Raw genomic sequence first — 113,480 nt, forward strand, 5'->3', positions numbered from 1 at the left:
GAAGTCCGGACGGATGCCGGCCTGTTCACAGGCGAACATGCTGCCGGTGCGACCGAAGCCCACGGCGATTTCATCGTGGATCAGGTGCACGCCGTAGCGGTCGCAGGCTTCGCGCAGCAGCTTGAGGTACACCGGGTGGTACATGCGCATGCCGCCGGCGCCCTGGATCAGCGGCTCGACAATCACGGCGGCCACGGTGGCGTGGTTGTCGGCCAGGGTCTGTTCCATGGCCAGGAACATGTTGCGCGAGTGCTCTTCCCAACTCATGCCTTCCGGGCGCAGGTAGCAATCCGGGCTGGGCACCTTGATGGTGTCGAGCAGCAGCGCCTTGTAGGTTTCGGTAAACAGCGGCACGTCGCCCACCGACATCGCGGCGATGGTTTCACCGTGGTAGCTGTTGGTCAGGGTGACGAAGCGCTTCTTGTTTGGCAGGCCACGGTTGAGCCAGTAGTGGAAGCTCATCTTCAGCGCGACTTCGATGCAGGATGAACCGTTATCGGCGTAGAAGCAGCGGGTCAGGCCCTCAGGCGTCATCTGCACCAGGCGCTCGGACAGCTCGATCACCGGCTGGTGGCTGAAACCGGCGAGGATCACATGTTCCAACTGATCGACCTGATCCTTGATGCGCTGGTTGATACGCGGGTTGGCGTGGCCGAACACATTGACCCACCAGGAACTGACGGCGTCGAGGTAGCGCTTGCCTTCGAAGTCTTCCAGCCACACGCCTTCACCGCGTTTGATCGGAATCAGCGGTAGTTGCTGGTGGTCTTTCATCTGGGTGCAGGGATGCCACAGCACCGCGAGGTCGCGTTGCATCCACTGGTTGTTCAAGCCCATCGGTTATCTCCTCGAAGCGGTCCTGCGGCGGGCGCAGGTGAAACAATCGCGCAAGCCTATGCAATGGTGGCGCGTGTCACAAGCCATTGTCAGAGAATTGGCAGTAAATGCAGGACGGTCTGTCACGTTTTTTGGGAATAGTCTTAATCCCTTGTTAATTTATGATCCCTAGCCTCTTCATCGTATTTCTCGATATTTCAAAGCGAAATTTTCCGCTTTAATTCGATAGGTAAAACGCTAGTCTTGGGCACAGTTCTTACGGGATTAAGTACATGCAGCTACGCAATTCGCCCGCCCGCTATGGCTGGGTCAGCATGGTTTTGCACTGGGGCGTAGCCTTGGTGGTGTTTGGTCTGTTCGCTCTGGGCCTGTGGATGGTCGGTCTCGACTACTACAGCGCCTGGCGCAAAGATGCACCCGACCTGCACAAGAGCATTGGCATCACGCTGTTCGCCATCATGCTGGTGCGTATCGTCTGGCGCCTGGTCAGCCCACCGCCACCACCGCTGGCCAGCTACAGCCGGATGACGCGGATCGGTGCGGCATTTGGGCACGCGTTCCTGTATGTGGGGCTGTTTGCCGTGATGATTGCTGGTTACCTGATTTCCACCGCAGACGGTGTCGGTATCCCGGTGTTTGGTCTGTTTGAAATTCCTGCCGTTGTTTCCGGTCTACCGGACCAGGCAGATACCGCCGGTTGGGTGCACCTGTACCTGGCCTGGGTGTTGGTGGTCTTCGCCGGCTTGCATGGCGTGGCTGCGTTGAAACACCACTTTATCGATCGTGATGCGACCCTGACACGAATGCTGGGGCGCAAAGCCTGATGTTCAACCTCGACTCATAAGGAATAGAAAGCATGTTGAAAAAAACACTCGCTGCGCTGGCAATCGGTTCTGCCCTGCTGTCCGCAGGTTCGGCGATGGCTGCTGACTACGTGATCGACAAGGAAGGCCAGCATGCCTTCGTCGATTTCAAGATCAGCCACTTGGGCTACAGCTACATCACCGGTACCTTCAAGGACCTGGACGGCAAGTTCAGCTTCGACGCCGCCAAGCCAGAAGACGCTAAGGTAGAAGTGAATGTTCGCACTGCCAGCGTGTTCTCCAACCACGCCGAGCGCGACAAGCACGTCAACGGCGCAGACTTCCTGGAGTCGGGCAAATTCCCTGACGCGAAGTTCGTCTCCACCAGCGTCAAGCCAACCGGCAAGAACGCTGATGGCAAGCAGACTGCTGATGTAACTGGCGACCTGACCTTCCATGGCGTAACCAAGCCTATCGTGGTCAAGGCTACGTTCCTGGGCGAAGGCAAGGACCCATGGGGCGGCTACCGTGCCGGCTTTGAAGGCACCACCTCGATCAGCCGTAAAGAGTTCGTTCCGAAGGGCATGGACGTAGGTCCACAGTCCGACGTGGTTCAGCTGTACATCACCTTTGAAGGTGTGAAAGCGAAGTAATTTTCGCCGCGCATACAAAAATGCCCCGCATCTTTCGATGCGGGGCATTTTTTATGGCGCGTTGAAACTCAGCGGTTGCGGGTCAGCAGCGCTGGTTTTTCACCACGAGGACGGCCTGGCAGTTGGTCCAACTGCTCGGGTGTCGGGAAGCGATCAGCTTTCGACTCCTTGTGGATGATCTTCGGCGCCGGGCCGCCACGCGGGTTTTGCACCGCTGGCTCGGACAGGCGTGGCTGGTCGTCACGGGCCGGGCGGCGGTTGTTGCTGCGCGAATCTTCGCGACGCGCCTGGCCATCACGCGGTGCACCATTACGCGGGCCGCTGCGCTTGGCAGGCGGGGTACCGGTGGTGCCGCCGCTGCTGTTGCGTGGACCGTTCTGACGACCGCCCTGAGGCTGGCCGCCACGCGGAGCACCTGCACCTGCACTGGCGCCTTGTGCCGGGGCACCTTGACGACGGCCACGGCCCTGGGCAGGCTTGGCCTGGGGCACGTAGTCGACGCGGTTACCGAAGTTATCCACATCGTCGTCGAGGAATTCGTCCGGGGCACGGTCGGCGGCTGCGGCGCGTGGTGGCTGGCTCGGCTGGCGCTGTTCGCGGGCCGGGGTGCCTTCACGAGGCTTCTGCTCACGGGCTGGGCGTTCGCCACGGCCGTTGGTCGGCGCTTTTTCCTTGCCGCCTTTGTCCTTGCCCTTGTCGCGACGACCACCGCCGCCACCGCCGCCACCGCCGCCGTTCGGGCCATCGCCCTTCGGACCGCGTGGGTTGCGTGGGTTACGCACATCCGGACGCTCGCGCGCTTCAGGCTTCTCGGCCTCCACGGCGCTGGCATCGAAGCCCATCAGGTCGCCGTCGGCGATTTTCTGCTTGGTCATGCGCTCGATGCTTTTCAGCAGTTTTTCTTCGTCCGGCGCGACAAGGGAAATGGCCTCGCCCGAACGCCCGGCACGGCCAGTACGGCCGATACGGTGCACGTAGTCTTCATCGACGTTTGGCAGCTCGAAGTTGACCACGTGTGGCAGTTGGTCGATGTCCAGGCCGCGGGCGGCGATATCGGTGGCTACCAGGATGCGCACGGAACCGGCCTTGAAGTCGGCCAGGGCCTTGGTACGCGCGTTCTGGCTCTTGTTGCCGTGGATGGCGACGGCGGTGAGGCCGTGTTTGTCCAGGTACTCGGCCAGGCGGTTGGCGCCGTGCTTGGTACGGGTGAACACCAGTACCTGTTCCCACGCGCCGGCGGTGATCAGGTGCGCCAGCAGTGCACGCTTGTGGCTGGCGGCCAGGCGGAACACGCGTTGCTCGATACGCTCGACCGTGGTGTTCGGCGGCGTGACTTCGATGCGTTCCGGGTTGTGCAGCAGCTTGCCGGCCAGGGCGGTGATGTCCTGGGAGAACGTTGCCGAGAACAGCAGGTTTTGACGTTTGGCCGGGAGGCGAGCGAGGACCTTTTTCACGTCATGGACAAAGCCCATGTCGAGCATGCGGTCGGCTTCGTCCAGCACGAGGATTTCCACGTGGGACAAATCGACGCTGCCTTGGCCGCACAGGTCAAGCAAACGACCGGGGCAAGCCACCAGCACATCAACGCCACGGGACATGGCTTGAACCTGTGGGTTCATGCCGACGCCGCCGAAAATGCAGGCGCTGACGAACTTCAAGTCGCGGGCATACAACTTGAAGCTGTCGTGCACCTGGGCGGCGAGTTCGCGGGTAGGGGTCAGGACCAGTACACGCGGTTGGCGTGGGCCGTGACGCTGGGATTTGTCCGGGTGACCGTTGGGAAACAACCGCTCCAGGATCGGGAGGGCGAAACCGCCGGTTTTACCGGTACCTGTCTGAGCCGCAACCATGAGGTCGCGACCTTGCAACACGGCGGGAATGGCCCGCTGTTGCACCGGAGTAGGCTCGGTATAGCCCGCTGCCTCGATGGCGCGGACTAAAGCCTCGGAGAGACCGAGGGAAGCAAAGGACATGAGTAATCCTGTTTTAGTTAGGGCTTGGCCCAAAGGGATAATCTTGCCGGGCGTGAATGGCGCTTAGGGGAGCGCAATCCCGTCCGGTCCTGCTGCGTCTGGCGGGCACTCCACCAGCTCGCGCGGGCTGCAAAGCTGCGCAGTAGCTGGGTTGGGTGCCTTTTTCAAGACCTCAGCGGCCGGGCGTAAGCCTGGCGGAAAGGCCGGAGTATAACAGAGCAATCACGGTGCGCTGCTTTCCTGCTGCTCAACGGCGTGCCTGCGGGCTGGCATCGTCGCTGTTTGCGGGTGTATTCCAGCATATTTGGCGCTCAAGGAGGCATAGGCCGGCTCTTGCTTGAAGCGCTTGAGCTCGGCGGCAAAGCGTTGTACCAGCAGGTCCATGCCTGCGCCACGCCGTACCGCGAGGAATTGCTGCTGGTGGCTGACTACCACCGATGCCTGGCTGACCTTGCCCTCCAGGCCCAGCGCCTTGATCACGTGCTGCCCTACTCGCCGGTCAGTCACCACCATATCGATACGCCCGAGCATGAGCTTGCCGAAATTGGCTTCATGGCTGGGGGCGGGTTCACGCTGGAATGCGCTGGACTCACTGAATGCATCGCCATAGAGGTAGCCGGGGGAAATACCGACGGTCAGGCCACGCAGGTCATCCAGCGTTTCGGCGGGGTGAGGGCGTTCGTTGGCGTAGAACAGCACGAATTCGACTGCTGACAAGGGCTCGCTGGGATAGAGCAGCAGAGCGTCACGGTCCTGGCTGTGGAAGATATCCAGCGCGCCGTCGGCATGGCCCTGTTCGAGCATCGCCAGGCAGCGCTTCCAGGGCAGGAACTGCCATTGCACCTCCACGCCCAGGCGCTGGAAGACGATCACAGTGGTTTCATAATCCAGCCCGGCCATGCTGCCGTTGTCCTCATAAACGTAGGGGGCCCAGGGCTCGGTGACAATGCGCAATTTCTCGCCATAAGCGGCCAGGCTCAGGCAAGCAAAAAGTGCAGCGGTCAACAGCTTGAAAAGGACAGGCATACCTGAGGTTACGACGCTCCCGGAAGAAAGAGAAGCTCTGGCACGCGCATTGGCGGGCGGCCTTATTTCACCGGAGCGTCCAGTAGGTGTTCGTGGATCGCGGCACGGCGCTCGCCTAGAATCAGGCGCACCACGGGGTTGGCGAACCAGTGTTCCAACTGGTGGGCATCGATCGGGCGCTTCTGGCGTTCTTCCTGGTTTTGTCGGGCCTTGTCCCACCAAACCGGGCCGCAGGCCTGGTCGAATTCGTTCTCGTGTTCGTAGCAGCCGTAGAGGATCTCACGGATGAACTGTTGCTGGTGCTTGGGCAGCAGCAGGGTAATCAGCTTGTACATCAGGCGCTGCAAGCGCGGCGGGCGCGGCAGGTGCGAGGAGACCTGGCGAGTATCGGCCAGGGCTTGCGCGCTGGTCGGGGCGCTGGCGTGCTTGGCGATCCACGCCTTGACCTTGGCCCGGAACAGCTGCTTGCGGCTCCAGTAATGATGGATCAGGTCTGGGCACTCGCGCACGTTGACGGTGCGGTAGGCGGCGATGGACAGGCAGAACTCTTCCAGGGTGTAGGCGCCCTGGGCGTGGGGGAACAGTTCATCCATCAATTCAATGGAGCGGTCGAGGATGTGCGCATCCTGTTGGGTCAGGCCCATGACTCCGGAGTTGAGGGTCATCATGTCATCGTCGGCCACGCCCATGTCCAGCAGGCGCTGGTGCAGGGCGGTGTAGAGGATGCTTTCGTGGTTGTCGCCGTACTTGGTGTAGAAGGCGTTGCACAGCAGGGTGCCGGGCTGTACGCGTTCGAACAGGGCCATGGGCGAATGGTGGAAGAAGGTGTCGGTGTCGATCAGCAACGCCACCGGGGACTCTTCCAATACTTGGCGCAGCACCACGTGTTTGGTGCGGAAGTGATAGCCGTGGGGCTCGCTCCAGCGTTTACGGGTGGCGTCGTCGAGGGGACGCACGCGTACTGGCAGCAGGCGATAAGGCTCGGGGTTGTCGCTGAATACCTGGATGTCCACGTTCGCGTCCGGGGTGTCCTGCAGGAACGCCAGTGCGCTGGCGATGCTGAAGACTGCTTCCTGGTGGTAGGTCTCGGCACCGAAGACCAGGTAGACCAGTTGCGGGCGGGAAGTCGGGGGCACTGTATTCATGGACTGCGGGGTTCCGTGGGTCACGTAAAACGACAAAGGCCCTCGTCTGGACGAGGGCCTTGGTACAACCGGTCAAGCCTTAGCGTGGCAGCTTGAGGTTGTTCCAGACAGCAAGGCTGGGTTCAGCCTGGTTCAGGGTATAGAAATGCAGCCCTGGCGCACCACCTTGCAATAATTGCTCACACATTTCGGTGATGACCTGCTCGCCGAACGCCTGGATGCTCTTGACGTCGTCGCCATAGGCTTCCAGCTGCTTGCGCACCCAGCGTGGGATCTCCGCACCGCAGGCGTCGGAGAACCGCGCCAGCTTGCTGTAGTTGGTGATCGGCATGATGCCCGGCACGATCGGGATGTTCACACCCATCGCCCGTACACGCTCAACGAAGTAGAAGTAGCTGTCGGCGTTGAAGAAGTACTGGGTGATTGCGCTGTTGGCGCCAGCATTGGCCTTGCGCACGAAGTTCTGCAAATCGTCTTCGAAATTGCGCGCCTGTGGGTGCATCTCCGGGTAAGCGGCCACTTCGATATGGAAGTGATCGCCGCTTTCTTCGCGGATGAAGCTCACCAGGTCGTTGGCGTAGCGCAGCTCACCGCTGGCCATGCCCATGCCGGATGGCAGGTCGCCGCGCAGGGCAACGATGCGCTTGATGCCGGCTTGCTGGTAATGGGTCAGCAGGCCGCGCAGGTCGTCCTTGCTGTCGCCCACGCATGACAAGTGCGGAGCGGCGGGAACTTTGACTTGGCTTTCCAGCTGCAACACGGTGTTGATCGTGCGGTCGCGGGTCGAACCGCCGGCGCCGTAGGTGCAGGAGAAGAAGTCGGGGTTGTAGCTGGCAAGCTGCTTGGCAGTCGCCATCAGTTTTTCATGCCCAGCATCGGTCTTGGTCGGGAAGAACTCGAAGCTGTAGCGACGGTCTTGGGACATGGTAATAACCCTATGAAACTCAGATACCGGAAGTCATGCACCGATTTAATGTGTGAGCGGGCTTGCTCGCGAATGCGGTGTGTCAGTCGCCGAATGTATGGGCTGATACAGCGCATTCGCGAGCAAGCCCGCTCCCACACAAGCCCGCCCCCACAATAGAGAGCGGGCAGCAGGCAAATCAGTAGCGGTAAGCGTGCGGCTTGAACGGACCTTCAACCGTCACGCCGATGTAATCGGCCTGGGTCTTGGTCAGTTGAGTCACTACGCCGCCAAAGCCGCGGACCATTTCCAGGGCCACTTCTTCGTCGAGTTTCTTCGGCAGTACTTCCACGGTCAGGCGCTCGGCTTTCTGGGCCGGCGACAGGTCGGCGTATTTCTGGCCGAACAGGAAGATCTGGGCCAGTACCTGGTTGGCGAACGAGCCATCCATGATGCGGCTTGGGTGGCCAGTGGCGTTACCCAGGTTAACCAGGCGGCCTTCGGCCAGCAGGATCAGGTAGTCATCGTTCTGCGGGTCGAAATCACCAGCGCCGGTACGGTGAACCTTGTGTACCTGCGGCTTCACTTCTTCCCATGCCCAGTTTTTGCGCATGAAAGCGGTGTCGATTTCGTTGTCGAAGTGACCGATGTTGCACACCACAGCACGCTTTTTCAGGGCTGCGAGCATGTTGGCGTCGCAGACGTTCACGTTACCGGTGGTGGTGACGATCAGGTCGATCTTGCCCAGCAGGGCCTTGTCGATGCTGGCGGCGGTGCCGTCGTTGACGCCGTCGATGAACGGCGAAACCACTTCGAAACCGTCCATGCAGGCTTGCATGGCGCAGATCGGGTCAACTTCGGAAACCTTGACGATCATGCCTTCCTGACGCAGGGACTGGGACGAACCCTTGCCCACGTCACCGTAGCCGATCACCAGGGCTTGCTTGCCCGACAGCAGGTGGTCGGTGCCGCGCTTGATCGCGTCGTTGAGGCTGTGACGGCAGCCGTACTTGTTGTCGTTCTTGCTCTTGGTCACCGAGTCGTTGACGTTGATGGCCGGGATTTTCAGCTCGCCCTTGGCCAGCATGTCCAGCAAGCGGTGTACGCCGGTGGTGGTTTCTTCGGTCACGCCGTGGACGCGGTCGAGGATCTGCGGGTACTTCTTGTGCAGCAGCTCGGTCAGGTCGCCGCCGTCGTCGAGGATCATGTTGGCATCCCATGGCGCGCCATCCTTGAGGATGGTTTGCTCCAGGCACCACTCGTACTCTTGCTCGGTCTCGCCTTTCCAGGCGAATACCGGGATACCGGCAGCAGCGATAGCGGCGGCGGCCTGGTCTTGAGTCGAGAAGATGTTGCAGGACGACCAGCGCACTTCGGCACCCAGGGCAACCAGGGTTTCGATCAGTACGGCAGTCTGGATGGTCATGTGGATGCAGCCGAGGATCTTCGCGCCCTTGAGCGGCTGCTCAGCGGCGTACTTGCGACGCAGGCCCATCAGGGCAGGCATTTCGGATTCGGCGATAAAGGTTTCGCGACGGCCCCAGGCAGCGAGGGACATGTCGGCGACTTTGTAGTCGTTGAAATCTGCAGGCGTAATTACAGCGCTCATGAAGAGCCTCCATTCGTAGTGTGCGAATGGGCGCCGTTGTGCGTTTAGTATCAGGCCAGGGCAACCGGGCCGGACAACGCCCCATCCGAGCCTGACAGGTTGAACCTGCTGCAGCGCCCCTCGGACAGGTGGCGGGAGAACGGTATCAATCGAAGATGACCGTTTTGAAGCGGGGGCGATTATAGCCGTGTACGCCGTACTTCCCAAGCCTTTCCGTCAGCGGCATGAAGATCGCTCATGGGGTTGATAGGCAATCGCTCATAGAGCTTGGGCCCGGGCTCTGCCATGATGTTTCCCATCATTTCGCAAGACGCTTTGGAGTGACCATGAACTTCCACACCCGCAAATGGGTAAAACCTGAAGACCTCAACCCCAACGGCACCCTGTTCGGTGGCAGCCTGCTGCGCTGGATCGACGAAGAAGCAGCCATCTACGCCATCGTCCAGTTGGGCAACCAACGCGTAGTGACCAAGTACATCTCCGAAATCAATTTTGTCAGCGCCTCGCGCCAGGGCGACATCATCGAGCTGGGCATCACCGCCACCGAGTTCGGCCGCACCTCCATTTCCCTGACCTGTGAAGTGCGCAACAAAATTACCCGCAAAAGCATCCTGACCGTGGAAAAAATGGTCTTCGTCAACCTCGGCGAAGACGGTTTGCCGGCGCCCCACGGGCGTACCGAAATCAAGTACGTGAAGGACCAGTTCAAGGACGACGGCCTTCCCGAGTAACACTTGCGCCGCGTGATTTGCTTTACCAAATCATTCCGCATGGATCATTCCGAGGCTCTCTCAACACTCAGGACTACATCCTGTAGAGAGAGCCCCGTGTATGAAAGTATCCAGTTCGGCTGTACACCATCAACCCCCACTGCCTCAAACCACCGACCAGGACGTGAAGACGCCTTTGGTCAAAGGCGTGGGCGAGCGCAACCTGAGTATTTATCGTCACGGCGATGGGCGTGTGGAGGTGGTGTTGTCACCGCCCCCGCCGGCACACTTGGTGCTCAGTGGCGGTGGCGCCAAAGGCATTGCTTTCCCGGGCATGGTGCAGGCGCTTGAAGGCGCCGACAAACTCAAAGGCATCAAGGTGGTCTCCGGCTCCTCTGCCGGTGCGATTTCCGCAACGCTGCTTGCCAGTGGCATGGACGCCCAGTCATTCACGAAACTGTCGAACAACCTTGACCTGCCCAGCTTGCTCAACAGCAAAGACCCGGTGATGGCCTGGTTGCAGGATGCCAGTTCCACGCTTGGCAAGCTCGCCGGAAAACTGCCTGGCCCGGCCGGTAATATTTCTCAACTGCTGCTGACCCTGTTGCCGCGCCTGCAAACCGAGGCGCAGCCCCTTGAAGACTTGATTCGCAACGAATCGCGTCAATCGATTCTTGCCCATATCGCTGCGATGCCTGCGGCCAACCGACCACCCGAAGTCACGCAAATCGCCAGCAAACTCAGCGCCGGAGCAGGGCCCACCTTTCGCGACCTGGAGGTATTGAGCCGCCATATCCCGGCGATCAAGCAACTGAACATCACCGGCACGGGCATGTTCGATGGCCGCCCGCAGTTGGTGGTGTTCAATGCCAGCCTGACACCGGATATGGACATCGCCCGTGCTGCACGTATTTCGGGCGCGTTGCCGGGCCTGTTCAAAAGCCCGACCGAACAAGGCCATGGGTTCCAGACGGTCGCGCAGGTCACGGCTTTTCAGGATGGTGGACTGCTCCTCAATACGCCGGCCCCTGGTGTCATCGAGCGTTCTTTTCCAGAGAGCCCACTGGGCAAGGACGAATCGCTGATCGTCAAATTCGAGTCCGAAGATACGTCAGCACCGCCCCAAAGCGGGGGTGTTTTCAGTTATCTGGCGGACACTTTCACTGGCACGCCGCATACCGCTGCTGAGGCTTACCAAAATGACCGGCTCAACGATTTTGTGGCGCAGACAGTCACGTTGCCGCTGAACTCGGAAAAAGGTGATTTTCGCGGCCTGCTCAACGGTACAGTCAACTTCACCATGACCCCGGACCAGAAACAGTACTTGCAGGTCAAGGCCCATCAAGCGGTACTCGGGCACCTGGCAAAGCGCGAGGTGGTGCGTGAGCGCCACGAGTTCGCTTCGGTGGACGATGCCGTGATGGCGATGGATGATCAAATGCTGGCCAGTGTACAGGATGAGCTGCAGAAGGACCCGGCCAGCGCAGACGCGTTGCGGTTTCGCAAGGAGGCGCAACAGGCATTACAGGCGCTGGACAGTGCAATTGCCGAAGCTAATCAGTCCAGCACGTCCCTGGTAATCACGCCCAAGTTAGCCTCGGCGCTACGCAACCTGGATGCCCTGGCGCGCAGGCCAGAGGATATCGACTGGCTTGGCAAGCGCCTGAATGCGCCGGGCCATCGTAATTTCCAGCAGCTTTTGCAGGTGGGCGCCAAGCTGGCATCGGGCAATGCATCAGGCATGTCCAAAGTGTTGGACAGTGCCATTGCTGAAATGCAAAGACGGGATATCAAGGTCAAGGCTGAAAACTTTACGCGGGAGGTCATTTACCCATCGCTATACCGGCCTGGCCAGCCGGCAGCCAACGTTGAGCTGTTACAGCGCGCGGTGCGTGACCTGGGCGAGGCAACGACCCCGGCTGACTTCAACAGCGTGCTCGACGGCATCATCAAATATTATCAAGCGCGCAATAAGCCCTGGAAAACACCGTTCAGCTCCACCACCGTGGAACAGGCCAAGGCCTGGCGTATTCCGGTTTAGTTGCCGAGGCCGCTGAACAGCTACCGCCGCGGCGTGTCGTAGCTACAGGCACCCCTTGGACTCTGGTACATCATGGCCACTCAAGCAGACGGCAAGACCCCCAACCTGTCGCAGGAAGAGCAGCAGGACGTTGACAAGAACCAGCCGCCGCGCGCGGCTGTGTTGCACGAAATCATCCGCACCCAAGGCGACCAGGAGCTGGAGCGCAGTGTCGCCGCCTTGTGGTGGTCGGCACTGGCCGCCGGGCTCACCATGGGCCTGTCGCTGATGGCCATGGGGTTGCTCAATTCACGCCTGCCGGACGCTGAGGCATTCAAAGTGATTGCCAGCTTTGGCTATTGCGCGGGGTTTCTCGCAGTGATCCTGGCGCGCCAGCAACTGTTCACTGAAAACACTCTGACGGCCGTGCTGCCGGTCATGAGCAAGCCTACGCTGGGCAATGCCGGGCGACTGCTACGGCTATGGACAGTGGTGCTGGTGGGTAACCTGTGCGGTACCTTGCTAGTGGCTTACGTGATGTTGCACCTGCCGATTTTCGATACCAAGACCGACATGGCTTTCCTTGAGATCGGCCGCAAAATCATGGAAAACGACCCCGGGCAAATGTTTGCCAAGGGCATTGTTTCCGGTTGGATGATCGCGACTATGGTGTGGATGATCCCGTCGATGGAAAGCGCCAAGTTGTGGATCATCATCCTGATCACCTACCTGATGGCGCTAGGGGATTTTACCCATATCGTGGTTGGCTCGGCGGAAGTGTCGTACTTGGTGTTTGCCGGCGAGTTGCCGTGGAAGGACTTCTGGCTGGTCTTCGCCGGACCGACCCTGGCCGGCAACATCATCGGCGGCAGCTTCATCTTCGCGCTGATCAGCCATGCGCAAATTCGCAGCGAGACCAGCCTGCCGGGCAAAGCGGCTGCGGACCCAAGGCATCCGCAACAGCTCAATAAGGATCAGTGAAGTTCAGGCGTGGCCTGAGGCTCATCCCGGGTCACGTGCTTGACCAGCTTGCCGATGCTCAAGCCCTGCAACAGGATCGAAGACAGCACCACGATGTAGGTGATGCTCAGCAACAAGTCACGCTCCGGGCCGAGTGGCAGGGCCAAGGCCAGCGCCACCGAGACGCCACCACGCAAACCGCCCCAGGTGAGTATGCGGATCGTACCGCGTGGCACCGTGCGCCAGCGCCGCAGCAGCAGGATCGCCGGGGCCACGGTCAGCAGGCGCGAGAGCAGGATCGCCACCGCCAGCAAACTGGCCGCGAACACGTGCAGCCAGTTGAACGGCAATAGCAACAGCTCCATGCCGATCAGCGCAAACAGCAAGGCGTTGAGCATGTCATCGAGCAGTTCCCAGAAGCCATCCAGGTAGCGACGCGTCATGTCGTTCATCGCCAGCTTGCGTCCCAGGTTGCCGATGATCAGCCCTGCGACCACCATCGCAATCGGCGCGGAAACGTGCAGTTCCGAAGCCATGGCCGAGCCACCGATCACCAGGGCGAGGGTCAGCATGACTTCGATCTGGTGCTGTTCGATGCTTTTGATCATCAGGTACACGAGGTAGCCGATCAGCCCGCCAAAGACCACGCCGCCAATGGCTTCGTGGGCAAACAGCATGGCGGTGGCGCCCACGGTGGGTGTCTCACCCAACTGCGCGATGCCCAGCAGCACGGTAAACACCACCACGGCAGTACCGTCGTTGAACAGCGACTCGCCGACGATGGTGGTTTTCAACGGTTTCGACGCGTTGGCGGTACGCAGCACGCCGAGCACTGCGATCGGGTCGGTGGGGGAAATCAGTGCGCCGAACAGCAGGCAGTAGAGGAAGCTGACGTGCCAGCCAAACAGGGCGAAGATGTAGTACGCCAGGCTGCCGATCACCACGGTGGCAATCAACACACCAAAGGTTGCCAGCAGGCCGATGGGCCAGCGATAGCTGCGCAAATCGTTCAAGTTGACATGCAAAGCACCGGCGAACAGCAAGAACGAGAGCATCCAGTTCATCAGCAAATCGCCAAAGTCGATCTGGCCGATCAGTTGCTGGACGCGTTCCTCCAGGCCCGGGTAGCCGAGCACGCTCAGGCCTTGCAGGATCAGCGAGAAGATTAGCGCGGTGACCATCACGCCGATGGTCGGCGGCAGGCCGATAAAGCGGAAGTTCACATAGGTGAGCAGGGTGGTGAGGCAAATGAAGGCGGCGACAAGTTCAAGCATCCGGGGTCCTTGGAGCAGGGGAATGTAGGCGCACGGGTGCGCGGAGGCAGCGTTTAGTATAAACAGGTGCAGTTACATGAAGAATCAATTGAGGAGGTTCTAGTGGTAGCGACAGCACTGGTGCTGGTAGCGGCGTTGTTGCATGCGACGTGGAACACCTTGATCAAGTTCAGTGGCGAGCGCCTTTTAGTCATTGCCTGCATGGACAGCGTGGCGTTGTTGTTCGTGGTGTTTGCGGTGGGGTTTGTGTCCTTGCCGCCGCTGGAAATCTGGCCGTGGATCATTGCCTCGGCGTTGTTTGAATTGCTCTATCGCTATTTGTTGATCCAGGCCTATCGAGTCGGTGACCTGGGCCTGGTGTATCCGTTGATGCGCGGTTTGTCGCCGTTGGTGGTGCTCGTGCTGACCCTGGTGTTTGCCGGCGAAGTGCTGAGTACCCAGCAGGTTCTGGGGATCCTGCTGATCCCGGTCGGCATGTTGTGCCTGTTGTGGCAGGGCGGTGGTGGTGACCGGTTGCCCTGGTCGATGCTACCGGTGGTGTTGCTGATCGGCCTGTGTATTGGTTGCTACACCTTTCTGGATGGGCAGGCGCTACGGCGCTGGTCGCACCCGTTGGATTACCTGGTGTGGCTGACGCTGATCAGCGCCTGGCCGTTTCCGTTGCTGGCGCTGGTGCGCAAACGCGCGGCGTTCAGCCTGTTCTGGCGCACTCAGTGGCAGTTGGGGCTGAGCGTGGGGTTATGCGTGTTGTTGAGCTACGCTTTGGTGCTTTGGGCCATGCAGTTGGGCTCGATTGCCGAGGCCGCCGCGCTGCGGGAAGTCAGCGTGATCCTGGTGGTGTTGTTCGGTATGCGTTACCTGAAAGAACCTTTCGGCCGCCCACGGCTCATAGCCTGTGGGTTGGTGTTGATCGGCATGTTCGTGATGAAACTCTAACCGTCTGATAAATCCAAAAAAGGAATGAGTGATGACAGTGGCTTTCTGGTGTGTGTTGATCGCAATCTTTCTGCCGTACCTGTGCACAGGTGTGGCCAAGTTCAGTGGCGGCAAGTTCGGGCCGCGGCAGAACCACGACCCGCGTGCCTTCCTCGATTCCCTCGAAGGCTTCGCCAAACGCGCCCACAGTGCGCAACTCAACAGCTTTGAAGTGACCCCGGCGTTTGCCGCCGCTGTGATCATCGCGCACCTGGCCGGCACGGCGTCGCTGGTGACCATTAATGTACTGGCGGTGCTGTTTATCACTAGCCGCCTGCTGTACATCATCTGCTACCTGGCGGACTGGGCGATGTTGCGGTCGTTGGTGTGGTTTGTGGGGATGGCGTTGATTGCGAGCTTTTTCTTCGTCTCGATCTAGGGGCTGACGCAAACCCTATGTGGGAGGGGGCTTGCTCCCACATTTGATTTTTAGCGCCTGTCAGGTACCTGCTGGTGCATCCGGCACCTGAGGCAACGCAGCACCCTTGGGCCACAACATCCAGATCTGCCCTTGTTGCTTCATATTCCCTGCCATCTCGCCCGCGGCGTCACCCGTGCCCCAGAACAAGTCTGCGCGCACTTCGCCAGTGATTGCGCCCCCGGTGTCCTGGGCCGCGACGGGTCTTGTGATCGGTGAGCCGTCGGGTTTAGTGGTCGACAGCCACAGCAGGCTACCCAGGGGGATCACCTTGCGATCCACTGCCACGCTGTAGCCGGCGGTCAGTGGCACGTTCAGCGAGCCGCGTGGGCCTTCGTTACTGTCGGGGCGGGCGCTGAAGAAGACGTAGCTGGGGTTGCTCGCCAACAGTTCTGGAATGCGCTGCGGGTGTGCCTTGGCCCAGGCGCTGATGGCGCCCATGGTCACATCTTCTTTTTTCAGCTCGCCTTGCTCTACCAGCCAACGGCCGATAGGGCGGTAGGGGTGGCCGTTCTGGTCGCCATAACCGACACGCAGCTGGCGCCCGCCGGCGAGTTGAATACGCCCCGAGCCCTGAATCTGCAGGAATTGCAGGTCCATCGGATCGGTCAGCCAGGCAATCGGTTTGGCGGTGGAGCCTTGGCTGTTGAGGGTGCTGGCGTCGTCATAGGGCTTGAGCACACGGCCTTCCAGGCGTCCGCGCAGGCGCTTGCCCTTGAGTTCGGGGTAGATGCTTTCAAGGTTGACGATGATCAGGTCATCCGGCACGCCGTATACCGGCACGTGGGCGCTGGCAGTTTCGGTCAGGCTGCCGGGGTAGACCGGCTCGTAGTAGCCGGTGATCAATCCGTGTGGCGTGTTGTCAGCCGAACGCAGGCCGAATACATCCAGGTGCTCCTTGAGGAAGCCACGCACCGCCACGGCATCGCCGGGTACGCTGGCCGCTGCGGCGCAGGTCGTGCCCCAGACCGGGTCGGCCTTGAGGCGCTGGCAGGCGCTGCGCCAGGATTCAAACCCGGCCAGTAAATCGCTGTCGGAGACAACCGGCAAGGCTTCCCACGGAGCGCTTACATAGGTGGCTACAGCGTGAGGTTTGGCTTCTTCCTTGGCGACTTCCTTGCCGGTGTCTTTACCTGCATCGCAGCCGGCCAGCAGTGCGAACATCGGCAGAGCCAACGCCAGGCGGCGGCTCCAGGGTTTCAAGGTGACATTCATCTAAGCAATTCCTGAAGCGGTTGCCCGTGCTTCATTGCATTCGGACAACCCTTATTATTAATAGGGCTATTGGTCTTTGTGGGCGGTGCGAGGATACTGGCCGCCGTTTCCCGTGACCTTGAAGCCATCATGATGTTAAAAAAACTCACCGTTGTACTGCTGGCCTGCCTGGCCTTGTCCGCCTGTGGCGGGGTTGACCCCAATTCTCCCCTGGGTCAGCGCAAGGCGATCTTCAAGCAGATGCTCAAGACCGGCGAAGACCTGGGCGGCATGTTGCGTGGGCGTATCCCGTTCGATGGCGCCAAGTTTGCTGAGGGTGCGGTCAAGCTGGATGCCTTGTCCCATGAGCCGTGGAAACACTTCCCGAGCGTGCGCGAAGAAGACCACACCAGTGCCAAGGACGACGTGTGGCAAAAACAGGCGCAGTTCCAGCAACTGGCCCGCGACCTTGAGGCGGCCACCGGTGAGTTGGTGATCGCCAGCCAAGTGCAGCCCTACAAGGCCAGCAACCTGGGCCCGGCGGTGCAAAAAGTCGAAGATGCCTGCAGCGCCTGCCATAAACAGTTTCGCGACCACTGATCAGTTTTACTGGTCGAGTTCTTCCACCGCGTCCTGCAACTCTTTGCGTGATTCTGCCAGCTTGTCCTTACGCTTGTTGATCTTGTCCGGGTCGCCTTTTTTCATCGCCTTGTCGAGGTCGGCCTGACGGCGGCTGACTTCGTGCTTGGCGTCCAGCACCTTGTTCTCGCGCTCTTTGCGCAGGGAAGCATCGGTGCAGTGGGCGGTGACTTCAGCCAGGGCTTTTTCCAGACCGGCTTGTTGTTGGCTGTTACCGTGGGCCTTGGCCTGTTCAATTTGGGTGCTGATGGCCTGGCGCTTGGCGGCGCAGCCGCTGAGCGGTTGCACGTCTTCGGCGGCCAGCAGCGGCGTGGCCATGAAGGTTGCGAGGGTCAGCAGGGCAAAGGGGGCGAGAAATTTCATATAAAGCTCCAAGGTCGCAATCAGGTGGCCGGGCGGGGTTCAAAACCCATCTACCCCGGCTCCGCGTAATGTTTCAGCCAAGGCCTGTACCTGCGGGTCGCGAAAAAAAGCGCTGAGTTGCGCCGCGCGCCCCGGGCCGATGCCGTCTGAGGCCTGCCAGGCTTGGGTGTCTTTGGCGACCAGCGTCTGCCAGTCGCCTTCCAGGTTGTTGCGCGCCACCGGCGGTACGCCCAGGGCCTTGAGCCATTGTGAAAAAGGGCGTTGCCGAGCGCTTTGAATACTGTCGAGCACCCGCGCACGGGTGCGATCACCGAAGCCCTCAATGGTAGCAAGCTGCGTCGCATCCAGGGTTAACCAATCGAGAAAGCCTGCGATTAGACCGGCCTGGATCAATATGTTCCAAGTCTCACGGCCTATATGCGGCAAGGCCAGGCCTTGTCTGCCGCTCAGCCAGGTCAAGCGGGCGAGCAATTGATCTTCGCAGCCGGGATCCAGTTGCCAACAGCTCAGGGCGTGAAAATCCTGGGGGTCGGGTATCGGCACCTCCATGCGTGTTTCGTTGCGCAGGATCACCTCGTCCAGCCGAGGAATCACCTGGCCTGCCAGACTGATTGACACGTGGTCGCCAGGGCGGATATCCAGGATCTGCCAGCGTTTCAGGGAGCTGGCGCTGACCCGGCTGATCTGCCGATCATCCAGCCGAACGGGTTCCAGTTCGAGAATAGGGGTGATGCGCCCGGTGCGACCCACCCTGAACTGCACCTTGCGCACCAGTGCCAGGGCTTTGATAGTTGGGTACTTCCAGGCAACCATCCAGTAAGGCGCACTGGCTTGCCAGCGCTTGCCCGGCGCCCGCGCAGCCTGGTGCAGCACCACGCCGTCGCTGGCAAAGGGCAGTGGTGCGTTGTACCAATGCATGCGCCAATGCGCGGCTTCGCTGATGTCCACAATGGGATGACTGTAACGTTGGCTGTCGGTAAACCCCCAGTGGGCCAGGGTGGACAGGCGTTCGTTGAAGTCCGTGGGGCCGTCTGGCCAGGCCCAGACGAATAAACCGATCCCTGCCGCCTCGGCGTCGCTCAACTGGTGACGGTTCATCAGCCCGGCCACTTTGCTGCGCGCATTGAGCCCACCCTTCATTGATTGCACATGGTGGTCCAGACGCCAATAGAGTTCGCCTTGCAGCACCACATCAACTACATCTGGCAGTTGTTGGACGATGCCGGGGATCTTCGCAGCTGAGGCTGACCAGTCGTGCCCCAGCAAACCATCGCCTCGGCTGATGAGCTGCTGCAAGCGACCCTGACGATACACCAGGGTCACCGCGACGCCGTCGACCTTGGGCTGGACCCATACGTCTTGACGGGTGCTGAGCCAGTCACTGACTGCCGATGCGTCCAATAGCTTTTCCAGGCCCGTGTGCGCGACCGGGTGAGGTAATGTGCCGCGCGAACTGGCCAGCGGGTTGTCAGCTTTCGGCGTGGGCTGGCGAGCGCATTCGCGCCAATGCGCGAGGCGCTTGCGGGCCTGGTCATAGAGTTCGTCGCTGACAGGGGACTGGCCCTGACGGTGGTAACCGTCGTCCCACTGGCTGACTTGCCTGGCCAGGGTGTCGAGTTGCGCGTGAACGTCATCGGGGCACGCTTCGGCCCACGCCAAGCTCGGTAGAACGCTGATAAAAAAAGCCATTAACACATGCATGCTGAGCATCCTTGCTCGAAAGGGGCGCCCAGCCTAAGTGATTCACACGGCCACAAAAAAGCCCCGTCTGAGCGGGGCTTTTTACCGAGTGTTTCTGTTTACTTGAACAGACCACCCAAGGCTTTCACTGCGTCGTTGTTTTCAGCCTTGGCCTGCTGCTTTTGCTGCTTGGCGTCGACCTTGGCCTGTTTTTCAGCGATTTTGTTGCAAGCTTTGTTTACCTGTTCCAGCGCGGATTCATACGCCCGCACTTTCAAGATGTCGTTCTTGGCGTTGGCCGCATCGATCTTGGTTTGCAGGTCTTTGGCTTGCTGCTGGCAGTCGCCGGCATTGCCCCCACCGAGTTGGGCACTCAGGGCGCCGCTCAGTGCGTTCAGGTCGGCGGCATGGGCCGGCAGGGTGAACAGGCTGAGCAGAAGGGCGGCAGGGGCGAGCGTGGAAATGCGCATGAAAACCTCAATGTTAGATTGCCTGCGCGTTTATCCGTCCCGGGCGGGCGCAGTGCAATATCCAAATAAGGTGAAGGGCCCGAGAGGGCGCGGATTCTAGTGGGCCATCATTTGGCCTGCAAGCTTTGGATCCAAAAAATCTGAGATTGGCTTTCCAGACACTAAAAAGCCCCGCCGGGCAGGCCCGGCGGGGCTTTATGTACCGCGAACGATTACAGGCCGGCGGCGGTGCGCAGGTCGTTGGCGCGGTCGGTTTTTTCCCAGGTGAAGGTGCTGAAGGTGTCATCGCCAACAGTCTTCTGCGCAGGGGTACGACCGAAGTGGCCGTAGGCTGCGGTTTCCTGGTACATCGGGTGCAGCAAGTCGAGCATGGTGGTGATCGCGTAAGGGCGCAGGTCGAAGATCTCACGCACCAGCTTGACGATCTTGTCATCGCTGATCTTGCCGGTGCCGAAGGTATTCAGCGAGATCGACGTAGGCTGGGCTACACCAATGGCGTAGGAAACCTGGATTTCGCAACGCTCGGCCAGGCCGGCAGCCACGATGTTCTTGGCCACATAACGACCTGCGTAAGCCGCGGAACGGTCAACCTTGGATGGATCCTTGCCGGAGAACGCGCCACCGCCGTGACGGGCCATGCCGCCGTAGCTGTCGACGATGATCTTGCGACCGGTCAGGCCGCAGTCGCCCACCGGGCCGCCGATGATGAACTGGCCGGTCGGGTTGATGTGGAACTGTGTGTCCTTGGTCAGCAACTCGGCAGGCAACACGTGCTTGACGATCAGTTCCATCACGCCTTCGCGCAGGTCGGCGTAGGACACGTCCGGGTTGTGCTGGGTCGACAATACAACGGCGTCGATACCCACTACCTTGCCGCCTTCGTAGCGGCAGGTGACCTGGGACTTGGCGTCCGGGCGCAGCCATGGCAACACGCCAGACTTGCGCGCTTCGGCCTGCCGTTGCACAAGCTGGTGCGAGAAGGTGATCGGCGCCGGCATCAGCACGTCGGTTTCGTTGCTGGCGTAGCCGAACATCAGGCCCTGGTCACCGGCGCCCTGGTCTTCAGGCTTGGCACGGTCGACGCCCTGGTTGATGTCGGGCGATTGCTTGCCGATGATGTTCATCACGCCGCAGGTCGCGCCGTCGAAGCCGACGTCGGAGCTGTTGTAGCCAATATCGGTGATCACGTCACGAACGATCTGCTCGAGGTCGACCCAGGCCGTGGTGGTGACTTCGCCGGCGATGATCGCCACGCCCGTTTTCACCAGCGTCTCGCACGCCACGCGGGCGAACTTGTCTTCAGCGATGATAGCGTCCAGCACCGCGTCAGAGATCTGGTCGGCGATTTTGTCCGGATGCCCTTCAGACACGGACTCGGAGGTGAAAAGGGAGTATTCGCTCATCTCGATGTTTTCCTGATATTTACCGATGGTGAGTGTCGCCAGCCGGTCGCTGAAAATGGCGGACCTGAATCTGGAAACCATTACGTAAACCTACATAGAGGCTTTCCCCGGGAACGAGTCCCGCAGCGGTGGCCCAACGGGCCAGATCGTCCTGTTCAAAACCCAGCCAGAGATCACCGCAGGCCTCCTTGGCCCAATTCTGGTTGTGGCTGCATAAATCCGTAACCAGCAGGCTACCGCCGGGGTGCAGTAACCCGGCCATTTGCTTGAGGGCGTCGGCCGGGGCGGCGAAATGGTGCAAGACCATGTTCAGCACCACGCAATCGGCCCGCAGGCTGGTGTCACTCAGGGCGTCGGCCAACTGCAGCCGCACATTGCCCAGGGCTTCGCGCTCACAGAGCTGGCGCGCCAGCTCGAGCATTGCCGGGCTGTTGTCCAGCGCCGTGACCTGTTCAAAGCGGCGCGCCAGTTCCGGCAGGAAACCGCCGTCGCCAGGGCCGACTTCCAAGGCCGTGGCCTCCTTACTGAAGCTCAGCTTGTCCAACAGCGCCAGTACGCTTTCGCGGTACTGGGCCAACCCGGCGATCAGGTCCTGCTGGGCGCGAAACTTGTCGGCAACCCGGGAGAAAAAGTCCTGGCTGGCGGCGGCGCGTTGCCCGTGCACCTGGCCGATACGCGACTGCACATCGCTCGGCAGGCCCAGGTTGTCCACTTCTTCGAGCAGGGCAGCGTGCAATTTGCCGCCCAGCAGCTCGGTATGCGGCAGGGCGCGGCGGTAAAAAATCGCGTTGCCTTCGCGGCGCGTTGCCACCAGGTCGGCCTGGGCCAGTACCTTCAAATGGTGGCTCATGCCGGACTGGCCAATGGCAAAGATCTGCGCCAGTTCCAGTACCCCGAAGGAATCGTTTGCCAGTGCGCGTAATACGTTCAAGCGCAACGGGTCACCGGCGGCCTTGCATAAGGCTGCCAATTCATCGCCGTTGTCAGGACGCAGGGAGGGCACGGGTAGGTTCATAAGGCCAGCAGTCTAGTGACGGGTGTAAATCCCTGCAAGGGCAATATCAAAAAGTTTTGATATTGATCGATAATTGGCGGTTATAAGCAGCCGCTATAACCTTTAGACGAACCGGTTAAAGGTTTCTGCAAGCGATTGCCGCCCAAAGCACAGGAAAAACACCCTCAAGTGACTATCTGTCATTGCCCGCAGGCGGTGGCTGAGGGAAAATGCCGGTCCTTTTTTCCGTTTCTTCTATCTCAAACTCCAGGAGATCAGCGATGCCCAGCCGTCGTGAGCGTGCCAACGCCATTCGTGCCCTCAGCATGGATGCCGTGCAAAAAGCCAACAGCGGCCATCCCGGTGCCCCGATGGGCATGGCGGATATCGCCGAGGTACTTTGGCGTGACTACCTGAAACACAACCCGAGCAACCCGTCGTTCGCCGACCGTGACCGCTTCGTGCTGTCCAACGGCCACGGCTCGATGCTGATCTACTCGCTGCTGCACCTGACCGGCTACGACGTCACCATCGATGACCTCAAGAGCTTCCGCCAGTTGCACAGCCGCACCCCGGGCCACCCGGAATTCGGCTACACCCCAGGCGTCGAGACCACCACCGGTCCCCTGGGCCAAGGCCTGGCCAACGCCGTTGGCTTCGCGCTGGCGGAAAAAGTCCTGGGCGCGCAGTTCAACCGCCCTGGCCACGACATCGTCGACCACCACACCTATGTATTCCTGGGTGACGGCTGCATGATGGAAGGCATTTCCCACGAAGTCGCTTCCCTGGCCGGCACTCTGGGCCTGGGCAAGCTGATTGCCTTCTACGATGACAACGGCATCTCCATCGACGGCGAAGTCGAAGGCTGGTTCACCGATGACACCCCGAAGCGTTTCGAAGCCTACAACTGGCAGGTGATCCGCAACGTTGACGGCCACGATCCGGAAGAAATCAAGACCGCCATCGACACCGCTCGCAAGAGCGCGCAGCCGACCCTGATCTGCTGCAAAACCACCATCGGTTTCGGCTCGCCGAACAAGCAAGGTAAAGAAGACTGCCACGGCGCCCCACTGGGTGACGCGGAAATCGCCCTGACCCGCGAAGCGCTGAAGTGGAACCACGGCCCGTTCGAAATCCCGGCCGACATCTATGCCGAATGGGATGCCAAGGAAAAAGGCCTGGCCACCGAAGCCGAATGGGACCAGCGTTTTGCTGCCTACTCTGCCGAATTTCCGGAGCTTGCCAACGAGCTGGTACGACGCCTGGCCGGTGACCTGCCTGCCGACTTCTCGGAAAAAGCCTCGGCCTACATCGCCGAAGTCGCGGCCAAGGGCGAGACCATCGCCAGCCGTAAAGCCAGCCAGAACACCCTGAACGCCTTTGGCCCGCTGCTGCCTGAGTTCCTCGGCGGTTCGGCTGACCTGGCCGGTTCCAACCTGACCCTGTGGAAAGGTTGCAAAGGTGTCTCGGCCGAAGACGCCAGCGGCAACTACATGTACTACGGCGTACGTGAGTTCGGCATGAGCGCCATCATGAACGGCGTGTCCCTGCACGGCGGCCTGGTGCCTTACGGCGCGACCTTCCTGATGTTCATGGAATACGCACGTAACGCCGTACGCATGGCTGCGCTGATGAAGAAGCGTGTGATCCATGTCTACACCCACGACTCCATTGGCCTGGGCGAAGACGGCCCGACGCACCAGCCGGTCGAGCAACTGACCAGCCTGCGCACCACGCCGAACCTGGATTGCTGGCGCCCAGCCGACGCGGTCGAATCCGCCGTGGCCTGGAAGCACGCCATCGAGCGTAAGGACGGCCCTTCGGCGCTGATCTTCTCGCGTCAGAACCTGCAGCACCAAGTGCGTACCGACGCGCAGATCGCCGACATCAGCCGTGGTGGTTATGTGCTCAAGGACTGCATCGGCGAGCCGGAGCTGATCCTGATCTCCACCGGTTCCGAAGTGGGCCTGACCGTTCAGGCCTACGACAAGCTGACCGCCCAAGGCCGTAACGTGCGCGTTGTGTCCATGCCATGCACCAGCGTGTTCGAAGCCCAGGACGCCGGCTACAAGCAATCGGTATTGCCCTTGCAGGTCAGTGCGCGTATCGCCATCGAAGCGGCTCACGCCGACTACTGGTACAAGTACGTGGGCCTGGAAGGCCGCGTGATTGGCATGACCACCTACGGTGAGTCGGCGCCGGCACCGGCGTTGTTCGAAGAGTTCGGTTTCACCCTGGAAAATATCCTGGGTCAGGCTGAAGAGCTGCTGGAAGACTAAGGCTGTAGATTGGGGTGGCTGTACTGACGCCTTCGCGAGCAAGCCCGCTCCCACATTTGGAATGCATTTCAACTGTGGGAGCGGGCTTGCTCGCGAAGGCGGTGGCACATTCACCCCATTACCCAAGGTAATCGAGAACCCCATGCCTCAACCGCGTCCCTACAAAGTTGCACTCAACGGCTACGGCCGCATTGGTCGTTGCGTCTTGCGTGCTCTGTTCGAGCGAGGGGCGGCGGCCGGGTTTGAAATTGTCGCGATCAACGATCTGGCCGACATGGCCAGCATCGAATACCTGACACGCTTTGACTCCACCCACGGCCGCTTCCCCGGCGAAGTGCGGGTAGACGGCGATTGTCTGCATATCAATGGCGACTGCGTGAAAGTCTTGCGCAGTGCCACCCCCGAGGGCATCGACTGGGCGGCGCTGGGCGTCGACCTGGTGTTGGAATGCTCCGGTGCTTATCACACCCGTGCCGATGGCCAGCGTTTTCTCGACGCCGGTGCACCGCGTGTGCTGTTTTCACAGCCGATGGCCAGCGAGGCGGATGTCGACGCCACCATCGTCTACGGCATCAACCAGGATTGCCTGACCGGTGATGAGCTGCTGGTGTCCAACGCTTCGTGTACCACCAACTGCAGCGTGCCGTTGTTGCGCCTGCTGGATCAGGCGATCGGCCTGGATTATGTGTCGATCACCACGATTCACTCGGCGATGAACGACCAACCGGTGATCGACGCCTATCACCACGAAGACCTGCGCCGGACGCGTTCGGCGTTCCAGTCGGTGATTCCGGTGTCCACAGGCTTAGCTCGCGGCATCGAGCGTCTGTTGCCGGAACTTGCCGGGCGAATCCAGGCCAAAGCCGTACGGGTGCCGACGGTGAACGTGTCTTGCCTGGATATCACCATGCAAACCGTCAGCGACACTGATGCGACGGAGGTCAACCGGATACTGCGTGACGCCGCGACCAGCGGCCCGCTCAAAGGCTTGCTGGCCTACACCGAGTTGCCCCACGCCAGTTGTGATTTCAACCATGACCCGCATTCGGCGATTGTCGATGCCAGCCAGACCCGCGTTTCCGGCCCGAGGCTGGTGAACATCCTGGCCTGGTTCGACAACGAATGGGGCTTTGCCAACCGAATGCTGGATGTCGCGGAACATTATCTGCACATCGCCTCTAAACAACCTCATCAACAGTAATTCAGGAACTGCGACCCATGACCGTGTTGAAGATGACCGACCTCGATCTGCAAGGTAAGCGCGTACTGATTCGCGAAGACCTCAACGTCCCAGTCAAGGACGGTGTTGTCACCAGCGATGCGCGAATCCTGGCCTCGCTGCCGACCATCAAGCTGGCCCTGGAAAAAGGCGCGGCCGTGATGGTCTGCTCCCACCTGGGTCGCCCGACTGAAGGTGAGTTCTCTGCCGAAAACAGCCTCAAGCCGGTAGCCGATTACCTGAGCAAGGCCCTGGGCCGTGACGTGCCGTTGGTGGCGGACTACCTGGGCGGTGTTGACGTTAAGCCTGGCGACATCGTGCTGTTCGAAAACGTGCGCTTCAACAAGGGCGAGAAAAAGAACAGCGACGAACTGGCCCAGCAATATGCAGCGCTGTGCGACGTGTTCGTGATGGACGCTTTCGGCACTGCCCACCGCGCCGAAGGTTCGACCCACGGCGTGGCCAAGTTCGCCAAGGTTGCGGCGGCGGGCCCGCTGCTGGCTGCCGAGCTGGATGCGTTGGGCAAGGCCCTGGGCGCTCCGGCGCAACCGATGGCTGCCATTGTTGCCGGTTCCAAAGTCTCCACCAAGCTGGACGTGCTCAACAGCCTGAGCCAGATCTGCAACCAGTTGATCGTCGGCGGCGGCATCGCCAATACCTTCCTGGCAGCAGCCGGTCACCCGGTGGGCAAGTCCCTGTATGAGCCGGACCTGCTCGACACCGCCCGCGCTATCGCCGCCAAGGTCAGCGTACCGCTGCCGGTAGACGTGGTCGTTGCCAAAGAGTTTGCAGAAAGCGCCGCAGCCACCGTCAAGCTCATCGCTGACGTGGCTGATGACGACATGATTCTGGACATCGGCCCGCAAACCGCAGCCAACTTCGCCGAGCTGCTCAAGGCATCCCAGACTATTCTGTGGAATGGCCCGGTAGGCGTGTTCGAGTTCGACCAATTCGGCAACGGGACCAAAGTGCTGGCTAAAGCGATCGCTGAAAGCTCGGCCTTCTCCATCGCTGGCGGTGGCGATACCTTGGCGGCCATTGATAAATATGGCGTTGCTGATCAGATCTCCTACATTTCCACCGGTGGCGGCGCCTTCCTCGAATTCGTCGAGGGCAAGGTCCTGCCGGCCGTGGAAGTGCTGGAAACCCGAGCCAAAGGTTAAGGCTCGCGTGATCAGGAAAAGGAGCGTTCCCATGATCAAGTCGTTGGCACTGGTGATCGCAGCGGGCCTGTTGGCGGGCTGCGGCAGCACACCCAGCGCGGCGCCCGACGCGGATAACGCCACGGCACCGCTGAGAAAGAGCTGTTACCAGGCTGACTGGCAAGCCGAGACGATGCCGGTGATCAACAAGCGCATCGGCAACGAACGGCTGGAGAAATACGACTCCGCGCCCAACGGTCAGGAACAGGGTTGCCCATGATGGGTCTGATCCACTAACCGACAGCCACGGCGACCCCAGGTCGCCCTGCGAGGATTGGCAATGAAAGGCGTTTTCGCCCTGGCAGCCCTGGTCTTGCTGGCCGGCTGCAGCAGCATGAACATGTTCAACAAGGCCGAGCCGGCCGACAAGTGGACCACCTGGACCTGCGACAGCAAGGCCGAGGTCAACTGGCGCTTTGCTAACCAGGACCGTTCGCAGGTGGATGTACGCCTCGGCGGTTCGGACCAGGTTTACCGTCTCAAGCAAGAAATTGCCGCCTCGGGCGTGCTGTACAGCGACGGCCAGTTGGCGTTTCACACCAAAGGTGAGGAAGGCCTGGTGTACTGGGTTGCCACCGATGATTTGATTGGGCGCGGCTGCAAAGCCAACTGAACCCGACAGCAATAACGATTCAGCAGCTCAAGCTTAACCCCTTGATCTGCAATAACTTGAATAGCAGTCGCCGCTACGGCAGGCTTGCACGATTAACGACCCTCGACCGGGAGAGACAACACAATGGCACTTATCAGCATGCGTCAAATGCTGGACCACGCAGCCGAGTTCGGCTACGGCGTCCCAGCCTTTAACGTCAACAACCTTGAGCAGATGCGCGCCATCATGGAAGCCGCTGACAAGACCGACTCCCCCGTGATCGTCCAGGCTTCGGCCGGTGCGCGCAAATACGCCGGCGCCCCATTCCTGCGCCACCTGATCCTCGCCGCCATCGAAGAGTTCCCGCACATCCCGGTGTGCATGCACCAGGACCACGGCACCAGCCCTGACGTGTGCCAGCGCTCCATCCAACTGGGCTTCAGCTCGGTAATGATGGACGGCTCCCTCGGCGAAGACGGCAAGACCCCAACCGACTACGAGTACAACGTACGCGTTACCCAACAAACCGTGGCCATGGCTCACGCCTGCGGCGTTTCGGTTGAAGGCGAGCTGGGCTGCCTGGGTTCGCTGGAAACCGGCATGGCCGGCGAAGAAGACGGCATCGGCGCCGAAGGCGTGCTGGATCACAGCCAGATGCTGACCGACCCGGAAGAAGCCGCCGACTTCGTCAAGAAGACCCAGGTCGACGCCCTGGCCATCGCCATCGGCACCAGCCACGGCGCCTACAAGTTCACCAAGCCGCCTACTGGCGACGTGCTGGCCATCGACCGCATCAAGGAAATCCACAAGCGCATCCCTAACACCCACCTGGTGATGCACGGTTCTTCCTCGGTACCGCAAGAGTGGTTGGCGATCATCAACCAGTACGGCGGCGACATCAAAGAAACCTACGGCGTACCGGTTGAAGAAATCGTCGAAGGCATCAAGTACGGCGTGCGTAAGGTCAACATCGACACCGACCTGCGCCTGGCGTCCACGGGTGCGATGCGTCGCCTGATGGCCACTAACCCAAGCGAATTTGACCCACGTAAATTCTTCGGCGCTACCGTGACTGCGATGCGTGATGTGTGTATTGCGCGCTACGAAGCTTTCGGCACTGCTGGTAATGCGTCGAAGATCAAGCCGATCTCGTTGGAAGCGATGTACCAGCGGTATTTGAAAGGTGAGTTGAACGCTAAGGTAAACTAAGCCTCAGTCGTTAATAAAAAACCCGCAGAGATGCGGGTTTTTTGTGCCTGTTAAAACGTTTATTCGTGATCAATATCCAGCTTCGCAAACGTTACCCGTGCGCCTTCCTTGCTGTTCCCGCTGTTGTCCTGCACATACACCCCCGCCTTGAAGTACAACGGCTTGTCGCCCCAGGCCGCGCCAATGCGTTCATTCCACTCGCTGTCGGCGGCATACACGCTGAGCAGCCCGGCTTTGTTGAGGTTGATTACATAGGTGAAGCTCTTCTCCAGCGGCACATTGGAGGCGACGATGATCACCCGGCTTTCGGCTTCATCCGGGCGCATGCGCACCTTGGCGACGATGTTGCCGGTCTGGGTTTTTTCCTTGAACTGGTACTCCAGTTTGATCAGCGGTTTCTGGCTGTCGTAGGCGTGGATCTGGCCGATCACGATCTTGCCGGAGGAGGGCACTTGGTTAACTGCCAGCGTGGCGCGCAGGAAGTTGTCGGCTTCGGGGTAGGTCCAGTTGCGCAGACGCCCGTCGGCGTAGGTTTCGCGCAGTTCGCTGCGCGGGTAGATGGCGTTTTCGGTGCGGGTGCCGGTGACGGGGGTCCAGAACTGCACATCGCTGCCTTCGGCCTGGAAGTATTGATCGTTGAAGCCGCTCAGCAGCTTCGGTGTATCGATGGTCGTAGGCGGGGAGCCGACCGGAATGCTCAGGTTCCAGGTGGAAAGGTCGATCATGGTGTTGGCCTTTTACAGAGGGTGAAGGCGTTGGCCCAAGGGCCTTACAGGTTCTTTATAGGCGGTGACCTTGGGATTGTTAAACAATTGCTGGCAATTTCTTGGCGTCAAAGGAATGCCAAAAAGCCATGTTGCCCATGAACCGCGGGCTACAGGCTCTGACCGTTAGTCGGCTTCCCCGGCTTTGGCGCAATGAGGGCATCTACGTCACTTCTGCTTTTTAGGATCCAAGGCTAGAGTGAGGCCTCAAAGTTTGTCCGGGTTTTCTGTCAGAAATGACCGGAGTTGCTCCTTAAGGAAGAGACGTAGCATGGAATGCGCTCCACATTACGGTGATGGCAATTCGGTTCTTCTGGTGGTCGATGACTACCCGGAAAACCTGATCAGCATGCGCGCTCTGTTGCAGCGTGATGACTGGCAGGTGATGACCGCAGCTTCGGGCCTGGAAGCGCTGGAACTGCTACTGGAGCATGACGTCGACCTGGTACTGCTGGATGTGATGATGCCCGGCATGGACGGTTTTGAAGTCGCTCGCCTGATGCGCGGCAATCAGCGTACGCGCATGACGCCGATAATTTTCCTGAGTGCCAACGCCCAATCGGCAGCTGCCGTATTGGAAGGCTATGCCAGCGGCGCTATTGATTACCTGTTCAAGCCCTTTGACCCGCATATCCTCAAGCCCAAGGTGCAGGCGCTGCTGGAGCATCAACGCAATCGCCGTGCCTTGCAGCGCCTGAGCCATGACCTGGAGTTGGCTCGCGCCTTCAATGCCTCGGTGCTGGATAACGCCGCCGAGGGCATTCTGGTGGTGGGCGAAGCCAGTGTGATTGAGTACGCCAACCCGGCGATCTCGCGGCTGCTGAATGCCACGATGGCCGAGTTGCAGGGCGAGAGTTTCCTGAGTTTCCTGCAAAAACCCCATGTGCCCACTTGGTTGGGGTTCCCGATGTACGAGGCGTATCGCAAGGGCGAGACGTGGCGCCAGCACGACGCCATTTTGCGCACTGGCCGTGGCCAGCAGGTGCCGGTGGCGTTGTCCTGCGCGCCCTTGCCCGCCGAGCAGAAGGCCATGGTGGTGACGGTGCTGGACATGTCTGAAGTGCGTCATCTGCATCAGCAATTGGAATTCCAGGCCGTGACCGACCCATTGACCGGCTTGCTGAACCGGCGTGGCTTTCATCAGGCGGTGGAAAACACCTTGCTGCGCAGCGAGCGCAACGAGCAGGCACTGGTGTTGCTGTACCTGGACCTGGATGGCTTCAAGCGGGTCAACGATACGCTGGGCCACGACGCTGGCGACCGCGTGCTGCGTTGGGTGTCTGAACAGATGCAGGCGTGTCTGCGTTCCTACGACATTCTCGGGCGCATGGGCGGAGACGAGTTCACCGCGCTGCTGGAGCTGGAATTCCCCGAGCAGGCAGCGAAGATTGCGGAAAAGCTGATCGAGCGGGTGTCTGTGTGCCAGCAGGTCGACGGCTTGGAGGTGATGCTCGGCGTCAGTATCGGTATCGCGACGTTCCCGGATTGCGGCTCGGACCTGAACGGCCTGCTGCGGGCGGCGGACATCGCCATGTACGAAGCCAAGCGCGCCGGCCGTCAGCAATATCGTTATTACGATCAGGAAATGAACGGCCGCGCCCGCTCGCGGCTGATGCTTGAAGACAGCGTGCGCAACGCCATTCAGAACAAGGATTTCACTCTGGTGTACCAGCCCCAGGTGTCTCTGGAGGATGGGCGTTTGCGTGGCGTCGAGGCGCTGTTGCGCTGGCAGCATCCGAGCGTCGGCGATGTGCCGCCGGGTTTGTTCTTGCCGCTGCTGGAAGAGGCGCGCTTGATCAGCCAGTTGAGCGCCTGGATCTACCAGCAAGTTGCCGCCCAGCGCCAGGCCTGGCAAGCCACCTTCGACCCTGAGCTGGTGCTGAGCGTGAGCCTGAGCAGCAGCCAGTTCAATATGCCCAACCTGGCCAACCAACTGCAGCAGGTACTGGAGCGACATGGGCTGCGGGGGCGGCAGTTGGAGGTGGAAATCGGCGAGGACTGCCTGATGAGTAATCTTGAGGAGTCCACCAAACAACTGCAGTTACTGCGCCGGATTGGGGTGCGAATTGCCCTGGATGACTTTGGCACGGGCCACTGTTCCCTGGCCCATTTGCGCGACTTGGAATTCGACACCCTTAAGCTTGACCCACGACTGGTAGCCCGCCTGCCTGGATCGGCGCGGGATGCGGCGATGGCCCACAGCATCATCCAACTGTGCGGGCATTTTGATGTGCTGGTGATCGCCGAAGGTGTGGAGACCGTTGAACAAACCGAGTGGCTCAAGGCTAATGGCTGCACCTGTATCCAGGGCTCGTGGGCGGCGCTGCCACTGATGGCCGATGACGTTGCCGGTTGGTCGTACCCTCGCGCGCGTTGAATTCGCTACACTGGCGCCCGTCCCAATTGCGTTGCAGACCCCATGACCGCGTTGAAATACCTCCAGGCCTACCCCGCTGCGCTCCAGGAGCAAGTGCGCCAACTGATCGCCAAGGATAAGTTGGGTGCCTACCTGGAAGAGCGTTACCCCGAGCGTCACGCCGTGCAGAGCGACAAGGCCCTGTACGCCTACGCCCTGGCCTTGAAGCAGGAGCATCTGCGCAACGCACCGTCTATCGATAAGGTGCTGTTCGATAATCGGCTGGACCTGACTCATCGCGCCCTGGGGTTGCACACCACGATTTCCCGAGTGCAGGGCGGCAATCTCAAATCCAAAAAAGAGATTCGCATCGCTTCACTGTTCAAGGAGGCTGCGCCGGAGTTTCTGCGCATGATCGTGGTGCACGAGCTGGCGCACTTCAAAGAGTCGGACCACAACAAAGCGTTCTATAAACTCTGTGAATACATGATGCCGGGCTATCATCAGGTGGAATTCGATCTGCGCGTGTACCTCACCTGGCGCGATTTGCAAGGCAAGCCCTAACCCCAAGGCGACTGACCATGGATGTGAGCAAGACCAAAAGCAGCTTCTACCGCCGCCTGTACGTGGCGTACTTGATCGACAGCCAGGTAGCCAGCAGCGTTCCGGCGCTGACCGAGGCTACCGGCATGCCTCGACGCACGGCCCAGGACACGATTGCGGCGTTGGCTGACTTGGATATCGTTTGCGAGTTTGAACAGGAAGAGGGTGCCCGCAACCATGCCGGGCATTATCGGATTCGCGAGTGGGGCGCGATTGATCGGGGGTGGATCGAGGTCAATCTTGCGTCGATCAAGCAGGTGTTGGGTTACCCCTGAAACGGGCGGTGGCTGGACCAGCGCCATCGGGGGCTTGCCCCCGATGAGGCCCTCAAACTCGCCGCATACCAATATGTGGAATGTCGTCCTCCAGGTATTCCTCACCCGCCACCACAAACCCATACCGCCCGTAATAGCCCTGCAAGTGCGCTTGCGCCGACAGATAAATTGGCGTTTCTGGCCAGATATCCTCTATACGCTTGAGTGTCTCTTCCATCATTTGATGCCCAAGCCCGGTGCCCCGTGCCACCTTTGCTACGATGACGCGGCCGATCACCACGTCGCCGCCCTGGGATTCCGGGTCCATTAACCGCAGGTATGCCACCAGCTCGTCATTTTGCCAGGCCATCAGGTGGTGGGTGTCACCCGCCAGGTCCTGGCTGTCAATGTCCTGGTAAACGCATTTTTGCTCGACGACGAAGACCTCGCTGCGCAGGCGCAGGATGGCGTATAGCTGTTCCTTGCCCAAGTCGTCGTGATGTTTGCAGACCCAATCAACCGTCATGATGTGTGCTCTTATAAAGACGTGTCACGGATAGTAAGCGCGGCAGGCGCCACTGTCTAAAATCGGCAATTTTGTGAATGGCGTCAATTTGCCATCATTCAGTGCGTGCGGCGTTGGCTTCTTTGTGTAATCTGCAATGCACGCTCATTGATGAGCTACTGTTATCAGGCCACCGCCTGCCCGCCAAGGACTTTAAGCATGCCGCGATTGACTCGTGCCGTTGCTTTGATCGCAGTGCTGCTGCTGGCTCAACCGGCGATGGCACAACGCCTGCGCCTGGTGGCGGATGGCTGGCCACCGTTTACCGATGCCACCTTGATCAATGGTGGCTTGGCCACGGACCTCGTCACTACGGCGCTGGCGCGTGCGGGGTACGCCAGTGATTTTGAGCAGGTGCCCTGGGCTCGTGCGTTGAAGGGTGTGGGTGATGGGCGTTACGACGTGCTGATCAACGCTTGGTATGACGACGCCCGCACGCAGCTGGGGCAGTTTTCCGGCGAGTACTTGCTCAACCGTGTGCGCTTTCTCAAGCGTAGCGACGACTCGATCGACTATCACAGCCTGGAGGAACTGCACGACGAGGCCATCGCTGTGGTGCGCGGTTACGCTTATTCGGCGGCGTTTGATCAAGACACCCAGTTACAAAAAGTGCCGGTGCATAACTTCGCCATGGCCGTGCGCATGCTGGCGGCGCAGCGCGTGCGGTTGACACTGGAGGATGAATACGTGGCGCGTTATTACCTGGCACGGGAGTCACCACGGGTACGCAATGCCGTGGCGTTTGTGGGCAAGCCGCTGAGCGAGAACAGCCTGCATATCCTCGTCAGTTTGAAGAATCCCGAGCATGCGCAGATCGTCGCCAGTTTTGATCGGGAGATTGCCAGGATGAAGGCTGATGGCAGTTATGCGCGGTTGATCAAGGCGCATGGGATGTAGCGTGCTTGCGGGCCTCATCGGGAGCAAGCCCCCTCCCACATTTGCTCCGCGTATGTCTTTTGGAATGCGGTCGAATGTGGGAGGGGGCTTGCTCCCGATAGCGGTCTATGCCGCGCTGGTATCTTTGATCAGATGCGCCGCCAGTGTGCGCAACGGCCCCAACTGCCGACAGATCAACGCCAATTGCGTCTGCACCAACCGTTGCCCCTCATCAATCTCATCCGGCATTTGCTCCAGCTCTGCCGCCAATGCCTCCTCGGCATCACTCTGAATCGCAATCGGCTGTTTATTCGCCAGCCCGCTGGCGATTTCATCGATGCTCATCGCCAGGGTGTGGCCGGCACCGTCGATCAAATGCTCGCGCACATCGGTCGGCAGCAGCGTTTCTCGATGCGCCCCCAGCCCCGACAAATAGCTGAGCAAGGTGTGTGACAGCACCAGAAAGCGGAAGCCCACGTCGGCCTCCTTACGGAAGTGCCCCGGTTCCATCAGCATGTTCGCCAGGGTGGTGGACAGCGCGGCATCGGCGTTGTGGGCGTTGCGGCGGGCCAGGCGGTAGGCCAGGTCGTCGCTCTTGCCGGCGGCGTATTGCTGCATGATCTGGCGCAGGTAGATGCTGTTGCAGGTCAGGGTGTTGGCCAGCACTTTGTTCAAGCGCCGGCCTTGCCAGTCCGGCAGGAACAGGAATACCGCCAGGCCCGCGATCAGGCTGCCGAGCAAGGTGTCGAACAGCCTTGGCAGGAACAGCCCGTAGCCATCGCCCACCTGGTTGAAGCAGAACAGCACCATCAGGGTAATCGCCGCGGTGGCCAGGGTGTAGCGCGTGGTGCGGTTGATAAAAAACACCAGGCCCGCGGCGATGGCGAACATCGACTGCACCACGGGGTTGGGGAACAGGTCGAACAGCGCCCAGGCCACGGTGAGGCCGATGGCGGTGCCGATGATCCGCTGGCCGAGCTTGCGCCGGGTCGCACCGTAGCTGGGCTGGCAGACAAACAGGGTGGTGAGGATGATCCAGTAGCCTTGGGAGGCGTGGATCGCATGCAGGGTGCCATAGCCGATGGTCAACGCCAGGGACAGGCGCAGGGCGTGGCGAAACAGCAGCGAGGTCGGCGTCAACTGGGTACGCAGGCGCGTCCACATTTCCTTGAGGTTGCGCGGGGCGCGGTCGAGCAGGTTGCTGTCGGTCGCGTCGGCCAGGGCATCGGGGTTGCTGGCGTCACCCAGCAGGCGGTCGAGGGTGGACAGGTTGGCCGCCAAGGCACGCAACGAACGCAGCAGGCCACGCCAGGCGGGGTTGCTCTGGATGCGCAGGTGTTCCAGGGAGGCGTTCAAATCGCCCAGGGCTTGGGCGAAGCTGTCGTCATAGATGAACGGTTGGCGCAGTTGGATCGATTCGGCCAGGGTCTGGCACGCCTTGCCTTGCTGGCGCAGCAGGCGCTGGCAGCGGAACAGCACATCGCTGTGGAAAAAGGCGTCGGTGAGCGCGTTGTAGGGGTAGTGGGAGGAACTGGCGCGCTCGTGGATGTCCTGGGCCAGAAAGTAGAGTTTCAGGTAGCGGCTGACCTTCGAGCCTGGCCGCCCGTTGCCGACGCGATGCAGGATGATTTCCTTGGCCGCATTCAGTGCAGCGACCACCCGGCCATTTTGCTGCGCCAATTCCAGGCGTCGCGCTTCCACATCCAGCTGGCGGATCGGCTCGAACAGCGACGACTTGAGCTTGAGGTAGCGCCCCAGTTCACGGAATAACCGTGCCAGGCTCTGCTGCACCGGCTGGTTGGAAAACAGCGCCTGCCACAGCACCGACAGCACGCCGTACCAGGCGGCACCGGCCACCAGCAGCAGCGGCTCGTGCCAGAAGTCCGTGACGGCACCGCCGCGCTGGTCTACGCCGATCATGGTGTAGACCGACAGAATCAAGGTGGCTGAGGCAATCGCGCCATAGCGTTCGCCCAAGGCGCCGAGCATGGTCAGGCAGAAACTAGCCAGGGCCAGCGCGATGGCAAAGATCCACGGGTAAGGAAACAGCAGCTCCACTGACAGCGCAGCGATGCTGAAGCACACCAGCGTTACCGCCAGGGCATTGAGGCGGCCTTGCCAACTGTCATCGGTCTCGGCCAGGGCGCTGGCGATGATCCCCAGGAACAGCGGGATCAGCAGCGTCATTTCATCCTGGTACCAACACAGCGCCATGCTGCCGGTGAGGGCGATGAACACCCGTACGCTGTAGCTGAATTTATCCAGCGCCCACAGGCGCCGCATGGACTGCTTGAACGAGGTCGATGACATGAAGTCTGGAGTCTTCCGGGACAGTGCCGCTAAATTGAGCTATCAAGGACGCCACGGCAAGGGTGGTGATCACATACAACTGCAAATTTTCTTCAGGCACACCGCAAATCAAAATGTGGGAGGGGGCTTGCTCCCGATTGCAGTGTGTCAGCCAGAACATCTGTGACTGATACACCGCTATCGGGAGCAAGCCCCCTCCCACATTTTTTACTGCGTCGTGTCAAACAAACTGAGCTGCGGCGTAACCGGAAGCCCAGGCCCACTGGAAGTTGAACCCGCCCAGGTGGCCCGTTACATCCAGCACTTCCCCAATAAAGTACAAACCAGGGCTTTTCAGCGATTCCATGGTCTTGGACGACACTTCCCGCGTATCCACCCCACCCAATGTCACCTCGGCGGTGCGATAGCCCTCGGTGCCCGCCGGCACCAATTGCCAGCTACCGAGCTTTTGCGCAATGTCGGCGATTTCAGCGTGGGTGTACTGCTTCATCGGCTTGGACACAAACCAGATCTGCGCCAACAGGTTGGCCATCTTCTTGGTGAAAATTTCGCCCAGCAGGGTTTTCAACTCGCTGTTGGGATGCTCGACCTGTTGCTGTTGCAGCCAGGCATGGGCATCGTGATCGGGCAGCAGGTTGATTTCCACCGTGTCGCCGGATTCCCAATAGGAAGAAATCTGCAAAATCGCCGGCCCGCTCAGGCCGCGATGGGTAAACAGGATGTTCTCGCGAAAGCTCTGGTCGTTGCAGCTGACCAGGCAATCCACCGACGTACCGGATAACTCGCCGCACAATTCCTTGAGCTGGTCGGTGATGGTGAACGGCACCAGCCCGGCGCGGGTCGGCAGCAGTTCGTGGCCGAATTGCCTGGCCACTTGATATCCGAAACCGGTGGCGCCCAGGGTCGGGATCGACAGGCCGCCGGTGGCGATCACCAAGGATTCGCAGCGCAGCTCGCCCAAGGTGGTTTGCAACTGATAGCCGCTGTCGATCCTGGCAATTTCCTCAATCGAAGTGTCCAGGTGCAGGCTCACGCCGGTCTGGATGCACTCATCGAGCAGCATGCCAAGGATGTCGCTGGACTTGTTATCGCAGAACAACTGGCCGAGTTTTTTCTCGTGGTAGGGCACACCGTGCTTGGCCACCAGCGCGATAAAGTCCCACTGGGTGTAGCGCGCCAGGGCCGACTTGCAAAAGTGTGAGTTGTGCGAGAGGAAGTTGGCCGGCTCGGTGTACATATTGGTGAAGTTGCAGCGGCCACCGCCGGACATCAGGATCTTCTTGCCGGCCTTGTTGGCGTGGTCGATCAACATCACCTTGCGCCCACGCCCGGCGGCGGTCAGTGCGCACATCAAGCCTGCGGCGCCGGCGCCAATGATCACAACTTCGGTCGAGCGCACAGCAATGTCCTCATACAAGTTCTAATTTGAAATACAGTCAAATGTGGGAGGGGGCTTGCCCCCGATAGCAATCTGTCAGTTACAGATGTACTGACTGACACACTGCTATCGGGGGCAAGCCCCCTCCCACATTTTAATCTCCACTCGGCAGGAGAGATTTTTTACAGGATCCGAACACGCAACGACCGGCCCTTGATCTTGCCGTCATTCAAGCGCTGCAACGCCTGCTTGGCGATCCCGCGTTCCACGGCCACGAATGCCTGGAAGTCGAAAATCGCGATCTTGCCGACCTGGGCGCCCGGGATGCCGGCTTCACCGGTCAACGCGCCAAGGATGTCGCCTGGGCGAACCTTGTCTTTACGCCCGGCTGCGATGCACAGGGTGCTCATCTGCGGCAGCAGCGGACCACCGCTTTGCGGCTTGAGGTTGTCCAGTTGGTCCCAGTTCAGTGGTGATTTCTGCAACTGCTCGATGGCCTGGGCGCGGTGCGCTTCGGACGGCGCCACCAGGCTGATGGCGATACCGGTCTCGCCGGCACGACCGGTACGGCCTACACGGTGAATGTGGATTTCCGAGTCGCGGGCCAGTTCGACGTTGATCACCATGTCCAGCGAGTCGATGTCCAGGCCACGGGCGGCGACGTCAGTGGCTACCAGCACCGAAGTGCTGCGGTTGGCGAACATCGCCAGTACCTGGTCACGGTCGCGCTGTTCCAGGTCGCCGTGCAGGCCGACGGCGGAAATGCCTTTGGAGGTCAGGTGGTCGACGGTTTCCTGCACCTGCTGCTTGGTGAAGCAGAACGCAACGCAGGAGGCCGGGCGGAAGTGCGCCAGTACCTTGGTCACGGCGTCCATGCGCTCTTCCGGGGAGATCTCGTAGAAGCGCTGTTCGATCTGGTCGTCGGAGTGAAACGCTTCGGCTTTCACCTGTTGCGGCGCCCGCATGAACTTGGACGCCAGTTGCTTGATGCTGACCGGGTAGGTGGCCGAGAACAGCAGGGTCTGGCGGCGGGGCGGGGTCTTGCTGATGATGTCTTCGATGGCGTCGTAGAAGCCCATGTCGAGCATGCGGTCGGCTTCGTCGAGGATCAGGGTGTTCAAGCCGTCCAGTACCAGCGAGCCTTTGCGCAGGTGCTGCTGGATGCGGCCCGGGGTGCCGACGATGACGTGGGCGCCGTGCTCCAGGGAAGCGATCTGTGGGCCCAGGGACACGCCGCCGCACAGGGTCAACACCTTGATGTTGTCTTCGGCCCGGGCCAGGCGGCGGATTTCCTTGGCGACCTGGTCGGCCAGCTCACGGGTCGGGCACATCACCAGCGCCTGGCAACCGAAGTAACGCGGGTTGATCGGGTTCAACAGGCCGATACCGAACGCGGCGGTCTTGCCGCTACCGGTCTTGGCCTGGGCAATCAGGTCCAGCCCTTTGAGGATCACCGGCAAGCTTTGCGCCTGGATCTGCGTCATCTCGACATAACCCAGCGAGTCGAGGTTAGCCAGCATGGCGGCGGACAGGGGCAAAGTATTAAAAGCGGTGGCGATGGTAGTCACGGGACTGGCTCTGCAAAACAAAATGTCGCGCAGTGTAACAGGCCCCCTTGGGTTTCCCCGCAAGTTCTCGACGAGAAGCCCGTTAGTGCTCGATGTCGTGCTCGCGGCTGACCACGCGTTTGCCGTCTTTTGGCGACAGTTGCAGGAAGATCGCCGCCGCCAGCATCGCCATGATGCCTACGGTGAGGAAGGTCAGCTGGAAGGCGCCAAGTACACTTTCCACGCCGTCATTGCCGGTTTCGGCGGTAAAGCCGCCGAGCAGTGCGCCGGCACAGGCCACGCCGAGGCTCAGGGACAACTGCGCTACTACCGACAACAAGCTGTTGCCACTACTGGCCTGGGCGTCGTCGAGGTCGATCAGGGTCACGGTGTTCATCGCGGTGAACTGCAGGGAGTTGATCGCTCCCAGCACCGCGAGCATGCCCAGCAGCAGCGGGTAGGGCGTGTGTTCGCTGACCAGGCCCATGCTCGCCAGCATGATGCCCAGGGCCAACGTGTTGCCGGTCAGCACGATGCGGTAGCCGAGGCGCTCGATCAGCGGCCTGGCCACGGACTTGGCAAACATCGCTGCCGCAGCCAGCGGCAGCATGCTCATCCCGGCTTCCGCCGGTGAGTAGCCCAGCGCCACCTGTAACAGCAGCGGTACCAGGAACGGCAACGCGCCGCTGCCCAGCCGTGCGAACAGATTGCCCAGGATGCCCACGGCAAAGGTGCGGGTCTTGAACAGCACCGGGGAGAACAGCGGGTTATCGATATGCCCGGCGCGCAGCCAGTACGCTGCCAGGCACGCCAGCCCGCCGAACAGCAGCAACATCACCCGCAGGTGCGGCAGGTGCAGTTCGCCCAGGCCTTCCATGGCGATGGTGATCAGCACCATCGCCGCGCCGAACAGCAGGAAACCCAGGCCGTCGAAGCGTGTGCGCTCACTGCCACGCAGGTCGGGGATGAACTTCCACACGGCGTAGCAACCGATCATGCCCACCGGCAGGTTGATCAGGAAGATCCAGTGCCAGGTCAGGTATTGCACCATCCAGCCGCCCATGGTCGGGCCGAGCAAGGGGCCGAGCAGGCCGGGGATGGTGATGAAACCCATGATGCGCACCAGCTCGGAACGCGGATAAGCCCGCAGCACCACCAGCCGCCCGACCGGCAGCATCAGCGCACCGCCCAAGCCCTGGATCACCCGAGCACCCACCAGCATGGTCAGGCTGCTCGATAGTGCACACAGTAGAGAGCCGATGCTGAACAGCATGATCGCGCCAAAGAAGATCTTCTTGGTACCAAAGCGGTCAGCGATCCAGCCCGACGCGGGAATCAGCAAGGCGACGGTGAGCATGTAGGCGATCACCACGCCCTGCATACGTAGCGGGTTTTCTGCGAGGTCCCGGGCCATGGCCGGCAGTGCGGTGTTGAGAATCGTCCCATCCAGCGACTGCATGAAGAAGGCAATCGCTACCACCCAGGGTAGCCAGCGGGCGGTCTTGGCATCGAGAGGGGCGCGATCAGGCATGGGAACCCTTTTATTAGCAGGCTATGTGTCGGCGATTATGCGCCATCCGTCGCTCCTTTTCCCACTGGCGGTTCGTCTAAATCCGACAACGTTGCATGCTCCCCCACCAGGAAGTCCAACAGCGCACGGTGCACCGCCAACGCCGCTTCCCGGGACTCCAGGTCCAACAGATGGCCGGTGTGTTCGGCGACGGCAAAGCTACTGCGGCCCACATACTGCTTGAACAGCCGGGCCTCGGCCGCCGGGGTGTATTCATCCAGAGCGCCGTTGAGGAAGTGCACCGGTGTTTCAATCTGCTTGAGCGCCGGCAAATAGTTGCCATCACCCAAGGCCAGCACTTGGTGGATATGAAAGCGCGCCTGGCGATACTCGGTGGTGGCCATGTTCGACAGGTGCCGGTGGTTGTTGCGCTTGAGGCGGGGAGACAGGTATTTGCCGACCGTCTCGTTGAGCAGGTGGCCGACCGCGGACTTGTCATCGGCGTCGATCAGCACGCGCACGCGCTCTACGTATTCGAGCATGGCCTGGTTGAGGTTGGGTGCCAGGGCCATCACCACCGAGCTTTCGATGGAGGGGGGGTTGTGCGCCAGGGTCAGCAGTGTGGAGATGCCGCCCCACGAGGCGGATACCAAATGGTTGACTTCGAAGCGCTCTACCAGGGCGCGCAGGATTTGCACCTCGTCGTCCTTGGTGACCAGGTCGAGGTCGGTGTTGTGCTCGCGCGAGTAGCCGGAGAACGGCAAGTCGAACAGCAACACATTGAAATGCTCGGCCAGGCATTTACTGGTGCGGGCAAAGGAACGCGTGGTGGACAGGGCGCCATTGACCATCAGCACGGTTTTTCTTTCTGGGTTGTTACCGAGCTGCTCTACGTGAACGTTGTAGTGCTTGAACAGCCTTTCAATGACAAAACTTCCATGGTTCATGTCAACGCTCCAGCTTGCCGTTTCCCGGGCAAGGTCATGCATCACGTGCGGGCACGTGGGTGGGGTGGCGGGATGCCACTAACCGTTATAACGAGGTTTTTTGCAGGCGACAACCAAGCGCACGCTCAAGACCGTGAGTTAAGAAATAGCGGTAGGAAACGGCGAAAAGGCTGACTCAGAAGGGCCAATACCCCCTGTAGGAACGCGCGAGTTCGCGCCTACAGAGGGCTGGGGTCAGCGGGGTTTACAAGGTCAAGGTCAGGCGCTTGACCAAGGCACCTGGCAGCAGGTTGGAGGCAGTATTGCGCTGGCTGTAAGTGCTGGCCGACAGCAGCAACTCCCGATCAGCGGTCAGGGCTTCGAGCTGCGAACCGAGCAATTGATAGACACTGTCATCAAAGCGCATGGTGCTGACCGGTGCCTTGATCTCGCCGTTTTCCACCCAGAAAGTGGCAAAGCGCGTCATGCCGGTCAGGCGTGCCGCCGGCAGGTCGGAGTAGTTCAGGTACCACAGGTTGCTGATGTACAGCCCTGTGCCCAACTGCTTGAGGATATCGGCCTGGGCCAGGCTGCCTGCCGCCACTTGCAAGGCGCTGGGTGACTCGTCGCTGCTGGCGCCGTTGGTGCTCAAGCCATATTCGGCGGCGCTGCGAGAGTTGATCAACTGGCCCTCGGCCTTGCCTGCCTTGATCAGGGTTACGTCTCCACGCGGGTAGCCTTCGGTGGAAAACGCCTGGCTGAGGGAGCCACTGATCTGTTCGTTAACGGTCACCAATGGGCTCAACGACTGTTCACCGGCGTACAGGCGTTGCAGCGAGCTGCCCTTGCTGGCAATGGCCTGGGCCGAAAAACCGCCCCACGTGATGATGCTGATGATTTCTTCCAGTGCTGCTGGCGCAAGGTAGGCGCGGTACTGGCCGGGCGCCAGGTTGTGCAGCGGGCGGCCGAGAAACGCCAGTTGCTCACGGGCCTGTTGGAAGCGTGCGACGAATTCGGCGCTATTCCAGGTGTGCCCGGCGTAGCTGGCCTTCACCGCTTCACCATTGGCGTGGAACAGGCTGAAGTCGAAGTTGAAGCTATTGGCCTGGTGCCAGCCGAACGCCCCTGATGAACTGGCGAAACCACGGCTGATAGGGCCGGCGGCGTAGAAACCGACCAGGTCCACGCCTTCGGCAGCCTGGCGGATGTCTTCCAGTACCTGGGCGAGTTCCGGCAGCGGTCGAACCTGTTCGTTATGGCTTTGCCAGGCGTTGTGGTTCAGCAACAGGTACGGGTCACGCGGCAGCAGCGGCAAGGTTTCGCGCAGCTGTTGCAGGCCATCGGCCAGGCGTTGGCGATCCACGTCCGGCTCGCCGGACAGGGTGATGCCCAGGTCTGCGTGGCGACCATCGTTGATCAGCTTGAGGTTCAGGCTGGCCTGTTGTACCTGGCCGGCCTGGCGCACCTGCGCGTGGTTGAAACGCACGAATTCGGACGATTCATCCGCATAGCCGAGGTGAAAGTGTTCCTTGTCGGTGACGGCCTGCTTGAGCCAGTCCACCAGTGCCTTGAAATGATTCATCAGGCATCGCCCCCAAATACGTCAACGTTGCTGAACACACAGGCCGGCGACGCATGGCCGACACGTATCACCTGGTTGGGCTCGCCTTTGCCGCAGTTCGGCGTGCCCAATACCTTGAAGGTGCTGGCATCGCCGACGGCGCTGAGGTTGCGCCAGAACTGCGCGGAAATCGCCCGGTAATTGGGGTTCTTCACCACACCCTTGAGCTCGCCGTTTTCAATCAACTGGCCCCATTCGCAGCCGAACTGGAACTTGTTGCGCGCATCGTCGATGGACCACGAGCGGTTAGTCGACATCAGGATGCCGTTTTCAATGCCACCCACCAGTTGCGCGAGGCTTTTATCGCCGGCCTCGATATTCAGGTTGGCCATGCGGTCGATGGGCGGGCGGTTCCAGCCGCAGGCGCGGCTGTTGGCAACGCCAGGCAAGTCGGCGCGAAATTGCGACAACGCACCGCCCAAGGGCTTGAGCAGCAGGCCATCGCGGATCAGGAATTGCTTGCTGGCGCGGGTGCCGTCGTCGTCATGACGGTAGCTGGCCAGTTGCTCAGGGATGTCTGGGTCGAAGGTCACGTTGAGCAACGGTGAACCGTATTGCAGGTGGCCGAAGTCGCTGGCCTTCACAAAACTGGTGCCGGCATAGTTGCGCTCATCACCGAGGATGCGGTCCAGCTCCAGCGGGTGGCCGATGGATTCGTGGATCTGCAGGATCATCTGGTCAGGCATCAACAGCAGGTCACGTTGGCCGTGGGGCGTATTCGGTGCGAGCAGCAATTGCAGGGCTTCGTCGGCCACCTTGCTGGCGGCGCCCACCAGGCCGAAGCGCTGGATCACACCGGCACTGCCTTGCTGGCCGAAGTTGGTGCCGCCCAGGGTGCGGGTCTGGCTATCGTTGCCGTCGAAGGCAGTGACGCTCAGGCCGGGGAAGATGAAACGCTGGGCCTGGCGCAACTGCGCGCCAGCACTGTTGAGGTAGATCTGTTCAACCCGGGTGGTGCCCAGGCTGACTTCCCAGGTTACCAGGCGTTCATCCTTGGGCACGGCGGCAGACTCATCGCCGAGCAATTGGTAGCAATCGCTCAGGGACGGGAAAGGCTGGTCGAGGTCGGGGGACAGGTAGTCGGCAACGTCACTGGAAACCGGCTGCTGGTGCAGGTCGAGCAGGGCGTGGGGCTGGATCAACCGGGCTTGCTGTTCGGCACGCTCGAGGGCGGCTTGCAGGCCGGCCAGGGACATATCGTTGGTCGCGGCATAGGCTTCCACGCCATTGAGACGCACGGTGAGCATGGCGCCTTCATCGTGACCCAGGTGTGGCGGCTCGGCGACGTTCTTGCGTACCGACAGGTACTGGCCGGATTCGCGTACGTAGCGCAGCGAGAAGAATTCAGCGCGGGTGCGCAGGGCACTGAAGTGCTTTTTGAGTGTGGCGTGGTGTTCGAACATGGGGCCTTCCTTGTGGGCGGCTCGGCGCGGGCAGGCAAACAGAGTAGGCCTGGGCTGGGAGCTGATCAAGGAAAGTGTAGAGGGGAGGTTTTGTAGTGTCTTTCAGGGCCTCTTCGGGAGCAAGCCCCCTCCCACATTTGATTGGATTTACACAGTCAAAGGTGGGAGGGGGCTTGCTCCCGATGAAGGCGCCGCGGTGTATCAGTTACTGCGCAGTAGGACCTACTTCACGCAACGGCTTGCCACGTACCGGCGCCTCGCCTGCCACGTAGTAGTCGGCGGTGCTGCGCGGCAGCGGCTGGCGGCCACGGATCTTGTCGGCGATTTTCTCGGCGATCATGATCGTCGGCGCGTTCAGGTTGCCGGTGGTGATGATCGGCATGATCGACGCATCGACCACTCGCAGGCCCTGCATGCCATGCACGCGGCCTTCGCCATCCACTACGGCCATCTCGTCGGTGCCCATCTTGCACGAGCAGGACGGGTGGAACGCGGTTTCGGCGTGCTCACGGATGAACTTGTCCAACTGCTCATCGGTTTGCACTTCAATACCCGGGCTGATTTCGCGGCCACGGTATTGGTCCAGTGCCGGCTGCTGCATGATTTCACGGGTCAGGCGGATGCCGTCGCGGAATTCCTGCCAGTCCTGCTCGGTGGCCATGTAGTTGAAGAGAATGCTCGGGTAGTCCCGTGGGTTCTTCGACTTCAGTTGCACGCGGCCACGGCTTGGCGAACGCATGGAGCCCATGTGTGCCTGGAAACCGTGCTCTTTCACACCGTTGCTGCCGTTGTAGTTAATCGCTACCGGCAGGAAGTGATACTGGATGTTCGGCCATTCGAATTCCGGACGCGAGCGGATAAAGCCGCCGGCTTCGAACTGGTTGCTGGCGCCGATGCCAGTGCCGTTGAACAACCACTCGGCACCGATGGCCGGCTGGTTGTACCAAAGCAGCGACGGGTACAGCGACACCGGTTGGGTGCAGGCGTATTGCAGGTACAGCTCAAGGTGGTCCTGCAGGTTTTCGCCGACGCCTGGCAGGTCGTGGACCACCGGGATGTCGAGGCTTTCCAGCAGTTTGGCCGGGCCGACGCCGGAGCGTTGCAGCAGTTGCGGCGAAGCGATTGCGCCGCTGCACACCAATACTTCTTTGCGTGCACGGGCTTCAACGCGCTCTTCGGCGGCGCCGATCAGGTAACGCACGCCAACCGCACGCTTGCCTTCGAACAGCACTTTGTCGGTGAGGGCGTGGGTGACGATGGTCAGGGTCGAACGCTTTTTAGCCGTGTCCAGGTAACCGCGAGCGGTGCTGGCGCGACGGCCGTTTGGCGTGACGGTACGGTCCATCGGGCCGAAGCCTTCTTGCTGGTAACCGTTCAAGTCTTCGGTACGCGGGTAACCGGCTTGTACACCAGCTTCGACCATGGCGTGGAACAGCGGGTTGTTGCCCGCTTTCGGCGTGGTCACGCTGACCGGGCCGTCGCCACCGTGGTAGTCGTTAGGGCCGATGTCGCGGGTTTCGGCTTTACGGAAATACGGCAGGCAGTCGAGGTAGGTCCAGTTTTCCAGGCCCGGCAGCTTCGACCAGTTGTCGTAGTCCATGGCGTTGCCACGGATGTAGCACATGCCGTTGATCAGCGAAGAACCACCCAGGCCCTTGCCGCGACCACATTCCATGCGGCGGCCGTCCATGTGTGGCTCTGGATCGGTTTCGTAGGCCCAGTTGTAGCGACGGCCTTGCAGCGGGAACGCCAGTGCGGCAGGCATCTGGGTACGGAAATCGAGACGGTAGTCAGGGCCGCCGGCTTCCAGCAGCAAAACGGTGACGCCTTCGTCTTCGGTCAGACGGGTCGCCAGGGTGTTACCGGCGGAGCCGGCACCCACAATGATGTAATCGTATTCTTGGGACATTGAATGCACCCTCTATGAAGTGTGGTCAGGTCGGGCCACATCGGGAGCAAGCCCCCTCCCACAATTTGAATTGTGAATACCTTCAAATGTGGGAGGGGGCTTGCCCCCGATGGCGGCCTCAAAGGCAACACAAAGCTCGGGATTTAGAACACCGAGGCGTAGTCGCCCAGCTCAACCTGTACCGATTTGATGCGGGTGAAGTTGTTCAGCGAGCTGATGCCGTTCTCACGGCCCACACCGGATTGCTTGTAGCCGCCGACCGGCATCTTGGCGTCGGACTCGCCCCAGGCGTTGATCCAGCAGATACCCGCTTCCAACTGATGAATCACGCGGTGAGCGCGGTTCAGGTCCTTGGTCACCAGACCAGCGGCCAGGCCGAAGTCGGTGTCGTTGGCGCGGCGGATCACTTCTTCTTCGGTTTCGTAGGTGAGGATGCTCATCACCGGGCCAAAGATTTCTTCACGCACGATGGTCATCTCATCGGTGCAGTCAGTGAACACGGTCGGGGCAACAAACGCGCCTTTGGCGAAGTCGCCATCGGTCAGACGGTCGCCGCCGCACAGTACGCGTGCGCCTTCTTCCTTACCTTTGGCGATGTAGCCGAGCACGCTTTCCATGTGGGCGAAGCTGACCAGCGGGCCGAAGTTGGTGTTTTCGTCCTGCGGGTCGCCGACACGGATGCGCGCAACGCGCTCAACGATCTTGGCTTCAAACGCAGCTTGCAGGTGCTTAGGCACGAACACACGGGTGCCGTTGGTGCAGACCTGGCCGGAGCTGTAGAAGTTGGCCATCATCGCGATGTCGGCGGCGCGATCCAGGTCGGCGTCTTCGAACACGATCAGCGGCGACTTGCCGCCCAGTTCCATGGTCACTTCCTTGAGCGAAGAGCTGGAAGCGCTGGCCATGACTTTCTTGCCGGTGTCGGTACCGCCAGTGAACGAGACTTTCTCGATGCGCGGGTGCTCGGTCAACCAGGTGCCGACTTCACGGCCGCTGCCGGTCAAGACGTTGAACACGCCTGCCGGAACGCCAGCTTCGGTGTAGATCTCGGCCAGTTTCAGGGTGGTCAGCGAGGTGACTTCGCTTGGCTTGAAGATCATCGCGTTACCCGCGGCCAGGGCCGGTGCGGATTTCCACAGGGCGATCTGGATCGGGTAGTTCCACGCGCCGATACCGGCGACCACGCCCAGCGGCTCACGGCGGGTGTAGACGAACGAGGTGTCGCGCAGTGGGATCTGCTCACCTTCGATGGCGGGCACCAGGCCGGCGTAGTATTCCAGCACGTCAGCGCCGGTGACGATGTCGACGTATTGGGTTTCGGAGAAGGCTTTGCCGGTGTCCAGGGTTTCCAGGGCGGCCAGTTCATCGTTGCGCTCGCGCAGGATGTCAACGGCGCGACGCAGGATGCGCGAACGCTCCATGGCGGTCATGGCGGCCCAGATTTTCTGGCCTTTTTCAGCGCTGACCACGGCACGCTCGACGTCTTCTTTCGTGGCGCGTTGCACTTGGGCGAGAACTTCACCGTTAGCCGGGTTGATGGCTTCGAAGGTGGCATCGCTGCCAGCGTCGCTGTAGCCGCCGTCAATGTAGAGTTTTTGCAGGTCGAAACGGGCCATAAAGTCCTCGCAAGTGCATAAGTGGTTGGCGTTACCCGCCGAACAGTGGGCCATGGGGTTGTGGCAACACTGAGCGGCAGACGTTCAGGGGTTGAGCGTTTATAAGTGCTCTAACTCACCTGCTTGGCCAATTGGAAATCCATGTATTCGTAAGCGATCCGTTGCGCCTGCTCCGTGTCGAAAGCGTCTCCCGACAGGGCGCCGCGCAACCACAAACCGTCGATCAAAGCCGCCAGGCCGCGGGCTGCGCTGCGAGCCTCAGGCAACGGCATCGCACGGCGGAACTGGCAGCACAGGTTGGAATACAGGCGGTGATCGTTGATCCGCTGCAACCTGTGCAATGACGGGTGATGCATGCTGGTGGCCCAGAAGGCCAGCCAGGTTTTCATTGCCGGGCCGTTGACCTGGCTCGCGTCGAAGTTGCCTTCGATGATCACCTGAAGGTGCGCCCGTGGGCTGTCATCCTTCAAGGCACGCCTGCGTTCCTGGACGTTCTCGATCAGCACATTCATCAGGTAGCGCATCGTCGCTGCGATCAGACCGTTCTTGTCCTGAAAGTAGTGACTGATGATGCCGTTCGAGACGCCTGCCAGACGCGCAATCAGCGCAATGCTGGCATCTCCCATCCCGACCTGATCGATCGCCGTTAGCGTGGCTTCGATCAACTGCTGGCGGCGTATGGGTTGCATACCGACCTTGGGCATGTAGCACCTCTCCTTAGGCCTGCCGATGGGCGACGAACGTCCGTCGGCTTGAGGGCCAGTCTATTTTGTTTTGATTGAACGTTCAATCAACAAAGAATAAGATCTGCGACAAATGGTCGCTGCCTACAGAAGTTTCCTACCTGCTGGCCGCAACCGCTGACACCTGTAAAAACCCTTGAAACAGGCCAGATCAAGGCCTGCCCGCCACGTTGGTGGGGCTCAGGAATTTTCGGGGAGTCTTTATAACACCCGTCCGTCGACTGCCGAAAAATCGATGTCCCGGGATAACCGCTGCCTTGTGTTTCTCTCTCGCACTGCCTGGAGCATCTGCGCCATGAGTTCTGCCTCTCTTATAAAGACCCCGCCGGAAAAGGTCCGGGTCAACGGTTGGGTGTTCTACACCTCCACCGCGCTGATTCTGTTGTTGACCGCCATCCTGATCATCGCCCCGCAGGAGGCCGGGCGCATGCTCGGCGTAGCACAGGCCTGGCTTTCCAAAAGCTTCGGCTGGTACTACATGGTGGTGATCGCCGCTTACCTGGTGTTTGTGGTCGGCCTGGCGTTTTCGTCCTACGGAAAATTGAAACTGGGTAGTAAAGACGACACCCCGGACTTCAGCTACGGCGCCTGGGCCGGCATGTTGTTCTCGTCGGGCATCGGTATTTCGCTGTTGTATTTCGGTGCGTCCGAGCCGTTGGACCACTACTTCAACCCGCCCGAAGGCGCTGCCGCCAGCAATGGTGCGGCCCGCCAGGCGCTGCAACTGACTTTCCTGCACTGGGGCCTGCACGGCTGGGCGATCTACGCGCTGGTCGGCCTGGCCGTGGCGTACTTCGCCTACCGTCACAACCAGCCGCTGGCCTTGCGTTCGGCGCTGTACCCACTGGTGGGTGAGCGTTGGGTGAAGGGCGCGGCCGGCCACGCAGTAGACGGTTTCGGTATGTTCGTGACCCTGCTGGGGCTGGTGACCAACCTGGGGATCGGCTCGATGCAGGTGTCGTCCGGGCTGGAGAACCTGTTCGGCATGGAACACAGCAACACCAACCTGCTGATCGTGATCATCGTGATGAGCACCGTGGCGACCATCGCTGCCGTATCGGGTGTGGAAAACGGCATTCGCCGTCTGTCCAACCTCAACATCGTATTGTTCAGTGGCTTGCTGATCTTCGTGCTGCTGTTCGGCCCCACCCTGCACCTGCTCAACGGCCTGGTGCAGAACACCGGTGATTACCTCAACGGCATCATCCTGAAAACCTTCGACCTCTATGTGTACGAAGGCGATGCCGACAAGACCGAACGCTGGATGGGCCTGTGGACCCTGTTCTATTGGGCCTGGTGGATTTCCTGGGCGCCATTCGTGGGCATGTTCATCGCACGTATTTCCCGTGGTCGTACCGTGCGTGAACTGGTGGCCGGCGTGCTGCTGATCCCGCTGGGCTTTACCCTGGCGTGGCTGTCGATCTTCGGTAACTCGGCGCTGGACCTGGTGTTGAACCACGGCGCCGTGGAGTTGGGCAAGACGGCGCTGGAACAACCGTCCATGGCCATCTATCAATTGCTTGAGCATTACCCGGCGTCGAAAGTCGTCATCGGCGTGTCGATCTTCGTGGGCTTTGTGCTGTTCCTGACCCCGGCGGATTCCGGCGCGGTGATGATGGCCAACCTTTCCTGCAAAGGCGGCAACGTCGACGAAGATGCGCCGCACTGGTTGCGGATCTTCTGGTCGGTCGTGATCACCCTGGTGACCATCGGCCTGCTGTTTGCCGGTAACTTCGAAGCCATGCAAACCATGGTGGTGCTGGCAGGCCTGCCGTTCTCGGTGGTGCTGATCTTGTTTATGTTCGGTTTGCACAAGGCCATGCGTCAGGATGTGGCAATCGAACAGGAGCAGGCACAGTTGGCCGAGCGTGGCCGCCGTGGTTTCAGCGAGCGCTTGACCGCCCTGGATCTGCAACCGAGCCAGGCCACCGTGCAGCGCTTTATGGACAAGCACGTAACGCCGGCGCTGGAAGAAGCTGCGGTGGCGTTGCGTGAGCAGGGCTTGGAAGTGCAGACCCTGCTGGGCAAATCCAAGCGCTGCATCGGCGTGCGTATCGAGATGGAGCAGGGCAATCCGTTTGTCTACGAGGTGAGCCTGGACGGTTACTCGGCGGCGCCGGCTGACTTGCCTGAAGAAGAACGCACCCGTTACTACCGTGCCGAGGTGTACCTGCACAATGGGCCGCAGGAGTATGACCTGATGGGCTTTACCCAGGAACAGATCACCCGGGATGTGCTCGATCAGTTTGAAAGCCATCGGCAGCTCCTTGGCCGTGTCTATAGCTGATAGTTGAAACCTGGTGGTGTCCTCACTGACACCACCTGCTCTCTGTTGAAATAGAGATCAAATGTGAGAGGGGGCTTGCTCCCGATAGCGGTGTGTCAGTCAGTACATCTGTTACTGATACACCGCTATCGGGAGCAAGCCCCCTCCCACATTGACCCAGTTCCTGCAGTTGGTTTTGCAGTGTCTGTCAGCCCAGGTTCTTGCCTAGCAGGGCATGGTAGAGCTCACTGTCACCCAAGATCCCCACCACCTTGTTGTTGTCATGCAACACCAGCTTATTCCCTGTCTGGTAGCGAATCTGCAACGCATCGCGCATGCCGATGTTCGAGTCCACCAGCGTCGGCACGCGGCCCAACCCTTCCACCGCTTGCCCTGGCGCCCAGTTCTGCAAATTCATCACCACGCCATTCTGGCGTGCGCCCTGGATGGTGTTGCCTTCGGCCAGGTCCAGCCATGAGTCGCCGCCCGGATCAAGACACACCGAGCCATTCACCCGCGTGCAGTTATCCAGGGTGCGCATCAGGCTGCGCCCGCACAGTACGTTCAACGGGTTGGTGTGGGCGACGAAGGTGCGCACATAGTCGTCTGCCGGGTTCAGCACGATCTCTTCCGGCACGCTGTACTGGATGATCTTGCCGTCTTTCATGATTGCGATACGGCTGCCCAGCTTGAGTGCCTCGTCCAGGTCGTGGCTGACAAACACGATGGTCTTGCTCAGCTTGCGTTGCAGCTCCAGCAGCTCATCTTGCAAACCCTGGCGAATCAGCGGGTCGAGGGCCGAGAAGGGTTCGTCCATCAGCAGGATATCGGCGTCCATCGCCAGCGCACGGGCCAGGCCGACACGCTGCTGCATACCACCGGACAGCTCGTCGGGCTTCTTGTTGCGCCATTGGCTCAGGCCCACCAGTTCGAGCTTTTCATCCACCAGGGTGCGCCGTTCTTTCTCCGGGCGGCCCTGCATTTCCAGGCCGAAGCTGATGTTTTCGCGCACGGTCAGCCAGGGCATCAAGGCGAATTTCTGGAACACCATGGCGATGCGTTTGGTGCGCATCATTTTCAGCTCTGCAGGCGTGCAGGAGGCGATGTCGATCTGGCGACCTTCATGCTCCACAAACAGCTGGCCACGGCTGACAGTGTTGAGACCGTTGATGCAGCGCAGCAGGCTCGACTTGCCGGAGCCCGACAGGCCCATCAGCACGCAGATCTCGCCTTTCTCGATATCCAGGCTGGCGTTTTCAACACCGACAATCTGCCCGGTCTTTTTCAGGATCTCGTTACGGCTCATGCCCTGGTCCAGCAGCTTGAGCGCTTCACGTGGGTCTTTGGAGAAGATCACGTCGACTTTGTCGAATCGGATAATGCTCATGCATCACCCCCTACTTTAGCGTCGGGTTGTTTGCAGATACGGTCGAGCATGATGGCGAGCAACACGATGGCCAGGCCCGCTTCAAAGCCCAGGGCGATATCGGCCGTGTTGAGTGCGTTGACCACCGGTTTGCCAAGGCCATCGGCACCCACCAGCGCGGCGATCACCACCATCGACAACGACAGCATGATGCATTGGGTAATGCCGGCGGCGATGCTCGGCATGGCGTGGGGCAGTTCAATGCGCGATAGCAACTGACGGCGCGAGCAGCCAAAGGCCTTGCCGGCGTCCATCAACTCTTGCGGCACATCGCGGATACCCAGGTAGGTCAGGCGGATAGGCGCGGCAATCGCGAACACCACCGTGGAAATCAGCCCAGGCACCACACCCAGCCCGAAGAGGGTCAGGGTAGGGATGAGGTAGACGAAGGTCGGTACGGTCTGCATCAGATCGAGCACCGGCCGCATCATGGTGTAGAACAGCGGTTTGTGCGCGGCAACAATGCCCAGCGGCACACCGATGACCACGCAGACCAGGGTGGCAAACAGCACCTGTGCGAGGGTCTCCATGGTTTCCTGCCAGTACCCCAGGTTGAGGATCAGCAGAAAGGAGGCAATGACAAATACCGTCAGGCCCCACTTGCGTTGAATGAAGTGAGCCAGCAGCGCAATCAGACCGATCAATGCCAGCGGATTGAACCAGGTCAGCGCAAACGTCACGCCGTGGATCATCGTTTCCAGGGTCGATGCGATTGCGTCGAAATAGTTGGCACCGTGTTGGGTCAACCAGTCGACGAAGGCAGCGATGTACTGGCCTAGTGGGATTTTCTGTTCAGTCAGCATGGTAGTGAATGTCCACATGCGAAGGGAAAACATCCCGGGCCAGCGCACCGGCCCGGGGTCAGCGGGTGCTATTTGGCGAGGTAAGCTTTAACGGCATCGAGCCCTGGTTTGCCATCAACGGTGGTGACACCGGCGAGCCAGGTGTCGAGCACTTGCGGGTTCTTCTGCAGCCAGGCCTTGGCGGCGGCGTCGGGCTTCATCTTGTCGTCCAGGACGTTACCCATCAGGGTGCTTTCCATGTTCAGGGTGAACACCAGGTTTTTCAGCAACTGGCCGACGTTGCTGCATTCCTGGGTATAGCCTTTGCGGGTGTTGGTATAGATGGTGGCCTGGCCGTAGTTGGGGCCGAACGAGTCGTCACCGCCGGTCAGGTACTTCATCTTGAAGCGGGTGTTCATCGGGTGCGGTTCCCAGCCGAGGAACACGATGGCCTGGCCGCGCTTGGTGGCGCGTTCAACCTGGGAAAGCATCCCGGCTTCGCTGGATTCCACCACCTTGAAGCCAGCGTCTTTCAAGCCGAACTGGTTCTTGTCGATCACGGTCTGGATGGTGCGGTTGCCGTCGTTACCCGGCTCGATACCGTAGATCTTGCCGCCCAGCTCATCCTTGAATTTGGCGATATCGGCGAAGTCTTTCAGGCCCTTGTCATACAGCGCCTCGGGTACGGCCAGGGTGTACTTGGCGTTCTCCAGGTTGGCGCGCACGGTTTCCACGGTGCCGGCATCACGGTACTGCTTGATGTCGTTTTCCATGGTCGGCATCCAGTTGCCGAGGAAGATGTCCATGTTCTTGCCGTCGGCCAGGGACTTGTAAGTCACAGGTACCGAAATCATCGTGGTGCGCGGCTTGTAGCCCAGGCCCTTGAGGATTTCGCTGGTGGTCGCGGTGGTGACGGTGATGTCGGTCCAGCCGACATCGGAGAAGTTGACGGTCTTGCACTGTTCCGGTTCTGCAGCGTGTGCCACAACTGGCAGACTCAGCATGGCGGCCAACAACAACGAGGGTGAACCTTTCATCGGGGTAGACTCCTGTGTCTTTTTCTGGCGGCGTTCGCCGCGCTTTATAAGTGTTGCGGTTGGAGCGTGCGGTGAAGCTCTGGCACGGTGCCTTGCAAACGAGTCGAGACTGATCATGTACCAGTGAAAATCTGACGCCTACAGGGGGCGTCGTATCCAGTACAGGGATGGTCGTATCCAGTGTCGGTGACGTCGCTTACAGATTTTTTCCACGACAAAACTGCAGTTTTAATCGATCTGCACCGCAAAAAACGGCCAAAACGCCTGCTCGCTCAGGGGCGACGCTGGTGAGCATGAGTACGTCGGTGTGAGACGCCGTGAGCGACAACAAAAGCCTGATGATGCCGCCATCTGGGCGATCTGAGCGTAGCAGCTTGTTGATGCCTGGCCTGTGCTCAATGAGGAGTTTCAAGGCAATGGCTATCAGTGTTTTCGACCTGTTCAAGATCGGCATCGGGCCTTCGAGTTCTCACACCGTCGGCCCCATGCGCGCCGCGGCGTTGTTCGTCCAGGCGTTGCGTGAACGTGACGTGTTGGAACAGGTGCGGCGTGTCGAAGTTCAGCTCTACGGCTCGCTGTCGGCCACCGGCATCGGCCATGGCAGCGACACCGCGACCATCATGGGCCTGATGGGCGAGTGGCCGGACGCAATCGACCCGTCGCAAATCGGCGTGCGCATTCACACCCTGCGTGAAACCGACACCTTGTTGCTCGACGGCCGCCTGCCGGTGCCTTTCGTATGGGCGCGGGACATGCGCCTGCTCGACGAAAACCTGCCGTTCCACCCCAATGCCATGACCCTGGTGGTGTGGGGCGATGACGGCGAACTGCACCGTGACACCTACTATTCGGTTGGCGGCGGCTTTGTAGTGGATGAGGCCCAGGCCCGAAGCGGTGTGGCCGATATGGACCGCACCGAACTGCCTTACGATTTCTCCAGTGCGGCGCAGCTGTTGCAGTTGTGCAACACCCACAACCTGCGCGTCGCCGAGCTGATGCTGGCGAATGAAAAAACCTGGCGCACCGAAGATGAAATCCGCAGTGGTTTGATGAAGCTCTGGCGTGCCATGCAGGACTGTGTGGAGCAGGGCTTAAAGCACGAAGGCATCCTGCCCGGTGGCCTCAATGTGCGCCGCCGCGCCGCCAGGTTGCACCGCAGCTTGCAGGAGCTGGGCAAGCCCAATGTAATCGGTTCGACCTTGAGCGCCATGGAGTGGGTCAACCTGTTCGCCCTGGCGGTCAACGAAGAAAACGCCGCCGGTGGGCGCATGGTGACGGCGCCCACCAACGGCGCAGCGGGGATCATCCCGGCGGTACTGCACTACTTCATGAAGTTCAGTGAGGAAGTCACCGAAACCAACGTGGTCGACTACCTGCTTGGTGCGGCGGCGGTGGGGATTCTGTGCAAAAAGAACGCCTCGATCTCCGGTGCCGAAGTCGGCTGCCAGGGCGAAGTCGGTTCAGCCTGCGCCATGGCCGCGGCCGGCTTGGCGGAGATTCTCGGCGCCACGCCGGAGCAGGTGTGCAACGCCGCCGAAATTGGCCTGGAACACAACCTCGGCCTGACCTGCGACCCGGTCGGCGGGCTGGTGCAGGTGCCGTGCATCGAGCGCAATGCGATTGCGGCGGTGAAGGCGATCAACGCGGCGCAAATGGCCCTGCGTGGCGACGGCCAGCACTTTATCTCCCTGGACCGAGTGATCCGTACCATGCGTGACACCGGGGCGGATATGCATGACAAGTACAAAGAGACGTCGCGGGGTGGGTTGGCGGTGAGTGCGGTGGAGTGCTGAGACCGAGTCGCCTGTATCGGGAGCAAGCCCCCTCCCACATTTTGAATTGTGAATACCTTCAAATGTGGGAGGGGGCTTGCTCCCGATAGCGGCAGTTCAAACAATACTGCTCATAAAGTGAGCACCTGGATCCCAATGCGCCACCTTTTAGCGCGTCGCAAACAGATAAGCAGCTCCCAAACGATTTCTCCTCCAATACTCGCCCATCGTGCGTTGGGTGACAGACTTTTCCCACGCCCGCAAAGCGCCTTCCCACAAGTGCTACCGATTTGCTCACGCTGCTTGAGCAGGACGGTTCCTACGCTTTTTTCGGCCATATCCCGCACTTCCCGCACGGGCTTATATAGACGCATCAACAGGTCGTTTTCAGGAGTTATTGAATGGCCATTCAATTTTAGGCATGGCATTTGCTCTATCAATTCAAAGCCTCTCCTTTCCAGGGCGAGCGCAATAACAAGAGCCTCGCCTGAGGCCATCACCCGCTTTGTGTGAGGAGATACCGCGATGACGTCGTTCAACTCCGGGGCCCAACCCCAGAACCGTGCGCCTCAATCCATCGGCTTTCTGCTGCTGGACAATTTCACGCTGATTTCCCTGGCTTCGGCAGTGGAACCGCTGCGCATGGCCAACCAGTTGTCCGGCCGCGAGCTGTATCGCTGGACCACCCTGAGTGTCGACGGCAACCAGGTATGGGCCAGCGACGGTCTGCAAATCACTCCCGATGCTTCCATGCACAAAGCCCCGGCCCTGGACACCGTTATCGTGTGCGGCGGTGTGGGTATCCAACGCACGGTCACCCGTGAACATGTGTCGTGGCTGCAAGGCCAGGCGCGCCAGTCCCGGCGCCTGGGCGCGGTATGTACCGGCAGTTGGGCCTTGGCCTGCGCGGGTTTACTCGACGGTTTTGATTGCAGCGTGCACTGGGAATGCCTGGCGTCGATGCAGGAAGCGTTCCCGCGCGTGTCCATGAGCACGCGCCTGTTCACCCTCGACCGCAACCGCTTCACCAGCTCCGGCGGCACCGCGCCGCTGGACATGATGCTGCACCTGATCAGCCGTGACCACGGTCGTGAATTGTCGGCAGCGATCTCCGAGATGTTCGTGTACGAACGCATCCGCAACGAACAGGATCACCAGCGCGTACCGCTCAAGCACATGCTCGGCACCAACCAGCCGAAGCTGCAGGAAATCGTCGCGCTGATGGAGGCCAACCTGGAAGAGCCGATCGACCTGGATGAGCTGGCGGTGTACGTCGCCGTATCGCGCCGGCAGTTGGAGCGGCTGTTCCAGAAATACCTGCACTGCTCGCCATCGCGCTACTACCTCAAGCTGCGCCTGATCCGTGCCCGGCAACTGCTCAAGCAAACACCCATGTCGATCATCGAAGTGGCGTCGGTGTGCGGGTTTGTGTCTACGCCGCACTTCTCCAAGTGCTACCGCGAATACTTCGGCATACCGCCGCGCGATGAGCGCGTAGGTTCCAATACCACCCAGCAGGTGGCGATGCTGCCGATTCCGCAGGCATTGGTGTTGTCACCGTTGTCAGGGCCGATGTCGGCGTTGAGCCAGGCGCGCAATGAGTCGACTTTCGCGAGCGTACGGCTTTAGACCGAGTTGACTGCATCGGGAGCAAGCCCCCTCCCACATTTTGAATTGTGAACACCTTCAAATGTGGGAGGGGACTTGCTCCCGATAGCGATCTATCAGGCACCAGAGTTCTGCTTGAACTGCACCAAAGCCGGCAACAACTGCTTATCAATAGCCTGGCGCACAGCCGGCAGAATCGTCGCCTTGCCGGTGTACATCTGCTCCACCATGCCCTTGAGCGCCTTGGCCCGCGCTTCACTCAAGCCGCGCACTGCACACTCACACGCCTGCTCGGCGGTGGCACCGCTGGACACTTCAAAACCCAGCGAGCGCAGTTGGCCCAGCAGGTCATCCTTGTCAATCAAATCCGCGTGCATCATGACATTCATCCTGGTGTAGGGAGCGGGGACTGACCTGGATTCTGGTAGGCCCTCGGCCTGTCGGCAAGGGCAGAATCAACGGATGGCTCGGATGGCTATGAACAGGTCGTTTTCGGGGCAATCAGCGATAGAAGGAATAGGCACACTCACTCCCAGGCACGCAGCTTGAAGGTTTGGTCACCCTCGGGATGCACAGCTCACACAAGGCACTCTGCCCCGATTCAGTCACGGCTGGATCGGGGCTTTTTTTGCCGACTATTTTTTGCCTGGTAATCCAATCACTCGGCCGAGCAGGGCGGGGCGCGGCAGGTCGGCTTGCGCACTGCTTATGGTCGCGAGCCTTGCAAGCGTGGCCTCGGTAAAAGGCGCTGAGTGCGGCCCAGCCAGGTCAACGTGCAGCAGCATCTGTTCGTTGCCGGCCAGTGCTTTCTCATCGCCCACTAAATGCAGGCTGTGGTAGAGGTGCAGGCGCTTGGCGTCGTGGGCGATCAGTTGGGTCTGCACCTCAACGTCGGCGCCGCGTTTCACTTCATGCAGGTAGTTCAGGTGCAGTTCCAGGGTGAACAGCGAATGACCGCTGGCTTCACGGTTCTCGCTGTCCAGGCCGAGGGTGTCCATCAGCGCATCGGTGGCGTAGCTGAAGATCAGCAGGTAGAACGCGTCGCGCAGGTGGCCGTTGTAGTCCACCCAGTCTGGAAGGACTTGGGTGGTGTAGGTGGTCAATGCAGGCATTATCGGGTTCCTGTTATTCGGCGAAGGTCATGCCGTGCTTGGCCTTGGTGGTTTTTACCGCCTCCAGCACCGCCAGCAGGCAATCATCACGATAGCGCTCCAGTGCCGAAATGCTGTGTTTACCCAACTGCTCGCGGGTGCCATCGACCACATCGTCAATCAATTTGTCGGTCAGTTCAGGCGCTGGTAGATACGTCCACGGCAACTGCAACGCCGGCCCGAACTGCGCCATGAAGTGCCGCATACCGGCATCGCCGCCCGCCAGGGTGTAGGTGAGGAAGGTGCCCATGAACGACCAGCGCAAGCCGGCGCCAAAGCGAATGGCGTCATCGATTTCGCCGGTGGTCGCCACGCCGTCATTGACCAGGTGCAGCGCCTCGCGCCAGAGCGCTTCGAGCAAGCGATCAGCGATAAACCCAGGCACTTCCTTGCGCACATGCAGTGGGCGCATGCCGAGGGATTCATACACCTTGATGGCCGCCTGGATCGCTTCCGGCGCTGTGTTCCTGCCGCCGACCACTTCCACCAGTGGCAAGAGGTAAACCGGGTTGAACGGGTGGCCGACCACGCAGCGTTCCGGGTGGGTGGAGCCCTCGTAGAACTCACTCGGCAACAGCCCGGATGTGCTCGAACCGATCAACGCATTCGGCTTGGCCGCCGCGCTAATCGTGCTGTGCAATTGCAGTTTCAGCTCCAGGCGTTCCGGGGCGCTTTCCTGGATGAAGTCGGCATCCTTCACACAGTCTTCGATGGTGCTGACAAAGCGCAGGCGGTCTTGTGATGCGCCGGGTGCGAGGCCCTGTTTTTCCAGGGCGCCCCAGGCATTGGCGACGCGTTTGCGCAGCGCCGCTTCGGCACCGGGCGCTGGGTCCCAGGCCACTACATCCAGGCCGTGGGCGAGGGCGCGGGACACCCAGCCGCTGCCGATAACACCGCTGCCCAGAGCGGCGAAGGTTTTGATTTCAGTGATAAAGCGCATGTCGACATTCCTGAATAATGTGAAAAACCCATGTGGGAGGGGGCAAGCCCCCTCCCACATTTTTTTTAGCCGCGCTTGGTCAGGCCCATCTTCACGCGCCCCTCGGCCGGGGTCATGACCCGAGCCCCCAGGCGGCTGAGGATTTCACCGGCGCGTTCCACCAGTTGGCCGTTGGTGGCGAGCACGCCTTTGTCCAGCCACAGATTGTCTTCCAGGCCAACCCGTACGTTGCCGCCCAGCAGCACCGCTTGCGCGGCCATCGGCATTTGCATGCGGCCGATCCCGAAGCCGGCCCACACCGCGCCAGCGGGCAGGTTGTCGACCATGGCTTTCATGGTGGTGGTGTCGGCCGGAGCGCCCCATGGAATACCCAGGCACAGTTGGAACAGCGGGTTATCGAGCAGCCCTTCCTTGATCATCTGCTTGGCAAACCACAGGTGACCGGTGTCGAAAATTTCCAGCTCGGCCTTTACCCCCAGCTCTTGAATACGCTTGGCGCCGGCACGCAGTTGTGCCGGGGTCGACACGTAAATGGTGTCGCCGTCACCGAAGTTCAGCGTGCCGCAGTCCAGGGTGCAGATTTCCGGCAGCAGTTCTTCCACATGAGCCAGGCGGGTCAGCGGGCCGACCAGATCGGTGTTGGGGCCGAACTCCATGGGGTTTTCGCCGCCGCCGATCTCCAGGTCGCCGCCCATGCCGGCGGTGAGGTTGACGATGATGTCGATGTCGGCCTCACGGATGCGCTCCATCACTTCGCGGTACAGCGCCACGTCACGGCTGAACTTACCGGTGTGCGGGTCGCGTACATGGCAGTGCACCACGGTGGCGCCGGCCTTGGCGGCTTCTACGGCGGCGGCGGCGATTTGTCTGGGGGTGACCGGCACGTGCGGGCTTCTGGCGGTCGTGTCGCCAGCACCGGTGAGTGCGCAGGTGATGATGACGTCATGGTTCATGAGGCGGTTCCTTACAGGCGTGATTTCAAGGGCGTGGCGATGCCGTTCGCGGTCGAGTGACCGCGAAACGGTGATTGAAATGGGTTTACTGACTGGTTAATTGCAGGTTGGTCGCTGCCGGTTTGCCGTCGAAGGTGGTCACGCCTTCCAGCCAGCGCGCCTGGTCTTGGGGGTGATCCTTGAGCCACTGCCTGGCGGACTCGATGGCGTCCTTGTGATCCAGCAACGGCTGCATCATCCGGCTCTCGTCGGCGGCGGTGAAGGTCAGGTTGGTCAGCAGTTTGTGTACGTTGGGGCACTGCTCGGCGTAGGTCGGCGCGGTCACGGTCCACACGGTGGCCATGCCTTCGTTCGGGCCCAGGGCGCCATCGCTACCGGTGAGGTAAGTCATCGCCACGTTGACGTTCATCGGGTGTGGTGCCCAGCCGAAGAACACTACAGCCTCCTTACGGCGCACGGCGCGGTCCACGGCGGCGAGCATCCCGGCTTCGCTGGACTCCACCAGCTGGAACTTGCCCAGGCCGAACTGGTTCTTGGCGATCATTGCCTTGATCTGGGTATTGGCACCTGAGCCCGGCTCGATGCCGTAGATCTTGCCGCCCAGTTCTTTCTCGAACTTGGCGATGTCGGCGAAGGTTTTCAGGCCCTTGTCCGCCAGGTAGGTGGGTACTGCCAGGGTGGCGCGGGCATCTTCCAGGCTGGGTTTGTCGAGGACTTTGACTTGCTTGGCGTCCACGAACGGCGTGATGGTCTGGGTCATCAGCGGGTTCCAGTAGCCAAGAAACAAGTCCAGGCGTTGATCACGTATGCCGGCAAAGATGATTTGCTGGGACGCGCTGGTTTGTTTGGTCTTGTAGCCGAGGCCGTCGAGCAGCACTTGAGTCATGGCGCTGGTGGCGATGACGTCGGTCCAGTTCACCACGCCCATGCGCACGTTCTGGCAAGAAGCGGCGTCCGCTGCCATTACGGTGTTACTCAAGATGGCACTGGCGCTGAGTGCAAGCACGCAGCGGCTGATCAGTCGGTTCATGGTGGATACCTCGGCAGGTCGTTATTGTGGTGTCCGACGTCTTTGTGCGCCGTGAGATCAAGTTACGCAGCTTGAGGGCCGACAAAGCGCACGGCGGCGACCCACTCTTGCACTGCAGCGACCTGTGCCCTTGAATGGCCGGTTGAACTGGCGTATCACAGTGACCACGCTGCCCGTCCTACGAGAGCGCCACCATGTCCCAGGATTTCTACTTCTTGCTGATGCCAGGTTTTTCGGCCATCGGCTTTATCTCCGCATTGGAGCCGATGCGGGTGGCTAACCGCTTTCGTGGCGAGTTGTATCGTTGGCACATATTGAGCGCCGATGGCGGTGCAGTGCTGGCGAGCAACGGCATGTCGGTCAACGCCGACGCCGCGCTGGAGCCGCTGAAAAAAGGTGCGACGTTGTTGGTGGTGGCCGGCTTCGAACCGTTGCAGTTCGTCACTCCTGTGCTGGAACACTGGCTGCGTCGTCTCGACCATGATGGCGTAATCCTCGGCGCCATCGACACCGGTGCCTGCGTGCTGGCTGAAGCTGGCCTGCTCGACGGCCACCGCTTGACCCTGCACTGGGAAGCCATCGACGCCTTCAAGGAATCCTATCCACACCTGAGCGTGACCCAGGAACTCTTCGAAATCGACCGCCGCCGCATCACCTGTGCCGGCGGCACCGCTTCCATCGACCTGATGCTTGACCTGATCGCCCAGGCCCACGGCCCCGGGCTGGCGATTCAGGTCTCGGAGCAATTCGTACTCGGCCGCATCCGCCCACGCAAAGACCACCAGCGCATGCAGATCGCCACGCGCTATGGCATCAACAACAAGAAACTGGTGCAAGTGATCGGCGAAATGGAGCAACACACCGAACCGCCGCTGAGCACCTTGGCATTGGCCGATGCGATCAAGGTAACGCGGCGCCAACTGGAGCGGCTGTTTCGCCTGCATTTGAACGACACACCGAGCAACTTCTACCTCGGCCTGCGCCTGGAGAAAGCCCGGAAACTGCTGCACCAGAGCGACATGAGTGTGCTGGAGGTGAGCATTGCGTGTGGGTTTGAGTCGCCGTCGTACTTCACTAGGAGTTATCGGGCGAGGTTTGCCAAGTGCCCGAGGGAGGATCGGCGACGGGAGGTGGTTTGACGGACAATTATAGTCAATTATACTCTCTACTATAATTTATAGTCCTTTCCATAATTGAGTATAAAACCATGTCCAAGCACAGCGGCTTTGTGTTTCGCCGCCCCACCCTGGCAAGCAGTATTGCCGATGGCCTGGTGGGGGCCGGTATTCAGGATTTCACCTCCGGCCTGTTTCTCGCGGCGCCCCGTCGCACGGGCAAAAGCACTTTTCTGCGCGAAGACCTGATACCGGAATGTCAGCTCCGGGGCTGGCTGGCGGTGTATGTCGACCTGTGGGCCGACAAGGAAAAAGACCCCGCCGAGCTGATCGCGAGTGCCATTGCGGGGGCGTTGGTGCCGTTTGAAAAGGGCATTCGCAAACTGGCCAAGAACATTGGCATCGAGAAACTAAGCTTTCTGCGTACGCTCTCCTGGGACTTTACCAAGCCACAATTGCCTGTCGGTGCGACGCTGACCCAAGCGTTGGAGTTGCTCCACAGGGCTGCAGAAAAACCCGTTGTGCTGGTGATTGACGAAGCACAGCACGCATTAACCACCGAGTCAGGTATCAATGCGATGTTCGCGTTGAAGGCTGCCCGGGATCAGCTCAACCAAGGCCGTGACGAGGAGGGCAGCGGTTTGCGCCTGGTGTTTACCGGCTCGAATCGCGACAAACTCGCCCATTTGGTATTGGGTAAAAGCCAGCCATTCTTCGGTTCCAGCATCACGCCATTTCCGCTGCTGGGCAAAGAGTTCACCCAGGCCTACACCGTGCACCTCAACGCGCACCTGGCCAAGAACAACCAATTCAACGCGGCTGATATTGATGAGGCGTTCGAGCTGGTAGGTCGGCGTCCCGAGATGTTGCGCACGATCATCGGTGAAGTGGCATTGGAGCTGGGCGAGGCAAGCAACCTGGGCCAACTGTTGCACAGTCGCGCAGAACTGCTGCGCGCCGGGGTGTGGACCGAATTCGAAAGCGCCTGGAACGCCCTGACCATCCCGCAGCGCGCCGTGCTGGAGGTGATGGTGGAGCGTTCTCAAAACAATGAACCCTTCGCGCCATTCACCGACAGCACCCTCACGGCTGTCAGCAAGGCGCTGGAAGAGATGGGCAGCGACGTGGTGCCGGGTACCCAGACCATCCAGGCCTGCATCGATGCCCTGCGCGACAAGGAACTGGTGTGGAAGTCGAGCCGAGGCGGCTATGCCCTGGAGGACAAAACCTTCGGCGACTGGCTGCAACACAAGAGCCGTACACCGCGCTAAAAGGCCGGCTCCTACAGAGAGCAGGTGTGGCTTATTTCTTTACCAGGGCCGAGCACGCCGCCTTGTAGGCCTCATGCTGATACTTGTTCAGCGTCGCCGGCAGTTCAAAGTTGTGCTTCTTGTTCTGCGCATTGATGGTCTGCGGCGACAGTAGCGCCACTTCAACCCCCTCCAGTAGTTGAAACACCCCTTCAATCTTGAACGTCGTCGGGCCACCGGCGAATTCACCTTTCTTGCTGCGCTTCTTGATGGCGATACGTTCAATGGCGTTGTCCTGCACGAACGCCTTTACCTGGGCGGCGAAGGCTTTGACGTTGGCGGCCTCATCGTCGTCATCGAGGGCGATTTTCTTGGTGGCCAGGGCAATGTGAGTCAGCGCCTGGTTGTCCAGGGCAGCGAGGGCGAAGATGGCTTCGCTGCCTTTGATTTCGATGCCGCAGATTTGCATGTGATTTTCCGTCAGCCAATGTTCGATGAGTTGAGTTACTTGGGCGGACGCATGAGGCCGCCAAGTTCAAATAGTTTCTTTACTGTTTCACTCATGGGCTGCAATTGAGCGATTTCAAGTTGCAGCTTTAATAAACTGGCTTTCTTGATGTCTTCCTCAAGCTGATTCAAACGCTCGCTGGGAACTTGTATTCTTTTGTACCAGTAACGTAAGCCCAGGAATGATGAGGTTGAAGCAATACCGGCGTACAGCACGAGGAGTACGAGAGAAAACCATTCTCGAGCGCTCACAAAGCTAAAGGTAATGTCGAGCAAGTCAGGCTCTCGTGGCTTCTGGGTGCCCCCCATCATTGACTGGATGTCTACGACTTTTTTCAGAAATTCAAGATTGTTGTTCAACTCTATTGAAAGGTTTGGTATCAAGTCTTTGTGAGCGAGACCGCTTTGGAGCGCTGTGATGCGAGCACTGTATTTACTTTGGTTTTGTGTGCTCGAAAAATTATACAGCGCCTCGTCGGTTTCCTTTTCTGTTCGGTAATCCAGATACGCAAGTGCGACGATGATAGCCAGTGCGCCTCCCAGCATAAGTAAACCGGATATGGCGAAAAACTTGTAAAGGTTGTCCGTTGGGGGTGTGGGGAACCATTGCATTGTTTAGTCCTCATCCTTGAGATGGAAAAGAAGTCGAACCCGAAGCAAAACCATTATCTGGCTCCAGGCGATAGATATAGGTTGTAAATGGATCACTCCTGCCCGATCGACTCCAAAAACTCCGACCGCTCATCACTCATCCGCGCCAGGCAATCGTTCTGCGCAATCGCATAGTCCTTGCTGCCGTTCACCGCCGGGAAGGTGTCCACTGCGCAATCAGCGTCACGCAGTTTTTCCCACTTCTGCTGGGCGTCCTTCAGACGAGCGGTAATGTCGGCCAGCTTGGTCTTGTCGCTGCCATAGGTCGAACCCATGCGCTCCAGCAACCCCTGATAGTTATCCTTGAGCAGTTGCTCGGCGGTGGTTTTGTTGTAGGTGGCGCAAGCCAGGGTCTGTTTGTCGTTTTCGATGCCATCGCACGGCGTGCTGTCGGTGTCTTCGGCCGCGTGGGCGGTGGTTGCGATGAGTGCCAAAGCCAGGAAAATCGATTTCATTGCGCCGTCTCATATCAGGTGATGCGGAATTCTGGCTCAAGCGTAAGACAAAGAACAGCCGCCCGTCAGACCTGTCTTGGCAGCCTTTGTCGCGGATTGACGCTTTCGGCAATTCCCCTGTCGTTTTTGCACCCGGCTCCGTCGGTCCCTGGGCATATGCTGGCCCCAAAGCGCCGGCACACGATTCGGCGCATGAATCGCCAATAAGGGGACGCCTGATGAGCCCAGCCGAACTGCACGCCGACAGCATCGTTATCGACGGGCTGATCATTGCCAAGTGGAATCGCGACCTGTTCGAAGACATGCGCAAAGGCGGCCTCACTGCTGCCAACTGCACCGTGTCGGTGTGGGAAGGGTTCCAGGCCACCATTAACAATATTGTGGCCAGCCAGACCCTGATCCGTGAGAACAGCGACCTGGTAATCCCGGTGAAAACCACCGCGGATATCCGCAAAGCCAAAGAGCAAGGCAAGACCGGCATCATCTTCGGCTTCCAGAATGCCCATGCCTTTGAAGACCAACTCGGCTATGTGGAGATCTTCAAGCAGCTCGGCGTGGGTGTGGTGCAGATGTGCTACAACACCCAGAATCTGGTGGGCACCGGTTGCTATGAACGCGATGGCGGCCTGTCGGGTTTCGGTCGCGAGATTGTCGGTGAGATGAACCGCGTGGGCATCATGTGCGACCTGTCTCATGTCGGCTCCAAAACCTCCGAAGAGGTGATCCTCGAATCGAAAAAACCGGTGTGCTACTCCCACTGCCTGCCCTCGGGCCTTAAAGAGCACCCGCGCAACAAGTCCGATGAAGAACTCAAGTTCATCGCCGACCACGGCGGTTTTGTCGGCGTGACCATGTTCGCGCCGTTCCTGGCCAAGGGCATCGACTCGACCATCGACGACTACGCCGAAGCCATCGAATACACCATGAACATCGTCGGCGAAGACGCCATCGGCATCGGCACCGACTTCACCCAGGGGCATGGCCAGGATTTCTTCGAAATGCTCACCCATGACAAGGGCTACGCCCGCCGCCTGACCAGCTTCGGCAAGATCATCAACCCCCTGGGCATTCGCACCGTGGGCGAGTTCCCCAACCTCACCGAGACATTGCTCAAGCGCGGCCACAGCGAGCGCGTGGTGCGCAAGATCATGGGCGAGAACTGGGTCAACGTCTTGAAGGACGTTTGGGGCGAATAAGCCAAGTACCCTCGGGCAACACCACAACGAATTTTTCTGGAGTTAAGTTTCCATGGCCAAGATCGCCCCGCAATTGCCTATCGAAGTCGACAGCGAAACCGGTGTCTGGACGTCCGACGCCCTGCCAATGCTGTACGTGCCGCGGCATTTCTTCGTCAATAACCACATGGGCATCGAAGAAGTACTGGGTGCCGACGCCTATGCCGAAATCCTCTACAAGGCGGGCTACAAATCCGCCTGGCACTGGTGTGAAAAGGAAGCTGAATGCCACGGCCTGGAAGGTGTCGCGGTATTCGAGCACTACATGAAACGCCTGTCGCAACGCGGCTGGGGGCTGTTCAAGATCCAGGACATCGACCTCGACAAAGGCACCGCCAGCGTCAAGTTGGAACACTCGGCCTTCGTCTATGTGTACGGCAAGGTCGGGCGCAAGGTCGACTACATGTTCACCGGCTGGTTTGCCGGCGCCATGGACCAGATTCTGCAAGCGCGCGGCAGCCAGATTCGCACCGTCGCCGAGCAAGTCTACGGCGGCTCCGAAGAAGGCCACGACGACGGCCTGTTCACCGTCAAGCCGTTGTAAGTCGAGGAACCCAGTCATGGCTTTCGAAGCAATGTTCGCGCCGATCCAGATCGGCAAACTGACCATCCGCAACCGCGTGCTCAGTACCGCCCACGCCGAGGTGTATGCCACCGACGGCGGCATGACCACCGACCGCTATGTGAAGTACTACGAAGAGAAAGCCAAGGGCGGCATCGGCCTGGCGATCTGCGGCGGCTCCTCGGTGGTGGCCATCGACAGCCCCCAGGAGTGGTGGAGCTCAGTGAACCTGTCCACCGATCGCATCATCCCGCACTTCCAGAACCTGGCCGACGCCATGCACAAGCATGGCGCCAAGATCATGATCCAGATTACCCACATGGGTCGGCGCTCGCGCTGGGACGGCTTCAACTGGCCGACGCTGATGTCGCCGTCCGGCGTACGTGAGCCCGTGCACCGCGCCACCTGCAAGACCATCGAGCCGGAAGAAATCTGGCGCGTGATCGGCAATTACGCCCAGGCTGCGCGTCGGGCCAAAGCCGGTGGCCTGGACGGTGTGGAACTGTCCGCGGTGCACCAGCACATGATCGACCAGTTCTGGAGCCCGAGGGTCAACAAGCGTACTGACGAATGGGGCGGCACCTTCGAAGGCCGCATGAAGTTCGGCCTGGAAGTGCTCAAAGCCGTGCGCACCGAGGTCGGTGATGACTTCTGCGTGGGTATGCGCCTGTGCGGGGATGAGTTCCATCCGGACGGCCTGTCCCACGAGGACATGAAGCAGATCGCCAAGTATTACGACGACACCGGCATGCTCGATTTCATCGGTGTGGTGGGCTCGGGTTGCGACACCCACAACACCCTGGCCAACGTGATCCCCAATATGAGTTACCCGCCGGAGCCATTCCTGCACCTGGCGGCCGGTATCAAGGAAGTGGTCAAGGTCCCGGTGCTGCATGCGCAGAACATCAAGGACCCGAACCAGGCCACGCGCATTCTCGAAGGCGGCTATGTGGACATGGTCGGCATGACCCGTGCGCATATTGCCGACCCGCACTTGATCGCCAAGATCAAGATGGGCCAGATCGATCAGATCAAGCAGTGCGTCGGCGCCAACTATTGCATCGACCGCCAGTACCAGGGCCTGGATGTGCTGTGCATCCAGAACGCCGCGACCTCGCGTGAATACATGGGCGTGCCGCACATCATCGAAAAGTCCACCGGGCCCAAGCGCAAGGTGGTTGTGGTCGGTGCCGGCCCGGCCGGGATGGAAGCCGCACGCGTGGCTGCCGAACGTGGCCACGACGTGACCCTGTTCGAGAAGAAAGAATTTATCGGCGGGCAGATCACCACCGCCTCCAAAGCCCCGCAACGGGACCAGATCGCCGGTATCACCCGCTGGTTCCAGCTGGAGCTGGCGCGCTTGAAAGTCGACCTGCGCCTGGGCGTGGCCGCCGATGCCGAGACCATCCTGGATCTGCGTCCGGACGTGGTGGTGCTGGCGGTCGGCGGGCATCCGTTTATCGAGCAGAACGAACATTGGGGCGCCGCCGAAGGCTTGGTAGTGAGCAGTTGGGATGTGCTCGACGGCAAAGTCGCGCCGGGCAAGAACGTGCTGGTGTACGACACCATCTGCGAGTTCACCGGCATGTCGGTGGCGGACTTCCTGGCCGACAAAGGCAGCCAGGTGGAGATCGTCACCGACGACATCAAGCCGGGCGTGGCGATTGGCGGTACGTCGTTCCCGACCTACTACCGCAGCATGTACCCCAAGGAAGTGATCATGACCGGCGACATGATGCTGGAAAAGGTCTACCGCGAGGGCGACAAGCTGGTAGCGGTGCTGGAGAACGAATACACCGGCGCCAAAGAAGAGCGGGTGGTCGACCAGGTGGTGGTGGAGAACGGCGTGCGTCCGGACGAGGCCATCTACTACGGGCTCAAGGAAGGCTCGCGCAACAAGGGCCAGATTGACGTAGAGGCGCTGTTTGCGATCAAGCCGCAGCCGTGCCTGAGCGAGGCGGGTGACGGGTATTTGCTGTTCCGCATTGGCGACTGTGTGGCGCAGCGTAATACCCATGCTGCGATCTATGACGCCCTGCGCCTTTGCAAAGACTTTTGATGAGGTGAACTCGGTCAAATGTGGGAGGGAGCAAGCCCCCTCCCACATTCAGGCCAGTTTCACAGTAGACCTGTGCGGTCTGTGGGAGCTTCACCATGTTGAACACCTTGCTGCCTATTCTCTTGTTTGCCGCCCTGGGCCTTGCCGTCCTCGGCGCGCTGCGGCGCGTCATGATGTGGCGCCGTGGTCGCGCGTCCAAGGTCGACCTGCTGGGCGGCCTTTTAGCCATGCCCAAGCGCTACATGGTCGACCTGCACCACGTAGTCGCCCGCGACAAATACATTGCCAACACCCACGTCGCTACCGCCCTGGGCTTTGTGCTGTCGGCGTTGCTGGCGATTCTGGTGCATGGTTTCGGCCTGCAGAACCGTATCCTCGGCTATGCCTTGTTGTTGGCCTCGGTGCTGATGTTTGTCGGTGCCACGTTCGTCTATCTGCGCCGTCGTAACCCGCCGGCGCGCCTGTCGAAAGGCCCGTGGATGCGCCTGCCGAAAAGCCTGATGGCGTTCTCGGTGAGCTTCTTTCTGGTGACCTTGCCGGTGGCCGGGATTCTGCCGGCGGATCTCGGCGGCTGGCTGCTCGCTGCGCTGCTGAGCGCGGGCGTGTTGTGGGGCGTGTCCGAGATGTTTTTCGGCATGACCTGGGGCGGGCCGATGAAGCACGCCTTTGCCGGCGCCCTGCACCTGGCCTGGCACCGCCGCGCCGAGCGCTTTGGAGGTGGCCGTTCCACCGGTTTGAAACCTCTGGACCTGAGCGACAAAACGGCACCGCTGGGTGTGGAAAAACCCAAGGATTTCACCTGGAACCAACTGCTCGGCTTCGACGCCTGCGTGCAATGCGGCAAGTGCGAAGCGGCGTGCCCGGCGTTCGCTGCCGGCCAGCCGCTGAACCCGAAAAAACTCATTCAGGATATGGTGGTCGGCCTGGCCGGCGGCACGGATGCCAAGTTCGCCGGCAGCCCGTATCCATCTATTAACGGCGGCGGCAAACCGATCGGCGAACATAGCGGCAACCCGCACCAGCCCATCGTCAACGGCCTGGTGGACGCCGAGACCCTGTGGTCGTGCACCACTTGCCGCGCCTGCGTGGAAGAGTGCCCGATGATGATCGAGCACGTGGACGCCATCGTCGACATGCGCCGCCACCTTACCCTGGAGAAAGGCGCCACGCCGAACAAGGGCGCTGAAGTCCTGGAAAACCTGATCGCCACCGACAACCCGGGCGGCTTTGCACCGGGTGGCCGGCTGAACTGGGCGGCGGATCTGAACCTGCCGCTGCTCAGCGACAAGGGCAGTTGCGAAGTGCTGTTCTGGGTCGGTGACGGCGCCTTTGACATGCGCAACCAACGCACCCTTCGCGCGTTCGTCAAAGTGCTGAAAGCGGCCAAGGTCGATTTCGCGGTACTCGGCCTGGAGGAGCGCGACAGCGGTGACGTTGCGCGGCGCTTGGGCGATGAAGCGACCTTCCAACTGCTGGCCACGCGCAATATCCAGACCCTGGCCAAGTACAGTTTCAAGCGCATCGTCACCTGCGACCCTCACAGTTTCCATGTGCTGAAAAACGAGTATGGCGCCTTCAACGGCAATTACCTGGTGCAGCACCACAGCACCTTCATGGCCGAGCTGATCGGCGACGGCGCGTTGAACCTGGGCCAACACAAAGGCAACAGCGTGACCTATCACGACCCTTGTTATCTGGGCCGCTACAACGGCGAATACGAGGCGCCACGCCAAGTACTACGGGCGCTGGGGATCGAGGTCAAGGAGATGCAACGTTCCGGTTTCCGCTCGCGTTGCTGCGGTGGCGGTGGCGGCGCGCCGATTACCGACATCCCCGGCAAGCAACGTATTCCCGATATGCGCATGGACGACATCCGCGAAACCGGTGCCGAGCTGGTGGCCGTGGGTTGCCCGCAATGTACGGCGATGCTTGAGGGTGTGGTCGAACCTCGGCCTTTGATCAAGGACATCGCCGAGTTGGTGGCCGATGCTTTGCTGGAAGACCCCACGCCGGCTAAAGCGCCTAAACGTGAACCTGCGGAGGTGCACTGATGAGCGACATTATCCGCCGCGACCCACGGGCCGAATGGATCGCCCGTAATCGCCTGCACCCGCTGCATGCGGCCATGCAGCCGGTACAACACAGTTGGATGGGCCCTAACGGGATCATCCGCAAGAACGTGCATGGTGTCGGTTTTATCGGCCCCAACGGCATCAAGCGTATTGATCGCAGTGGTGCCCAGCAGGGCGGTGCGGCCAAGCGTACGGCGGCAGTAGAGGTGCAACTGCCGCTGCATCAGGTGCCGGCGCCCGCGTTCTACATCAACGTGGTGCCGGACATGGTCGGTGGCCGCTTGAGCAACCACGACCGTGACCTGCTTGGCCTGGCGCGGCAACTGGCCGGCAGCGACGGCGCGGTGCTGGCGGTGGTGTTTGGCGAGCACAAGGAAACGGCGTTTGCCACAGCGGGCGTTGATCGCTTGTTGGTGCTGGAAGGCCATGAGTTCGACGGTTATTCACCGGAGCAGCGGGTACAGGGTTTGCGGGCTGTGGATAACCAGTTCAGCCCGCGCCACTGGCTGCTGCCGGACAGCCGCAGCGGTGGTGGCGAGCTGGGCCGACGCTTTGCCGCCAGCCTGAAGGAACGCCCGGCTACGCGGGTATGGCAAATCAAGGGCAATGAGTGCATCGGGCGTGCGGGTGCTGGCCAGGAAGACTTGGCCCGACCGCTGCCGCGCCTGGTTCTGGCGGCCGTCGAATGCGCCGAGCCGGTCAGCGAGACGCGCCATGAAGTGTTGCCTGTGCAGATATCCACAGCCCTGGCCCGCAGTTTGCCGCGTATCGAGGATCTCGGTGCGGTGGCAGTGGACCCGGCGGCGATTCCCATGGCCGAGGCCGAATTCATTTTCTCCGGCGGCAACGGCGTGACGGATTGGGCGCTGTTTCACCAGACCGCTGCGGCCTTGGGCGCTACCGAAGGCGCCTCACGGGTGGCAGTGGACGACGGTTTCATGGCCCGGGACCGCCAGGTCGGTGCCAGCGGCACCTGGGTCACGGCGCGGGTGTACGTGGCCGTGGGCATCTCCGGGGCGATCCAGCACCTGCAAGGCATCGGTGCCTGCGACAAGGTGGTGGCGATCAATCTCGACCCGGGCTGCGACATGATCAAGCGTGCCGACCTGTCAGTGATCGGCGAAAGCGCCGCGATACTGCAAGCCTTGATCACGGCGGTCGAGACCTACCGCAACGGCGCCAAGCGCGATGCAGCTTAAGGATATGGCCATGACGATCAATGTAATCAGCCTGGTGTCCATCGGCGCCCACCCTACCTCGGGGCGCCCACGGCGCGCCGAGCAGGACGCGCGCGCCGTCGAACTCGGCCTGCAACTGGCTGGGGATAAGTTGCAGGTGCTTCATGCTGGCAACATCGCCGAACCGACCCTGCGCAGCTACCTGGGCATGGGCCTGCCGCAGTTGCAGGTACTGGAGCAACCGCCAGGCTCCGATGCCTTGCCGGTACTGAATGAGTATCTGCGCGACGCCGGCGCCCAGGTGGTGCTCACCGGCAGTCAGGCGGAAACCGGAGAAGGCTCGGGCATGTTGCCGTTCCTGTTGGCCGAGCAATTGGGCTGGCCGCTGATTGTGGGGCTGGCCCAGGTGGAGTCCATCGAGGGCGGCGTGGCCCATGTGCTGCAGGCGTTGCCCCGTGGCCAGCGGCGGCGCTTGAAGGTGCGCCTGCCGTTTCTCGCCACGGTGGATAACGCCGCGCCCAAGCCACGCCAAAGTGCCTACGGCCCGGCGCAGCGGGGTGAGTTGGCGGCTCATGAAGTCGAGATTGAACAAGACGACTTATTCACAGGTGCGCTGCTGCAACCGGCCAAGCCCCGACCCAAGCGCCTCAAAGTGATCAAGGCCAAGAGCGGCGCCGACCGTATGAAGGCTGCAACGGCCAAGGCCAGTGGTGGCGGTGGGCAGGTGCTCAAGGGGTTGAGTGCCGAAGCCGGCGCCGAGGCCATCCTTAAGCTGCTCATAGAGGAAGGCGTCGTGCGCTGATTGTTTACCCACAATCCCTGTTGACCCGTCTGTGGATAACCTGTTCGCGGTTGTCCACAGCCCCTGTTTATCAAGCCCTACAGCCCTCTGTACAAAAAACAACCAGGCTAAGCTACGGTTTTTCCTTGGGTTTTCCCTCGTGGCCTGGATTAAGTTGCCCCCAAAGTCTGTTGGCGCTTCTGTGGATAAGATGTTCGCTATCAGCTACAGGCCATATACAACGGGGCTTCCAGAAGGTTGGTCAAGTTTTGATCAATTAGCGCTCTTTGCCGCTTTAAAATGCTGGATCGCCCGATTTATGAAGGTTTGGCGTGGTTTTCCACAGCATCGGCAGAGTTGCCCCCAAAGTCTGTTGGTGCATCTGTGGATAAGGTGTTCGCTTACCGCTGGAAGCCACGTTAATAAAGGTGTCCAAAGGTTTGATCAATAAATGATCAGCTGAGAATAAAATCCGGTCGTTCGAATAAGTCACGGATTTTCTTGATTTAATTTGGCTGCACGGCGTACTTGCCCACAATTGCTGTGGGTGGCTTTGTGGATAAGTTGTTGGGCATCGGCTGGAGGGTAGACTGCCAGCGGTGTGCGAGAGATCTGATCAAATATTAAGCAGTACCGAGATTTAAGTGTGGGAGCGGGCTTGCTCGCGAAGGCTGAGTGTCAGTCAACAGATTCATCGACTGATCCACCGCTTTCGCGAGCAAGCCCGCTCCCACATTTTTTTATTCGTGTGCGGCTACACCTTTGAGGTAGGGCGCTGGCGCCGCACCCAGGTTTTTCAACATGCGCTCGCTGTACCAGTCGACAAAATTCACCACACCAAACTCATAGGTCTTGGAGTATGGCCCTGGCTGGTAGGCGGTGGAGTTGATCCCGCGCTGGTTCTCTTCGGCCAGGCGGCGGTCCTGGTCGTTGGTTGCATCCCACACCTGGCGCATGCGGTCTACGTCATAGTCCACGCCTTCCACGGCGTCCTTGTGCACGATCCACTTGGTGGTGACCATGGTTTCCTGGGCACTGATCGGCCATACGGTGAACACAATGATGTGATCGCCCATGCAATGGTTCCAGGAGTGGGGCAGGTGCAGGATGCGCATCGAACCCAGGTCCGGGTTCTTGATACGGCCCATGAGCTTGGCGCAGCCCTGCTTGCCGTCCAGGGTCATCGACACGGTGCCCTTGAGCAGCGGCATGCGCACGATGCGGTTACGCAGGCCGAAGCTGGCGTGGGCGTAGGGGATCTTCTCGGCGTCCCAGGCGGCGGCCGAAGCAGCCACGTGGTCCTTGAAGGCCTGGTCGGCGCGTGGGTCGGTGACGTCGTCCCACTCCAGCAGGGTTTTCAGCAGCTCCGGGTGCGACGCATTGCAGTGGTAGCACTCGCGGTTGTTTTCCAGCACCAGTTTCCAGTTGGCTTTTTCGAACAAGGTGGTCTGGATCGCCACCTTGGTGTTTTCCATGTCGTAGGGTTCCATGTAGTGGCTGAGTGTCGACAGGAAGTCATCGATGGCCGGCGGGTTCTCGGCCAGGCTAATGAAAATGTAGCCGCCGGCGGTCTTTACGTTCACCGGCTTGAGGCCGTATTGCTTCATGTCGAAATCGGCGCCCATCTCGGTGCCGGCGAACAGCAGGCGACCGTCCAGCTCGTAGGTCCACTGGTGGTAATGGCACACCAGCTTGGCGACCTTACCCTTGTCGCTGGTGCACAAGCGTGAACCGCGATGGCGGCACACGTTGTGGAACGCATGCACCACGCCGTCGGCGCCACGGATCACGATGATCGGGTTCTTGCCCACTTGCAGGGTCAGGTAGTTGCCCTTGGTGGGGATCTCGCAGGTCATACCGGCGATCAACCACTCTTTCTGGAAGATCTCCTGCATATCGATATCAAACAGCCGCTCGTCAGAGTAAAACGGCTGCGGCAGCGAAAAAGTGCGCTCGCGCTCTTGCAGCATGTGCGCGGTGGCCTTGCGTGCGGGTTCCAGCGGATCGCCCAAGCTTAAGGTTGCGGTGACGTCCATCGTGTGTGTCCTCATGGCCATTCTGTGTGGCCGGCGAATAGTGGCTACGGTTGGTGCTGTGCAAGGCGTAAAGAAAGCGTCGTTGTTGGGAGCGAGTGTGGGCCTGCCGATGCGCCGAACCTTGTCCATTAGCGACACGGCCCACTCTGATCCCGACGCGCAACCCCCGTGGTATGGGGGCTGGTCGCGATAAGTATGTGAATGTCGCAGATAGGTAAATGGGTGGTTCCGGCGTTACGCAGAATCGCCACCATAAGGCCGACGTCGGCGGTGGAGAACAACATGTCCAATAGTTTCCTGAATCCGGTAACCACCCAGACCTGGGCCAATGGTCGACACATCGTCCGTTGCGTCAAAGTCATCCAGGAAACCTGGGACGTGCGCACCTTCTGCTTCATGGCCGACCAGCCGATCCTGTTCTTTTTCAAGCCCGGGCAATTCGTCACCCTGGAGCTGGAAATCGAAGGCCAGCCGATCATGCGTTCGTACACCATCTCCAGTTCACCGTCGGTGCCCTACAGCTTTTCGGTGACCATCAAGCGCGTACCGGGCGGGCGAGTCTCCAACTGGCTGCACGACACGTTGCATGAGGGTCAGGAGCTGGCGGTGCACGGCCCGGTCGGGTTGTTCAATGCCATCGATTTCCCAAGCCCGAAAGTGCTGTACCTCAGTGGTGGCGTCGGCATCACCCCGGTGATGTCTATGGCGCGCTGGTTCTATGACACCAACGCCAACGTCGATATGACGTTTATCCACAGCGCCCGCTCGCCCAAGGACATCATCTACCACCGCGAGCTGGAGCACATGGCGTCGCGGATCGACAACTTTAGCCTGCACCTGATTTGCGAAAAACACGGGTTGGGCGAGCCCTGGGCCGGTTATCGCGGTTACCTGAACCACAAGATGCTGGAACTGATGGTGCCGGACTTTCTGGAGCGCGAAGTGTTCTGCTGCGGGCCTACGCCGTACATGAGCGCGGTGAAGCGTCTGCTGGAAGTCGCCGGTTTTGACATGACGCGCTATCACGAAGAGTCCTTCGGCGCGACGCCGCCGGAAGCGCGTGCCGATGCGGTGGAACAAGCCGAGCAGGCGGCGGATGCGCCGGAGGTCGACCTGGCGGACCTGCACCAGGTGGAATTTATCGCTTCAGGCAAGAGCATTCGCGTGGCACCGGGGGAAACGGTGCACGCGGCGGCCGCCAAGCTTGGCCTGCTGATCCCCAAAGCCTGCGGCATGGGCATCTGTGGCACATGCAAGGTGATGAAACTGGGCGGCGAGGTCGAGATGGAGCACAACGGCGGGATTACCGAGGAAGACGAAGCCGAAGGCTACATCCTGTCGTGCTGCAGTGTGCCCAAGGGCGATGTGCGCATCGAATTTTAAGGTTGTTGATCGTTCCCATGCTCTGCGTGGGAATGCCTTTTGGGACGCTCCGCGTCCCGCTCGCTCAGGCTGTGCACGTAGTGATACAGAGCGTGGGAACGATCATTCACTTGGTGGTTACTGGGCGTAGATATGCACGACGAAATGCTGGCCTGATGCTGTCAATTCATACACCTTGTCGTAGATCCTCAGCGTCCTCGAGGGTTCGCGGATGGTATCCCCGACTTTGGCGTATTTCCTGAACTCATCCCAATCAATCACCGTGGTGCTGATAGTGCCATCGCCCTGAAGGGTGTTGCTGTTGCTCTGATATTCCATGGTTTAGCTCTCTGCTGGATTTCCGTTTCCGGCCGATTGCTCGGCAGGCAGTTGTCCCCGCAAGGTGGCCTCTGCAGCGGCCTTTTCCTTGCGGGTAACCAGAGGCTAGTCGCTGGAATCCCAGCGCGCTGCTGTCAGAAATATCAAAAAACAGTCTCGGCACTCCGCCAGTATTCGTTAGTTTCAGGCCCCCATCACTGTCCGAATATCCGCCGCTAATTCTCTTACGCGCTCTTCCTCGGTATCCCACGCACACATGAAGCGCGCACCGCCTTTGCCGATGAAGGTGTAGAAGCGCCAGCCCTTGGCCGTCAGCGCCGCAATGGCCGGCTCCGAGAGTTGCAGGAACACGCCGTTGGCCTGTACCGGGAACATCAATTCCACGCCGGGAATATCTGCTACCAGGCTGCTCAACAACTGCGCGCAGTGATTGGCGTGGCGTGCATGCTTGAGCCAGGCGTCGTTTTCCAGCAGGCCCACCCACGGGGCGGAGAGGAAGCGCATTTTCGACGCCAACTGGCCAGCCTGTTTGCAGCGGTAGTCGAAGTCTTCGGCCAGCTTGTGATTGAAGAACAGGATGGCTTCACCCACCGCCATGCCGTTCTTGGTGCCGCCAAAGCACAGCACGTCCACGCCGGCTTTCCAGGTCAGGTCGGCGGGTGAGCAGCCGAGGAACGCGCAGGCGTTGGAGAAGCGCGCGCCGTCCATGTGCAGGTTCAGGCCCAGTTCCTTGCACGTGGCGCTGATGGCGCGGATTTCTTCCGGGGTGTACACGCTGCCGACTTCGGTGGCCTGGGTCAGGGTCACGACGCGTGGCTTGGGGTAGTGGATGTCCTGGCGTTTGAGGGCGATCTCGCGGATCGATTCCGGGGTCAGCTTGCCGTTTTCAGTGCGAGCGACGAGCAGCTTGGAACCGTTGGAGAAAAACTCCGGTGCGCCGCATTCGTCGGTTTCGACGTGGGCGGTTTCCGAGCAAATCACGCTATGGTAGCTCTGGCACAGCGAAGACAGCGCCAGGGAGTTGGCCGCCGTACCATTGAAGGCGAAGAACACCTCGCAGTCGGTCTCGAACAGATTGCGGAAACCGTCGGCGGCGCGGTGGGTCCATTCATCATCGCCGTAGGCGCGTTGATGGCCCTGGTTGGCTTGTTCCATGGCGGCCCAGGCTTCCGGGCAAATGCCGGAATAGTTGTCGCTGGCGAATTGTTGGCTCTTGTCGGTCATGGCCCATTCCTATGGTCGATGTTGGTGCGCACTTTAACCAAGATTGTTAGGGGGGCGCACGCACTGTAAATGCAAAGTCACTGGGGAATTATGCACGGTACTGTAACGGCTCCTGTAGGAGGCGTCCGCGATGGCGCTTTGGACTTGCTCAAGTGGCTGGCGCTGCTCTGCATGGTGCTGGACCACTTGCGCTACGTCGGGTTAAACCTGGATGGCCTGTACGTGCCAGGGCGCCTGGCTTTCCCGTGGTTTTGCCTGGCGATTGCGGCGAACCTGCACCGGGTTCGAGGCACGCAGGTGAGCGGTCAATGGCGGTATCTGGGGTGGCTGCTGCTGTTCAGTGCGATCAGCGAAGTGCCGTACCGAATGTTTATCGACGATGCCGATACATTGAACGTGCTGCCGACGCTGGCATTGGGCCTGCTGGTTGCCAGAGGATGGCAGCAGAAGACGCTTGTTGATCGAGGATTGGCGCTGATCGCCCTAACATTAGGCGCGGTATTTTCCACGCAGCTGATGTTCGGTTTTTTTGGGGTGTTGCTGCCGCTGGCGATGCTCATGGTGTTTCGTCGGCCTTGGTATTTCAGCCTGTTGCCTGGCCTGGTCTGCGTGGCGGCCAACCAATGGCAGATACTGCTCAATAGCGGCACGCTGGTGGCGCTATTGGGATTGGCCGCGTGCCTGATCGCGCCATTGGGGGGCTTGGTCTTATTGCGACAGGCCAGACACATGGCGCCGCCGGCCATGCGCCGCTGGGCGTATGGCCTTTATCCGCTGCATTTCCTGTTGTTGCTACTCGTGCGCAAGATCATCGCCTAACCCCTGTGGGAGCGGGCTTGCTCGCGATAGCGGTGGGCCGGCCAGCACCTGTATTGACTGACCCGCCGCCTTCGCGAGCAAGCCCGCTCCCACATTTGTTCTGCGTCGTTCATCCGATGTCGTAAACGCACCTTTGCGTGGCGTCCGTAGGCATTTGGTATATCTGCACCAGCCCTACCATCGCATCAAAGGGCCCTGCACGGGCCTCAACAATACGAAAGGCTGGGAGAGACGCGATGTTCAGCAAACAAGACCAGATCCAGGGATATGACGACGCGCTGCTGGCGGCGATGAATGCCGAGGAGCAGCGTCAGGAAGACCATATCGAGCTGATCGCGTCGGAGAACTACACCAGCAAGCGCGTGATGCAAGCCCAGGGTAGTGGCCTGACCAACAAATACGCCGAAGGCTACCCAGGCAAGCGCTACTACGGTGGCTGCGAACATGTGGACAAGGTCGAAGCCCTGGCCATCGAACGCGCCAAGCAATTGTTCGGCGCCGATTACGCCAACGTGCAGCCGCACTCGGGCTCATCGGCCAACAGTGCGGTGTACCTGGCGCTGCTGAACGCCGGTGACACCATCCTCGGCATGAGCCTGGCCCACGGCGGCCACCTGACCCACGGCGCTAAAGTGTCGTCCTCGGGCAAGCTGTACAACGCGGTGCAATACGGTATCAACACCGACACTGGCCTGATCGACTACGACGAAGTCGAGCGCCTGGCCGTGGAGCACAAGCCGAAGATGGTGGTAGCCGGTTTCTCTGCCTACTCCAAAACCCTGGATTTCCCACGCTTTCGCCAGATTGCCGACAAGGTCGGTGCGCTGCTGTTCGTCGACATGGCCCACGTCGCCGGCTTGGTCGCCGCCGGCCTGTATCCGAACCCGCTGCCGTACGCCGATGTGGTCACCACCACTACCCACAAGACCCTGCGCGGTCCGCGTGGCGGCCTGATTTTGGCCCGAGCCAACGAAGAAATTGAAAAGAAACTCAACGCCGCGGTATTCCCCGGCGCCCAGGGTGGCCCGCTGATGCACGTCATCGCCGGCAAGGCGGTGTGCTTCAAGGAAGCCCAGGAGCCAGGCTTCAAGGCCTACCAGCAACAAGTGATCGACAACGCCCAGGCCATGGCCAGCGTGTTCATCAAGCGCGGGTATGACGTGGTGTCTGGCGGCACTGACAACCACCTGTTCCTCGTTAGTCTGATCCGCCAGGGCCTGACCGGCAAAGAGGCGGACGCCGCCCTCGGTCGCGCTCACATCACCGTCAACAAGAATGCTGTACCGAACGACCCGCAATCGCCGTTCGTGACTTCGGGCCTGCGCATCGGCACTCCAGCGGTGACCACCCGTGGTTTTAAAGTGCCGCAATGCATCGAACTGGCGGGCTGGATCTGCGACATCCTCGACAACCTTGGCGACGCCGATGTCGAGGCCAACGTGGCCAAGCACGTGTCTGCCCTGTGCGCTGATTTCCCGGTTTATCGCTGAGCGCGGTTTTGGAGTAATGACTATGCAACGCTACTCGGGCTTCGGCCTCTTCAAGCACTCACTCAGCCATCACGAAAACTGGCAGAAGATGTGGCGCACGCCGACCCCTAAAAAGGTCTACGACGTGGTCATCGTCGGCGGCGGCGGGCATGGTCTGGCGACCGCTTACTACCTGGCCAAGGAGCACGGCATCACCAACGTGGCAGTGGTCGAGAAAGGCTGGCTGGGCGGCGGTAACACCGCACGCAACACCACCATCGTGCGCTCCAACTACCTGTGGGACGAGTCGGCGCATTTGTACGAACACGCGATGAAACTCTGGGAAGGTTTGTCCCAGGACTTGAACTACAACGTGATGTTCTCCCAGCGCGGCGTCTACAACCTGTGCCACACCCTGCAGGACATCCGTGATTCCGAGCGTCGCGTCAGCGCCAACCGCCTCAACGGCGTGGACGGTGAACTGCTGAATGCCAAGCAGGTGGCCGACGAGATTCCGTACCTGGACTGCTCGAAAAACACCCGCTACCCCGTGCTCGGCGCCACCGTGCAACGGCGCGGCGGCGTGGCACGTCACGATGCCGTGGCCTGGGGCTTCGCCCGTGCCGCTGATGCCTTGGGTGTGGACTTGATCCAGCAGACCGAAGTCATCGGTTTCCGTAAGGAAAACGGCGTGTGCATCGGTGTGGAAACCAACAAGGGCTTTATCGGCGCCAAGCGCGTCGGTGTGGTCACCGCCGGTAACTCCGGGCACATGGCCTCGCTCGCGGGTTTCCGCCTGCCGATCGAATCCCACCCGTTGCAAGCGTTGGTGTCGGAGCCGATCAAGCCGATTATCGACAGCGTGATCATGTCCAACGCCGTGCACGGCTATATCAGCCAGTCCGACAAGGGCGACCTGGTGATCGGTGCCGGTATCGACGGTTACAACGGCTACGGCCAGCGCGGCTCCTACCCGGTGATCGAACACACCATCCAGGCCATCGTCGAGATGTTCCCGGTGCTGTCCCGCGTGCGCATGAACCGCCAGTGGGGCGGCATCGTCGACACCACGCCGGACGCCTGCCCGATCATTTCCAAGACGCCGGTACCGAACATGTTCTTCAACTGCGGTTGGGGCACCGGTGGCTTCAAGGCCACCCCGGGCTCAGGCAACGTGTTTGCCGCCAGCCTGGCCAAGGGTGAAATGCACCCATTGGCCGCGCCTTTCTCCATCGACCGTTTTCACAACGGTGCGCTGATCGACGAACACGGCGCTGCGGCCGTCGCCCACTAGCTCTCGGCGTATAAAGAGGAGAAATTCCCTATGTTGCATATCTTCTGCCCTCACTGCTTTGAGCTGCGCTCCGAAGAGGAATTCCACGCGTCCGGCCAAGCGCACATCCCGCGCCCGCTGGACCCGAATGCCTGCACCGATGAAGAGTGGGGCGACTACATGTTCTTCCGCGACAACCCCCGTGGCCTGCACCACGAACTGTGGATCCATGCCGCCGGTTGCCGCCAATATTTCAACGCCACCCGCGACACCCTGACCTACGAAATTCTTGAAACCTACAAGATCGGCGAGAAGCCGCAATTCACCGCCAAGGCTTCTGGAGAGAAGGTATGAGCCAGATCAATCGCCTGTCCAACGGTGGCCGCATCGACCGCAATAAAGTCCTGACGTTTACGTTCAACAGCCAGAGCTACAAAGGCTTTGAAGGTGACACCCTGGCTGCTGCGTTGCTGGCCAATGGCGTCGACATCATTGGCCGCAGCTTCAAGTACTCGCGGCCTCGCGGGATCTTCGCCGCTGGCGCCGAAGAGCCCAACGCGGTGTTGCAGATCGGTGCCACTGAAGCTACGCAAATCCCGAACGTGCGCGCTACGCAACAGGCGCTGTATCAGGGCCTGGTCGCCACCAGCACGAACGGCTGGCCGAGCGTCAACAACGACATGATGGGCATTCTCGGCAAGGTCGGCGGCAAACTGATGCCGCCGGGTTTCTACTACAAAACCTTCATGTATCCGCAGTCGTTCTGGATGACCTACGAGAAGTACATCCGCAAGGCCGCAGGTCTGGGGCGCTCGCCGACCGAGAACGACCCGGACACCTACGACAACTTCAACCGTCACTGCGATGTGCTGGTGGTGGGCGCCGGTCCCGCCGGCCTCGCCGCAGCTTTGGCCGCGGCCCGCAGCGGTGCGCGGGTGATCATCGCCGATGAGCAGGAAGAGTTCGGCGGCTCCTTGCTCGACTCCCGCGAAAGCCTCGACGGCAAGCCGGCCACCGAGTGGGTTGCCAGCGTGATCGCTGAACTCAAGGCCCTGCCGGACGTGGTGCTGCTGCCCCGCGCCACTGTCAACGGTTACCACGACCATAACTTCCTGACCATTCACGAACGCCTCACCGATCACCTCGGTGACCGTGCGCCGATTGGCGTGGTGCGCCAGCGTATTCACCGGGTACGCGCCAAGCGCGTCGTACTGGCGACCGGTGCGTGCGAGCGTCCGCTGGTGTATGGCAACAATGACGTGCCGGGCAATATGCTCGCCGGTGCTGTGTCGACTTACGTACGCCGCTACGGCGTGGCGCCGGGTAAAAAGCTGGTGCTGTCGACCAACAACGATCACGCCTACCGCGTGGCGCTGGACTGGTTCGATGCTGGCCTTACCGTAGTGGCGGTGGCCGATGCGCGCCACAACCCACGCGGCGCTTTGGTTGAAGAAGCCCGGGCCAAGGGCATTCGTATCCTCACCGGCAGTGCCGTGATCGAAGCCCGTGGCAGTAAGCATGTGAGCGGCGCTCGCGTAGCGGCCATTGACGTCAAGGCACACAAAGTCACCAGCCCCGGTGAATGGCTGGACTGCGACCTGGTCGCCAGCTCCGGTGGCTACAGCCCGGTGGTCCACTTGGCTTCGCACCTGGGCGGCAAGCCGACCTGGCGCGAGGATATTCTCGGTTTTGTACCCGGCGAAGCACCACAGAAACGCGTGTGCGTCGGTGGTATCAACGGCGTCTACGGCCTTGGTGATTCCCTCGCCGATGGTTTTGAAGGCGGCGTGCGCGCGGCCAGCGAAGCCGGGTTTGCCCCGGTGGAAGGTACCCTGCCCAAGGCCTTGAGCCGTCTGGAGGAACCGACCCTGGCGCTGTTCCAAGTACCGCATGAAAAAGCCACTGCACGGGCGCCGAAGCAATTTGTCGACCTGCAAAACGACGTCACCGCCGCCGCCATCGAACTCGCCACCCGCGAAGGTTTCGAGTCGGTGGAGCACGTCAAACGCTACACCGCGCTGGGGTTCGGTACCGACCAGGGCAAGCTCGGCAACGTCAACGGCCTGGCGATTGCCGCCCGTTCGTTGAACGTAACCATCCCGCAGATGGGCACCACCATGTTCCGCCCCAACTACACGCCGGTGACCTTCGGCGCCGTCGCGGGCCGCCACTGTGGGCATATCTTCGAGCCAGTGCGCTACACCGCGCTGCAAGCCTGGCATGTGAAAAACGGTGCCGAGTTTGAAGACGTTGGGCAGTGGAAACGCCCGTGGTATTTCCCGCGCAACGGTGAAGACCTGCACGCGGCGGTGAAGCGTGAGTGCCTGGCGGTGCGCGACAGCGTCGGCCTGCTTGATGCGTCGACCCTGGGCAAGATCGACATCCAGGGCCCTGACGCCCGTGAATTCCTCAACCGCATCTACAGCAACGCCTGGACCAAGCTCGACGTGGGCAAGGCGCGCTACGGCCTGATGTGCAAGGAAGACGGCATGGTCTTCGATGACGGTGTCACCGCCTGTCTCGCCGACAACCATTTCCTGATGACTACCACCACTGGCGGCGCCGCCCGCGTGTTGCAGTGGCTGGAAATCTACCAACAGACAGAATGGCCAGACCTCAAGGTGTACTTCACCTCGGTCACCGACCACTGGGCGACCATGACTCTGTCCGGCCCCAACAGCCGCAAGCTGCTGGCAGAAGTGACTGATATCGACCTGGACAAGGACGGCTTCCCGTTCATGACCTGGAAAGAAGGCCTGGTCGGCGGCGTACCGGCGCGGGTGTTCCGTATCTCGTTTACCGGTGAGCTGTCGTACGAAGTCAACGTGCAGGCCGACTACGCCATGGGCGTGCTGGAACAGATCGTCGAGGCTGGCAAGAAATACAACCTGACCCCGTACGGCACCGAGACCATGCACGTACTGCGCGCCGAGAAAGGCTTCATCATCGTTGGGCAAGACACCGATGGCTCGATGACCCCGGACGACCTGAACATGGGCTGGTGTGTAGGCCGGACCAAACCGTTCTCGTGGATCGGCTGGCGTGGCATGAATCGCGAAGACTGCGTGCGTGAAGAGCGCAAGCAACTGGTGGGTTTGAAGCCGATCGATCCAGCCGTGTGGCTGCCGGAAGGCGCGCAGTTGGTGTTCGATCCGAAGCAGGCGATTCCGATGAAGATGGTCGGTCATGTCACGTCAAGCTATGCGCACAACTCCCTCGGCTATTCGTTCGCGATGGCGGTGGTGAAGGGCGGCTTGAAGCGTATTGGCGAGCGGGTGTTTTCACCGCAGGCGGATGGCAGCGTGATCGAAGCAGAGATTGTGTCTTCGGTGTTCTATGACCCGAAAGGTGATCGGCAGAACATCTGATAGACCGCGGCGCGGCCATCGGGAGCAAGCCCCCTCCCACATTTGAAGGTATTCACAAATCAAAATGTGGGAGGGGCGGTGCGACGATTCGACTTGCTCCCGATGAGGCCATCAGCCTCACAACAGAATTCAGGAAAGGTGCTTTATGCCAGCAGCCAATGTTTACCAACAACGCCCCACCACCGTCTATGACCCGAAAGGTGATCGGCAGAACATCTGATAGACCGCGGCGCGGCCATCGGGAGCAAGCCCCCTCCCACATTTGAAGGTATTCACAAATCAAAATGTGGGAGGGGCGGTGCGACGATTCGACTTGCTCCCGATGAGGCCATCAGCCTCACAACAGAATTCAGGAAAGGTGCTTTATGCCAGCAGCCAATGTTTACCAACAACGCCCCACCACCGGCGCCAAGGCCGAGTCGTCGCTGCACCATGCCGACCTCGCCAGCCTGGTCGGCAAGGGCCGCAAGAACGCCGGCGTGACCGTGTGTGAAAAGAAACTCCTCGGCCACCTGACCATCCGTGGTGATGGTCATGATGCGGCTTTCGCTGCCGGCGTGCACAAAGCGCTGGATATCGAATTGCCCGGCGCCTTGCAAGTCATCGTCAAAGGCGAAACCAGCCTGCAATGGCTCGGCCCGGATGAATGGCTGCTTATTGTTCCAAGCGGTGAAGAGTTCGCCGCCGAGCAAAACCTGCGTGCCGCGCTGGGTGATCTGCATATCCAGATCGTCAACGTCAGCGGCGGCCAGCAGCTCCTTGAGCTCAGCGGCCCGAACGTGCGTGACGTGCTGATGAAGTCCACCAGCTATGACGTGCACCCCAATAACTTCCCAGTGGGCAAGGCGGTGGGCACGGTGTTCGCCAAATCGCAGCTGGTGATTCGCCACACGGCTGAAGATACCTGGGAGCTGGTGATCCGTCGCAGCTTCTCGGATTACTGGTGGTTGTGGTTGCAGGATGCCTCGGCCGAATTCGGCCTGAGTGTCCAAGCCTGAGGAGTGACCCATGAGCCGCGCACCTGATACATGGATTTTGACCGCCGATTGCCCCAGCGTGCTCGGCACGGTGGACGCGGTCACCCGCTACCTGTTCGAGCAAGGTTGCTATGTCACTGAACACCACTCGTTCGATGACCGCCTTTCGGGCCGGTTTTTCATTCGCGTGGAGTTCCGCCAGCCCGACGGTTTCGACGAGCAGGCTTTTCGTGCTGGCCTGGCGACGCGTGGTGAAGCCTTCGGGATGATCTTCGAGCTGACGGCGCCGAACTACCGGCCAAAAGTGGTGATCATGGTCTCCAAGGCCGATCACTGCCTGAATGACCTGTTGTATCGCCAGCGCATCGGCCAATTGTCGATGGAGGTGGTCGCGGTGGTCTCTAACCATCCCGACCTCAAGCCTTTGGCCGACTGGCACCAGATTCCCTACTACCATTTCCCGCTGGACCCCAACGACAAGCCGTCCCAGGAGCGTCAGGTATGGCAGGTGGTGGAAGACACCGGCGCCGAACTGGTGATCCTTGCGCGCTACATGCAGGTGTTGTCGCCCGAGCTGTGCCGCAAGCTGGACGGCAAGGCCATCAATATCCATCACTCGTTGCTGCCGGGGTTCAAGGGCGCCAAGCCGTATCACCAGGCGTACAACAAGGGCGTGAAACTGGTGGGCGCCACGGCGCATTACATCAACAACGATTTGGACGAAGGCCCGATTATCGCCCAGGGCGTGGAAGTGGTGGATCACAGCCACTATCCGGAAGATTTGATTGCCAAGGGGCGGGATATTGAGGGGCTGACGTTGGCCCGGGCGGTGGGGTATCACATCGAGCGGCGGGTTTTTCTGAACGCCAATAGAACAGTGGTGCTCTGACTGACGCCATCGGGAGCAAGCCCCCTCCCACATTTGAAGGTATTCACAAATCAAAATGTGGGAGGGGCGGTGCGACGATTCGACTTGCTCCCGATGAGGCCCTTGCAAACAACGCAAAAACAGCATCTGTACCCGAGCACTTAACGCGCTGCCCACCCAATGGGCAATGCAGTTCCATAAAAACAACAGCGAGGTGAAAGCATGTCTGGTAATCGTGGTGTCGTGTATCTCGGCAACGGTAAGGTCGAAGTACAGAAAATCGACTATCCCAAAATGCAGGACCCCCGTGGCAGGAAGATTGAGCACGGCGTCATCCTGCGCGTGGTTTCCACCAACATCTGCGGCTCCGACCAACACATGGTGCGCGGCCGTACCACTGCCCAGACCGGCCTGGTGCTCGGGCATGAAATCACTGGCGAAGTGATCGAGAAGGGCAGTGACGTTGAGAACCTGAAGCTCGGCGACTTGGTGTCAGTACCCTTCAACGTGGCCTGCGGCCGCTGCCGCTCGTGCAAAGAGCAACACACCGGCGTATGCCTGACCGTCAACCCGGCCCGTGCCGGTGGTGCCTACGGCTATGTGGACATGGGCGACTGGACCGGCGGCCAGGCCGAATACGTGCTGGTGCCGTATGCCGACTTCAACCTGCTCAAGCTGCCGGACCGCGACAAGGCCATGGAAAAAATCCGTGACCTGACCTGCCTCTCCGACATCCTGCCCACCGGTTACCATGGCGCGGTCACGGCTGGCGTTGGCCCAGGCAGCACCGTGTACATCGCCGGCGCCGGCCCTGTCGGCCTGGCGGCAGCCGCGTCGGCTCGCCTGCTGGGCGCGGCAGTTGTGATCATTGGCGACGTCAACCCGATCCGCCTGGCCCATGCCAAGGCCCAGGGTTTTGAAATCGCCGACCTGTCCAAGGACACCCCGCTGCACGAACAGATCGCCGCACTGCTGGGCGAGCCGGAAGTGGACTGCGCCGTCGATGCCGTAGGCTTCGAAGCTCGTGGTCATGGCCATGAAGGCGCCAAGGCGGAGGCTCCGGCCACCGTGCTCAACTCGTTGATGGGCGTGGTGCGGGTGGCAGGCAAGATCGGTATTCCTGGCCTGTACGTGACCGAAGACCCCGGCGCGGTGGATGCCGCCGCAAAAATGGGCAGCCTGAGCATTCGTTTCGGTTTGGGTTGGGCCAAATCCCACAGCTTCCACACCGGGCAGACACCGGTGATGAAGTACAACCGCCAGTTGATGCAGGCGATTATGTGGGACCGGATCAACATTGCTGAAATCGTCGGCGTGCAAGTCATCAGCCTGGATGATGCGCCCCGTGGGTATGGCGAGTTCGATGCGGGCGTGCCGAAGAAGTTTGTGATTGATCCGCATAAGTTGTTCAGTGCGGCGTAAGGTTGAGGGTCAGTATGAGGGTGCCTCTGTGCGCCCTTGTATTAGGTGGTTAGTAGAAGTACAAAAAATACGAACTGATCATCATGGTTGTAACGGAAGTTAAAAGGAGGAGTGATGGTATAACCATCCAATATTTGAGCGTTCGTGGGATTTTTTCAACGTCTTCGACAAGTGCCAAGCGCCGCCATTGAAATATTCTCGGGATAAGAATGACAGTCGCCATGGCTAATACGCGTTGCGGCCTCCCATCAAACGGGGTATTGCGAAAAGTATGCCTGTTCCCGACTATGTAAGTGCTGAATTGCAGATAGCGTTCTGCGGCATCAAGTTTTTTAAACATGACATAAGCGATGAGCGGAAAGCTTAGTAACATGATGGCGCCCGCGCACATGCCGATATATTCCAAGGCCATTTAATCCCTCACAGTCTTATAGAGGAGTTTACCCGCGCCTTCTCCCATTGCGCTTCCTAGCTTTCCGACTGCGAGCCCACCTGCGGCGCCGCCGACGATTGCGCAGGCCAATGCTCCGGCGCCCGCTGTCGGTATGCCAAAAACGAGCATACAGACGCCAGTACCGACATGGGCCCCAATTATCCCACCTGCTGATGCGCCGCTTACGCCAAGCACTAATTTCCCTCCTTCGACATATTTTGCCTGGGTACATTCTTGCTCACGTCCTGTCGAGCATGCCTCTGTGATTTCCAGCGCTGTTGCCCCGACATCCAGCGCGATACCAATGTAGGTCCCCTGCTTCAACATCTGTGAAGCCTTGGCCACACGTTTAACGGTTTCTTCATACCCACGAATCTCCCCATGCTGCCAGTAACGTTTACTGGAAATCCCCAGCATTTTTTTAATCGCCCCCTCGTTTTTCAAACCTGTTCCAAACCGAGCCACCCCGGATATCTGCCCGTCGAGCTTTGCAAACAGCGCACGACGTTTGACCAAAAATTCATCTCTCGCAGTTGTGGTGCCCCTGCTCAAGTACTTCTTATGCAAATCATCGATTTCCTTGAGGGTTGTCTCGATTTGCGCCAAGTGCTTGCTCCAAGCGCTGCTGGCGCTACCAATTCCGATAGAGGCGTTGGACATGATGGCCTGCAACTGATCATAGTTTTTGATCAGGAATTGATCGGCAGCAGAGTGCGCCATCAGGTCATGTTTGACGCTCTGCGCTGAACGCATCAGCCAGGCCTCTTCAGTGGTGCAAGATGCTGTGCGTGGGTCAGGGATGATCACCAACTGCCCAGGCAACACCACGGTGTTGCGGATATGCTGGTTAAGGGTGTCGAATTTGGTTTGCGTATGAGGATTGAGAGAAAGGCTTTGCTTGAGTGCCGGATAAGGCTGCTGTTGATCGTTGATAAATGCATAGGGTCCCTGCATCGCGTACACCTCCTAAGTAGCTGAGGCGCTCGACTATAAGAAGGTGCTACAGGCGAGGTAAGACGCGTGCAGGGGCGTTTTTAACGTTTAAGAAAGGGACTACTTAAGTCCAGACTCATGCCTACGGCTGTAACCGCCTGCTGATCACATCCAGCAAATCGCACCCATCCCGCAACGGAATTGCACAGAGCAAGGCAAAGTCCTGGAGGACGATGTTGTCGGTTTGCAGTCCCTCGCGAAACGCCAGGTTTTCCATGACTTGGGTCACCGCGCGGATGCGGTAGACGGCGGCGTCGTGGAGAACTTCGAGAGGCACTTGGGTGTCGATGAGCAGGGAAGGAGTGGTGCTGTCGTGGCCGGTGAGCGGCATGTATCGATTCATGTTTTAAACCCATTCAAATAGAAGTGGGCTACACACTTTATTCGTCGCCAAACGAATTGGATGGCAGCTGTACGCAGGTTGGCGAACCGGGAATGGAACCGGCAGACCCGAAGGTCTCCCGCGCACAGCCACCATGAAGGCAGCTATTTAGGCTGACTGACACTCGGCATTCGCGAGCAAGCCCGCTCCCACAGGGGATCTTGGGTGGTGCAGGTTTCAGCGAGCGGCCAATGCACCTTGATAGATCGTCGGGCCGGTTGGCTGCTTGCTCAATGAGCCTCCCTTGGTTTCCGCACTCACCATCAACTCTACCGGCTTGCTGATGGATTCCTGCTGACGTGGGTTCAAGCCGATGATGCCCTTGCCGTCTTCCGGCAACAGGCCAAGAGAGACCGGCGAACCGCCTTCCGGAATGGCCCACAACTCCAGGCTTTGGTCGGGTGCAGTAGCAGTGGCCGCAATCGGCTGCACTTCCAGGTAGTCCTTGTGGGCCATGATCTGTGCCGCTGGCTGCTGGGTAGTGGTCACCAGCGTGGCGGCGGCCTTGACGCTGTCCTGGGTGTAGAGGGCGCCGCCAATGCCGGCAATCACCACTGCACAGGCGCCAACGAACAGGCGCGGGCGGCTCCAGAACGGAGGCTTTTGCTCAATCACTTGGGGTTGGATCGCAGTCATAAGTCTCTTCCTGACAAATTTTGTAGTCAGTGCATGGACCCACTTATCCCGAATGGGTTCCGGTGACGCCTTGGAACAACCGACGAGATACCCAGTCCAACGCCTGCTTTTGTTCCTACATTCAGAGGTTGTCTTGATGAAGATTTCACGCGGTTTTGCCCTTTCTTGCCTGATGACCCTGGCGGCTGGCCCGGTGTTCGCCGCAGGCTTCAACCTTGGCGATGCGGCCAATGCCATCTCGGGCATGCAAGGCGGTAACAACAAGGCCGCAGCCGCTGCACCGTCGTCCGAGACAGCCGGCCTGCTCAGCGCACTGACCTCGCAACTCAACATCACCCCAGAACAGGCTGTCGGCGGTACTGGCGCCATGTTGGGCCTGGCCAAGAACAAACTGAGCGGTAACGACTATTCGCAACTGGGCAACAGTGTGCCGGGCCTGGACAAGCTGTCGGGTAACAACGCATTGGGCAGTCTCGGCGCCTTGAGCGGCATGCTCGGCCAGAGCGGTGGCAGCAAGACCAGCGGTCTTGATGGTTTACTGGGTAACGTGAAGAACACCAATGACCTGAACACGGCGTTCAGCGCCTTGGGCATGGATGGCGGGATGGTGAGTCAGTTTGCCCCGGTGATCCTCAAATACTTGGGCGGCCAAGGCGCCAGTGAGTCGGTATTGGGCAAGCTGGCCCAAGCATGGGGCACTGGCAGTTAGGTAGTGTGCACTTCGCACACGCGGCAGTCATTTTTATTGATGTTGAAGGTGAAGGATCATACGCAAATAAATCTTTTGAGCCGCAGGGAACTGTAGGAAGACATACGCCACACATTGTTACCTTTCAAGGTTCCGCCATTGGCGGACTTGAGAGGTTTTTTTTGACTTAAACGGTGGCGCTATGAAAGAAATAAGTTTGCAGGATGTCAAGAATTTTATAAATGTGCCTGAAGTACCGAGGCATGAGGACGATGACGTTCGCGCATACCTCGAATCACTGGGAATCAACTATGAGACTTCCGAATACAACCGGAATAGATCACGTTCGCCCAGGAGTATCCAAGAGTCCCAGACTGATCTTCGTTTTGCTGTGCAGGAGGGCATCGACGGTGCCGCAAAGGCAAGGAATCCTGAACATGCCCTTAGCCCAATACTCGCTGGCTTGGCGGATTTCATCGCCCCAGGTGCAGCAGACCGATTTGATTCCAAGGGGCAGCTTGACCATCTGCGAACTGCCTTGGGAGGGGAGGGAGGCGCTTCTAACGGCACGCGATCCCTACCAGGCGAGCAAAAACAGCCTGACCCACAAACGTACGATAAAGTCGCAGGCGATTTGGCCCAGAGTTTTCGCCTGTTCGCAGACTCAAATTCAAATCTCGGAGCGTTGTTCGAGTCGCTGAAGGGCGCATTCAGCGAAGCGAACCAGGCCGGTCTGGAGACTGAAAAGTTGCTTGCTGGCCTTGCGGGCGCGTTAAAAAAGCCTGCGTGACCCCCGTACCACCGACCGTGGAAAAGCGCAGGTGGCTTCACTCCACCAGCGCGTCAAGCCTCTGGTCCTTCTCCATCCAGAGCTGATTCACCCAGTTCTGGACGGTCTGGCGAAACGCCGGATCATTCTCGTAATCGCCCTGCCACAACGCTGGGTCCAACTCGCGGGTGCGGATATCAATGATCACTTTTGGCACCGCGCCGCTGATCAAGTCCCAGAACCCCGGAATCTTTTGCTGCTGCTTTTGAGATGGATAGACCACCGTCACGTCGAGTACCGCGTCCAGCTGTTCACCCATCGCCGCCAGTACAAACGCCACGCCCCCGGCCTTGGGCTTGAGCAGGTGCTTGAACGGCGAGGCCTGCTGTTTGTGTTTGGCCGCGCTGAACCGCGTGCCTTCCAGGTAATTGACCACGGTCACCGGCTGGCGCTTGAACAGCTCACACGCCTGCTTGGTGATCTTCAGGTCCTGGCCGGCCAGTTCCGGGTGCTTGGCCAGGAATGCCTTGGTGTAGCGCTTCATGAACGGGTAATCCAGCGCCCACCACGCCAGGCCGAGGAAGGGCACCCAGATCAGCTCTTTTTTCAGGAAGAATTTGAAGAACGGCGTGCGCCGGTTCAACGCCTGGATCAGCGCCGGGATATCGACCCAGGATTGGTGGTTGCTGATCACGAGGTAGGAGGTGTCACCGCGCAGGTCGCCGCCGCCACGGATGTCCCATTGGGTGGGGATACACAGCGAGAAGATCAGCTTGTCGATCTCGGCCCAGGTCTCGGCGATCCACATCACCGCCCAGGACGCGTAATCGCGAAGGCGACCCGGGGCCACCAGCTTGAGCAGGGCAAACACCATCAGCGGTCCGAACAGCACCAGGGTGTTGAGCAGTAGCAGCAGTGTGACAAAACAGCCGGTGAGCAGGCGGCGCATAAATAACTCTTGGGATCTTGTGGGCGGGTCATGATAAGCAAGGTGAGTCTAGAGGCCAAATCGCAAATCGGCGGACGAATGTTTCACAATGTGCCTTGTATGCTCGGTCATCCAACTAAGTGCTGTGTTTGCGGTCTAGAATCCGCCCACTTCTTTCGAGGAAATCATGCCGTGAAATTGCTCCTTGCTGTGTTCGCCCTAGCTGTTCCCATTATGGCTGCTGTGCCTGTGATGGCCGCCGAGCCGACCCTCTACGGTCGCTACGAATACATCCAGTTGCCGGAGATCGGCGAAACCTTCAAGGCCAAGATGGACACTGGCGCGCTGACTGCCTCGCTGTCGGCTCGGGACATCGAGACCTTCACCCGCGACGGCGATGAGTGGGTGCGCTTCCGCCTCGGCGGCAAGGACGCCGGCAACAAGGTCTACGAGCACCAGGTGTCGCGCATCAGCAAGATCAAGAGCCGCGCTGATGAGGACGATGACAAGGACGAGCCGTCTGTGGCCAAGCGTCCGGTGGTCGACCTGGAAATGTGCCTGGGCAACGTCAAGCGCACCGTCGAGGTCAACCTCACCGACCGCAGCAGCTTCAACTACCCGCTGTTGATCGGCGCCAAGGCCCTGCGTGAATTTGGCGCAGCGGTAAACCCGGCACGTCGCTACACTGCCGACAAACCGGACTGCTGATAGAGCCCATGCCGCACATCCTGATTGTCGAAGACGAAGCGGCGATTGCCGACACGCTGATCTTTGCCCTGCAAGGCGAGGGCTTCACCACCACGTGGCTGACCCTCGGCCAGGCGGCGTTGGAGCATCAACGCCAAACCCCTGCCGACCTGATCATCCTCGACATCGGCCTGCCGGACATCACCGGCTTTGAAACCTGCAAGCAATTGCGCCGGTTCAGCGAAGTGCCAGTGATGTTCCTCAGTGCCCGCGATGCCGAGATTGACCGCGTGGTGGGGCTGGAGATCGGCGCCGATGATTATGTGGTCAAGCCCTTCAGCCCTCGGGAAGTGGCGGCGCGGGTCCGGGCGATTCTCAAGCGTGTCGGCCCGGGTGTGGCGCCAACGCTGTTCCAGGTGGATCTTGAGCGCATGCAGATCAACTATCGCGGGCAGCCCTTGAGCCTCACGCGCCATGAGTTCCGCCTGCTGCAAAGCCTGTTGGACCAACCCGAGCGGGTCTTCAGCCGTGAGCAACTGCTGGACGCGGTCGGCGTGCCTGCCGATGCCGGCTACGAGCGCAACATCGACAGCCACATCAAAAGCCTGCGCAGCAAACTGCGTAGCGTGGCAGCCGATGCCGAACCGATCCAGACCCATCGCGGCCTGGGCTACAGCTACAGTCCGAGCACCAGCTGATGCGCCTGGGGCTGCGGATTTTCCTGGTGTATGCGCTGTTTATCGGTCTGACCGGCTACTTCGTGCTCAACACCGTCATGAAGGAAATCCGTCCCGGCGTGCGCCAGTCCACCGAAGAAACCCTGGTGGACACTGCCAACCTGCTGGCTGAAATCCTGCGCGCGGACGTGAAGAACGGCACCCTCGGCCAGAGCCATTGGCCAGAGTTGCTCAAGGCCTACGGCAGCCGCCAACCGGGCGCGACGATCTGGGGCCTGCCGAAAAACCAGGTCAACCACCGTATCTACGTCACCGATGCCAAGGGCACGGTGCTGCTCGATTCCACGGGCGAAGCGGTGGGCCAGGACTATTCGAAATGGAACGACGTGTACCTGACCCTGCGTGGCGAGTACGGTGCACGGTCAACCCGTAGCGAACTGGACGATCCCGCTTCGTCGGTGATGCACGTGGGCGCACCGATTCGCGATAACGGCCAGATCATCGGCGTGGTCACCGTGGCCAAGCCCAACAGTTCACTGCAACCCTATGTCGACCGCACCGAGCGCCGCCTGCTGTGGTACGGCGCAGGGCTGGTGGTGCTCGGCTTGCTGCTGGGCGCGGTGTTGTCGTGGTGGTTGAGCGTTGCGCTGCGCCGGTTGACGGCGTACGCCGAGGCGGTCAGCGAAGGGCGCCGCGCCGAGTTGCCCCATTACCGTGGCGGCGAGTTGAAGCAGTTGTCCACCGCTGTGGAGCACATGCGCACGCAACTGGAGGGCAAGGCCTACGTCGAGCATTACGTGCACACCCTGACCCATGAACTGAAAAGCCCGTTGGCAGCGATTCGCGGCGCGGCGGAGCTGTTGCAGGGCGAGATGAGCCGTGAACAGCAGCAGCGTTTTATCGGCAATATCGACAGTGAAAGCGCACGCCTGCAGCAGTTGATCGAGCGTCTGCTGAACCTGGCGCAGGTGGAGCAACGCCAAGGGCTGGAAGAGCAGTCGAGCATCCCGCTGGCCGCCTTGGTCGAGGATGTTCTCAAGGCCCAGTGTGCGCGGATCGAAGGCGCCGCTTTGCAAGTTGAGCAGGCGATTACTGCCGACGTGCGGGTGTTTGGCGAACCCTTCCTGCTGCGCCAGGCCCTGGGCAACCTGCTGGACAACGCCCTGGATTTCACCCCGCCCGGCGGTGCGCTGCGGTTCAGTGCGCAGGTGCGGCATAACGATGTGCAGGTCAGCCTGTTCAACCAGGCCGCACCGATTCCCGATTACGCCTTACCGCGCCTGAGCGAGCGTTTCTACTCGCTGCCACGCCCAGCCAGCGGGCGCAAAAGCACCGGCCTGGGGCTTAACTTTGTCGAAGAAGTGATGAAGCTGCACGGCGGCGCGCTGCAGATTGGCAATGTGCCAGGCGGGGTGCAAGCGGTGCTGCATCTCCACACAGTCTCCACATTGCCCACATAAATCTCCCATACGTATTCCCCAGACTCTCCCCATCAAAACAGGGAGAGACCCATGAACCGCAGCCTGCTTTTCAAACTTGGCGCGATTGCGCTGCTGATTCTGTTGTTGCTGATTCCGTTGCTGATGATCAACGGCATCATCAGCGACCGCCAGCAACTGCGCGACGGCGTATTGATGGACATCGCCCGCAGTTCCAGCTACGCCCAGCGCCTTACCGGGCCAGTGATGGTGGTGCCGTACCGAAAGACTGTGCGCGAGTGGAAACTCAATGAAAAACTCAACAAACGCTACGAAGAAACCCGTGAAGAGCGCGGTCGTCTGTATTTCCTGCCGGAGCGTTTTGAGCTCGACGGCAAGGTGCAAACCGAACTGCGCTCGCGGGGCATCTACCAGGCGCGATTTTTCCACGCCGACAACCGTATCAGCGGGCGTTTCGAGTTGCCTGCGCAGTTAGGGATCACGGAAAACTTCGCGGATTATCGCTTTGAACCGGCGTTTCTGGCGGTGGGCATCAGCGATATTCGCGGCATCGAAAACGCGTTGAAACTGGAACTGGGCGACCAGCGCCTGGAGTTCTCCCCAGGCTCTCAAGTGGACTGGCTGGGCGAGGGGGTGCATGTAGCGTTACCGCAGCAGGACGGCGAGAAACCCGCTGTGCTGGAGTTCGCCTTCGACCTGCGCCTGCAAGGCACCGAACAACTGCAAGTGGTGCCGGTGGGCAAGACCAGCCAAGTGTCACTGGCCTCCAACTGGCCGCACCCGAGTTTTATCGGCAACTTCCTGCCGGCTCAACGGGAAGTCACCGACAAAGGGTTTACCGCCAACTGGCAGACCTCATTCTTCTCCACCAACCTCGAACAAGCCCTGCAAAGCTGCCTGGACCGGCAAGGCTGTGAGGACTTCACCAACCGCAGCTTTGGCGTGAATTTCATCGACCCGGTGGACCAGTACCTCAAGAGCGACCGTGCGATCAAATATGCGCTGTTGTTTATCGCCCTGACCTTTGCCGGCTTCTTCCTGTTCGAGGTGCTCAAGAGCCTGGCGGTGCACCCCATCCAGTACGCGTTGGTGGGTGTTGCGCTGGCGTTCTTCTACCTGCTGCTGTTGTCGTTGTCCGAACATGTGGGCTTTGCCCTGGCGTACCTGATATCGGCCAGTGCCTGTGTGGCGTTGATCGGGTTCTACGTGTGCCATGTGCTGCGCAGCGTCGCTCATGGGCTGGGGTTCTCGGCGGGGTTGGCGGCGTTGTATGGCCTGTTGTACGGGTTGCTGAGTGCCGAGGATTACGCGCTGCTGATGGGCTCGTTGTTGCTGTTCGGCCTGCTGGGCACGGTGATGGTGCTGACGCGCAAACTGGATTGGTATGGGGTGGGCAAGCGTAAGGTGGAGGAAGTGCAATGATTGGGTTGCGCGAAGATCAGCAAATGAAGGTGAGGATGGTCAACTTCCTCAATCACACCGCAGCCGAATGTGGGAGGGGGCTTGCTCCCGATTGCGGCGTGTCATTGGGCACATCTATTTCTGAACCACCGCTATCGGGAGCAAGCCCCCTCCCACATTCGGCGGCGGTGAGTTTTAGATGGACGGTTGGGTCTGCCGCATCGAAGGCCGTTGGCTGACCTCGGCGTACCAGGCGGCGAGCTTGGGATTATCTGCGCGCCATTGCAGGTCCGGGTGGCGGAAGTCCAGGTAACCCAGGGCACAGGCGACGCTGATGGCGGCGATGTCGAAGTGGCTGGCCAGTTCGGCAATGGCGCCCTGTTCCAGCTCGGCGAGGGCACGGCGGATCTTGTTGCGCTGTTCATCCAGCCATTGGTCCCAGTGTTTTTCCGTCGGGCGCATGGCGGTTTCGTAACGCACCAGCACGGCGGCATCCATGATGCCGTCGGCCAGCGAGGCCAGGGTCAGGCGCCGCCAGCGGGCCGAGCCATCGCGGGGGATCAGCGGGTTGCCGACGTGCTGGTGGTCGAAGTAGTCGAGGATCACCCGGCTGTCGTGCAGTACCGAACCGTCGGCCAGGCGCAGGGCAGGGATCTTGCCCACGGGGTTACCTTGCAGCACCTGGGCGTCCGGGTTGACCGGCGTCGGCATGCAGGCGTGCAGGGCCACGCGGTCTTGCTGGCCGGTCTCGATCAGCAGCACGCGGACTTTGCGCACGAACGGCGATGCGGGGTTGTGGAACAAGGTCATGCTGGGTACGGACATGGGCATTCCTCGAAATGGACTGTGGTTAGCGTAGAGGCTTGCGCAGTGGCTGGCGAGGGGATTTTCGGTGATTCTGAGGCCCTCAGCTGCGCCGCTGGACCAACGCCCAAACACCAATGACAGCAGGTATGCCCAACCCCACCCAACTCAACGAATCCCACACCCCATCCCCCAGCAACGCCGCAAACAAGCCGGCGGCACTGAGCAGGCCAATCCCCAGCGGAATGCCAAAGACCTTCCAGAAGTTCGACTGCCGTGGCTTCATACCTTGGCCGCCTTGCGCCGCACGATCCACAAGTAAATTCCGCTCACCAGCACGACGATGGTCAGCACATCCAGCACCGCCCACAGGATCTTCATCGGCATGCCGCCGTAATCACCGAAGTGCAGCGGTTGGGACATGCCCATGGCGTCCATGTACCACGGCCGTTCGGCGGTGGCGGTAACGGCCAGGGTGCTGGCGTCGATCAGCACCGGCGTCAGCAGATGGGAGGTCAGGTGCGTGCTGCCTTTCATGAACACGGCGTAGTGATGCTCACTGGAAAACCGCGTGCCGGGGAAGGCGATAAAGTCTGGCTCCATGCCCGGCGCGGCCTTGGCGGCAATGCTCAGCAGCTCGGTGGCAGGCGCGCGATGGCTCAGCGGCGGGGCGTTTTTATACGGTTCGATCATCGCGCTGAGGCTGTCCTGGCGCCAGGCGGCGATGATCAGGTCAGCGCTGGCGCTGATCACGCCGGTCACGCCCACCACCAGCGCCCAGGTCAGGGTCACCACGCCAATCAGGTTGTGCAGGTCGAGCCAGCGCAGGCGAGTGGACTTGTCCTGGCGCACGGTGGCGAACTTCAAGCGGCGCATGAACGGCAGGTACAACACCGTGCCGGAAATAATCGCCAGCACAAACAGAATGCCCATGAACGCCAGCAACAACTTGCCCGGCAGCCCGGCGAACATATCCACATGCAGGCGCAGCAGGAACAGGGTCAAGCCGCCATTCGCCGCCGGTGTCTCCACCGCTTCACCCGTGCGGGCATCGAGCATGAAGGTATGGGACGAGTTTGGCTCGGTGCCGGCCGTGGCCGCCATGATTGCGATCACACCGTTCTTGTCGTCTTCGTCCCAGGCCAGGTATTGCATGGCGTCGCCAGGGCGATGGGCCTGCGCTTTAGCCACAAGCTGCTCAAGGTTGAGCTGCGGCGTATCGGCGGGCATCTGCGCAAGCTCGGGCTCGTTGCCCAGCAGATGGTCGATCTCATGGTGGAACACCAGCGGCAGGCCGGTGAGGGCGAGCAGCAGCAGGAATACGGTGCAGATCAGGCTGGTCCAGGTATGGATGAAGGACCAGCGGCGGATGGTTTTGCTTTTCATTTTCTAGCCTTCAGACACACCGAAGCCGCCCTCTGGGGCGGCCTGGTTGTTAACTCAACCGATTACCACTGGTAGGTGGCGCTGGCGACTACGCTGCGCTGGTCGCCGAAGTAGCAGTAGGAACCATCACAGGTGGAAATGTAGTCCTTGTTGAATAGGTTGGTCGCGTTCACTTTCACCGACGCCCCTTTGAGGCTGTTATCCAGGCGGCCGAGGTCGTAGTGCACGGCGCCGTCGAAGACGGTGTAGGCGTTGGCTTTGCCGGCCCAGGTATTGGCCTGGTCGCCATAGGTATTGCCAGTGTAGCGGGCGCCAAAACCAATGCCGAAACCGTCGAGCACGCCGGTGTGCCAGGTGTAGTCGGTCCACAGGGAGGCTTGCTGGTTTGGCATCAGTTGCAGGCGGTTGCCTTTGAACTCGCCTTTTTGCACTTCGGATTTGGCCAGGGTGTACGCCGCAATTACCTTGAGGTTTTCGGTTACGTCGGATACGGCTTCCAGCTCCAGGCCCTTGACCTTCACTTCGCCGGACTGGTCGGTGACCGATACGCCGCCGGACTGGAAGCTGGTGACTTGCACGTTCTTCTGGGTCAGGTCGTAGACGGCTGCACTGAGTAGGGTGTTGGAACCGGGTGGTTGGTATTTGATCCCCAACTCCCACTGCTTGCCTTCTGTTGGTTTAAACGACTTCACGGGGTCTACGCTGGCGTTGCTCGCAGGCTGGAACGACTCGGCGTATGAGAGGTAGGGCACAAAGCCCGAGTCAAACACATAGCTCAACGCCGCGTTGCCACTGAAATTTTTGCTGCGGTCGGTGTTGGTTGCGTCGTTCTTGTTGAAGTAGGTGGTGCCCTGGTGCACCCAATCTTCCCGACCGCCCAGGGTCAGGCGCCATTGGTCCAGCGCCATCTGATCTTGCACGTAGAGGCCGGTCTGTACGGTTTTCTGGTTGTAATCGTAGAACGCCGTGGAGCGCGCCGGGCGCACGATCGGTTGGCCGTAGACCGGATTGAAGATGTTGGTGGTGCCGCCGTCGCCGAAAATCGCCAGATACGAGGTGTCGGTGCGCTGATGATCCAGGCCGAGCAGCACGGTATGGGTGATGTCGCCGGTGGCGAAGTCTGCCTGGAAGTTGTTATCCACCGCGAATTGACCAATATCCTCGTCCACATTGGTCGAGGAGCGGCTGATATTGCCGTTGGCGTCAGCCGGGGAGAAGGCATAGGAGCCAACGGTCAGTTGTTGGAAGGCCAGTTCCGATTTGGTGTACCGCAGGTTCTGACGGAACTGCCAAGTGTCATTGAAACGATGCTCAAAGGCATAGCCCAGTGCGTAGTAAGTGCGGTCGTAGAAGTCGTAATCCGGATCGCCCAGGTTCTTGTGGTGCGAGACTTCTCCCAGCGGCGATTTGATCTTGGTGCCCTGGATCGGCAGGAACTGGCTGGTAGCTCCGGTATCGTCACGGGTGAACTGCGAGAGCAAGGTCAACTTGGTATCGGTATCGATGTTCCAGGTCAGGCTCGGCGCGATGTTGTAGCGCTTGTTGTCGATGTGATCGACCTGTGTACCGGCATCGCGCACTACACCGCTGACACTGTAGAGAAACTCGCCTTCATCATCGATCTTGCCGGTGCTGGCGAAGTTGATCTGGCGGTAGTTGTCACTGCCGTATTGCAGTTGGATGGCGTTGCTCGATTCGGCACTTGGGCGCCGGCTGACCATGTCCAACAGGCCACCCGGTGGAGTTTGGCCATAGACCGACGAGGCCGGGCCGCGCAGCAGGGCTAGACGATCCAGGTTCCAGGTTTCGGCTTTCGGGTTGGCGTACACGCCGCGGGGCAGCGGTAGGCCATCGAGGAATTGGGTGGGTTCGAAACCGCGCACGCGCATCCAGTCGTAGCGGGTGTCGCTGCCGTAGCTGGCGGACACGATACCGGGCATGTATTTGACTGCGTCGTCGAGGTTCTGGACGTTACGGTCCTGCATCTGCTCGCGGGTGGCCACCGAGATTGAACGTGGCGCCTCGACCAGCGCGGTGTCGGTTTTGGTGCCGGCAGCGGTGCGCTTTGCCAGGTAGCCGTCCACCGGCCCCCAAGCGCTTTCATAATTGCCCTGGGCAATGATGCTGGTTTCCGGTAACGCAACTACACCGTCTGGAATCGCCACCAACGTAAAAGTCCCCGCCGTGCTCTGCTCCAACTGCAACCCTGTCCCGCGCAACGCCTCACGCAACGCGCCCTGCGCATCGAACTGGCCCTTGACCGGGGTTGAGGTCTTGCCGGCGGCGAGTGTCGGGTTGAGGGTCAGCGCCAGGCCGGCCTGGCTGGCGATCTGATTCAGGGTGGCGGCCAATGGCGCGGCCGGCAGGTTATAGGCGCGCACGCTGGAGGCTTGTTCAGCAGCGATCAGCGAAGTGCTCGCCAGCGGGGCGCTGAGGGCGATGGCCAGGGCTAACAGGCTGGGGCGCAACAAGGTGTCTAGCGTGCGGGACATAGGGGCGGCTCCTGAATGGAAATATTTCTCAATTGCCTAGGTGCCGAGTGAGAATCGGAAAGTGATAGGGGCAGGTGAAACTATTTTTTCCAGGGGGGTCTTGAGGGCCTCTTCGCGAGCAAGCCCGCTCCCACACTTGACCGCGTTCAGTCAGGCAAAACACCGTCAAATGTGGGAGCGGGCTTGCTCGCGAAAGCAATCGCCCAGCCACCTCAAACCTTAAGGCTTGCCGGTAACGGTCACCCACCACGGCGTGTGCTGCTCGATCTGCACGGGCAAGGTCGGCAATAGCGCGTTCAACGCCAGGGTGGTGTCGTGCAGCGGGAAGCTGCCGGTGATGCGCAGGTCGGCCACGTTTTTATCCACGCCCAGGTACCCGGTGCGGTAGCGACTCAGTTCATTGATCACATCGCCCAGGCGAGCGTTGTCGACCACCAACATGCCGCGGGTCCAGGCATCGGAGGCCGGGGTGACAGCCAGTGTCGGCCCCAGGCCATCGCTGCGCATCAGCACCTGCTGGCCTGCCTTGAAAATCTGTTCCTGGTGCAGTGCCTCAGGCTGAGCGGCCACGGCCGATTGCAGCACGCTCAGGCGCGTCGCGTCGTCTTCGCGTTTGACGATAAAACGCGTGCCCAGCGCCCGCAGGCTGCCGTCGCGGGTTTGCACATAGAAAGGGCGTGCATCGTCATGGCCGGTTTCGACGAGGATTTCGCCTTCCTGCAACACGATCAACCGGCGTTTTTCATCGAAGCGCACATCAATCGCGCTATGGGTGTTGAGGTTGATCAACGTACCGTCGGCCAGTTTCAGCGTGCGTTGCTCGCCGGTAGCCGTGCGTTGGTCGGCCAGCCAATAGTGGATCGGCACGTAGCGCTCGCCGGCAAACAGCGCCAGGCCGCATACCAGTACGATACTCGCCAGGCCACGGCCCAATTTGCGCACGCGCTGGCGAATGCCTTGGCGCGATTGCAGCAAGGCCGCCCTTGCCGGGCCCGAGGCTGCGCTGAAACGCTGGTCGAGCATGCCCAACTGGCGCCAGGCGCGGGCATGTTCCTCATCGCTGGCCAGCCATTTGGCGAACTCTTCCTGTTCCACCGCGCTGCCGTCACCCGAGTCGAGGGACAGTTGCCAGGCAATCGCGGCATCCAGCACCCGCGCCGACACCGGTCTGGAACCGATGGCCGTCACGAAGGCTCGCCATACAGCGCGATGTAGCACTGGCGAATGCCCTGGGCCAGGTACTGGCGCACACGGGGCACCGACACGCCGAGGCGTTGGGCGATTTCTGCGTGGCCCAGGCCGTCGAGGCGGTTATATAGGAAAGCGGCGCGGGCCTTGCTCGACAGCGTGCCGAGCAGGCGGTCGATGGCTTTCAAGTCTTCCAGGATCAGTTGCTGTTCTTCCGGCGAAGGGTGTTCGCTTTCGGGGATCAGCATTAATTCGGTGAGATACGCTTGTTCAAGGGCGGCGCGCCGGAAGTAGTCGAACAGCAGGCCCTTGGCGATGGCCACCAGGAACGCCCGGGGTTCACGGGGTTCGCGCAGCTCATCACGGCCCAGCAGGCGCATGAAGGTGTCCTGGCTCAGGTCTTCGGCGCGGCTCGGGCAGGCCACATTGCGCCGCAGCCAGGCCAGCAGCCAGCCGCGATGGTCGCGATACAACGCGCCAACAAGCTCACTGTGTGGGGTCTGGACCGACGACAAGGCATCACCGAATAAACGAGGGGTTTAAACTAACGAGAATTATTCGCGATTGTGTCAGAGGCGTAGGGTGGGCGCAATTGGCGTCTGTCGGGAGATGACGTTAAAACGATGGCGCTTGTTGACGCCGTTTCCACTGGGCCAAACGCTCCTGCAGCGCGCGGGGCGTGTCGATCTGCTGCAGCCTGGCACGGCTGAACAGGATCAGCATCAGCTCCGCCGTAGCCAGAGCATCGGCGCTGGCGTGATGGCGTTCGCCGGCCTGGAGCTTGAAATGGTTGAGCCAGTCGTCCAGCCCGGCCTCGCGTAGCGTGGTGTCGGGGCACAACAGCGGCGCCAGGTCGGCCACGTCCAGAAAGGGATGGGCCAGGCGATAACCCAGGCTGTCCTTGAGCGCCCGGCCTAGCATGTGTTGATCGAAGGGCGCATGGAAGGCCAGCAACGGGCTGTCGCCCACAAACGCCATGAAATCCAGCAACGCCTCGGCCGGATCGCTGCCGGCAGCGATGGCACTGGGGCCCAGCCCGTGGATCAGCACGCTGGGGCTGAGCTTGGTGTCGGAGCGTTGCAGGGTGCGTTCAAACAGTTGGGAGAAATCCACCGCACCGTCCTCGATGACCACGGCGCCGATGGACAGCACCTGGTCACGGTTAAGGTTCAGGCCGCTGGTTTCCAGGTCCACCACCACCCAGCGCTGGCTGCGCAATGAGTCGTCGCCCAATACGCGAGGCTTGGGCAATTGCGCCAGGCGCTGTTGCTGCACCGCGCTCAGTCCAGGTTTTTTCTTATGCAACCAGCCGAACAAACTCACAGTTGATACCGCAAGGTCAGGCTGCTTTGCAGGCGCTGGGCCTGGCGCAGGGATTCACGCAGGATGCGCCGGTCAAGATGGTTGAGGCTATCGGGGTCGACGCGGTTGGAATAGGGCTGGTTCTCGCGGGTCTGCAACTGGTGCTGCTGCATGCGCGTCTGCTGGATAAAGTGGTAGGCCTCTTCATAGGCGGCGCCATCCAGCGGCTCGATCACTTGCTTGTCCACCAGCTGGCGCAGGCGCTCCAGGGTGTTATTGGCGTGGATGCCATTGGCCAGGGCCAGCAGGCGCGCACCGTCTACGAACGGGGTCAGGCCCTGCACCTTGAGGTCGAGGGTAGCTTTTTCGCCGCCTTTGCGGGTCAGCACGAACTCGCGGAAACGCCCTACCGGTGGGCGCTGGCGTAACGCGTTTTCGGCCAACATACGTTGGAACAAGCGGTTATCCGCGACTTGGTCGAGAATGCCCTGGCGCAATTGCTCGCAACCCTGCTCGTCGCCCCACACCACACGCAAATCAAAGTAAATGCTCGAGCCCAGCAGGTTCTCCGGCGTTGCTTCACGGATAAACGCACCGAAGCGCCGCGCCCATTCCACTCGGGACAAGCACAGCTCGGGGTTGCCGGCCATGATATTGCCCTTGCACAGGCTGAAGCCGCACAGCGCCAGGCTCTGGTTGATGTGCTGCGCCAGAGGCAGCAAGCGGCCACGAATCTCGGCAGCTTCGACGGCGTCCTTGGCCTCGAACAGGATGCCGTTGTCCTGGTCGGTGTACAGCGTTTGTTCGCGGCGACCTTCGCTGCCGAAACACAACCAACTGAATGGCACGCCGGGGTCGCCTTTTTCAGCGAGGGTCAACTCGATCACCCGGCACACGGTGTGGTCGTTGAGCAGCGTAATGATGTGGGTGATCTGGGTGGACGACGCGCCATGGGCGAGCATGCGCTCCACCAACTGGCCGATTTCACCGCGAATCGCCACCAGGTTTTCCACCCGGGGCGCGTTACGGATGGTGCGGGCCAGGTGCACCAGGTCTACACGTTGCAAGGAGAACAGGTCACGCTCGGACACCACGCCACACAGACGCTGGTCTTTGACCAGGCACACATGGGCAATATGCCGCTCGGTCATGGCGATGGCCGCGTCGAAAGCGCTGTGGTCCGGGCTCAAGAAAAACGGCGCCTGAGTCATATGGGCTTCAATGCCCTGGCTGAAATCGCTGGTGCCATCAGCCACCACCTGGCGCAAATCACGCAGGGTGAAGATGCCCAGGGGCGCCTTGTGCTGGTCGACAATCACAATGCTGCCGACCTGCTGCTCGTGCATCAACGTCACCGCTTCACGCAACGGCGTGTATGGGCTGCAAGTGACCGGGTGGCGCATGGCCAATTCGCCCAGGCGGGTGTTCAGCGAGTATTGAGTGCCGAGGGTTTCCACGGCTTTTTGCTGCACCTGCTGGTTGACCTGATCGAGCAGGCTGCTGACCCCGCGCAAGGCGAAATCACGAAACGGGCTGGAAAGGGCGAACAGCTTGATAAAAGCGGGTTTGTTCAGTTGCAGGCAAAAGGTGTCTTCGGCCGCTTTGTGTTCGGTGCGGGTAGCGCGTTCACCCAGCAACGCGGCGAGGGGGAAGCACTCGCCAGTGGTGATTTCGAAGGTGGTGTCCGCCGAGTCTGGCCGTTCACCGACGACGCGGCCCTGCTTGACGATATAAAAGTGCTCAACCGGACCACCAGACGGTTTGAGGATGCTGTCGCCGGGGCCGTAGAAGCGCAGTTGGCACTGTTCCACCAGAAACGCGAGGTGCGCCTGTTCCATCTGGTTGAACGGCGGGAAGCGTTGCAGGAATTGCAGGGTGCCGTGAATGTTCTGCAACACAGCAGTTTTCCCTGCTTGTGCGAATGCATCAGCTTTACTCATAACAGTGACCGCAGTTTTTTTGTCGTTATCGTGCTGCATGGTCGACTCCTGCACGGCGGGTGCCCATTGGACGTAAGTCTAGGTGGATGAAAACCGCGCAAAACTAGGGAAAAACCTTACATGACTATCGTCCAAACCCCGTAGAACGCCCACTAGGCAAACTTTCCGACGAAGTGCACATTGTTCGCCCTTCCGCAGATGTCTGACGAGTGTGCTGGGAGATTGATTAGAACTGCTGAGAAACGTATGCCCGACCACGATATTTTGAGTGACGCCGAGCGCGAGGCGCTGAGCGCCGTGATGCTCGAGCCTGATTTACCGCCCCAACGTGTATTGATCGTGGACGACGACAAGGATGCGCGTGAACTGCTGGCGGAGATCCTGGGGCTGGACGGTATTCGCTGCATGACCGCCGACAGTGGCGAGGCGGCATGGGATTTGTTGAAATCAAGCAGCTCCATCGGTTTGTTGATCACCGACCTGCGCATGGCGCCGAGTAATGGCCTGGAGTTGATCCGCCAGGTGCGTGAGTCAACCCGTGCGGCGTTGCCGATCATCATCATGTCGGGCGACGCGGAAGCGCCGGATGTGATCGATGCGATGCACTTGAGTGTGGTGGATTTTTTGCTCAAGCCGATTGATAGCGTGAAGTTGGCGAAGTTGGTCAAGCGCGAGTTGGGGATGGCTTCCTGATTTTTGTGAGGCTGTGATCGCCTTATCGGGAGCAAGCCCCCTCCCACATTCTAAAAGTGTTCGCAGTTCAAAATGTGGGAGGGGGGCTTGCCCCTGATAGCGCCAGTTCAGTCACCCTCAAACCAACAAAAAAGCCCTGATCTCTCGATCAGGGCTTTTTCAGTTACAGGCCGTTTTTAGCCTTGAACTCCCGACGCCGACGGTGCAACACCGGTTCGGTATACCCATTAGGCTGCTTGGTCCCCTCAATCACCAACTCCACCGCGGCCTGGAACGCGATGTTGCTGTCGAAATCCGGCGCCAATGGGCGGTACAACGCGTCATCTGCGTTCTGACGGTCCACCACCGGCGCCATGCGCTTGAGGCTTTCCATCACCTGAGCTTCGTTGACGATGCCGTGGCGCAACCAGTTGGCGATGTGCTGGCTGGAAATTCGCAGGGTGGCGCGGTCTTCCATCAGGCCGACATCGTTGATGTCCGGCACTTTCGAGCAGCCGACGCCCTGGTCGATCCAACGGACCACATAACCCAGGATGCCTTGGGCATTGTTGTCCAGTTCGTTGCGGATCTCTTCCTCGGACCAATCGGGGTTGCTGGCCAGGGGAATGGTGAGGATATCGTCCACCGAGGCGCGCTCGCGCTTGGCCAGTTCGGCCTGGCGGGCGAACACATCAACCTTGTGATAGTGCAGTGCATGCAGCGCCGCCGCGGTAGGCGACGGTACCCAAGCGGTGTTGGCACCGGCCAGTGGGTGGGCGATTTTCTGTTCAAGCATCAAAGCCATCAGGTCGGGCATGGCCCACATGCCTTTACCGATTTGCGCACGACCTTGCAGGCCGGTGCTCAAGCCGATATCGACGTTCCAGTTCTCATACGCGCCGATCCATTTTTCCGCTTTCATGGCCGCTTTGCGCACCATCGCGCCGGCTTCCATGGAGGTGTGGATTTCGTCGCCGGTGCGGTCAAGGAAACCGGTGTTGATGAACACCACGCGCTCGCTGGCCGCTTTGATACAGGCCTTGAGGTTGACTGTGGTGCGGCGCTCCTCGTCCATGATCCCGACTTTCAGCGTGTTGCGCGGCAGGTTCAGCACCTCTTCGATGCGACCGAACAGCTCGTTGGTGAACGCGGCTTCTTCCGGGCCGTGCATCTTCGGCTTGACGATGTACACCGAACCGGTACGGCTATTTTTGCGCGTGTTGTTGCCATTGAGGCTGTGGATCGCCGCCAGGCTGGTGAGCAGGCCGTCGAGGATGCCTTCCGGCACTTCGTTGCCGTCTTTATCGAGGATCGCGTCGATAGTCATCAGGTGGCCAACGTTACGCACGAACAGCAGCGAACGGCCGTGCAGCGTCACATCCTGGCCGTCCACGCCGGTGTAGACGCGATCAGGGTTCATGGTGCGAGTGAACGTCTTGCCGCCCTTGGCCACTTCTTCGGCCAGGTCGCCCTTCATCAGGCCGAGCCAGTTGCGGTAGATCACCACTTTGTCATCGGCATCCACGGCGGCGACGGAGTCTTCGCAGTCCATGATGGTGGTCAGCGCGGCTTCCATCAGCACGTCTTTGACGCCGGCCGCATCGGTCTGGCCGACCGGAGTGCTGGCGTCGATCTGGATTTCGAAGTGCAGGCCGTTGTGCTTGAGCAGAATCGCAATCGGCTCGGCCGCGGGGCCCTGGAAACCGATCAACTGGGCATCGTCACGCAGGCCGCTGTTGCTGCCGCCTTTAAGGCTGACGATCAACTTGCCATCGACGATTTTGTAGCCAGTGGAATCAACGTGGCTGCCGGCGCTGAGCGGCGCAGCTTCGTCGAGGAACCCACGGGCGAAGGCGATGACTTTGTCACCACGTACCTTGTTGTAGCCCTTGCCCTTCTCGGCGCCGCCAGCTTCGCTGATGGCGTCGGTGCCATACAACGCGTCATACAGCGAGCCCCAGCGTGCATTCGAAGCGTTGAGGGCGAAGCGGGCATTCATCACCGGCACTACCAACTGGGGGCCGGCCATGCGGGCAATTTCGTCGTCGACGTTTTGGGTCGAGGCCTGGAAGTCTGCGGCTTCTGGCAGCAGGTATCCGATGTCTTGCAGGAAGGCTTTGTAGGCCACCGGGTCGTGGGCTTTGCCTGCGTGTGTCTGGTGCCAGGTATCGATCCGCGCCTGGAAATCGTCGCGTTTGGCGAGTAGGGCTTTGTTCTTCGGTGCCAGGTCGTGGATGACCTTGTCGGCACCGGCCCAGAACTGGTCGGCAGTGATGCCGGTACCGGGAATGGCTTCGTTGTTCACGAAGTCGAACAGGACTTTGGCGACCTGCAGGCCACCGACTTGAACGTGTTCAGTCATTGCTTGCCTCACTCTGCGGAGCTTATGCGCTTTTTCAGATTTTCATTATGTAGTGCACGGTTGGGCATACTACATGATGACTTGCGGTTGTGAAAATTAGACTAAATACGTCGTTTAGCGACCCACTTTGGTCGTACGGTCACAGCGGAGAACCGGATGTTCTCAAAAAACCATTAGATTGTTCCAGATAAATATAAAAATGGTACACGATTTGTTTTCGAGTGCGCCCGGGTCCACCTTGTAGATTGAATTCCAGAGGGCTTTGCCATGGACCATCTTGTACTCACAATTATCGCCGCCGACAAACCCGGCCTGGTTGAACGCATTGCGCAGAACATTGCCGCCCACGGCGGTAACTGGCTGGAAAGCCGCATGGCCCACATGGCCGGGCAGTTTGCCGGGATCCTGCGGGTCAGCGTGCCGACAGAGCAGCGCCAGGCGTTGGTTGGCGCGCTGGAGGACTTATCCACACATGGCATTCGTGTGCTGGTGGGCGAGGGCAGCAGCGGGCAGGCATCGGCATCCAAACCGATCCTGATGACCTTGGTGGGCAATGACCGCTCGGGCATCGTGCGCGAGATCACCGCGCTGTTGAGCCAGCAGGGCGTCAACCTGGAGCGCCTGAGCACCGATGTACGGCCGGCGCCCATGAGTGGTGATCCATTGTTTAACGCCGAAGCGTTGCTGCAGGTGCCGGCGAGTATGTCGTTGGAAACCTTGCAGGCGGCGCTTGAGACCCTGGCCGATGACTTGATGGTGGAGTTGCGTCAGGAAGAGTAACGATCCACAAGGTTATGCATGGAAATCTTGCATGGGCCTGTGGATAACCTGTAGAGACCCGGCGCCAGGCCACGCTGGCCGGGCTTCTCCGTCAGCTGAGCAAAAAACGAACAGTTTCAAGGACTTGTGCACACATGGCGGGGATCAGGGTGTGGATAACCTTGGGGTGGAACGCTGCAAGCCACGAAAGCTGTGGCTTGCAGAGGTTTGTACGTTATTTGATCAGCGTTTGCGTATGCTCAGCCAGGCGTCCAGGCTGTATACCACCAGGCCGGCCCAGATAAAGGCGAACGCAATGAGCGTGCTGGGTGCCAGGTGTTCGCCGAACAGCAATACCGCTTCCAGCAGCACCAGGGTCGGCGCCACGTACTGCAAAAAGCCCAGTGCGGTGTAGGGCAAATGCCGGGCGGCGGCGTTGAAGCACACCAGTGGGATCAGGGTCACTGGGCCCGCTGCCACCAGCCACCAGGCTTCAGAGGTGCTCCAGAATTCCAGTTGGGCACTGTGGGCCGACGGATTGAACAGCAACCAGGCGACGGCAATCGGCACCAGCATCCAAGTCTCCACCACCAGCCCGGGCAATGCCTTGACCGGCGCCTGCTTGCGGATCAAACCGTAGAAGCCGAAGGTCAACGCCAACACCAGCGACACCCACGGCAAGCTGCCGACCTGCCAGACCTGTTGCGCCACGCCCACCGCTGCCAAACCCACCGCTATCCACTGCAGGCGCCGCAGGCGTTCACCGAGAATCAGCATGCCCAGCAGCACATTCACCAGCGGGTTGATGTAGTAACCCAGGCTGGCCTCGAGCATGCGCCCGCTGTTCACCGACCACACGTAGGTCAGCCAGTTAGCTGCGATCAGCGAACCGCTGAGTGCGAGGATCGCCAGGCGTTTGGGGTTGTCGCGCAATTCACGGAACCAGCCCGGGTGTTTCCACACCATCAGTAGCAAACCGCCGAACAGCGCCGACCACAGCACGCGGTGCACGATAATCTCTGCGGCGGGTACGCTGGCGATGGCTTTGAAGTAGAGCGGGAACAGACCCCAGATGACGTAGGCACTCAGGCCCAGGATGTACCCCTTGCGAGGGTTGGCGGCTTGCATTGCAGAATCCTTGCTTAGGCAGCTTACAAAGCGCAATTGTAAGGATATTTGTCAGCGTATGGGACCTGCTTTGCTTTTTGCTTTATGTGGGAGGGGGCTTGCTCCCGATGACGGACTGTCAGTTTATAAATATGGCACCTGACACACCGCTATCGGGAGCAAGTCCCTCCTACATTAGAAGAGTTTGAGCGGTTCTTCGTTGAGCGCCGACAACTGCTCACGCAACGCCAGTACCTGATCGCCCCAATACCGCTCGCTGCCGAACCACGGGAAGCTGTGGGGGAACGCCGGGTCATCCCAACGCCGCGCCAGCCAGGCGCTGTAGTGCATCAGGCGCAGGGCACGCAGGGGTTCGATCAGGGCCAGTTCGCGTGGGTCGAAGTCGTGGAATTCCTGATAGCCGTCCATCAGTTCCGACAGCTGGCCCAGGCATTCCTGGCGGTCGCCGGCGAGCATCATCCACAGGTCTTGCACTGCCGGGCCCATGCGGCAGTCATCGAGGTCGACGATATGGAACATCTCGTCGCGGCACATCATGTTGCCGGGGTGGCAATCGCCGTGCATGCGGATGTTCTTGTGCGGCGTGGCCTTGTACACCTCTTCCACGCGCTTGAGCAGGTCACGGGCCACGGACTCGTAGGCCGGCAACAGGCTCTTGGGAATGAAGTTGCCTTCAAGCAGGGTGTTGAGGGAATCGTGACCGAAGTTCTTCACGCCCAGGGCTTCGCGGTGTTCAAACGGGCGGGTGGAACCCACCGCGTGCAAACGACCCAGCAACTGCCCGAGCCGGTAGAGCTGGTCGAGATTACCCGGCTCCGGCGCCCGGCCGCCACGGCGCGGAAACAGGGTGAAGCGGAAACCCGCGTGTTCGAACAGGCTTTCGCCATTGTGAATCAGCGGCGCTACTACTGGGACTTCGCATTCGGCCAGTTCGAAGGTGAAGCGGTGCTCTTCGAGGATCGCCTCGTTGGTCCAGCGCTGGGGGCGGTAGAACTTGGCGATCAGCGGTTCGGCGTCTTCGATGCCCACCTGGTACACGCGGTTTTCGTAGCTGTTGAGCGCCAGAACGCGAGCATCGCTGAGAAAACCGATGCTTTCGACAGCGTCGAGAACCAGGTCAGGGGTGAGTGTTTCAAACGGGTGGGCCATGCGAACTCCTGCGCGCAGCAGGGCGCCGCGTCGGGCCGGGTATGGTAACGCACCGGGCTTGAGATAGGGGGCGGCTGTGCCATTGCCATCGGGAGCAAGCCCCTCCCACATTTTGACCGTGTGAACCCGATCAAGTGTGGGAGGGGGCTTGCTCCCGATGAGGCCCTATCAGGCGCCGACGATCCCACCATCATCCCGCCGAATCGCCATCACCGACGAACGCGGCTTGCCATTCGGCAGATGCTCCGGCCAGGTCGAACCACCGGTTTCACCCGGATGCTGAATCCCCACAAACAAGGTCTTCTGGTCCGGCGCAAAGCTGATCCCCGTCACCTCACAGGCTACT

At 60.3% G+C, this 113,480-nt stretch carries 102 protein-coding genes and 1 riboswitch (2 of these 103 only partly in view); of the genes, 46 read left to right on the top strand and 56 right to left on the bottom strand.

Annotation, left to right across the window (positions count from 1 at the left end; genetic code table 11):
* Positions 1 to 837, bottom strand: the 5' portion of a protein-coding gene (locus tag FRT59_RS13015) for an adenosylmethionine--8-amino-7-oxononanoate transaminase (RefSeq protein WP_153837467.1). It extends 570 nt beyond the left edge of the window; only the first 837 of its 1,407 coding nucleotides appear in the window; its start codon is at positions 835 to 837; its stop codon lies beyond the left edge, outside the window.
* A gap of 272 nt (positions 838 to 1,109) precedes the next feature.
* Here FRT59_RS13015 and FRT59_RS13020 point away from each other — a divergent pair, with 272 nt between their 5' ends.
* Complete coding sequence (locus FRT59_RS13020; protein WP_034116206.1) at positions 1,110 to 1,661, top strand: cytochrome b; 552 nt, start codon at positions 1,110 to 1,112, stop codon at positions 1,659 to 1,661.
* A 32-nt stretch (positions 1,662 to 1,693) separates the two neighbouring features.
* Positions 1,694 to 2,293 (top strand): YceI family protein, encoded by a 600-nt coding sequence (locus FRT59_RS13025; RefSeq protein WP_153837468.1) that lies wholly within the window; start codon positions 1,694 to 1,696, stop codon positions 2,291 to 2,293.
* Positions 2,294 to 2,361: 68 nt separating this feature from the next.
* Here FRT59_RS13025 and rhlE2 read toward each other — a convergent pair whose 3' ends face one another.
* The 5 genes from rhlE2 to ahcY all read right to left on the bottom strand — a co-directional run bounded on the left by rhlE2 (position 2,362) and on the right by ahcY (position 8,950).
* Positions 2,362 to 4,266: an RNA helicase RhlE2 gene (gene rhlE2 / locus FRT59_RS13030; protein ID WP_153871388.1), complete on the bottom strand. Its 1,905-nt coding sequence runs from the start codon at positions 4,264 to 4,266 to the stop codon at positions 2,362 to 2,364.
* Between the two features lie 222 nt (positions 4,267 to 4,488).
* A complete protein-coding gene (locus FRT59_RS13035) occupies positions 4,489 to 5,292 on the bottom strand; it encodes a substrate-binding periplasmic protein (RefSeq protein WP_034116203.1) in 804 nt (267 codons plus the stop codon).
* A gap of 62 nt (positions 5,293 to 5,354) precedes the next feature.
* Positions 5,355 to 6,437, bottom strand: coding sequence for a hypothetical protein (locus FRT59_RS13040; protein WP_034116202.1), 1,083 nt, complete (start codon positions 6,435 to 6,437; stop codon positions 5,355 to 5,357).
* Between the two features lie 79 nt (positions 6,438 to 6,516).
* The gene (gene metF, locus FRT59_RS13045; protein ID WP_153837471.1) at positions 6,517 to 7,362 is read right to left on the bottom strand and encodes a methylenetetrahydrofolate reductase [NAD(P)H]; all 846 of its coding nucleotides are present in this window, start codon (positions 7,360 to 7,362) and stop codon (positions 6,517 to 6,519) included.
* Positions 7,363 to 7,540: 178 nt separating this feature from the next.
* The gene (gene ahcY, locus FRT59_RS13050) at positions 7,541 to 8,950 is read right to left on the bottom strand and encodes an adenosylhomocysteinase (RefSeq protein WP_034116200.1); all 1,410 of its coding nucleotides are present in this window, start codon (positions 8,948 to 8,950) and stop codon (positions 7,541 to 7,543) included.
* Positions 8,951 to 8,971: 21 nt separating this feature from the next.
* A riboswitch (S-adenosyl-L-homocysteine riboswitch) is annotated at positions 8,972 to 9,078 on the bottom strand.
* Positions 9,079 to 9,276: 198 nt separating this feature from the next.
* On the opposite strand from ahcY, the gene FRT59_RS13055 reads away from it, so the two are divergent.
* From FRT59_RS13055 to FRT59_RS13065, 3 genes are all read left to right on the top strand, one after another.
* Positions 9,277 to 9,681 carry an acyl-CoA thioesterase gene (locus FRT59_RS13055; protein ID WP_034116199.1) on the top strand — a complete coding sequence of 135 codons (405 nt, stop codon included), beginning with the start codon at positions 9,277 to 9,279 and terminating at the stop codon, positions 9,679 to 9,681.
* 100 nt (positions 9,682 to 9,781) lie between these two features.
* The gene (locus FRT59_RS13060) at positions 9,782 to 11,701 is read left to right on the top strand and encodes a patatin-like phospholipase family protein (protein WP_153837472.1); all 1,920 of its coding nucleotides are present in this window, start codon (positions 9,782 to 9,784) and stop codon (positions 11,699 to 11,701) included.
* Between the two features lie 72 nt (positions 11,702 to 11,773).
* Positions 11,774 to 12,661, top strand: coding sequence for a formate/nitrite transporter family protein (locus FRT59_RS13065; protein ID WP_034116197.1), 888 nt, complete (start codon positions 11,774 to 11,776; stop codon positions 12,659 to 12,661).
* Here FRT59_RS13065 and FRT59_RS13070 read toward each other — a convergent pair.
* Entirely contained in the window at positions 12,655 to 13,914 is a 1,260-nt protein-coding gene (locus FRT59_RS13070; RefSeq protein WP_034116196.1) for a cation:proton antiporter, read from the bottom strand. The genes FRT59_RS13065 and FRT59_RS13070 overlap by 7 nt on opposite strands.
* A gap of 102 nt (positions 13,915 to 14,016) precedes the next feature.
* Between FRT59_RS13070 and FRT59_RS13075 the strand changes: the two genes are divergently transcribed.
* Both FRT59_RS13075 and FRT59_RS13080 read left to right on the top strand, forming a co-directional pair.
* Complete coding sequence (locus FRT59_RS13075; protein ID WP_198809667.1) at positions 14,017 to 14,850, top strand: EamA family transporter; 834 nt, start codon at positions 14,017 to 14,019, stop codon at positions 14,848 to 14,850.
* A 31-nt stretch (positions 14,851 to 14,881) separates the two neighbouring features.
* Positions 14,882 to 15,268 (top strand): MAPEG family protein, encoded by a 387-nt coding sequence (locus tag FRT59_RS13080; RefSeq protein ID WP_034116194.1) that lies wholly within the window; start codon positions 14,882 to 14,884, stop codon positions 15,266 to 15,268.
* 60 nt (positions 15,269 to 15,328) lie between these two features.
* On the opposite strand, the gene mltA is transcribed toward FRT59_RS13080, so the two are convergent.
* Positions 15,329 to 16,522: a murein transglycosylase A gene (gene mltA, locus FRT59_RS13085; protein WP_153871389.1), complete on the bottom strand. Its 1,194-nt coding sequence runs from the start codon at positions 16,520 to 16,522 to the stop codon at positions 15,329 to 15,331.
* A gap of 129 nt (positions 16,523 to 16,651) precedes the next feature.
* Here mltA and FRT59_RS13090 point away from each other — a divergent pair, with 129 nt between their 5' ends.
* The gene (locus FRT59_RS13090) at positions 16,652 to 17,101 is read left to right on the top strand and encodes a c-type cytochrome (RefSeq protein WP_034116192.1); all 450 of its coding nucleotides are present in this window, start codon (positions 16,652 to 16,654) and stop codon (positions 17,099 to 17,101) included.
* Between the two features lie 6 nt (positions 17,102 to 17,107).
* Here the strand turns inward: FRT59_RS13090 and FRT59_RS13095 are convergent, their stop codons facing one another.
* The 5 genes from FRT59_RS13095 to FRT59_RS13115 form a co-directional block, all read right to left on the bottom strand.
* Positions 17,108 to 17,503: a DUF1090 domain-containing protein gene (locus FRT59_RS13095; protein WP_034116191.1), complete on the bottom strand. Its 396-nt coding sequence runs from the start codon at positions 17,501 to 17,503 to the stop codon at positions 17,108 to 17,110.
* 39 nt (positions 17,504 to 17,542) lie between these two features.
* Entirely contained in the window at positions 17,543 to 19,204 is a 1,662-nt protein-coding gene (ligB, locus tag FRT59_RS13100; RefSeq protein ID WP_153871390.1) for an NAD-dependent DNA ligase LigB, read from the bottom strand.
* 98 nt (positions 19,205 to 19,302) lie between these two features.
* A complete protein-coding gene (locus tag FRT59_RS13105) occupies positions 19,303 to 19,653 on the bottom strand; it encodes a hypothetical protein (protein ID WP_034116189.1) in 351 nt (116 codons plus the stop codon).
* Positions 19,654 to 19,865: 212 nt separating this feature from the next.
* Entirely contained in the window at positions 19,866 to 21,056 is a 1,191-nt protein-coding gene (gene metK / locus FRT59_RS13110; protein ID WP_003194964.1) for a methionine adenosyltransferase, read from the bottom strand.
* A gap of 19 nt (positions 21,057 to 21,075) precedes the next feature.
* Positions 21,076 to 22,071, bottom strand: coding sequence for an ArsR/SmtB family transcription factor (locus FRT59_RS13115; protein ID WP_034116188.1), 996 nt, complete (start codon positions 22,069 to 22,071; stop codon positions 21,076 to 21,078).
* A 260-nt stretch (positions 22,072 to 22,331) separates the two neighbouring features.
* Here FRT59_RS13115 and tkt point away from each other — a divergent pair, with 260 nt between their 5' ends.
* From tkt to fba, 6 genes are all read left to right on the top strand, one after another.
* Positions 22,332 to 24,329, top strand: a complete 1,998-nt coding sequence (gene tkt, locus FRT59_RS13120; RefSeq protein WP_034116187.1) for a transketolase — start codon at positions 22,332 to 22,334, stop codon at positions 24,327 to 24,329.
* A 142-nt stretch (positions 24,330 to 24,471) separates the two neighbouring features.
* Positions 24,472 to 25,530 carry an erythrose-4-phosphate dehydrogenase gene (gene epd, locus FRT59_RS13125; protein ID WP_034116186.1) on the top strand — a complete coding sequence of 353 codons (1,059 nt, stop codon included), beginning with the start codon at positions 24,472 to 24,474 and terminating at the stop codon, positions 25,528 to 25,530.
* A gap of 17 nt (positions 25,531 to 25,547) precedes the next feature.
* Positions 25,548 to 26,711: a phosphoglycerate kinase gene (locus tag FRT59_RS13130; RefSeq protein ID WP_153871391.1), complete on the top strand. Its 1,164-nt coding sequence runs from the start codon at positions 25,548 to 25,550 to the stop codon at positions 26,709 to 26,711.
* A 31-nt stretch (positions 26,712 to 26,742) separates the two neighbouring features.
* Positions 26,743 to 26,970: a hypothetical protein gene (locus FRT59_RS13135; protein WP_034116184.1), complete on the top strand. Its 228-nt coding sequence runs from the start codon at positions 26,743 to 26,745 to the stop codon at positions 26,968 to 26,970.
* Positions 26,971 to 27,030: 60 nt separating this feature from the next.
* Positions 27,031 to 27,363 (top strand): MliC family protein, encoded by a 333-nt coding sequence (locus FRT59_RS13140; RefSeq protein WP_153871392.1) that lies wholly within the window; start codon positions 27,031 to 27,033, stop codon positions 27,361 to 27,363.
* A gap of 123 nt (positions 27,364 to 27,486) precedes the next feature.
* The gene (gene fba, locus FRT59_RS13145) at positions 27,487 to 28,551 is read left to right on the top strand and encodes a class II fructose-bisphosphate aldolase (RefSeq protein WP_003177554.1); all 1,065 of its coding nucleotides are present in this window, start codon (positions 27,487 to 27,489) and stop codon (positions 28,549 to 28,551) included.
* Between the two features lie 59 nt (positions 28,552 to 28,610).
* Here fba and FRT59_RS13150 read toward each other — a convergent pair whose 3' ends face one another.
* Entirely contained in the window at positions 28,611 to 29,276 is a 666-nt protein-coding gene (locus FRT59_RS13150) for a polysaccharide lyase family 7 protein (RefSeq protein WP_153871393.1), read from the bottom strand.
* Positions 29,277 to 29,586: 310 nt separating this feature from the next.
* On the opposite strand from FRT59_RS13150, the gene FRT59_RS13155 reads away from it, so the two are divergent.
* Genes FRT59_RS13155 through FRT59_RS13165 form a run of 3 tightly spaced genes read left to right on the top strand, consistent with a single transcriptional unit; the run spans position 29,587 to position 32,549 of the window.
* Positions 29,587 to 31,692 (top strand): putative bifunctional diguanylate cyclase/phosphodiesterase, encoded by a 2,106-nt coding sequence (locus FRT59_RS13155; protein ID WP_153871394.1) that lies wholly within the window; start codon positions 29,587 to 29,589, stop codon positions 31,690 to 31,692.
* A 42-nt stretch (positions 31,693 to 31,734) separates the two neighbouring features.
* Positions 31,735 to 32,235 carry a M48 metallopeptidase family protein gene (locus FRT59_RS13160; RefSeq protein ID WP_034116179.1) on the top strand — a complete coding sequence of 167 codons (501 nt, stop codon included), beginning with the start codon at positions 31,735 to 31,737 and terminating at the stop codon, positions 32,233 to 32,235.
* A 17-nt stretch (positions 32,236 to 32,252) separates the two neighbouring features.
* A complete protein-coding gene (locus tag FRT59_RS13165) occupies positions 32,253 to 32,549 on the top strand; it encodes a winged helix-turn-helix domain-containing protein (protein ID WP_153871395.1) in 297 nt (98 codons plus the stop codon).
* 52 nt (positions 32,550 to 32,601) lie between these two features.
* On the opposite strand, the gene FRT59_RS13170 is transcribed toward FRT59_RS13165, so the two are convergent.
* On the bottom strand, positions 32,602 to 33,054 hold the full coding sequence (locus FRT59_RS13170) for a GNAT family N-acetyltransferase (RefSeq protein WP_034116177.1): 453 nt from the start codon (positions 33,052 to 33,054) through the stop codon (positions 32,602 to 32,604).
* 198 nt (positions 33,055 to 33,252) lie between these two features.
* Here FRT59_RS13170 and FRT59_RS13175 point away from each other — a divergent pair, with 198 nt between their 5' ends.
* On the top strand, positions 33,253 to 33,990 hold the full coding sequence (locus FRT59_RS13175) for a substrate-binding periplasmic protein (protein ID WP_153871396.1): 738 nt from the start codon (positions 33,253 to 33,255) through the stop codon (positions 33,988 to 33,990).
* A gap of 105 nt (positions 33,991 to 34,095) precedes the next feature.
* Here FRT59_RS13175 and yccS read toward each other — a convergent pair whose 3' ends face one another.
* From yccS to betI, 10 genes are all read right to left on the bottom strand, one after another.
* Complete coding sequence (yccS, locus tag FRT59_RS13180) at positions 34,096 to 36,279, bottom strand: YccS family putative transporter (protein ID WP_034116175.1); 2,184 nt, start codon at positions 36,277 to 36,279, stop codon at positions 34,096 to 34,098.
* 220 nt (positions 36,280 to 36,499) lie between these two features.
* On the bottom strand, positions 36,500 to 37,678 hold the full coding sequence (locus tag FRT59_RS13185) for a BaiN/RdsA family NAD(P)/FAD-dependent oxidoreductase (RefSeq protein WP_198809666.1): 1,179 nt from the start codon (positions 37,676 to 37,678) through the stop codon (positions 36,500 to 36,502).
* Between the two features lie 161 nt (positions 37,679 to 37,839).
* Positions 37,840 to 39,177, bottom strand: coding sequence for an ATP-dependent RNA helicase DbpA (gene dbpA / locus FRT59_RS13190; RefSeq protein ID WP_231501119.1), 1,338 nt, complete (start codon positions 39,175 to 39,177; stop codon positions 37,840 to 37,842).
* 130 nt (positions 39,178 to 39,307) lie between these two features.
* Positions 39,308 to 40,735: a multidrug transporter subunit MdtD gene (mdtD, locus tag FRT59_RS13195; protein ID WP_153837485.1), complete on the bottom strand. Its 1,428-nt coding sequence runs from the start codon at positions 40,733 to 40,735 to the stop codon at positions 39,308 to 39,310.
* Positions 40,736 to 40,770: 35 nt separating this feature from the next.
* Positions 40,771 to 41,661 (bottom strand): alpha/beta fold hydrolase, encoded by an 891-nt coding sequence (locus FRT59_RS13200; protein ID WP_034116172.1) that lies wholly within the window; start codon positions 41,659 to 41,661, stop codon positions 40,771 to 40,773.
* Between the two features lie 244 nt (positions 41,662 to 41,905).
* Positions 41,906 to 43,222 (bottom strand): TldD/PmbA family protein, encoded by a 1,317-nt coding sequence (locus FRT59_RS13205; RefSeq protein WP_034116171.1) that lies wholly within the window; start codon positions 43,220 to 43,222, stop codon positions 41,906 to 41,908.
* Complete coding sequence (locus tag FRT59_RS13210) at positions 43,222 to 44,664, bottom strand: TldD/PmbA family protein (protein WP_153871398.1); 1,443 nt, start codon at positions 44,662 to 44,664, stop codon at positions 43,222 to 43,224. Before FRT59_RS13210 ends, FRT59_RS13205 begins: the two co-directional genes overlap by 1 nt.
* 205 nt (positions 44,665 to 44,869) lie before the next feature.
* Positions 44,870 to 46,573 (bottom strand): choline dehydrogenase, encoded by a 1,704-nt coding sequence (betA, locus tag FRT59_RS13215; RefSeq protein WP_153871399.1) that lies wholly within the window; start codon positions 46,571 to 46,573, stop codon positions 44,870 to 44,872.
* 143 nt (positions 46,574 to 46,716) lie between these two features.
* Entirely contained in the window at positions 46,717 to 48,189 is a 1,473-nt protein-coding gene (gene betB / locus FRT59_RS13220) for a betaine-aldehyde dehydrogenase (protein ID WP_034116168.1), read from the bottom strand.
* 110 nt (positions 48,190 to 48,299) lie between these two features.
* Positions 48,300 to 48,893, bottom strand: a complete 594-nt coding sequence (betI, locus tag FRT59_RS13225) for a transcriptional regulator BetI (protein ID WP_034116167.1) — start codon at positions 48,891 to 48,893, stop codon at positions 48,300 to 48,302.
* 391 nt (positions 48,894 to 49,284) lie between these two features.
* Here betI and FRT59_RS13230 point away from each other — a divergent pair, with 391 nt between their 5' ends.
* Positions 49,285 to 51,219 (top strand): BCCT family transporter, encoded by a 1,935-nt coding sequence (locus tag FRT59_RS13230; RefSeq protein ID WP_235365370.1) that lies wholly within the window; start codon positions 49,285 to 49,287, stop codon positions 51,217 to 51,219.
* Between the two features lie 187 nt (positions 51,220 to 51,406).
* Here the strand turns inward: FRT59_RS13230 and choV are convergent, their stop codons facing one another.
* From choV to FRT59_RS13245, 3 genes are all read right to left on the bottom strand, one after another.
* The gene (gene choV, locus FRT59_RS13235; RefSeq protein WP_034116165.1) at positions 51,407 to 52,585 is read right to left on the bottom strand and encodes a choline ABC transporter ATP-binding protein; all 1,179 of its coding nucleotides are present in this window, start codon (positions 52,583 to 52,585) and stop codon (positions 51,407 to 51,409) included.
* The gene (gene choW / locus FRT59_RS13240) at positions 52,582 to 53,427 is read right to left on the bottom strand and encodes a choline ABC transporter permease subunit (RefSeq protein WP_034116164.1); all 846 of its coding nucleotides are present in this window, start codon (positions 53,425 to 53,427) and stop codon (positions 52,582 to 52,584) included. The genes choV and choW overlap by 4 nt, the downstream gene beginning before the upstream one ends.
* 68 nt (positions 53,428 to 53,495) lie before the next feature.
* On the bottom strand, positions 53,496 to 54,443 hold the full coding sequence (locus FRT59_RS13245) for a choline ABC transporter substrate-binding protein (RefSeq protein ID WP_034116163.1): 948 nt from the start codon (positions 54,441 to 54,443) through the stop codon (positions 53,496 to 53,498).
* A 416-nt stretch (positions 54,444 to 54,859) separates the two neighbouring features.
* Here FRT59_RS13245 and FRT59_RS13250 point away from each other — a divergent pair, with 416 nt between their 5' ends.
* Both FRT59_RS13250 and gbdR read left to right on the top strand, forming a co-directional pair.
* Positions 54,860 to 56,236, top strand: a complete 1,377-nt coding sequence (locus tag FRT59_RS13250; protein ID WP_153871400.1) for an L-serine ammonia-lyase — start codon at positions 54,860 to 54,862, stop codon at positions 56,234 to 56,236.
* 504 nt (positions 56,237 to 56,740) lie between these two features.
* Complete coding sequence (gene gbdR / locus FRT59_RS13255) at positions 56,741 to 57,844, top strand: choline metabolism transcriptional regulator GbdR (protein ID WP_153837488.1); 1,104 nt, start codon at positions 56,741 to 56,743, stop codon at positions 57,842 to 57,844.
* A 95-nt stretch (positions 57,845 to 57,939) separates the two neighbouring features.
* Here gbdR and FRT59_RS13260 read toward each other — a convergent pair whose 3' ends face one another.
* The 5 genes from FRT59_RS13260 to FRT59_RS13280 all read right to left on the bottom strand — a co-directional run bounded on the left by FRT59_RS13260 (position 57,940) and on the right by FRT59_RS13280 (position 61,897).
* Positions 57,940 to 58,203, bottom strand: a complete 264-nt coding sequence (locus FRT59_RS13260; RefSeq protein WP_153837489.1) for a hypothetical protein — start codon at positions 58,201 to 58,203, stop codon at positions 57,940 to 57,942.
* Positions 58,204 to 58,458: 255 nt separating this feature from the next.
* Positions 58,459 to 58,935: a thioesterase family protein gene (locus FRT59_RS13265; RefSeq protein WP_153837490.1), complete on the bottom strand. Its 477-nt coding sequence runs from the start codon at positions 58,933 to 58,935 to the stop codon at positions 58,459 to 58,461.
* Positions 58,936 to 58,948: 13 nt separating this feature from the next.
* Positions 58,949 to 59,914 (bottom strand): L-carnitine dehydrogenase, encoded by a 966-nt coding sequence (locus FRT59_RS13270; RefSeq protein WP_034116157.1) that lies wholly within the window; start codon positions 59,912 to 59,914, stop codon positions 58,949 to 58,951.
* Positions 59,915 to 59,979: 65 nt separating this feature from the next.
* A complete protein-coding gene (gene cdhC, locus FRT59_RS13275) occupies positions 59,980 to 60,867 on the bottom strand; it encodes a 3-dehydrocarnitine:acetyl-CoA trimethylamine transferase CdhC (RefSeq protein ID WP_034116156.1) in 888 nt (295 codons plus the stop codon).
* 85 nt (positions 60,868 to 60,952) lie between these two features.
* On the bottom strand, positions 60,953 to 61,897 hold the full coding sequence (locus FRT59_RS13280; RefSeq protein WP_153871401.1) for a choline ABC transporter substrate-binding protein: 945 nt from the start codon (positions 61,895 to 61,897) through the stop codon (positions 60,953 to 60,955).
* Between the two features lie 194 nt (positions 61,898 to 62,091).
* Here FRT59_RS13280 and FRT59_RS13285 point away from each other — a divergent pair, with 194 nt between their 5' ends.
* Together FRT59_RS13285 and FRT59_RS13290 are read left to right on the top strand one after the other, a co-directional pair.
* Positions 62,092 to 63,036 carry a GlxA family transcriptional regulator gene (locus FRT59_RS13285; protein ID WP_153871402.1) on the top strand — a complete coding sequence of 315 codons (945 nt, stop codon included), beginning with the start codon at positions 62,092 to 62,094 and terminating at the stop codon, positions 63,034 to 63,036.
* 68 nt (positions 63,037 to 63,104) lie between these two features.
* On the top strand, positions 63,105 to 64,283 hold the full coding sequence (locus tag FRT59_RS13290; RefSeq protein ID WP_153837495.1) for an AAA family ATPase: 1,179 nt from the start codon (positions 63,105 to 63,107) through the stop codon (positions 64,281 to 64,283).
* Positions 64,284 to 64,314: 31 nt separating this feature from the next.
* Here the strand turns inward: FRT59_RS13290 and FRT59_RS13295 are convergent, their stop codons facing one another.
* The 3 genes from FRT59_RS13295 to FRT59_RS13305 form a co-directional block, all read right to left on the bottom strand.
* A complete protein-coding gene (locus FRT59_RS13295; RefSeq protein ID WP_153871403.1) occupies positions 64,315 to 64,731 on the bottom strand; it encodes a DUF3010 family protein in 417 nt (138 codons plus the stop codon).
* 35 nt (positions 64,732 to 64,766) lie between these two features.
* Positions 64,767 to 65,381 carry a hypothetical protein gene (locus FRT59_RS13300; protein ID WP_153871404.1) on the bottom strand — a complete coding sequence of 205 codons (615 nt, stop codon included), beginning with the start codon at positions 65,379 to 65,381 and terminating at the stop codon, positions 64,767 to 64,769.
* A gap of 92 nt (positions 65,382 to 65,473) precedes the next feature.
* Complete coding sequence (locus FRT59_RS13305) at positions 65,474 to 65,875, bottom strand: lysozyme inhibitor LprI family protein (protein ID WP_034116151.1); 402 nt, start codon at positions 65,873 to 65,875, stop codon at positions 65,474 to 65,476.
* A gap of 218 nt (positions 65,876 to 66,093) precedes the next feature.
* On the opposite strand from FRT59_RS13305, the gene FRT59_RS13310 reads away from it, so the two are divergent.
* The 6 genes from FRT59_RS13310 to etfB all read left to right on the top strand — a co-directional run bounded on the left by FRT59_RS13310 (position 66,094) and on the right by etfB (position 73,783).
* Entirely contained in the window at positions 66,094 to 67,071 is a 978-nt protein-coding gene (locus tag FRT59_RS13310) for a dipeptidase (protein WP_015373138.1), read from the top strand.
* Between the two features lie 52 nt (positions 67,072 to 67,123).
* Complete coding sequence (locus tag FRT59_RS13315; RefSeq protein ID WP_034116150.1) at positions 67,124 to 67,654, top strand: DUF5943 domain-containing protein; 531 nt, start codon at positions 67,124 to 67,126, stop codon at positions 67,652 to 67,654.
* 16 nt (positions 67,655 to 67,670) lie between these two features.
* Positions 67,671 to 69,731: a dimethylglycine demethylation protein DgcA gene (gene dgcA, locus FRT59_RS13320; protein ID WP_153871405.1), complete on the top strand. Its 2,061-nt coding sequence runs from the start codon at positions 67,671 to 67,673 to the stop codon at positions 69,729 to 69,731.
* A 95-nt stretch (positions 69,732 to 69,826) separates the two neighbouring features.
* Entirely contained in the window at positions 69,827 to 71,782 is a 1,956-nt protein-coding gene (gene dgcB, locus FRT59_RS13325) for a dimethylglycine demethylation protein DgcB (RefSeq protein WP_153871406.1), read from the top strand.
* On the top strand, positions 71,782 to 73,002 hold the full coding sequence (etfA, locus tag FRT59_RS13330; RefSeq protein ID WP_153871407.1) for an electron transfer flavoprotein subunit alpha: 1,221 nt from the start codon (positions 71,782 to 71,784) through the stop codon (positions 73,000 to 73,002). The genes dgcB and etfA overlap by 1 nt, the downstream gene beginning before the upstream one ends.
* A gap of 10 nt (positions 73,003 to 73,012) precedes the next feature.
* Positions 73,013 to 73,783: an electron transfer flavoprotein subunit beta gene (etfB, locus tag FRT59_RS13335; protein WP_153871408.1), complete on the top strand. Its 771-nt coding sequence runs from the start codon at positions 73,013 to 73,015 to the stop codon at positions 73,781 to 73,783.
* A gap of 719 nt (positions 73,784 to 74,502) precedes the next feature.
* On the opposite strand, the gene gbcA is transcribed toward etfB, so the two are convergent.
* Positions 74,503 to 75,798 carry a glycine-betaine demethylase subunit GbcA gene (gbcA, locus tag FRT59_RS13340; protein ID WP_153871409.1) on the bottom strand — a complete coding sequence of 432 codons (1,296 nt, stop codon included), beginning with the start codon at positions 75,796 to 75,798 and terminating at the stop codon, positions 74,503 to 74,505.
* Positions 75,799 to 76,080: 282 nt separating this feature from the next.
* On the opposite strand from gbcA, the gene gbcB reads away from it, so the two are divergent.
* Positions 76,081 to 77,181, top strand: a complete 1,101-nt coding sequence (gene gbcB, locus FRT59_RS13345; RefSeq protein ID WP_034116144.1) for a glycine-betaine demethylase subunit GbcB — start codon at positions 76,081 to 76,083, stop codon at positions 77,179 to 77,181.
* Between the two features lie 117 nt (positions 77,182 to 77,298).
* Here gbcB and FRT59_RS13350 read toward each other — a convergent pair whose 3' ends face one another.
* Positions 77,299 to 77,499 (bottom strand): hypothetical protein, encoded by a 201-nt coding sequence (locus FRT59_RS13350; RefSeq protein WP_153871410.1) that lies wholly within the window; start codon positions 77,497 to 77,499, stop codon positions 77,299 to 77,301.
* A gap of 183 nt (positions 77,500 to 77,682) precedes the next feature.
* Positions 77,683 to 78,723, bottom strand: coding sequence for a threonine aldolase family protein (locus tag FRT59_RS13355; RefSeq protein ID WP_034116142.1), 1,041 nt, complete (start codon positions 78,721 to 78,723; stop codon positions 77,683 to 77,685).
* Positions 78,724 to 78,813: 90 nt separating this feature from the next.
* On the opposite strand from FRT59_RS13355, the gene FRT59_RS13360 reads away from it, so the two are divergent.
* From FRT59_RS13360 to fdhA, 8 genes are all read left to right on the top strand, one after another.
* Positions 78,814 to 79,542, top strand: coding sequence for a TraX family protein (locus FRT59_RS13360; RefSeq protein ID WP_153871411.1), 729 nt, complete (start codon positions 78,814 to 78,816; stop codon positions 79,540 to 79,542).
* Positions 79,543 to 79,778: 236 nt separating this feature from the next.
* Positions 79,779 to 81,032: a serine hydroxymethyltransferase gene (glyA, locus tag FRT59_RS13365; RefSeq protein ID WP_034116140.1), complete on the top strand. Its 1,254-nt coding sequence runs from the start codon at positions 79,779 to 79,781 to the stop codon at positions 81,030 to 81,032.
* Between the two features lie 22 nt (positions 81,033 to 81,054).
* The gene (locus FRT59_RS13370; protein ID WP_010207084.1) at positions 81,055 to 82,305 is read left to right on the top strand and encodes a sarcosine oxidase subunit beta; all 1,251 of its coding nucleotides are present in this window, start codon (positions 81,055 to 81,057) and stop codon (positions 82,303 to 82,305) included.
* A gap of 30 nt (positions 82,306 to 82,335) precedes the next feature.
* Positions 82,336 to 82,638 (top strand): sarcosine oxidase subunit delta, encoded by a 303-nt coding sequence (locus tag FRT59_RS13375; protein WP_034116139.1) that lies wholly within the window; start codon positions 82,336 to 82,338, stop codon positions 82,636 to 82,638.
* Positions 82,635 to 85,652 carry a sarcosine oxidase subunit alpha gene (locus tag FRT59_RS13380; RefSeq protein ID WP_153871412.1) on the top strand — a complete coding sequence of 1,006 codons (3,018 nt, stop codon included), beginning with the start codon at positions 82,635 to 82,637 and terminating at the stop codon, positions 85,650 to 85,652. Before FRT59_RS13375 ends, FRT59_RS13380 begins: the two co-directional genes overlap by 4 nt.
* Positions 85,653 to 86,017: 365 nt before the next feature.
* A complete protein-coding gene (locus tag FRT59_RS13385) occupies positions 86,018 to 86,650 on the top strand; it encodes a sarcosine oxidase subunit gamma (protein WP_153871413.1) in 633 nt (210 codons plus the stop codon).
* 10 nt (positions 86,651 to 86,660) lie between these two features.
* Positions 86,661 to 87,518, top strand: coding sequence for a formyltetrahydrofolate deformylase (gene purU, locus FRT59_RS13390; RefSeq protein WP_034116136.1), 858 nt, complete (start codon positions 86,661 to 86,663; stop codon positions 87,516 to 87,518).
* A gap of 201 nt (positions 87,519 to 87,719) precedes the next feature.
* A complete protein-coding gene (fdhA, locus tag FRT59_RS13395) occupies positions 87,720 to 88,919 on the top strand; it encodes a formaldehyde dehydrogenase, glutathione-independent (RefSeq protein ID WP_153871414.1) in 1,200 nt (399 codons plus the stop codon).
* A gap of 49 nt (positions 88,920 to 88,968) precedes the next feature.
* Here the strand turns inward: fdhA and FRT59_RS13400 are convergent, their stop codons facing one another.
* The 4 genes from FRT59_RS13400 to FRT59_RS13415 all read right to left on the bottom strand — a co-directional run bounded on the left by FRT59_RS13400 (position 88,969) and on the right by FRT59_RS13415 (position 91,363).
* On the bottom strand, positions 88,969 to 89,331 hold the full coding sequence (locus FRT59_RS13400) for a hypothetical protein (protein ID WP_153871415.1): 363 nt from the start codon (positions 89,329 to 89,331) through the stop codon (positions 88,969 to 88,971).
* Positions 89,332 to 90,306, bottom strand: a complete 975-nt coding sequence (locus FRT59_RS13405) for a hypothetical protein (protein ID WP_034116133.1) — start codon at positions 90,304 to 90,306, stop codon at positions 89,332 to 89,334.
* A gap of 121 nt (positions 90,307 to 90,427) precedes the next feature.
* Positions 90,428 to 90,688 carry a hypothetical protein gene (locus FRT59_RS13410; RefSeq protein ID WP_233094278.1) on the bottom strand — a complete coding sequence of 87 codons (261 nt, stop codon included), beginning with the start codon at positions 90,686 to 90,688 and terminating at the stop codon, positions 90,428 to 90,430.
* Between the two features lie 216 nt (positions 90,689 to 90,904).
* The gene (locus tag FRT59_RS13415; protein WP_034116131.1) at positions 90,905 to 91,363 is read right to left on the bottom strand and encodes an anti-sigma factor domain-containing protein; all 459 of its coding nucleotides are present in this window, start codon (positions 91,361 to 91,363) and stop codon (positions 90,905 to 90,907) included.
* A gap of 136 nt (positions 91,364 to 91,499) precedes the next feature.
* Here FRT59_RS13415 and FRT59_RS13420 point away from each other — a divergent pair, with 136 nt between their 5' ends.
* Both FRT59_RS13420 and FRT59_RS13425 read left to right on the top strand, forming a co-directional pair.
* Positions 91,500 to 92,072, top strand: a complete 573-nt coding sequence (locus FRT59_RS13420) for a DUF2780 domain-containing protein (protein ID WP_153871416.1) — start codon at positions 91,500 to 91,502, stop codon at positions 92,070 to 92,072.
* Positions 92,073 to 92,253: 181 nt separating this feature from the next.
* Complete coding sequence (locus FRT59_RS13425; protein ID WP_153871417.1) at positions 92,254 to 92,841, top strand: hypothetical protein; 588 nt, start codon at positions 92,254 to 92,256, stop codon at positions 92,839 to 92,841.
* Between the two features lie 37 nt (positions 92,842 to 92,878).
* Here the strand turns inward: FRT59_RS13425 and FRT59_RS13430 are convergent, their stop codons facing one another.
* The gene (locus tag FRT59_RS13430; protein WP_153871418.1) at positions 92,879 to 93,769 is read right to left on the bottom strand and encodes an acyltransferase; all 891 of its coding nucleotides are present in this window, start codon (positions 93,767 to 93,769) and stop codon (positions 92,879 to 92,881) included.
* A 171-nt stretch (positions 93,770 to 93,940) separates the two neighbouring features.
* Here FRT59_RS13430 and rloA2 point away from each other — a divergent pair, with 171 nt between their 5' ends.
* Genes rloA2 through creD form a run of 4 tightly spaced genes read left to right on the top strand, consistent with a single transcriptional unit; the run spans position 93,941 to position 97,973 of the window.
* Complete coding sequence (rloA2, locus tag FRT59_RS13435) at positions 93,941 to 94,456, top strand: retropepsin-like aspartic peptidase RloA2 (protein ID WP_198809873.1); 516 nt, start codon at positions 93,941 to 93,943, stop codon at positions 94,454 to 94,456.
* Positions 94,457 to 94,464: 8 nt separating this feature from the next.
* Positions 94,465 to 95,133 (top strand): two-component system response regulator CreB, encoded by a 669-nt coding sequence (gene creB, locus FRT59_RS13440; RefSeq protein WP_034116126.1) that lies wholly within the window; start codon positions 94,465 to 94,467, stop codon positions 95,131 to 95,133.
* Entirely contained in the window at positions 95,133 to 96,572 is a 1,440-nt protein-coding gene (gene creC, locus FRT59_RS13445) for a two-component system sensor histidine kinase CreC (protein ID WP_153837515.1), read from the top strand. Before creB ends, creC begins: the two co-directional genes overlap by 1 nt.
* A gap of 51 nt (positions 96,573 to 96,623) precedes the next feature.
* Positions 96,624 to 97,973: a cell envelope integrity protein CreD gene (creD, locus tag FRT59_RS13450; RefSeq protein ID WP_153871420.1), complete on the top strand. Its 1,350-nt coding sequence runs from the start codon at positions 96,624 to 96,626 to the stop codon at positions 97,971 to 97,973.
* A 174-nt stretch (positions 97,974 to 98,147) separates the two neighbouring features.
* Here the strand turns inward: creD and FRT59_RS13455 are convergent, their stop codons facing one another.
* The 8 genes from FRT59_RS13455 to FRT59_RS13490 all read right to left on the bottom strand — a co-directional run bounded on the left by FRT59_RS13455 (position 98,148) and on the right by FRT59_RS13490 (position 107,064).
* A complete protein-coding gene (locus FRT59_RS13455) occupies positions 98,148 to 98,777 on the bottom strand; it encodes a glutathione S-transferase (RefSeq protein ID WP_153837517.1) in 630 nt (209 codons plus the stop codon).
* Positions 98,778 to 98,859: 82 nt separating this feature from the next.
* Complete coding sequence (locus FRT59_RS13460) at positions 98,860 to 99,042, bottom strand: hypothetical protein (RefSeq protein WP_034116122.1); 183 nt, start codon at positions 99,040 to 99,042, stop codon at positions 98,860 to 98,862.
* Positions 99,039 to 100,142 carry a PepSY-associated TM helix domain-containing protein gene (locus FRT59_RS13465; RefSeq protein ID WP_034116121.1) on the bottom strand — a complete coding sequence of 368 codons (1,104 nt, stop codon included), beginning with the start codon at positions 100,140 to 100,142 and terminating at the stop codon, positions 99,039 to 99,041. Before FRT59_RS13465 ends, FRT59_RS13460 begins: the two co-directional genes overlap by 4 nt.
* A gap of 62 nt (positions 100,143 to 100,204) precedes the next feature.
* Positions 100,205 to 102,634, bottom strand: coding sequence for a TonB-dependent siderophore receptor (locus tag FRT59_RS13470; RefSeq protein WP_153871421.1), 2,430 nt, complete (start codon positions 102,632 to 102,634; stop codon positions 100,205 to 100,207).
* Between the two features lie 219 nt (positions 102,635 to 102,853).
* Entirely contained in the window at positions 102,854 to 103,822 is a 969-nt protein-coding gene (locus tag FRT59_RS13475; protein ID WP_198809872.1) for a FecR domain-containing protein, read from the bottom strand.
* Positions 103,819 to 104,337 carry an RNA polymerase sigma factor gene (locus FRT59_RS13480; RefSeq protein ID WP_034116118.1) on the bottom strand — a complete coding sequence of 173 codons (519 nt, stop codon included), beginning with the start codon at positions 104,335 to 104,337 and terminating at the stop codon, positions 103,819 to 103,821. Before FRT59_RS13480 ends, FRT59_RS13475 begins: the two co-directional genes overlap by 4 nt.
* Positions 104,338 to 104,437: 100 nt before the next feature.
* A complete protein-coding gene (locus FRT59_RS13485; RefSeq protein WP_162524803.1) occupies positions 104,438 to 105,145 on the bottom strand; it encodes a 3'-5' exonuclease in 708 nt (235 codons plus the stop codon).
* Positions 105,142 to 107,064 carry a putative nucleotidyltransferase substrate binding domain-containing protein gene (locus FRT59_RS13490; protein ID WP_153871466.1) on the bottom strand — a complete coding sequence of 641 codons (1,923 nt, stop codon included), beginning with the start codon at positions 107,062 to 107,064 and terminating at the stop codon, positions 105,142 to 105,144. The genes FRT59_RS13485 and FRT59_RS13490 overlap by 4 nt, the downstream gene beginning before the upstream one ends.
* A gap of 246 nt (positions 107,065 to 107,310) precedes the next feature.
* On the opposite strand from FRT59_RS13490, the gene FRT59_RS13495 reads away from it, so the two are divergent.
* A complete protein-coding gene (locus tag FRT59_RS13495; protein WP_034116116.1) occupies positions 107,311 to 107,757 on the top strand; it encodes a response regulator in 447 nt (148 codons plus the stop codon).
* Positions 107,758 to 107,920: 163 nt separating this feature from the next.
* Here the strand turns inward: FRT59_RS13495 and FRT59_RS13500 are convergent, their stop codons facing one another.
* Positions 107,921 to 110,098 (bottom strand): malate synthase G, encoded by a 2,178-nt coding sequence (locus FRT59_RS13500; protein ID WP_153871422.1) that lies wholly within the window; start codon positions 110,096 to 110,098, stop codon positions 107,921 to 107,923.
* A gap of 267 nt (positions 110,099 to 110,365) precedes the next feature.
* Between FRT59_RS13500 and FRT59_RS13505 the strand changes: the two genes are divergently transcribed.
* Positions 110,366 to 110,878: a glycine cleavage system transcriptional repressor gene (locus FRT59_RS13505; protein ID WP_034116114.1), complete on the top strand. Its 513-nt coding sequence runs from the start codon at positions 110,366 to 110,368 to the stop codon at positions 110,876 to 110,878.
* A gap of 222 nt (positions 110,879 to 111,100) precedes the next feature.
* On the opposite strand, the gene rarD is transcribed toward FRT59_RS13505, so the two are convergent.
* The 3 genes from rarD to FRT59_RS13520 form a co-directional block, all read right to left on the bottom strand.
* Positions 111,101 to 111,985 (bottom strand): EamA family transporter RarD, encoded by an 885-nt coding sequence (rarD, locus tag FRT59_RS13510; RefSeq protein ID WP_034116113.1) that lies wholly within the window; start codon positions 111,983 to 111,985, stop codon positions 111,101 to 111,103.
* Between the two features lie 174 nt (positions 111,986 to 112,159).
* The gene (locus tag FRT59_RS13515) at positions 112,160 to 113,134 is read right to left on the bottom strand and encodes a serine/threonine protein kinase (RefSeq protein ID WP_034116112.1); all 975 of its coding nucleotides are present in this window, start codon (positions 113,132 to 113,134) and stop codon (positions 112,160 to 112,162) included.
* Between the two features lie 168 nt (positions 113,135 to 113,302).
* Positions 113,303 to 113,480, bottom strand: the final stretch of a protein-coding gene (locus tag FRT59_RS13520) for a PhoX family protein (protein ID WP_153871423.1). Its footprint extends 1,721 nt past the window's final position; 178 of the gene's 1,899 nt are visible here — the last part of the coding sequence; its start codon lies off the right edge, out of view — the gene reads right to left on this strand; the stop codon is at positions 113,303 to 113,305.

Source organism: Pseudomonas haemolytica (assembly GCF_009659625.1).
GTDB classification, from domain to species: domain Bacteria; phylum Pseudomonadota; class Gammaproteobacteria; order Pseudomonadales; family Pseudomonadaceae; genus Aquipseudomonas; species Aquipseudomonas haemolytica.

Excerpts from the sequence above, each read along its gene's own strand:
- FRT59_RS13020 (WP_034116206.1), top strand. The coding sequence starts at position 1,110 with ATGCAGCTACGCAATTCGCCCGCCCGCTATGGCTGGGTCAGCATGGTT.
- FRT59_RS13025 (WP_153837468.1), top strand. The coding sequence starts at position 1,694 with ATGTTGAAAAAAACACTCGCTGCGCTGGCAATCGGTTCTGCCCTGCTG.
- rhlE2 (WP_153871388.1), bottom strand. The coding sequence starts at position 4,266 with ATGTCCTTTGCTTCCCTCGGTCTCTCCGAGGCTTTAGTCCGCGCCATC.
- FRT59_RS13035 (WP_034116203.1), bottom strand. The coding sequence starts at position 5,292 with ATGCCTGTCCTTTTCAAGCTGTTGACCGCTGCACTTTTTGCTTGCCTG.
- FRT59_RS13040 (WP_034116202.1), bottom strand. The coding sequence starts at position 6,437 with ATGAATACAGTGCCCCCGACTTCCCGCCCGCAACTGGTCTACCTGGTC.
- metF (WP_153837471.1), bottom strand. The coding sequence starts at position 7,362 with ATGTCCCAAGACCGTCGCTACAGCTTCGAGTTCTTCCCGACCAAGACC.
- ahcY (WP_034116200.1), bottom strand. The coding sequence starts at position 8,950 with ATGAGCGCTGTAATTACGCCTGCAGATTTCAACGACTACAAAGTCGCC.
- FRT59_RS13055 (WP_034116199.1), top strand. The coding sequence starts at position 9,277 with ATGAACTTCCACACCCGCAAATGGGTAAAACCTGAAGACCTCAACCCC.
- FRT59_RS13060 (WP_153837472.1), top strand. The coding sequence starts at position 9,782 with ATGAAAGTATCCAGTTCGGCTGTACACCATCAACCCCCACTGCCTCAA.
- FRT59_RS13065 (WP_034116197.1), top strand. The coding sequence starts at position 11,774 with ATGGCCACTCAAGCAGACGGCAAGACCCCCAACCTGTCGCAGGAAGAG.
- FRT59_RS13070 (WP_034116196.1), bottom strand. The coding sequence starts at position 13,914 with ATGCTTGAACTTGTCGCCGCCTTCATTTGCCTCACCACCCTGCTCACC.
- FRT59_RS13080 (WP_034116194.1), top strand. The coding sequence starts at position 14,882 with ATGACAGTGGCTTTCTGGTGTGTGTTGATCGCAATCTTTCTGCCGTAC.
- mltA (WP_153871389.1), bottom strand. The coding sequence starts at position 16,522 with ATGAATGTCACCTTGAAACCCTGGAGCCGCCGCCTGGCGTTGGCTCTG.
- FRT59_RS13090 (WP_034116192.1), top strand. The coding sequence starts at position 16,652 with ATGATGTTAAAAAAACTCACCGTTGTACTGCTGGCCTGCCTGGCCTTG.
- FRT59_RS13095 (WP_034116191.1), bottom strand. The coding sequence starts at position 17,503 with ATGAAATTTCTCGCCCCCTTTGCCCTGCTGACCCTCGCAACCTTCATG.
- ligB (WP_153871390.1), bottom strand. The coding sequence starts at position 19,204 with ATGCATGTGTTAATGGCTTTTTTTATCAGCGTTCTACCGAGCTTGGCG.
- FRT59_RS13105 (WP_034116189.1), bottom strand. The coding sequence starts at position 19,653 with ATGCGCATTTCCACGCTCGCCCCTGCCGCCCTTCTGCTCAGCCTGTTC.
- metK (WP_003194964.1), bottom strand. The coding sequence starts at position 21,056 with ATGAGCGAATACTCCCTTTTCACCTCCGAGTCCGTGTCTGAAGGGCAT.
- FRT59_RS13115 (WP_034116188.1), bottom strand. The coding sequence starts at position 22,071 with ATGAACCTACCCGTGCCCTCCCTGCGTCCTGACAACGGCGATGAATTG.
- tkt (WP_034116187.1), top strand. The coding sequence starts at position 22,332 with ATGCCCAGCCGTCGTGAGCGTGCCAACGCCATTCGTGCCCTCAGCATG.
- epd (WP_034116186.1), top strand. The coding sequence starts at position 24,472 with ATGCCTCAACCGCGTCCCTACAAAGTTGCACTCAACGGCTACGGCCGC.
- FRT59_RS13130 (WP_153871391.1), top strand. The coding sequence starts at position 25,548 with ATGACCGTGTTGAAGATGACCGACCTCGATCTGCAAGGTAAGCGCGTA.
- FRT59_RS13135 (WP_034116184.1), top strand. The coding sequence starts at position 26,743 with ATGATCAAGTCGTTGGCACTGGTGATCGCAGCGGGCCTGTTGGCGGGC.
- FRT59_RS13140 (WP_153871392.1), top strand. The coding sequence starts at position 27,031 with ATGAAAGGCGTTTTCGCCCTGGCAGCCCTGGTCTTGCTGGCCGGCTGC.
- fba (WP_003177554.1), top strand. The coding sequence starts at position 27,487 with ATGGCACTTATCAGCATGCGTCAAATGCTGGACCACGCAGCCGAGTTC.
- FRT59_RS13150 (WP_153871393.1), bottom strand. The coding sequence starts at position 29,276 with ATGATCGACCTTTCCACCTGGAACCTGAGCATTCCGGTCGGCTCCCCG.
- FRT59_RS13155 (WP_153871394.1), top strand. The coding sequence starts at position 29,587 with ATGGAATGCGCTCCACATTACGGTGATGGCAATTCGGTTCTTCTGGTG.
- FRT59_RS13160 (WP_034116179.1), top strand. The coding sequence starts at position 31,735 with ATGACCGCGTTGAAATACCTCCAGGCCTACCCCGCTGCGCTCCAGGAG.
- FRT59_RS13165 (WP_153871395.1), top strand. The coding sequence starts at position 32,253 with ATGGATGTGAGCAAGACCAAAAGCAGCTTCTACCGCCGCCTGTACGTG.
- FRT59_RS13170 (WP_034116177.1), bottom strand. The coding sequence starts at position 33,054 with ATGACGGTTGATTGGGTCTGCAAACATCACGACGACTTGGGCAAGGAA.
- FRT59_RS13175 (WP_153871396.1), top strand. The coding sequence starts at position 33,253 with ATGCCGCGATTGACTCGTGCCGTTGCTTTGATCGCAGTGCTGCTGCTG.
- yccS (WP_034116175.1), bottom strand. The coding sequence starts at position 36,279 with ATGTCATCGACCTCGTTCAAGCAGTCCATGCGGCGCCTGTGGGCGCTG.
- dbpA (WP_231501119.1), bottom strand. The coding sequence starts at position 39,177 with ATGCTGGCTAACCTCGACTCGCTGGGTTATGTCGAGATGACGCAGATC.
- mdtD (WP_153837485.1), bottom strand. The coding sequence starts at position 40,735 with ATGCCTGATCGCGCCCCTCTCGATGCCAAGACCGCCCGCTGGCTACCC.
- FRT59_RS13200 (WP_034116172.1), bottom strand. The coding sequence starts at position 41,661 with ATGAACCATGGAAGTTTTGTCATTGAAAGGCTGTTCAAGCACTACAAC.
- FRT59_RS13205 (WP_034116171.1), bottom strand. The coding sequence starts at position 43,222 with ATGAATCATTTCAAGGCACTGGTGGACTGGCTCAAGCAGGCCGTCACC.
- FRT59_RS13210 (WP_153871398.1), bottom strand. The coding sequence starts at position 44,664 with ATGTTCGAACACCACGCCACACTCAAAAAGCACTTCAGTGCCCTGCGC.
- betA (WP_153871399.1), bottom strand. The coding sequence starts at position 46,573 with ATGTCCCAAGAATACGATTACATCATTGTGGGTGCCGGCTCCGCCGGT.
- betB (WP_034116168.1), bottom strand. The coding sequence starts at position 48,189 with ATGGCCCGTTTCGACCTGCAAAAACTCTACATTGACGGCGGCTACAGC.
- betI (WP_034116167.1), bottom strand. The coding sequence starts at position 48,893 with ATGCCCAAGGTCGGTATGCAACCCATACGCCGCCAGCAGTTGATCGAA.
- choV (WP_034116165.1), bottom strand. The coding sequence starts at position 52,585 with ATGAGCATTATCCGATTCGACAAAGTCGACGTGATCTTCTCCAAAGAC.
- choW (WP_034116164.1), bottom strand. The coding sequence starts at position 53,427 with ATGCTGACTGAACAGAAAATCCCACTAGGCCAGTACATCGCTGCCTTC.
- FRT59_RS13245 (WP_034116163.1), bottom strand. The coding sequence starts at position 54,443 with ATGAAAGGTTCACCCTCGTTGTTGTTGGCCGCCATGCTGAGTCTGCCA.
- FRT59_RS13250 (WP_153871400.1), top strand. The coding sequence starts at position 54,860 with ATGGCTATCAGTGTTTTCGACCTGTTCAAGATCGGCATCGGGCCTTCG.
- gbdR (WP_153837488.1), top strand. The coding sequence starts at position 56,741 with ATGACGTCGTTCAACTCCGGGGCCCAACCCCAGAACCGTGCGCCTCAA.
- FRT59_RS13260 (WP_153837489.1), bottom strand. The coding sequence starts at position 58,203 with ATGATGCACGCGGATTTGATTGACAAGGATGACCTGCTGGGCCAACTG.
- FRT59_RS13265 (WP_153837490.1), bottom strand. The coding sequence starts at position 58,935 with ATGCCTGCATTGACCACCTACACCACCCAAGTCCTTCCAGACTGGGTG.
- FRT59_RS13270 (WP_034116157.1), bottom strand. The coding sequence starts at position 59,914 with ATGCGCTTTATCACTGAAATCAAAACCTTCGCCGCTCTGGGCAGCGGT.
- cdhC (WP_034116156.1), bottom strand. The coding sequence starts at position 60,867 with ATGAACCATGACGTCATCATCACCTGCGCACTCACCGGTGCTGGCGAC.
- FRT59_RS13280 (WP_153871401.1), bottom strand. The coding sequence starts at position 61,897 with ATGAACCGACTGATCAGCCGCTGCGTGCTTGCACTCAGCGCCAGTGCC.
- FRT59_RS13285 (WP_153871402.1), top strand. The coding sequence starts at position 62,092 with ATGTCCCAGGATTTCTACTTCTTGCTGATGCCAGGTTTTTCGGCCATC.
- FRT59_RS13290 (WP_153837495.1), top strand. The coding sequence starts at position 63,105 with ATGTCCAAGCACAGCGGCTTTGTGTTTCGCCGCCCCACCCTGGCAAGC.
- FRT59_RS13295 (WP_153871403.1), bottom strand. The coding sequence starts at position 64,731 with ATGCAAATCTGCGGCATCGAAATCAAAGGCAGCGAAGCCATCTTCGCC.
- FRT59_RS13300 (WP_153871404.1), bottom strand. The coding sequence starts at position 65,381 with ATGCAATGGTTCCCCACACCCCCAACGGACAACCTTTACAAGTTTTTC.
- FRT59_RS13305 (WP_034116151.1), bottom strand. The coding sequence starts at position 65,875 with ATGAAATCGATTTTCCTGGCTTTGGCACTCATCGCAACCACCGCCCAC.
- FRT59_RS13310 (WP_015373138.1), top strand. The coding sequence starts at position 66,094 with ATGAGCCCAGCCGAACTGCACGCCGACAGCATCGTTATCGACGGGCTG.
- FRT59_RS13315 (WP_034116150.1), top strand. The coding sequence starts at position 67,124 with ATGGCCAAGATCGCCCCGCAATTGCCTATCGAAGTCGACAGCGAAACC.
- dgcA (WP_153871405.1), top strand. The coding sequence starts at position 67,671 with ATGGCTTTCGAAGCAATGTTCGCGCCGATCCAGATCGGCAAACTGACC.
- dgcB (WP_153871406.1), top strand. The coding sequence starts at position 69,827 with ATGTTGAACACCTTGCTGCCTATTCTCTTGTTTGCCGCCCTGGGCCTT.
- etfA (WP_153871407.1), top strand. The coding sequence starts at position 71,782 with ATGAGCGACATTATCCGCCGCGACCCACGGGCCGAATGGATCGCCCGT.
- etfB (WP_153871408.1), top strand. The coding sequence starts at position 73,013 with ATGACGATCAATGTAATCAGCCTGGTGTCCATCGGCGCCCACCCTACC.
- gbcA (WP_153871409.1), bottom strand. The coding sequence starts at position 75,798 with ATGGACGTCACCGCAACCTTAAGCTTGGGCGATCCGCTGGAACCCGCA.
- gbcB (WP_034116144.1), top strand. The coding sequence starts at position 76,081 with ATGTCCAATAGTTTCCTGAATCCGGTAACCACCCAGACCTGGGCCAAT.
- FRT59_RS13350 (WP_153871410.1), bottom strand. The coding sequence starts at position 77,499 with ATGGAATATCAGAGCAACAGCAACACCCTTCAGGGCGATGGCACTATC.
- FRT59_RS13355 (WP_034116142.1), bottom strand. The coding sequence starts at position 78,723 with ATGACCGACAAGAGCCAACAATTCGCCAGCGACAACTATTCCGGCATT.
- FRT59_RS13360 (WP_153871411.1), top strand. The coding sequence starts at position 78,814 with ATGCACGGTACTGTAACGGCTCCTGTAGGAGGCGTCCGCGATGGCGCT.
- glyA (WP_034116140.1), top strand. The coding sequence starts at position 79,779 with ATGTTCAGCAAACAAGACCAGATCCAGGGATATGACGACGCGCTGCTG.
- FRT59_RS13370 (WP_010207084.1), top strand. The coding sequence starts at position 81,055 with ATGCAACGCTACTCGGGCTTCGGCCTCTTCAAGCACTCACTCAGCCAT.
- FRT59_RS13375 (WP_034116139.1), top strand. The coding sequence starts at position 82,336 with ATGTTGCATATCTTCTGCCCTCACTGCTTTGAGCTGCGCTCCGAAGAG.
- FRT59_RS13380 (WP_153871412.1), top strand. The coding sequence starts at position 82,635 with ATGAGCCAGATCAATCGCCTGTCCAACGGTGGCCGCATCGACCGCAAT.
- FRT59_RS13385 (WP_153871413.1), top strand. The coding sequence starts at position 86,018 with ATGCCAGCAGCCAATGTTTACCAACAACGCCCCACCACCGGCGCCAAG.
- purU (WP_034116136.1), top strand. The coding sequence starts at position 86,661 with ATGAGCCGCGCACCTGATACATGGATTTTGACCGCCGATTGCCCCAGC.
- fdhA (WP_153871414.1), top strand. The coding sequence starts at position 87,720 with ATGTCTGGTAATCGTGGTGTCGTGTATCTCGGCAACGGTAAGGTCGAA.
- FRT59_RS13400 (WP_153871415.1), bottom strand. The coding sequence starts at position 89,331 with ATGGCCTTGGAATATATCGGCATGTGCGCGGGCGCCATCATGTTACTA.
- FRT59_RS13405 (WP_034116133.1), bottom strand. The coding sequence starts at position 90,306 with ATGCAGGGACCCTATGCATTTATCAACGATCAACAGCAGCCTTATCCG.
- FRT59_RS13410 (WP_233094278.1), bottom strand. The coding sequence starts at position 90,688 with ATGAATCGATACATGCCGCTCACCGGCCACGACAGCACCACTCCTTCC.
- FRT59_RS13415 (WP_034116131.1), bottom strand. The coding sequence starts at position 91,363 with ATGACTGCGATCCAACCCCAAGTGATTGAGCAAAAGCCTCCGTTCTGG.
- FRT59_RS13420 (WP_153871416.1), top strand. The coding sequence starts at position 91,500 with ATGAAGATTTCACGCGGTTTTGCCCTTTCTTGCCTGATGACCCTGGCG.
- FRT59_RS13425 (WP_153871417.1), top strand. The coding sequence starts at position 92,254 with ATGAAAGAAATAAGTTTGCAGGATGTCAAGAATTTTATAAATGTGCCT.
- FRT59_RS13430 (WP_153871418.1), bottom strand. The coding sequence starts at position 93,769 with ATGCGCCGCCTGCTCACCGGCTGTTTTGTCACACTGCTGCTACTGCTC.
- creB (WP_034116126.1), top strand. The coding sequence starts at position 94,465 with ATGCCGCACATCCTGATTGTCGAAGACGAAGCGGCGATTGCCGACACG.
- creC (WP_153837515.1), top strand. The coding sequence starts at position 95,133 with ATGCGCCTGGGGCTGCGGATTTTCCTGGTGTATGCGCTGTTTATCGGT.
- creD (WP_153871420.1), top strand. The coding sequence starts at position 96,624 with ATGAACCGCAGCCTGCTTTTCAAACTTGGCGCGATTGCGCTGCTGATT.
- FRT59_RS13455 (WP_153837517.1), bottom strand. The coding sequence starts at position 98,777 with ATGTCCGTACCCAGCATGACCTTGTTCCACAACCCCGCATCGCCGTTC.
- FRT59_RS13460 (WP_034116122.1), bottom strand. The coding sequence starts at position 99,042 with ATGAAGCCACGGCAGTCGAACTTCTGGAAGGTCTTTGGCATTCCGCTG.
- FRT59_RS13465 (WP_034116121.1), bottom strand. The coding sequence starts at position 100,142 with ATGAAAAGCAAAACCATCCGCCGCTGGTCCTTCATCCATACCTGGACC.
- FRT59_RS13470 (WP_153871421.1), bottom strand. The coding sequence starts at position 102,634 with ATGTCCCGCACGCTAGACACCTTGTTGCGCCCCAGCCTGTTAGCCCTG.
- FRT59_RS13490 (WP_153871466.1), bottom strand. The coding sequence starts at position 107,064 with ATGAGTAAAGCTGATGCATTCGCACAAGCAGGGAAAACTGCTGTGTTG.
- FRT59_RS13495 (WP_034116116.1), top strand. The coding sequence starts at position 107,311 with ATGCCCGACCACGATATTTTGAGTGACGCCGAGCGCGAGGCGCTGAGC.
- FRT59_RS13500 (WP_153871422.1), bottom strand. The coding sequence starts at position 110,098 with ATGACTGAACACGTTCAAGTCGGTGGCCTGCAGGTCGCCAAAGTCCTG.
- FRT59_RS13505 (WP_034116114.1), top strand. The coding sequence starts at position 110,366 with ATGGACCATCTTGTACTCACAATTATCGCCGCCGACAAACCCGGCCTG.
- rarD (WP_034116113.1), bottom strand. The coding sequence starts at position 111,985 with ATGCAAGCCGCCAACCCTCGCAAGGGGTACATCCTGGGCCTGAGTGCC.
- FRT59_RS13515 (WP_034116112.1), bottom strand. The coding sequence starts at position 113,134 with ATGGCCCACCCGTTTGAAACACTCACCCCTGACCTGGTTCTCGACGCT.